The following is a 113,542-nucleotide window of genomic DNA, read 5'->3' on the forward strand; positions in this document are numbered from 1 at the left end:
CTGCTCGGTACTGCGGGCTATGAAGTGACCGCTTCAGCGCGCGGGGAGGGGCCGAGCACCGGCACGAGGAGCTGACCCCCGCGAGCGGGCCCCTCCGCCTCATCGAGCATGGCCGAGGCGACTGTCGCTCGGCTGAAGGACGAGGGGATCAGTCTGCGTCGGACGGCATCCAGTGGCACCGTGTGGTACGTCGCCAGGCGTCCGTTGGTCAGAGGACCCGAGTGGAATACGGTCCCGCCCGCCGCAAGGATCTCGCCGTCTGCGGCGACCTTGTCCGGCAGTTCCGACCCCAGCGCCAGCGTGAGGATTCCGCGGGTCAACGCGCCGGCGATGTCGGCGGATCTGCCCGTGCCGAAAGCCCCGAGCCAGAGAATGCGCGGCGAGCCGGCACCGATGAGTGCGCGAGCCCCGGCGAGCAGAACTCCTGGCGCGTCGCCTCGCACCGCTCCGAGCCCCGAGACCACGACATCGGCGTGCTCCACGGCGCGGGCGATCGAACCGCGGTCACGAACGTCTCCGCTCGCCCGGGTGAGCAGATCGGACGCCGGCAGCTCCAGGGCCTCCGGGCGACGGGCGATCGCAGTGACGGTGTGGCCGCGGTCGAGGGCGTGAAGCACGAGCTGCTGGCCGGTCTTGCCGGATGCTGCGAGAACTGCGATGTGCATGCTGTATTCCTCGTCAGGAGATGGGGGTGAGTGCTGAGGTGAGCGCGCTCACGGCTTCGCCGTGCACGCCTGGTGCTGTCGCAAGGAAGTCGGTGCTGGCGAGCGACCACGGGGCGCCGTGAATGTCGGTGACAGTTCCGCCGGCCTCCTCGACGAGAAGGGCCCCGGGAAGCAGGCCCGACCGCACCGCACTGTGCTGCCAGAAGGCATCCATCCGTCCTGCCGCGACGTGAATGAGCTGCAGGGTCGGGGGAACGGACACTCGCGTGACGCCGGATGCTGCCATCATCACCGGGAGGGTGCGGGCGATGAGCGCGAAGGTATCGGCGGTCTCGCGGGGGCTCGCCTGGCCGGTTCCGACCAGAGCGGCCGAAAGCCGGGTCTTGGCCGACACACGGATCGGCCGGCCGTTGAGGAATGCGCCACCGCCTCTCACCGCCGTGTACGTGGCAGATCCCCCCGGGAGGGCTACGACTGCTAGGACGGGCTCATTGTCTCGAACGAGGGTGGCGGTCACCGCCCACTCGCTGATGCCGTGAACGAAGTTGATCGCGCCTTCCACCGGGTCGGTCACCCACCAGTCGCCGCGCGGGAGGGAGCCGTCATCGAGTTCATCCTCCACCCAGCGGGCCGCCGGGTAGGCGGCCTCGAGCAGTGGACGCAGAACGCTCAGCGATTCGGCGTCACCGGCTCGGATGCTCTCAACGACGTCGTCACGGCTCACCGGTCGGGGCTGCATGGCGAAGCGCTCGTGCATGTGGTCGGTCGCGGCGCGCACCGCCGCGGCGGCGGCACCAAGGAGCCGGGTATCGGTGGCAATCAGGTCTGTTTCGGTCATGCGTCAACGGTAAGGAACGTCCTCCATAACCGCAAAGACAATTATTGCATTCTGTAGTATTACCTGCGTGCAATTGAACTTGAATCTTCTCACGATGCTCGACGCACTTCTCGAGGAAGGCTCTGTGACGGGTGCCGCCGACCGGCTCCACGTCTCACAGCCGGCGACGAGTCGCGCCCTCGGGCGCCTCAGGAAGCTGACCGGAGACCAGATTCTCGTTCGATCGGGGCGGTCGATGATCCCTACCCCCTACGCCGTCGCCATTCGGGAGGAGGTGCACGCTCTCGTCCGGGCCGCCTCCGCGGTTCTCGCGCCGCAGCGCGAGTTCGACGTGGCGACCCTCGACCGCACATTCACCATCCAGAGCCACGATCTGTTCACCGGGGCGCTCGCGAGCGGCCTCCTGTCGATCGTGGAGCGGACCGCACCGTCGGTCCGCGTTCGGTTCGTCGCCGAGTCTTCTGAGGACACGGGCGAACTCAAGCGGGGCCGCGTGGACCTTGAGCTCGGTGGAACCGTGCCGACCACTCCCGACATCAGCTTCGAGGTCTTGGCCAGCGGCGGCGTCGGGATCGCGCTCCGTCGCGGTCACCCACTGGCGTCGGGAGAACTCACCCCGGAACGATATGCATCGGCGTTGCACGTCGTGGTTTCCCGGCGGGGCCGGATGCGCGACCAGATCGATGACGCACTCGCGTCGCTGGGGCTGACCAGGCGAGTGATCGCCTCGGTTCCGAACAGTGTCGACGCGCTGCGGGTCGCCCAGCAGACCGACGCGATCACGGCAGTCCCCGTCGAGGCGAGTCGTCGACTGGTCGAGGGTTTGGGCCTGGTCATCCGGAAACTGCCCCTGGACGTCCCGCCCACCCTTGCCGTCGCATCCTGGCACCAGCGATACGAGGCCGACCCGGCCCATCAGTGGCTGAGAGCGCAGGTGAGGGAGGCCTTCGCGGGGGCGTACAGCGCCGGCGGACACGATTGAGATCACCGCGGCGCAACCTGCGTTCATCTTCGAGCTACGACGTGCGAGCTCACTTAGCGTATGAACGCGGGCGTGACCGATCGCCCGTGAGCATCACGACCGAGCGATACGGAGCAGAAATGGCCGAAGCAGCAGTACTGGAAGCAGCAGGTGTCGCAACCGACGGCCTCGTGCACCTGAAGAGGCATGACGGCGTCGTCGAGGCGTGGAACGGATCCGACCTTCTTGCGACGAGTTCTCGCGTCATCGAACTGCACGAGATCGACGTACCCACCCGACTGTACTTCCCTCGCGAAGACGTGGTGCTCGACAAACTGCGTCCCGTCGAGAACACGACATTCTGTCCCTTCAAGGGCGTCGCGTCCGACTATTGGGCGCTGAAAGTCACCGCCGACGACGCACTGGCGGCGTGGTCGTACCCAGAGCCCATCAGCGCCTTCGCGCCGATCGCGGGCTATGTGGCGTTCTACGACTCCGTCGACGTTCGCCCTGTCGGCTAGGCATCGCGATGACGCGCACAGGGACGGTCGACCGTCGAGCCGACTACCCGTCGGCTGACCAGGGCCCGGTCCCTGTGCGCATCCGTCACTCGAAGGGCGGCGGCGCGCTCGGGTTCTTCGAAACCACCGCCGATGTCAGCGCCTTCACGTCCGCGGCCCTGTTCCAGCCAGGGTCGCGAGTCGATGCCCTCGTACGCTTCTCGGCGACACTCGGTTTCCGCGGCAGCCGCGAAGCGTGGCGCGACCTGCGCGGCTTCGCCGTCAAGTTCTTCACCGCTGATGGCGAGTACGACCTCGTCGGCAACAATTCGCCGGTGTTCTTCCTCCGCGACGAGGCGAAGTTCGCTTCGCTCGTGGTCGCACAGAAGATGTACCGCGACGGCGCCGTCTTCGACTACGACCGCCTGTGGGACTTCTGGACCCGCAACCCGGAGTCTGCCCATCAGGTGGCGTGGCTCCTGAGCGACCGTGGCATCCCCCTCTCGTGGCGCCACCAGGACGGCTTCGGTTCGCACACATTCCAGTGGACGAACGCCGACGGCGAGCGCTTCTGGGTCAAGTACCACCTGCGCTCGGAGCAGGGCACCCCCCACCTCACCGACGATGAGTCCGACCTCATCCTCGCCCCGGAGGTCGATCACCGCCGGTCCGACCTCCGCGACGCGATCGATCGCGGCGACCGACCCTCCTGGACGCTCTCGGTGCAGGTCATCCCCTACGAGGATGCGCGGACGGACGCGTTCAACGCCTTCGATCTGACCAAGGTCTGGCCCAAGAGCCAGTACCCGCTCATCGAGGTCGGCCGGCTCGTGCTCGATCGCAATCCGGACGACGAGGTCGGCGAGATCGAGCAGGCCGCGTTCGCGCCGTCGAGCTTCGTTCCCGGCATCGGCCCCAGCCCTGACCCGATGCTCATCTCCCGCATCGACAGCTACTGGCGCTTCCATCAGCATCGGGTCAAGGACGAGTTCGCCCGGCGCCCCGCAGTGCCGCCGTCAGGCCCGCTGGAGTCGAACTGGGACGAGGATTTCGCCCGCCGGGCGCGGGTGTGGAAGACGACCGATGACTTCACCCAAGCGGGCGAGCTCGTCCGGCGCGTCTTGGACGAAGACGCGCGGGAGCGACTGCGAGCCATCGTGGCAGCGCAGATCGCTGAGATCACCGACCCCGATCTCCGCGAAAGAGTCGTGAGCTACTGGACGCAGATCGACGCGGAAGAGGGCGCCAAGATCGCCGACGCCGTTCGCTGACTCCGTCTGATGACACAGCCGCGGACGACAGTCGCCGGCTCGGCTATCCGCTACGCCGCGGCCAGAGCGCGCTGTTCGCCCCGCAGATCGCGTGCGGCCGACAGCAGCGACTCCGTATAGGGATGCTGCGCGTCGTCGAAGACATCGGTGATGGGTCCGGTTTCAACGATCCGACCGTGTCGCAGAACGGCCACCCGATGCGCGATACGCCGGACGACCGCGAGATCGTGGGTGATGAACAGGTACGAGACTCCGGTGCGCTCCTGCAGCTCGATCAACAGATCGAGCACCCGCGCCTGGACGCTCACATCCAGCGCGGAGGTCGGCTCGTCGCAGATGACGAGAGGGCTCCGCCCGGCGAAGGCCCGAGCGATCGCGACGCGCTGCTTCTGCCCGCCCGACAGCTCGTCGGGCAGCTTGTCGAGGACATCGCCCGCGAGACCCGTGCTCAGCGCGAGCTCTTCGGCATCCGTCTCGCCGTGCAGGAGTTCGATCGATCGTGTCAGCGTCTGACGCACCGTGCGTCGCGGGTTCAGCGACGCGTCCGGGCTCTGGAAGACGAACTGCACCGGCACCCGTGTCGACTCATCGGTATGCAACTGGATGGAGCCGCCTGATCGGGTGAGCCCGGCGATCACTCGGCCCAGCGTGGTCTTGCCGCTGCCGGATTCGCCGACGAGGCCGAGGACCTCGCCTCGGCCGATGTCGAGGTCGACACCGTCGAGTGCCACGGTGCCGCCGTAGGTCTTCGTGACCCCGCGCGCACTCAAGAGGGGTTGCGCGTGCGTGGCCGCGACGGGTCGCGACTGAACCTCCAGGGAGGGAACCGCGTCGATCAGAAGCTTCGAATACCCGTGCTGCGGTCGCTCGACGATGTCGATCGCGGTTCCCGACTCGACCAGGATGCCGCGCTCGAGCACACCGATCCGCTCCGAGTGGGCAGCGACCAAGGGGAGGTTGTGACTGATCAGCAAGGTCGCGAATCCGCGCTCGCGCTGTAGCCGGTCGACGAGCGCGATGACCTCGGCCTCGATGCGGCTGTCCAGCCCGGTGGTGGGCTCGTCGAGGATGAGCAGCGCGGGGTCAGTTGCGAGCGCCATCGCAATCACGACGCGCTGCTGCTGTCCGCCCGACAGCTCGTGCGGGAATCGGTGCACGAGCTGGGCGGGATCGGGCAGCCCGACGTCATCGAACGCCGCGAGCGTCGCCTCGCGCGCTGCTCGGGCGCGCACACCTTGCAGCCGATAAGTCTCGCTGACCTGGCTGCCGACCGAACGCGTCGGATTCAGCGCCCGGCCCGGCTCCTGGTAGACGAATCCGATCCGCGTCCGCCGATACTTGCGCAGTGCGCGCTCGTTCAGGCCGAGCACGTCTTCACCGGCGACCGTGAGCTGGTCCGCGTGCACGAGCGCCCCGGCGGGAAGGAAGCGAGCGAGCGCGAACGCGATCGTGCTCTTGCCTGAACCGGACTCGCCGACCAGCCCGAGTGCGCCGCCGGGTGCGATGTCGAAGTCGACCCTGTCCACGGCGCGCTGGAGCTCTCCCTCGACCTTGTAGTCGACGGTGAGACCCCGAACACACACGACGGGTTCGGTCATCTTCGGAACACCTCTCGGAAATTGTCGGCGATCAGGTTGATGGAGACGACCAGAGAGGCGATTGCGAGAGTGGGGAACGCCAACGTCCACCAGGCCGACTGCAGGTAGCTGCGATTCTCGTTCACCGCGAGTCCCCAGTCCGGGGACGGTGGTGCAGAGGCGAGCCCGAGGAACGACAGCGACGACGAGATGAAGATCGCCGCCGCGACGCTGAGCGTCGCCTGCACCAGGATCTGGGGCCAGATGTTCGGCAGCAGCTCGCCGAAGATGATGCGCCGCGAACTCTCGCCTTGGATGCGCGCGCTCGGCACGTACTGCTTGCCCATCTCCACGAGGACGGCGGCGCGGACGATGCGCGCGATGCCGGGTGCGAAGAGGATGCCCACCGCCAGGACGATCGAGAGGGGACTGCCGCCGAAGGCTCCGACGATGACGAGGAGGAAGATGAGCGTCGGGAGGGTCAGAAAAACATCGAACACGCGCATGAACGCCTGATCGACCCAGCCCCGGTGGTATCCCGCGATCAGCCCCAACGTCGAGCCGAGCGCGGTGGCCAGGATCGCCCCGAGAGGGCCGATCAAGAGCGCGGATTCCGCGCCCGCGAGCACACGGGCGAACACGTCCCGTCCGATCCTGTCGGTGCCGAACCAGTGCTCGGCGCTGGGCGGCTGCAATCGCGCGCCGGTGTCGGCGAACGGGTCCAGCCCCAGCGCACGCCAACCCAGTGCGGCGAAGATCCAGAAGAGCACAACGGCCGCCGAGAGGACGAAGCCCGGCCGGGACAGCAGCGCCCGCCAACGGCGAGAACGGGTCGAGCGCACCGGTGTGCCGACAAGCGTGCCCAGCGCGCGATCGGTCGGCGGGGCGGCGATGGCCATCTCAGTCCACCTCTTCGAGTCGGACGCGCGGGTCGATGAGGACGAACGCGATATCGGTGATGAGGAGAGCGAGCAGGGCGATCACGCCGACGACCATCACCCCCGCCTCCAGGAGGAAGATGTCTTTCTTCACGGTGGCCGTTACCAGGAGGGCACCCAGACCGGGATAGCCGAAGAGAGTCTCCACGATGGCACTCCCCCCGAGCAGCGAGCCCAGATAGATGCCGAGCAGCGAGACGGTCGGGATGAGTGCGTTGCGCGCGACGTGCCCGACTGCCAGCTGGGGTCCGTGCAGCCCCTTGATGACGGCGGTGCGGTAATACTGCGAGCGTGTGGTGTCGAGGACTCCGGTGCGAGTCATGCGGGCGAGCACGGAGACATAGCCGAGCGCCAGAGTGATCGCCGGTAGGGCGAGGGCCAACAGCACCTCGCCGGGACTCCCGTCCAGGCGGATCGACGACTGGATCGGGAACCAGCGCAGCGACAGGCTGAAGACGATCAACAGGAAGACGCCGACGACGAATTCCGGCACGGAGGCGAGCGACATCAAGCCGATGGTGAGCGTCCGGTCGGTCCGGGATCCTTCGCGACGGGCTTGAACAGCCCCGAGTGTGAAGGCCAGCGGCAGGAGGATCACGAACGCGACCGCGCCGAGCAGCAGCGAATTGCCGAGGCGACCGAGAATGAGTTCCCGGACCGGAGCGCCGTAGATGATGCTGGTCCCCCAGTCGCCGGTGATGAAGCCGAACAGCCAGGAGAGGTAGCGCTCGAAGACTGAGCCGGTCAGACCGTGTGAGACATTCCACGCCTGGACTTGCTCCGAGGTGGCGTACTGGCCCAGTGCATTGCGCCCGGGATCACCCGGCACGACCTCGATGAGCCAGAAGACCAGGATCGAGACGGCGAGGAGCACCAGCGGCACCTGGATCAACCGTCGCCCGATCAGGATCGGGACGCGGCTGTGGCGGGCACGCAGGACCGCCAGCCCTTGCCGCGCCGTAGCCGAGGAGGAGGCGACGACGTCGGGCGAGGTGCTGGCGGTCATGCGGTCACTCCCCTGCGACGCTGATGCCGGCGAAGTTGTAGCCCGCCCAGAAGTCCAGCGGAGCGATGAACTCGCCCTGGACCCGCTTGTTCTGGAGTACTTCGGACTTCGCGAGCGCCGGAATGATGGTCGGCACGTCCGTCCACTGTCCCTGCGCGATCTGCGTGATCAGCGACTGCCGTTTTGCGTCGTCGGTGGTGGCGTCGAAGTCCGCGACGAGCTGCTGCAGTTCCGGGTTCGAGTAGTGCGCCGCGTTCCACGCCGCATCCGTCGCGTAGAACAGGCCGTAGTACTGCGACGGTACGCGCTTGCCCCAGCTGGTGATCGTGAGCGGCGCGTTCAGCCACGGCGAGTCCGCGCCTTCGGCGTAGTACTTCTCGTCCGAGAGCACGTCCAGGCCCACGTCGAATCCGTCGATCGCGTTGAGCTGCTGCTGGAGCACTTCTCCGTACAGCTGGAATGAGGTGGTGATCGTGAACGACACCGTGCGGCCGTGGAGCAGGGCGGCGACCTTATCGAGGTCCTGCTCGCGCTGCGGGATGTCCAACGGTTGCGGCAGGTAGTCGGGCAGCACCGGGTAGTCGTTTCCGACCGCTGCGGCACCGCCATAGACGCTGTCCACGATTCCCTGACGGTCGATCGCCCACGCCAGAGCCTCACGGATGGTCGGGTCGTCGAACGGCGCCTTCGTCACGTTCAGATGGATGCCGTGGAAGTAGCTGAATCCACTCGAGAGGGTGTCGTAATCGTCGACGTTGACCGTGGCCAAGACCTCCGGCGAGACATTGATGCGGTCGATCTCACCCGCTTGGAACGCCAGCGCGGCTGCCTGCGGATCTGCGTAGACCTTGAGCTCGATTCCGTCGAGTTTGATCTGGTCGGCGTTCCAATAGTCGGGGTTCTTCTTGTACGTGATGCTCTCGCCGACTTGGTAGTCATCGAGCACGAACTGACCCGCGCCCACAGCATCCGTCAGCCATGTTCCCGGCGTGTAGCCGGCGGGGAGGATGCCGGTGTTGTTGCCGGCGAGGAGTCTCGGGAAGTCCGAGAAGGGGCGGGCGAGCGTGAAGACCACCTCGCCGTCTGACCCTGCTTTGACCGAGTCGAGGATGCCCGCGAACGCGCTCGCGGCGGGCGAGATGCTGTCGTCGCCGATGAGCGCATCGAATGTCGCGACGACGTCACCTGCGGTGACGGGCGACCCGTCGTTGAACAGTGCTCCGTCGCGCAGTGTGAAGGTCCACGTCAGTCCGTCCTCGGAGGTCGTCCACTCGGTGGCGAGGCGCGGCACGGTCTTGCCGTCCGCGGTGAAGCTCACCAGCTGCTCGGTGACCAGACCGACCGCGAGCTGCGCGTCGGCGTCGGCGACGGTGAGTGGGTCGAGTTCTGCGCCCGGGTCGGTGATCCCGATCCGGTACACCGCGTCGGCGGTACCACTGGAGGTGGGAGCTGCACCGGCGGCACACCCGCTGAGGAGCAGGAGGCCGGCGGCGGCCGACGCGATCAGGGCGACGGAGCGACGTCGCCGCCTGCGCGAAGAGGGCAAGAGGGTCATGGCGGGTCCTTCGGTGCGGGAGACTGATGTTTCGGGGGATTGATGCTGCGTGCGGATGCTGCGGCCGGCGTGAGCTGCCTGGTTGTCGGCTATCTCACCAGCGGTGTCGAGACCTCGCGCGGTTGTTGCGGGCCGTGACGACTCATGACGACGTGTGACACGCCAGCGGTCGACCGCTCACGCCAGAACACCGTCGACCTCGACCGACACGCGCTCGGAGTAGAACGCGATCAGCCCGGCGATGGGCGCGACGACGGGCAGTGGCGCTGGATATGCCCACGCGATGGCGCGGTCGGGGGCATCCGCGCTGGCCCAGTACTGACTCGCTTCGCCCTTGTATGGGCACTCGCTCCAGCCGGCCACCGCCTGGAGCCACGACCAGTTCACGTCCTCCCGGGGCAGGTAGTACCGCGGCGGCAAGCCGGTCTCGTAGACGATCACGGGTGACGTCGAGTCGGCGAGGATACGCTCGCCGCCGCGGACGACGACGTGCCGGCTCGAAGCCAGCGCGTCGACGCGGTTGTGAGGATCGCGGGGGTGGGCGAACACAGTGTCCTCCTCCTCGGTCCAGCGATCGAGCACGCCCGGGTACCAGGTGAGGGCGATGAAGACGTCGAGCTCGTCGAGGTCCCACGTCCACGCGGCGGCGGCCACCCGGCGATCGCCGACGATGAGGTCGAACCACTGGCGAGCGGCGAGCTTCGGCCGGTAGTAGGCGGCGATGGGTGGCTCGCCGGGCACGAGCAGGTCGGTGCGCACGTCCTCGACCGGAAACCCGTACTCCGGAACCTTCGCTCCCGGTTCCCAGACCAGGATCGGTCGACGGCTGTCTGCGACGGCGATGTCGCCGATCCACCCGCGGACCCATCGCCGGCTCGGCTCCCATGCCCACGTCGCCGCTGGTGGCGGATCTCGGCGCACGATCCGTTCGGAGGTGGTGGGCTGGGCGGCGGGCGGCGGTTCGATGATGTGCGTCATGGGCGGCTCCTCGGGGATGCGTGCGCCCCTCATGAAACGCCGCGAGCGGTCGATCTGGTCGAGCGTTGCCCCCGATGACGACTCGTGACGGCGTGTGACGGGGCCTCCTGGTTACGGCGCGGGAGGACGGCATAACGTGACCGCCATGCCATCGCCTGACCCCTCTGTCCGCGCGTCGGAGCGGCTGCCCATCGGGCTGTTCGCTCACCTCGCCGATCATCGCGGCACGCTGGAGCAGACGTACGCAGACCATCTCGACCTCTTCGAGTTCGCCGAGACGGTGGGAGTCGACTCGGCGTGGGTGCGCCAGTTCCACCTCGCGAAACCGGATGCCGGCCGGCTCGGCGGTCTTCCGTCGCCGTTCGTGTTCCTCGGGGTGCTGGCAGCGCGCACGACCACGCTGCGACTGGGCACGGCGGCCATCACGCTGCCACTCGAGCAGGAGATCCGCGTTGCGGAAGACGCTGCCGTTCTCGATGTGCTCAGCGGCGGTCGCGTGGAACTCGGTCTGGCCAACGGTGGTCAGCCCGAGATCGCTCATGCGCTCGGGATCAGGCGAGACGCAGATCGTGATGCGAGCCGCCGCGCCTATCTCGCGGCGGTCGATCGACTGACCGCCGCGTTACGCGGCGGACGACTGACCGACAGCGGCGAAGTGCTGGCGCCCGCGCGACCATCGCTCGCTGACCGGATCTGGCACGCCACGCTCACCGAGCAGAGCGCCCTCGAGACCGGACAACGCCGCGAGGGTGTTCTGGTCGGGACCACGCAGCTCGTTCCCGGCGAGGTGTCCGCCGCCGCCTACCATCGTGGTCTTCCGGAGGGCGCGGTGCCGCGCGTCGGCCTGTCCACCTGGATCTTCCCGGGAAAAGACCGAGCGGATGCCTTGCGCAGGGCCGAGGACGGACTTACAGCGAAATGGCAGTGGGCCAAAGACTTCCTCCCCCGGGCCGACTCGGTCGCCGACATCGCGGGTCGACTCAACCTGCATTACGGGAACCCCGACGACATCACGGCGTCCATCGCGCAGCATCCGGCATTCCCGTACACCACGCAGATCCAACTGCAACTCGACGGGCTGTACCGCGACGTCGACGAACAGAAGGAGGCGCTGCAGGTGTTCACCTCCGCCGTCGCCCCCGAGCTTCGCAGCGTCGCGGGATCATTGGTGGCGGCATGAGCCGGGCACCTCTGATCTTCGCGGCCGGGATCTTCTACCCCGGGGGCGAGCACATCACCGGATGGCGGGCTGCGACATCCGAGCCGCGCTCCTACCTGGATCTGGACTACTACACGCGCTTCGCGCGGACGGCCGAGGAGGGGCGCTTCGCGACCCTCTTCTTCGCGGACGAACTGTATGTGTGGGATCGTTTCCGCTCCGGGATCGACCACGGCGTCAACGTGCGCCTGGAGCCGTTCACGCTGCTGAGTGCTCTGTCGCAGGTGACGACGAACATCGGCCTCGCCGCGACGGTCTCGACCACATATAACGAGCCCTACCACGTGGCCCGCAAGCTCGCCTCGCTCGATCACATCAGCGGGGGCCGCGCCGCCTGGAATCTGGTGACCAGCGCGAGTGACGAGGAGGCCCGCAACTTCGGTCGCGACGCGAACCTCGAGCACGGGCTGCGTTATCGGCGAGGCGCGGAGTTCGTCGAGGTCGTGAACGGGTTATGGGACGGATGGGAAGATGACGCCTTCCTCTTCGACAAGGAGTCGGGCTACTACGCCGACCGGTCCAAGCTCCATGTGCTGGGTCACCGCGGCGACCACTTCGCGGTGCGCGGACCGTTGAACATCCCGCGGCCACCGCAGGGACGCCCGCCGCTCTTCCAGGCCGGGGCGTCCGAGGCCGGACGCGAGCTCGCCGGGCGGACCGCCGACGCCGTCTTCACCCTCGGCGGTGGAGATCTCACCACCGCGACCGCGCTCTACCGCGACTACAAGAACCGGGCGATCGCCGCCGGGCGCGAAGCCGACGACCTCAAGGTGCTGCCGTGGTTCTCCCCGATCATCGGGCGCTCGCGGGCCGAGGCGGAGGACCGGTTCCGCGAGCTCGCGGAGCTGACGCCCGACCGAGTGCAGGTCGATCTGCTCGCGCACTACCTCGGCACCGATCTGGGTGAGCGAGACCTCGACGAACCGTTCTCGTTCACCTTCGACCTCGACGGCTTCAACGGATCGAAGTCCGGATACGAGTCCATCGCCGCGCTGCTCGCCGAGCGTCCGCACACGACCCGTGAGCTGGCGTGGGAGTTCCTGCGCCGCAGGTTCACGATCGGCACCCCCGACTCGCTCGCCGCGGATCTGGCGGAACGGTATGAGAGGGCGGCGGCCGACGGGTTCATCCTCATGGCGCCGACACTGCCGGAAACCCTCGACCGCTTCGTCGAAGACATCGTGCCCCGCCTCACCGACGCCGGCATCTACCCCCGCGAGTACGCCGGCAGCACGCTGCGCGAGAACCTCGGAATCGCCCGCCCCGCCGGAAGGTACGCCGCATGACCCGCCGCCTGCTCCTGGCCGCATTCCTCTTCCACCCGGGCGGTTCGCACGTGTCGGGTTGGCGTCACCGCACCGCCGAGCCGGAGCGTCACGTCGATATCGACTACTACGCGCAGTTCGCCCAGACCGCCGAGCGCGGGGTGTTCGATACGATCTTCCTCGCCGACGGCGTGTACCTCTGGGATCGGTTCCCCTCCGGCGTCGACCACTACGGCCAGACCCGGCTCGAGCCGCTCACGCTGCTGTCAGCACTCGCAGCGCGCACCGGTCACATCGGCCTCGCCGCGACCGTGTCGACCACCTACAACGAGCCCTACCACGTGGCGCGCGCGCTCGCTTCGTTGGATCACATCAGCGGCGGCCGTGCCGCATGGAACCTCGTCACTTCCCGTTACGACGAAGAGGCGCACAACTTCGGCGGCGACGACCACCTCGATCACTCCCTGCGCTACGAGCGCGGTGCCGAGTTCGTCCATGTCGTGCAGCGGCTGTGGGACAGCTGGGCGGATGACGCGATCGTGGCCGATCGCGAGAGCGGGATCTTCGCGGATGCCGAGAAGCTCGATGTCGCCGATCACCGCGGCGAGCACTTCACGGTTCGCGGGCCGCTCAACATCTCGCGGCCCCCGCAGGGCTATCCGGTGCTGTTCCAGGCGGGGGGATCGGATGCCGGTCAGGAACTTGCAGCGGCTACCGCCGACGCGGTGTTCACTCGCTCACTCCCGCTCGCGGAGGCGCAGCGCTTCTATGCCGGGCTGAAGGCACGCGTACTCGCGCACGGTCGGAGCGAGGACGAGCTTTCGATCCTGCCGTCGTACCGGCCCGTCGTCGCCGAGACGGAGGCAGCGGCACGTGCTCTCGCGACCGAGATCCTGGCGTCGACGCCTGACGCGCTCATCGTCGAAGACATCGCTCACTCGATCGGTCAGCAGCTCGTCGCCGACCCCGACGCGCTGATCGTCTACGAGCCCGACACCGATATCGCGAACGAGTCGAAGTCGCCGAATCGGCGGATCGCACGACTGCGTTCGGGTGAGTCGCTCACTCCGCGCGCGCTCTACGCGGAGTCGTTCTGGGAGTCCATCTCGGTCGGCACGCCTACTCAGCTGGCCGACGAGATCCAGGAGCGCTTTGAGAACGGCGCGGCCGACGGTTTCGTCGTTCAGGCGCTCACCCTTCCGTACGGGTTCGAGCAATTCGTCGATCTCGTGGTCCCCGAACTGCAAGGCCGCGGTCTGACCCGCCCCGGCTACGACGAGACCACGCTGCGCGAACGATTCGGCCTCGTTCGACCGGAGCGTCGGGTTCCGGCACCGGTCACATGAGCGCCGAACTCGACCATCTCTCTCACCTCATCCATCCACCCGTCACTTCTGGAGGAAGTCATGTCCGAATCCGCATCGACCATCGAAAACCGCCCTCTCGCTGAGCGCTCCCCCGAAGAACTGGCGGAACTGGCCTTCAGCCGCATCCGCATCGTTCCCGCGGAGGGCACGTTCGAAGTCCGCGACCGCGATCGTGTGATCGCCAGGTCGGACGCGGCGCTCGAGCTTCACGAGACAGGTCACGACGTTCGCATCTACTTCCCCCGCGAGGATGTCGACCAGACCACGATCACGCCGATCGATCACACGAGCTTCTGTCCCTTCAAGGGTGACGCGAGCGACTACTGGGCGCTGAGTGGTGACGAATCCGGCGCACCGGTCGCCTGGTCATACCCCGACCCGATCCCCGCGTCGAAGGACATCGAGGGATACATCGCGTTCTACGAGACCGTCACAGTGGAACGCGTGTCGCGGAACTGACATCACGTCACGGGCGCCGCCTATCTGAGCGACTCGAGCGCGGGAGGGTCCGACGGCTGGCCGGATCCATCGGCATCCACGTGCTCGTCAGAGGAGACTGCGGCGCCCGCACTTGCGAAGTGCGCGGCGTGGGCGATTTCCAGAGGAAAATACGACATGCCACTCCGTCCTCACTGTTCACTGCGCATCACGCTAATCGGGGCTCGCCCGGCGCGCCTCGCATCTTGTCGCATTGCGCAATGTGAGTCATCTGCGGCAAGGCGACCGCGTGATCACCGCCGGCCCAAGACCCCGGGCGTCCATTCGTCACGGCTATCCCGAAGTCGCTCATGTCTCGGGTCATAGGTCACAGTTCGGGACCACGAACCCTGCGGCAACCGAATCTGAGCATCCGCGGTTCATGGGCCGCTTGTGGTCGCATTCCGACCGCCGATGCGGCAATTCCTGGCTCACGAACTCGAGCGGCTCCCGCTCGCGAGCCGATTCTGGTCGCATTCCGAGTGTCGATGCGGCAGGACGTGGCTCATGAATCCGAGCATCGGCGCCGGCACCACCCGTTCGGCACGGATCTGAGTCAGCCCCTCTCGCCCATCTACGAGGTTCGCGGCCCCCGCCAACCACCTCGGCGACCCGCCGGCCGACGACGCGATCCTCGCCGGCGGAGGAACGGTCTTCAACGCGGGGCCACTGAAGAACGGGGCGATCTCGCCCCGCTACCGGATCGTGCCACTGGAGAGGGCGGCGCCGTCTGGCTCCGTCATCCATCAGCGGGCGACCGTAGCTTCGGCGATGCTCGATGAGGCCGAAGGGTCGCGTCGCGACGGCCAGTTGCTGGTGCCGGTGCCCTGACACGGCGATCCGTCACGCGCCCGATCAGTCGCCAGAGCGCTCGGTCGCTGCGTCGAAAAGAGAGCGGATCGGCGCGGTGTCATAGACGATGTGCAGTTCGGCGATCTTGCCTTCCCTATTCAGTCGGGCGACGTCGACCACTGTGAAGGGGGCGAGAGTGCCGTCCAGGAGGGTCCAATCGAAGTCGAACCAGAACGCGATGACGGGCGCGCCCGCATCCTCGCCGCGCAGCACTGTCCGCAATGCGAGACGCGATGACGACGTGTCCGCGAACAGCCGAGGGTAGAACTCGCGCGCCGCAACATCGCCATAGAGCGGAGAGTGGACGACGGCCGAGTCGTCGAACAGGGCCAGCACCGCGCGGAGATCGGCCACTTCGAGCGCTCGCAGATAGTCTGCGACGAATGTCTCTGCCGTCGTGGTGTCCATGTGATTCATCCTCTCGGTTGAGGTTACCGTGGGCTGTATGTCCGCCGACGTCTCCGCTGCGCACGACGGGTTGATCACCCAGCTCGGCCGCGTCGCCGCAACGGTGGCCGCACACTATGACGCCAGCGCCGCCGCCGTGGGTCTCGACTCGCAGCAGGCACGCTTGCTGTTCATCCTCGTCGTGAAACCGGTCAACATGCTCGGGCTCACGTCGTCGCTGAACGTTCCCAAGTCCACGATGACCGGACTCGTCGCACGTATGGAGCGTTCGGATCTTCTCGAACGGGACCCGGCGGCAGGCGATCGGCGCTCGCTGGTCGCTACGCCCACCGCAGCGGGCAGGACCCGCAGTCGGGAGTTCGAGCGCGACCTCGCCGGACGGGTCTCGGCACTGCTTGCCGGCTTAGACCAGGACGAGCAGCACGAGGTCGCCGATCTTCTCAGCGAGGTTCTCACCCGGGTGGAATCGCGAAGTCTCTACCCGGAGGGGAGTGTCTAGGCCACAGACACCGGCGAGTCCGGGATGCGGGAGAGCAGAGCGGTCAACCGATTCCGTCGTTCTGCGGGCAGCACGTCGACGATGTCCTTGATGCTCGACGCCAGCGCGGCCTCGACCTCGGCCAGCCGCGTCATTCCGCGGGCGGTCGTCGAGACGATGTAGCGTCGCCGGTCGCTCTCGTCGGCACCTCGGACCACCAACCCCCGCGCTTCGAGGCGCTTCACCGCGCTCGTGATCGTGGACTTCGGTGCGTTCAGGCTCGTTACGAGCGCGCCCATGCTGGGTAGTCCCGGCGATAGCCGCAGGATGTGCAGGTCGACCGCGGTCAGGTCGAAGGAAGTGCGCACGGAGAGTTCGCGGTCGCGAATCACCGTCGCCATTCTGATCAAGGCGGCGCCGGCAGAGATCGCAGGAGGGTCGCTCGCGGGTTCGGACACGCATTCCTCCTGCTCCCGCCGGAGTAGCGCCGACCTCGCCTCTACGCCCGCCGGTGTGAATAGTCCGGACACCCTCGAGTTTAGTCCGAGGGTCGTACTATTCTGATCTCATCAATTAGTACGAGTGTCGCACTATTCTCGAGAAAGGCTTCTCATGACCGTCTCCACGACATCCATCCCCACCGCGCACGGCGTGTCCACGCGGACTCACGCGATCGTGCTGGTCGCCGGCGCGGTGATCACGGTGGCGGCCAACACGGTCATCGCTGTGTCGGCGATCGCGGCCGGCGCCAGCGCGGAGTTTCATCCGCTGATGTTCGTCATCTTCGCGCCGCTCACCCTCGTCGGCTACTTCGCGGCCTATCTGGGATGGCGGATCGTGCGGTCTCGTGCGGCGAACCCGGCCGCCGTGCTGCGCGTGCTGGTGCCGGTTCTCGGCATCGCGTCGTTCATTCCGGATGTCGTGCTGCTGGCGACGGGTTTCGTTCCCGGCGCGTCGCTCACCGCCGTCATCGCCCTGGCGCTCATGCATCTCGTCGTCATCGCGACCATCGTGCCCATCGCGCTACGCATCGCGCCAGTCCGGTAATCGCGCCAGCGCGTCGACGTCCCAATCGATACCGCTGAAACGATCACCCTCCTCGCGCTGCACTACGCGCACCTCGTGAAAGAACGACTCGACGGTGACCAGCGTGAACGGTTCGAGGGCGCGCTCAGGCGCGTGCAGGCAACCGCGATTGAGGAATTGAAAGCTCAGCGGGCAGTCGAACGGCGACCGTTGCCCTCTGGTTGCGCGCCTCGCGTACGACCTGTCCGACCCCGATGCCACAGCGCCCGACCCGCTGCCCATAACTCTGATCAACACGGTCGCGATGGCGCTGAGAACCTTAGCAGAGTGAAATCGACGTTCTGCGCCCCGGCCAGCTTGATCGGCGTCCTACCGCGGATTCCGCGGATCTAGTGTCTCACCGGGAGATTTCCGGGCTACAACGGTCGCACGCCACGCACTCTATGCTCTCCAGAGTCGCCTCGGATCGGTATCCCCGGGATCCTCGGGGACACCTGGCGGACACCTGGGCGCGAACACGACGAGTGCGTCAGTCCTTAAATCTTCGGGACCAGTAGCCGGGTCGGCGGCGCTCGTGCGCGTACGCGACGATGACTATCTGTCCGTCGAGCATGACGAAGATGATGTCGAACGGGAACCCTGGGACGCTGCGCGAATAAACCTGCGGGGTCCGCTTCCGGTCGCCGTAGAAGCCCCACGTGATCGATGGGTCGAGAATGCTCGCATCGCCGCGTCGACGGCATCCATGAGCGCATCGCCCAGTCCCGGACGGCTTGACTCGTACCAGTGCGCTGCAGCGCGATACTCGTCGACGGCGTCCGCATGCTCACGCCAGCTGTATGTCACTCGCGGTGGGTGGCAATCTCTCGGCGCACGCGAGCGTGCGCCGCCGGTCCGTCTACAAGTGGTGCCGTGCCGTTGACGATCTGCTCCACGCGACGATCGACGACCTCATCCCACTCAGCATCGATCTCGGACTGATCCGTCTCAATGTCGCGGTCGACACTGAGCAGCAGCTGGTGAGCCGCCTCCAGGCGCTCGGCAGCATCGAGCGACTTGCCCGCCTCGATGTACTGCGCCAGCCCCGGAGTCATATGCCGATTGTACGGCGACGAGAGACAACCCCGCTGGAGCCTCCTGACCTGAGCCGCTACCCGCACCGAATGTCCCGCTGGATGAAATGCCCGATCTCGGTGCGCCTAACGAACGCGGACTCTGAGTCATTCAGGCCATCGGGGGACACCACCTTTGCGGGGTGTAGCCCCCTTAGCCATCTTCGACCAGCGAAACCGCGGTATCACGCGGCCGTGGGCACTTCACGGCGCGACTGTGACGCAGCAACGGAGGCCCAAGTGTCCCCCAGGTGTCCCCCGCGGGGGACACCTGGGGGACATTTGGGCTTTCCAGAACGGGATTTCCCGCGCGCATCGCGCACGGACACAACGAGAAAACCCCCGCTTTACCGGGGGTTTTTGAGCGGAGACGGAGGGATTTGAACCCTCGGACCCCGTGAGGGGTCTCCACCTTAGCAGGGTGGTGCACTAGGCCGAACTATGCGACGTCTCCAGGCATCCGCGCGCTGGAAAGCGGTGGAATGCGCCCGCCAATCATAACCGCTGCCCACGCCCGCGACGAACCGGATCAGCCCGAGACGTTGCCGGCCGAGCAGGTGTCCTGCGACGCGTCGACGCCCGGGATGTTGCTCGGGAGCGCCACGGATGTGGAGGTGGGGGCGGGGTTCGCGCCGTCCGTCGCGGTCGCCGCGGGATCGGGTGTCGCCGCCGGGGTGGGGTTCTCGACGATGACGCCGCCGCCCGCGTCGGGGTCGCTCGTGAGCGTGATCGGCTGGTTCGCTGCGAGCGCCGCCCACAGTGCATCGGCCGAGTTGTAGTCGGGGACGACACGGTTGGCGTCGTACGGATCGGTGAGCACCGGATACTGCACGAAGACGATCTGGTCGAACGGGACGCTCTTGACCGCGAGCGCGATCTGAACGAGCGTGACTGGGTTGGTGAGGCTCGTGCTCGGAGTGATGTTGTTGACCGCCGTGGTCGCGAGCTTGAGCAGCGTCCCGGGATTGGACAGCACGTTCTCGCTCACGAGCTTCTTCGCGAGCTTCGACATGTACTGCTGCTGGTTGCTGATGCGCGCCAGGTCGCTGCCGTTGACAAGTCCGTGGCGGGTGCGCAGGAACTGCAGCGCGTCGATGCCGGTGACGGTGCGGATGCCCGCAGGCCAGTCGATGCCGGTGTCGACGTCACGGATGCCACCGTTGCCGATGCAGACGTCGACCCCGCCGATCGCATCGGTGATGTTGATCACGCCGCCGAAGTTGACCTTCGCGGCGAACGGAATGCTGATTCCGCTGAGATCGGACACGGTCTTGACCACACACGAGAGGCCGCCGTACGAGAACGCCGAGTTGATCTGCTGCTTGCTCATCGCCGACGTCTCGTCGCCGTCTTCATTCGTGCACGAGGGGATCGGCACCATGAGATCGCGCGGGAACGAGATCACCGTGACCCGCCGAGGGTTGTCGGAGATGTGCACGAGCAAGTTGACGTCGTTGAGTTCGCCACTCGAATCCGCGCCCGTACAACGGTCGCCGAAGTACTGCTTGAACTCGGGGAGGCACTCATCGGTGCCCGCCACGAAGAGATTCACGCCGCCCTCGATCGCCCCGATATCCGGCGGCACGGCGGCCTGGCCCTCGAGGTCGACCGCATTGCTGGCGACGGTGGAGGTGAGCGAATACACCGAGTAGGCCGCGACGCCGGCGCCGGAGACGAGCACGACGGCGACGATGACTCCGACGATCTTCAGGAATTGAGAGAACGGATGCGGCGACTTCAGCGCCCCATGACGCGCCACCGGGCGACGGCCACGCTTAGCGGGCTTGGTCGTCTGACTCACTCGGCACCTCTCGGAAGTACGGCGCTTCGCACCTTATGAAGCGGAGGGTGTGGGATTCGAACCCACGGGACATTGCTGCCCACTGGTTTTCAAGACCAGGTCCATCGGCCGCTCGGACAACCCTCCCATTAGCGGAACAGTGCTCGAGTCTAATCGACAGGCCCATTCGGACTATTCTCTCCACCGCGCCTGGGCAGGTCCTGTGCGGCGCGCCTGAGTTCGCGCTAGAGCTTGCGGAGCACCTCGGCCACGCCGCCGTCCTGCACCGACGTGGTCGACTCGCCCGCAGCATCCCGCACTTCCTGCGGACCCTGCGCCATCGCGACCGCACGGCCGCCGTTCTCGCGGGCCCACCGGAACATGCCGACGTCGTTGCGGCCGTCGCCGAACACCAGCACGTGGGCGGGATCGATCCCGAGCCAGTCGCGCACGAGCTCGAGCGCCGACCCCTTGTCGACGCCCATCGGCGCGATGTCGAGCCACGCGGTCCAGCCGATCGCATACGAGACCTGGTTGAGGCCGATCTCGGCGACGAGCTTCACGAAGTCCTGCTCGGTCTGCCCGGGCGCGACGACGACGACCCTGCTGACCGGATGCTTCGTCAGCTCGTCGAACGGCACCTTGTGCGCGTCCTGCAGGTTCCAGTCGTCGAGGGTCTCGGTGTAGAGCCGGTCGCCGCCCGCGAGCTCGACCATGTAGCGCGCCTCCGGCAGGTGCTGTTTGAGCAGCGTCAGGACGGTGGTCGGGTCGAAGGTCTCGGTGTGGAACCTCTCGTACTGCGCCTCGCCGCTGCCCGCCGGGCCGATCCGCTTCATGATCACCGCGCCGTTGGAGCACACGACGTATTCGGGCGCGATGTCGAGCACCCGCTGGATGTGGCTGGTGCCGCTCCAGCTGCGCCCGGTCGCGAGCATGACCTCATTGCCGGCCGTGTGCGCGTGCTTGACCGCATCCAGGACGCCGGGGCTGAGGCTCTCGTCGTCGAGCAGGATCGTGCCGTCGATGTCGAGCACGATGAGCAGCCGCTCGGTGGGTGTCGTGGGGTCGGCGGCATCCGCGGCGATCTCCTCGACGAGCTCGGCGGCGTCGGCGCGCGGAACGACCTCGACGCTGCCGGTTTCGGGCAGGTGAGGCGGATGCCCCGGCTGATGCGTCACTCGACGGGCTCCATGACCTCGAGTCCACCGAGGTACGGCCGCAGCACCTCGGGCACGGTGACCGACCCGTCGGCGCGCTGGTGGGTCTCCAGGAGTGCGACGATCCAGCGGGTGGTGGCGAGGGTGCCGTTGAGGGTCGCGACGAACGCCGTCTTGGACTTCTCGCCCGCGTCGACGTCGGGGCGGTAGCGGATATCGAGCCGGCGCGCCTGGTAGGTGGTGCAGTTGCTCGTGCTGGTGAGCTCGCGATACGCGTCCTGCGTGGGAACCCACGCCTCGACGTCGTACTTGCGGGCGGCGCTGGAGCCGAGATCCCCGGCCGCGACGTCGATGACGCGATAGGAGAGACCCAGGTCCTGGAGCATCCCCTCCTGCATGGCGACGAGGCGCAGATGCTCGGCCTCAGCGTCTTCCGGGGTGGTGTGCACGAACATCTCGAGCTTGTTGAACTGGTGCACGCGGATGATGCCGCGGGTGTCTTTGCCGTAAGAGCCCGCCTCGCGGCGGTAGCACGTCGACCAGCCCGCGTAGCGCTTCGCGCCCCGGCCCAGGTCGAGGATCTCGCCCATGTGGAAGCCGGCGAGCGGCACCTCGCTCGTGCCGACGAGGTAGAGGTCGTCTTCTTCGAGGTGGTAGATCTCATCGGCGTGCTGGCCGAGGAATCCGGTGCCGCGCATGACCTCGGGACGCACCAGGGTGGGCGGGATGAGCGGGGTGAATCCCGCCTGCAGCGCCCGGTCGAGGGCGAGCGTCATGATCGCGAGCTCGAGGCGCGCGCCGATGCCGGTGAGGAAGTAGAAGCGGCTGCCCGACACCTTGGTGCCGCGCTCCATGTCGATCGCTCCGAGCAGTTCGCCCAGGGCGAGATGATCGCGCGGCTCGAAGTCGAACGTCGGGGTCTGGCCGTGCGTGCGCAGCGTGACGAAGTTGTCTTCGCCCCCCTCCGGCACCCCGTCGATCACGATGTTCTCGATGCGGCCGAGCGCAGCATCCGCTGCCTCTTCCGCGACGGTGACGGCGTGCTGCGCGGACTTGACCTGGGCGCTGAGCTCCTTGGCCTGGGCCATCAGCGCGGCCTTCTCCTCTCTCGGAGCCTGCGCGACGAGCTTGCCGTGCGCGTTCTGCGACGCGCGCAGCTCTTCGAAGGCGGTGATCGCCGCACGTCGTTCGCGGTCGGCCGCGACGGCTTCGTCCACCGAGTCTGGAGACTCGCCGCGAGACACCTGCGAGCGCTTGACGAGCTCGGGTCGTTCGCGCAGCAGCACCGGATCTATCACCCGACAAGTCTAGGGGCGGGGGTGCGCGAGCCCGACTAGGGTTGCCCCATGACCACGCCCTCCGCCGATCCCGACCAGGGCGGGCGGCGGGCGGCACTGGTCTACAACCCGATCAAGGTCGACAAGACGGCGTTGCGCGCGAGCGTGGAGAAGCTGTCGAGCGAGGCCGGGTGGCAGCATCCCCTGTTCTTCGAGACCACCCCCGCAGACCTCGGCGACGAGGTCACGCGGCAGGCTCTGGAACAGGGAGCGGATGCTGTGCTCGTCGCCGGCGGCGACGGCACGGTGCGCGCCGTGGTCGAGGCGATGTCGGGCTCGGGTGTTCCCCTCTCGATCGTGCCCAGCGGCACCGGCAACCTGCTCGCCCGCAACATGCGGCTGCCGCTGGCCGATCCGCAGGCGATGATCCGCGCGACGTTCGAGGGCGATCGCCAGCCGATCGACGTCGGGTTCGCGGCCATGACCCGCGCGGATGGCAGTACCGAGGAGCGGGCCTTCGTGGTCATGGGCGGCATGGGGCTGGACGCCGCGATGATCGCCAATACCAGCGGCGACCTCAAGAAGCGCGTCGGGTGGATCGCCTACGTCGACGGAGCTGCGCGCTCGCTCGTGAACGCCAAGCCTTTCCGGATCATGTACCAGATTCCCGGGCGGCGGCTGCATTCGGCGCGGGTGCAGAGCATCCTCGTCGCCAACTGCGGGTCGCTGCCGGCCGGCCTCGAGCTGATCCCCGAGGCGTCGGTGTCGGACGGCGAGCTGGACGTCGTGATCTTCCAGCCCAAGGGCGCGCTCGGCTGGATCCTCGTGTGGCGGCGCGTGGCGTGGGACAACAGCTTCCTGCGCCGGTTCCGGACGGGGCGGCGGGTGCTCGCGCTGCGCACGAAAGACAACTCGGTGCTCTACTCCCGCGGCGCGGGTGTGGAGGTCGCGGCGGTCGAGCCCCAACCGGTGCAGCTGGACGGCGACGAGTTCGGTGTGGCATCACGGCTCGAGTGCCGCGTGGTGGCGGGCGGGCTCATCACGATGGTGCCGAAGGGGCACAACACCGCCGGGTTCTGACGGTCGCTGCGTTTCGCAAGCCCCCCGATCCCCGGATCGCAGGTGCGAGAATGACCCTGTGGCCGGCCCTTCCATCGTGTGGTTCCGCGACGACCTGCGTCTGACTGATAACCCGGCGCTGCGCGCTGCGCTCGATCGCGGCGAGCCGATCATCGGCCTCTACGTGCTCGACGAGCAATCCGATGGCATTCGCCCGCTCGGCGGCGCCGCGAAGTGGTGGCTGCACGGATCGCTCGCCTCACTCGGCGAGCGCCTCCGCGAGCGCGGCTCGACGCTGGTGCTGCGGCGCGGACCGGCCGTCGAGGTGGTCACGCAGGCGGTGGCGGATGCTGCGGCCGGCGCCGTCTTCTGGAACCGGCGCTACGGCGGGGCCGAGCGGGCGGTCGACGCCGAGCTGAAGGCCTCGCTGCGCGAGGACGGCGTAGAGGTGTCGTCGTTCGCGGCATCGCTCCTGTTCGAACCGTGGACGGTGCAGACCGGATCGGGCACCTCATACTCCGTGTTCACGCCGTTCTGGCGCGCCTGTCTCGCGCTGCCCGCTCCGCGCGCGCCAATGCCCGAGCCGCGCGAGATCCCGGGGCCGAGCTCGACCCCGGCCGGCGACCGGCTGGAGGACTGGAGACTCCTGCCGACGCGTCCGGACTGGGCCGGCGGACTGCGCGACGCATGGGAGCCGGGCGAACCGGCGGCACGGGCTCGGCTGCGCGAATTCCTCGCCGGCGACCTCGACGACTACGACCGCGCACGCGATGAACCTTCGGCCGGCGTCACGTCAGGACTCTCGCCCCGGCTGCGGTGGGGTGAGCTGAGTCCACACACGGTGTGGCACGACACCGTCGATGCGCGCGCGACGGGCACGCGGGCGGCCGCGGCGCAGCGCTTCCTGTCCGAGCTCGGGTGGCGCGAATTCGCCGCGCACACCCTCTTCTTCCACCCCGACCTCGCCACCGTCAACCTGCACCGCGAGTTCGACGCCTTCCCCTGGCCGCGCCTGAAGCCTTCGCACCTCGAGGCGTGGCAGCAGGGCCGCACGGGCGTGCCTCTGGTGGATGCCGGCATGCGCGAGCTGTGGCACACGGGCGTGATGCATAACCGGGTGCGGATGGTGACGGCATCCTTCCTCATCAAGAACCTGCTCATCGACTGGCGGCTCGGCGAGCAGTGGTTCTGGGACACGCTGGTGGACGCGGATGGCGCATCCAACCCGTTTAACTGGCAGTGGGTCGCCGGTTCCGGTGCGGATGCGGCGCCGTACTTCCGGGTGTTCAACCCCGAGCTGCAGGCGAAGAAGTTCGACGGGTCGGGCCAGTACGTGGGCAGGTGGGCGCCCGAATACGCGGATCCGAATGCTGCGACCCCCGAGCCGCTCGTCGACCTCGGCGAATCGCGGAAAGCTGCGCTCGAGGCGTACGAAGAGGTCAAGCGCGCGCCGCGCTGACCGGCGCGGAATGCACTCGTGCCCGGAGCGGTTGTCTCGGGTGATGTCTGAGCTCCTGAGTCCCGCCCTGTCCGTCCTCGACCTGGTGCCGGTGCGCGGCGGTCAGAGCAGTGCGCAGGCGGTCGCCGCATCCCTCCATCTCGCGACACGCGCCGACGCGCTCGGCTACCGGCGGTACTGGTACGCCGAGCACCACAACATGCCCGCCGTCGCCTCCACGACTCCTCCGGTGCTGATCGCGGCGACCGCGGTGCGCACCACCCGCATCCGGGTCGGCTCGGGCGGCGTCATGCTGCCCAACCACTCTCCGCTCGTCGTGGCGGAGCAGTTCGCGGCGCTCGAAGCGCTCGCGCCGGGGCGCATAGATCTGGGCTTGGGCCGGGCGCCCGGGAGCGATCAGGTGATCAGCCAGCTCCTGCGCATGTCGGGCACGACGAGCGATGTCGAGCGCTTCCCCGACAACATCCGCGACATCGTCTCACTCGTCTCCGCCGAGGGCGCGACCGTGCAGTTCTCCAGCGGCGGCACGTACGACGTGCACGCGACGCCCGCGGCCGAGAGTACCCCCGAGGTGTGGCTCCTCGGCTCAAGCGACTACTCCTTACAGCTGGCCGCCTCATCCGGCCTCCCGTACGTGTTCGCGAACCACTTCTCGGGCGAGGGGCTCGAGCGCGCCCTCGATCTCTACCGCACCGGCTTCCGGCCGTCGGCGACGCTGTCCGTTCCGCGCACGTTCCTCACCGCGAACGCGATCGCCGCACCCACCGCGGAAGAGGCCGAGGCGCGGTCGCTGCCGAACCAGCGCATGATGGCGCGGCTGCGCACGAACCGGCCGCTGGCGGCGATGGAGTCCGTCGAACAGGCCATCGCCGGCGCGTCCGACTTCGACGGTCTGGCCGCGTCGATCATGGCGTCGGCCCGCTCGAAGTGGTTCGTCGGCACGGGGGCGGACGTGGCATCCGCGCTCAGCGAGTTCGCCGCGCGGCACGGCGTCGACGAGATCATGATCTCGCCGGTCGCGGGTTCGTATGACGGTGAGCCCCTGGATGCTTCGCCCGGCCGCACCCAGACACTCGAGCTGATCGCGGCCGCGCAGGCCGCCTGAGTCAGACGTCTTCGACGGGGGCGCCGCTGACCAGGCCCCGCAGCCAGTCGCGCGCCTCGACGAACACGTCGTCGGCATAGCGGTCGGGGTAGTGCACGACCGCGCGATCGGCACGCGGGTACGAGCCGAGGAAGATGACGCGCGGGCTGAAGCGGCGCAGGCCCATGAGGGCGTCCGCCATTCGCTCATCCTCGATGTGGCCGTCGGCGTCGATCACGAACCGGTACCGGCCGAGGGCGTCGCCGATCGGACGCGACGCGAGGAGCGACAGGTTGATGCCCCGGGTGGCGAACTGCTCGAGCATCTCGAGAAGTGCGCCCGGGTGGTCTTCGGGCAGCTCAGCGATGAGCGAGGTCTTGTCCGCCCCCGTCGGCGGGGGCGGCGCAACCGTCCGGCCGACCAGCACGAACCGCGTCACCGCGGCAGGATTGTCGCCGATCCGCTCGGCGAGCAGGTCGAGATCATGGTGCTCGAGCACTCCGGGGGCGGCGATCGCAGCATCCGCGTCACTCGTGCCGTCGAGGAGCCCCACCGCGCTGGCGATGTTGCTCGCCGCGGGCAGGTGCGCGTGTGCAGGCAGCTCACGGGTGAGCCACTGCAGGCACTGCGCATAGGCCACCGGGTGGGCGGCGATCAGCGACACGTCGGCGAGCGCGGTGCCCGGCCGAGCGACCAGGACGAAGTTCACCGGCACCAGGTATTCCCCGATGATGCGCAGCCCGCCCATGGTCGCCAGTGCGTCCTGCGCGGTCGAGACGCCCCCGTCGACGGAGTTCTCGATCGCGATCATCGCCGCGTCCGATCGCCCCTCTACGACGTCGGCGAGCGCTTCGCCGACATTGCGCACGGGGCGCCAGTGCTGGTCGCGCGCCTCGAGCACCTGCGCGAGCGCCGCCTCGGTGAACGTCCCCGCCGGGCCGAGAAAGCTGTAGGTGCGGCGTTCTGGCTGGTCCACCGCCGGGTCGTTGATCACCCGCATAGCCTAGCCATCGCGCCCTTTTCCTCGGCGAGACTTCATCCGGTGACAGACTGGACGCATGAGCCGCGCAGGACAGCCAGCCGAAGCATCCGATCTCATCGACGTCGATGAACTGATCACCGCCTACTACGACCGTCACCCCGATCCGGCAGTGCCCGAGCAGCGCGTCGCGTTCGGCACGAGCGGCCACCGTGGTTCGTCGCTGTCGACGAGTTTCAACGAGGACCACATCCTGGCCACGACCCAGGCGATCGTCGACTACCGCAACGCCCAGGGCATCGGAGGTCCCCTCTTCCTCGGCCGTGACACCCACGGTCTGTCTCGACCCGCCGAGCGCAGCGCCATCGAGGTGCTCGTCGCAAACGGAGTCGACGTGCGCATCGACGCCCGCGACTCGTGGGTGCCGACCCCCGCGCTGAGCCACGCGATCCTCACCTACAACCGCGATCGCGCGCTGGATGACCCGGGCCGCTCCGACGGCATCGTCGTCACCCCGAGCCACAACCCGCCCCGCGACGGCGGCTTCAAATACAACCCGCCGAACGGCGGCCCCGCAGACACCGATGCCACCGGCTGGATCGCGAACCGCGCCAACGAGCTCATCGCGGCCGGCCTGCAGGGCGTGCATCGACGGCGGCCCTCCGACATCGACTTCGACGCGCTCGGCGAGTACGACTTCCGCGAGGCGTACGTGCGCGACCTCGAGAACATCATCGACATCGAGGCGATCAAGAACGCGAAGGTGCGCATCGGCGCCGACCCGCTGGGCGGAGCATCCGTCGAGTACTGGGCGCTCATCGCCGAGCACTACGGGCTCGATCTGACCGTCGTCAACCCTGACGTCGACCCGACCTGGCGGTTCATGACGCTCGACTGGGACGAGAAGATCCGCATGGATCCGTCGTCGCCGAGCGCGATGGCATCGCTCGTCGCGAAGCGCCACGACTACGACATCCTCACCGGCAACGACGCCGACGCCGACCGCCACGGCATCGTGACGCCCGATGCGGGCCTGATGAACCCCAACCACTACCTGGCCGTCGCGATCGACTACCTGTACTCACACCGCGAGGGGTGGCCGAAGGATGCCGCGGTCGGCAAGACCCTCGTCTCGTCGATGATCATCGACCGGGTCGCCGAGTCACTGGGCCGGACGCTCCTGGAGGTGCCGGTCGGATTCAAGTGGTTCGTCCCCGGCCTGCTCGACGGATCGGTCGCGTTCGGCGGCGAGGAGTCGGCCGGCGCTTCGTTCCTGCGCAAGGACGGGACCGTGTGGACGACCGACAAGGACGGGCTCCTGCTGTGCCTGCTGGCCGCAGAGATCCTCGCGGTGACGGGCAAGACCCCGTCGCAGCGGTACGCCGAGCTCGAGGCCGCGTACGGAGCATCCGTCTACCAGCGCGTGGATGCACCCGCGACTCCGGCGCAGAAGGCGCGGCTGGCGAAGCTTTCTCCGGATGCTGTCACCGCGACCGAACTCGCGGGTGAGCCGATCACGGCCAAGCTCTCGCACGCGCCCGGCAACGGCGCGGCGATCGGCGGGCTGAAGGTGCAGACCGAGCACGCCTGGTTCGCCGCGCGCCCGTCCGGCACGGAGGACGTCTACAAGCTCTACGCCGAGAGCCTCCGCGGGCCCGATCACCTGCACGCCGTGCAGGAGGAGGCGCGCGCGGTCGTCTCGGAGGCGCTCGGCGGTTGAGCGCGTTTCGCGCTGGCCGATCGCCACCGCGAGCCCACCCCCGACAACTCGCTCACGAAGGAGCACCATGTCCTGGCTTGTGACCGGCGGAGCCGGCTATATCGGAGCGCACGTCGTGCGCGCCCTCGCGGACGGCGGACTGGTTCCCGTCGTCATCGACGACCTCTCCAGCGGGCATGCCTCGTTCGTGCCCGAGGGCGTCCCGTTCGTGCGGGGGTCGATCCTCGACCGGGCGCTGGTCGAAGACACGCTGCGCACGTACGGCGTCGAGGGCGTCATCCACGTCGCCGGCTTCAAGTACGCGGGCGTCTCGGTGCAGCGGCCGCTGCACACGTACGCGCAGAACGTCGAGGCGACGCGCATCGTGCTGGAGGCGATGCAGGCGGCGGATGTCGCGAACATCGTCTTCTCCTCGAGCGCGGCCGTCTACGGCACGCCGGATGTCGCCCTCGTCACGGAGGACACCGCGAAGGCGCCTGCCTCGCCCTACGGAGAGTCGAAGCTGATCGGCGAGTGGCTGCTGCGCGATCAGGGTGTCGCGACGGCCGAGTCGGAGCATCCGCTTCGTCACACGTCGCTGCGCTACTTCAACGTCGTCGGCTCGGGCGACCCGACCGTGTACGACACGAGCCCGCACAATCTGTTCCCGCTGGTGTTCGAGGCGCTCCTCGCCGGGCGCACGCCCCGCATCAACGGCGATGACTACGACACCCCCGACGGCACCAACACGCGCGACTACGTGCATGTCGCCGACATCGCGCTCGCCCACGTCGCCGCGGCCCAGCGTCTGGCAGGTGGCGAGCCCATCGAGGCCGCCTACAACCTCGGCTCGGGCGACGGGCTGAGCGTGCGGCAGATCATGGACGCCATGGCGCGCGTCACGGGGATCGACTTCACCCCCGACATCGCGCCCCGGCGCCCCGGCGACCCCGACCGGATCGTCGCGTCGGGCGAACTCGCGACCCGCGACCTGGGCTGGGCGATGCGCTACTCGGTCGACGATATGGTGCGCACCGGCTGGGAGGCGCGGCGGGCGGCAGGCGCCTGACCCGCCTCCTCGTCCGCGACCCTTCCGCGAGACCGGATAGGCGGTACGAGACCGACACGGATCGTCGCCGTCTCGTTCCGCCTATCCGGTCTCGCCCGAAGCGGGGGTGGGGCGCGCGGTGCTTGCGCGCACGACCAGCGTCGTCGGCACCGACTCGACACCGCGCGCCGGCCCATCGCCCTCGATCGAGCCGACCAGGAGGGCGACGGCCCGCTCGCCGAGACGGTCGAAATCCTGCCGCACGGTGGTGAGCGGGGGGAGGTAGTCGGCGGCGTCGGCGATGTCGTCGAATCCCACGACGCTCACGTCGTCCGGCACTCGCCGACCGACCTCGGCGAACGCCCGTAGGGCCCCGAGCGCCATCTGATCGTTGGCCGCGAAGACGGCGGTGGCATTGCCCGGCACGGTCGCTGCTGCGATGTGACCGGATGCTGCGGTCCAATCGCCGCGCACCACGTCGGGCGTGCGGGCACCGGCGCGCGCGAGCGCCGCATGCCAGCCGCGCTCGCGCTCGGCGGCCGCGAACGAGTCGGCCGGGCCCGCGATGTGGTGGACGGTGCGATGCCCGAGGCTGAGCAGATGCTCGGTCGCAGCGCGCGCGCCGTCGGCGTGCGCGGTCCCGACGACGCCGAATCGATCATCGGCGGGCGAGTCGACGACGACGAGCCGGAGGCCCGAGGGCGCCGAGGCATCCCTGACGACGGCCGTCGCCTCGTTCAGCACGACGGCGCCGTCGACCCCCTGCTCGCGAAGGCTTTCGAATGCGGTGTCGATGTCTGCCCCCGTGTGCGCGGTCGCGCCGAGCGTGACGACGGTGAGGGCATAGCCACGGGATGCCGCGGCATCCGCCACCGCCTGCAGCATGCGGGAGTTTCCCACCGTGGCGAGCGTCGACACGACCAGCCCGATCGTGTGCGTGCGGCCGGTGCGCAGCGCGCGCGCGGCGCGATGGGGACGATAGCCGAGCGCGCTCATCGCCGCCTTGACCCGGGTGCGGGTCGCGGGATCGACGCGCGGGCTCCCGTTGACCACGCGCGAGACGGTCTGGCCGGATACCCCGGCGCGGGCAGCGACGTCTGCCATCGAGACTCTGCGGTCACTCATGATTGTGCCCGCCCCTCCGTGTTCACAACTCCGGTCATCATGGTGATGTTGACGATAACATGGGCTTGTATTATCGTGTTGACGTGAACACACCGGAGTTGCACACGCCCGCCGTCGAGCTAGGTGCGGGGGTCGTCAAGCGCGCTACGCGGCTCGCCGACGGGCGCGAGCTGATCTACTACGATGACGCCGACACGACGCTGGGGGCGGAGCGTTCGGTCGACGCCCGCGTCCTCGACCCTCGGCCCGACACCGCCACCATGCGGCGCGACGTTTTGACCGGCGACTGGATCTCGATCGCCGCCGCCCGGCAGAACCGCGCGTTCCTGCCGCCCGCGCACCTCGACCCCCTTGCGCCGCAGACTGCGACGAACGCCTCCGAGATCCCGTCGGTGTACGACGTGGCGGTGTTCGAGAACAAATCGCCGTCGTTCGGCCCCGCGCTCGCGGCGGCGACGGACGCAGCGCCCGCCGCCGCCGATCCGCCCCGCGGCCTCGACGACCTCCAAGCGCCCGGACTCGACCGGACCCGCAGCTCGGTCGGCCGCTGCGAAGTGGTGTGCTTCTCGCCCGCGCACGAAGGGTCGTTCGGCACGCAGACGCGCAGCCGCGCGCGCACCGTGATCGAGGCGTGGGCCGACCGCACCGCCGCCCTCTCGGCCCTCCCCGGCGTGCAGCAGGTGTTCCCGTTCGAGAACCGCGGTGAAGAGATCGGTGTGACGCTCCGCCACCCGCACGGTCAGATCTACGCCTATCCCTACATCACGCCCCGGACGACTCTGCTGCTTGCCGCGATCGACCGCGAGGGCGCCGACCTGTTCGAGCGGATCATCGCCTCGGAGGCGTCCGGTCCTCGCGTCGTGGTGGAGGCGGAGCACTGGATCGCCTATGTGCCGTTCGCTGCGCGCTGGCCCGTCGAGGTGCACCTGGCCCCGCGCCGGCATGTGCCCGACTTCGCCGCGACCTCGGCGGCGGAGCGCGACGAACTCGCCGAGGTGTACCCGCGCGTGCTCCGCGGCATCGACTCGCTGTACGACACGCCGACCCCGTACATCGCGGCCTGGCACCAGGCGCCCGTGCACGTCGGGCGCGACGCGATCCGCATGCACCTCGAGGTCACTTCCCCCCGCCGCGCCGTCGACAAGCTGAAGTACCTGGCAGGTTCCGAGGCGGCGATGGGCGCCTGGATCGGCGACATCCCGCCCGAAACCTCGGCGGCGCGACTGCGCGAGGTGATCGAGCGATGACGGATGCTGCGACCGAGGCCCGCGCGCTCCTCCGGGGCCTCACCGACGCCGAGCCGTTCGGAGGGTGGTCGGCCCCCGGCCGCGTCAACCTCATCGGCGAGCACACCGACTACAACGACGGCTTCGTGCTGCCGTTCGCCATTGACCACCGCACGCATGTCGCTCTGGGCATACGTCAGGATGCTGTGATCCGCGTGACGTCGACGTTCGCCGCAGATGCGGTCGAGGTGCCCATCGCCGAGCTGCCATCACTCTTCCCGTCCGAGGGTCGCGTGCCCGAATGGGCCGCCTACCCGCTGGGGGTCGCGTGGGCGCTGGTCGCGGCATCCGTCGTCGATCCCTCAGAGCTCAGCGGCCTCGACCTCGCGATCGCGTCCGACGTGCCGATCGGAGCCGGTCTCTCGTCATCGGCCGCGATCGAGGGCGCGACCGCGACGGCACTGAACGACGCATGGCAGCTCGGCCTCGATCGCGTCGCGCTCGCGCGCATCGGACGCACGGCCGAGAACGACGCAGTCGGCGCCCCGACCGGGATCATGGACCAGATGGCGGCGATGCTGGGCCGCGCAGACGCCGGGATCTTCCTCGACTGCCGCTCGCTCGAGGCCACGGTCGTCGACCTCGGGTTCGCGGCGGCCGGCCTCGAGGTGCTCGTGATCGACACCGGCGTCAAGCACTCGCATGCCACGGGCGGCTACCGCGACCGCCGGGAATCGTGCGAACTCGGCGCGCGGCTCATGGGAGTGATGGCGCTGCGCGACGTATCGGTCGAGGACCTCCCCCGTGCTGCCGAGATCATGGACGACGTGACCTTCCGCCGGGTGCGGCACATCGTCACCGAGAACCAGCGCGTGCTCGACACCGTGCACACCCTGCGCACCGAAGGCGCCGGCGCGATCGGCGAACTGCTGCTCGCCTCGCACGCATCGATGCGCGACGACTTCGAGATCTCGGTGCCCGAGCTCGACACCGCCGTCGACTCGGCGATGACGGCGGGTGCGGTCGGTGCGCGGATGACCGGCGGCGGCTTCGGCGGTGCCGCGATCGCGCTCGTCGACCATGACCGGGTCGCCACGACGATGGATGCTGTGGCCGCTGCATTCGAAGCATCCCGGTTCTCGGCTCCGACGATGTTCACCGTGACGCCGTCGGAGGGCGCGCGACGCGACGCGTGAGGGTGCACTCCGAAGATCGAGGGTGCATCGCGGGGATCGAGGGTGCATTGCGGGGGATCTCGAGACGCGAGAGCGCACGACGGCGGGCGCGCAAGCCCTACCGCGGAAGAACGCAGGCGCTTAGCGTCGAAGGGATCGCGGAAACCCCGCGACGGAGGGACATATCGTGGCGCGCATCATCGTCGGCACCGAGAACACGGCCGAAGTCAGCCTCTTCTACACCGACCACGGCGCGGGTCAGACCGTCGTTCTGATCCACGGATTCCCGCTCAACGGCGAATCGTGGGGCAAGCAGCAGGCGGCGCTGCTGGATGCCGGATACCGCGTCATCGCGTACGACCGACGCGGGTTCGGCTCATCGACCAAGACCGCGAGCGGGTCGGACTACGACACGTTCGCGACCGACCTCGACCAGCTCATGATCGAGCTCGGTCTGCAGGACGTGGTCCTCGTGGGCTTCTCGATGGGCACCGGCGAGGTCGCGCGCTATATCGCGAAGTTCGGCAGCATGCGGATCGCGAAGGCGGTCTTCCTGGGCTCGCTCGAGCCGTACCTGCTCAAGACAGACGAGAATCCCGAGGGCGCAGGGCCGCAGGAGTTCTTCGACGGGATCGCCGCCTCGGTGCGCGAAGACCGGTATGCGTTCCTCACCGGGTTCTACAAAGACTTCTACAACCTCGACGAGAACCTCGGCACGCGCATCTCGCAGGAGGCGCTGGATGCCAGCATCCAGGCCGCGAACCTCGCGGGCAACGCCGCGATCGCCGCAGCTCCCCTCACCTGGCCGACCGACTTCCGCGCCGATATCGCGACGATCGCCGAGACCGACATCCCGACGCTCATCGTGCACGGCACCGCCGACAACATCCTGCCGATCGATGCGACGGCGCGCAGGTTCCGCGAACTGCTGCCCCGGGCGACCTACGTCGAGATCGAGGGCGCCCCGCACGGAATGCTCTGGACGCACGGCGACGAGGTCAACAAGGTACTGCTGGACTTCCTCGCAGATTGACGCGGGCGGCCGCTCTGGCGGCGGATCGCTCCGAATATCAAGCGATGTTCGGTTTGGCGGCCGTTCGGTTTAGGGTCTGTGGCATGGCACAACGCGGTTCCTACGCCAAGGGCGTGGCAAAACGCGAGGAGATCCTCGAAGCAGCCCTCGGCGTGATCGCTCGTGAAGGCTATCGCGGCGCCTCCGTGAAAGTGATCGCTGACACGGTGGGGCTCAGCCAGGCAGGGCTCCTGCACTACTTCGACAGCAAGGACGAGCTGTTCACCGAGATCCTGCGCAAGCGCGATGAGGTCGATCTGGCGCACTACGGTTCCGACGCGCTGATGGATGCCTCGCCCACCGCGCTTCGCGACGGCTACGTGAGGGTGATCCGCCACAACTGCGAGGTTCCCGGTCTCGTGCAGCTGTTCTCACGGCTTGCCGTCGACGGCGCCGACCCCGAGCATCCCGCCCACGCGTACTTCCTCGGCCGGGGCGCGAGCCTGCGCAAGACCTTCACCGCCGTACTCGCCCGCCAGCAGGCAATGGGCCTCCTCACCGACCGCATCGACCCCGACACCCTCGCGCGGATCTTCCAGGCCGTCGCCGACGGTTTGCAGGTGCAGTGGATGCTGGATCCCCAGGTCGACATGCCCGCGATCATCGACGCGCTCTTCGATGCCCTCTCCCCGACTGCCCCCTCTCCGACTGCCCTCGCCCCGGTGCCCGCGCCGGCCGAACGCAAGGACCCCGATGGATTCTGATGCCGACGCCCCGATCGTCACCATCGCTCCGGGCGCCGTGTGCGGAGTGTGGCGCAACGGTTCCGCGGCCTTCCTCGGCATCCCGTTCGCGCAGGCGCCCGTCGGCGAGCTGCGCTTCGCGGCACCGGCGCCACCCGAGCCGTGGGACGGAGTGCGCGACGCGATCGAGTACGGCGCGACCGCCAAGCGCGATAAGCCCGGCGAGCAGACGCTGATCCCCGAGCCGGCGATCCCCGGCGACGCGACGCTCAACGTCAACGTCTTCACCCCCGCGCCCGGCGATCCCTCTGCCGCCCTGCCCGTGCTCGTCTACATCCACGGCGGCGGGTACACCGAGGGGTCGCCCGCGAGCCCCTGGTACGACGGGCGCGCATTCAACCGCGACGGCGTTGTCACCGTGACGGTCTCGTACCGCCTCGGCTTCGACGGGTTCGGCCACATCGCCGGCGCCCCGAGCAACCGCGGCGTGCGCGACTGGCTCGCCTCGCTCGAATGGGTGCAGGCGAACATCGCCCAATTCGGCGGCGACCCCGCGCGCGTCACGATCGCGGGGCAGTCCGCCGGTGGCGGAGCGGTGCTGATCCTGCTCGGGATGCCGGCCGCCCAGCATCTGTTCCACTCGGCGTGGGCCCTCTCCGGCGCGATCGCCAACGTCTCGGGCGAGCGCGCACGCACGGCGTCGGCCAGGCTCGCCCGGCTCGCCGGCGTGCCGGCGACGCGCGACGGCTTCGCATCGGTGCCCGAGGCGCGGCTGTTCGCTCTGCAGGAGGCGGCTGCCTCGCCCGACTCGTCAGACCCGCTGGCCGCGCTGGGCACGCTCCTGGATGAGGGACTCCCGTGGGGTCCGATGATCGACGGAGACCTCCTCGTCCGCCCGACCCTCGACGCGATCCGCGATGGGGTCGGCGCCGACAAACCGCTCGTGCTGGGCGCCAACGACGACGAGTTCACGATGGTGACCGACAGCGCGAAGGGCAAGCTGCGGTTGGTCCCGGCATCCCTCGCCCTCGGCCGGATGGTGCGCGACCGCGATGTGCGGCGCCGCTACCTCGCGGCCAACGCCGCGCAGCGTCGGAAGGGCACGGCGGCGGTGCTGGGCCGATATTCGACAGACCGACTGTTCCGGGCCTCGCTCGTGCGCACCGTGGAGGCACGGGGGAATGCTCCGACCTGGGCCTACCGGTTCTCGTGGGTGTCGCCGACCAAGCACTGGGCGGTGCACTGCCTCGACGTGCCGTTCTGGTTCGACTGCCTCGACGCGGAGGGGGTGACCGCGATCGCGGGCGAAGCTCCGCCTCGGGCTCTTGCGGATGCGATGCACGGCGCGGCGGTCGCGTTCATCCGCGAGGGTGAGCCGGGGTGGCCGGCGTGGACGGCGCGGCCCGGGGCAACGCGGGTGTTCGGGGGCGAGGCATCCCTCCCCGACGTGTCGGTCGACGGCTACGCGAGCGTGCGCGCGCTGGTCTGATCCGTCGGCGGGAGGCTACGGCATCACGCGCGCGTACGGCATGCGCCGCCGCATGACCTCGATCGCCGCGGGGTTCTCGTCGACGAGCACCGCGTGCCTGCCGAGCGCCGACGCGACCGCGCCGGTGGTGCCGCTGCCGGCGAAGAAGTCGAGCACGCGGTCGCCCGGGCGGCTCGAGGCCTGGACGATCCGGCGGAGCACGCCCTCGGGCTTCTGGGTCGGGTACCCGGTCTTCTCGCGGCCGGTCGTGGGCACGATCGTGTGCCACCAGACGTCGGTGGGCAGCTTGCCGCGCGCGGCCTTCTCGGGCGTGACGAGGCCGGGGGCCATGTAGGGCTCGCGGTCGACGGCGTCCGAGTCGAACCAGTACCCGGCCGGATCCTTGACGTACACGAGGATCGTGTCGTGCTTGGTCGGCCAGCGCTTGCGGGTCTTCGCGCCGTAGTCGTACGCCCAGATCAGCTCGTTGAGGAAGCGGTCGCGGCCGAATAGAGCATCCATCAGCACTTTCGCGTAGTGCGCTTCGCGGTAGTCCAGGTGCAGGTAAAGGGTCCCGTCGTTGGCGAGCAGCCGCCAGGCCTCGACCAGCCGCGGCTCGAGGAACGCCCAATAGTCGTCGAAGCGATCGTCATAGCTGCGGAGATCGCCGCTCAGCCGTTCGTACGCTCGTCCGTGGAACCCGGCGCGGACCACGGTCCCCGTCGGCGGCGTGCCATAACTCCTCCTCGGCAATCCGCCGTCGCCGGCCGAGGCCGGTGGAATCGGCGCATCGGTCAGCACGCCCGCATTCTCAGGCGGAGTTGTGACACGCGCGGACCGCGCGGTCTCGACCGCGCGGTGCTGCACCCGACCCGTGTTGAACGGGGGGTCGAGGTAGATCAGCGTGAACGCGCCGTCGGCGAATCCGGCGGCGACAGCGAGGTTGTCGCCGTGGTGGATCTCGACCGACCCACCGACCGATCCTCCGGCCGGTTCACCGACCGGAGGACTGCTCACGGCACCCGTCGGAGCCACGCATCGGTCGAGAACTTCGAGTCGACGAGCGCCTGCGCCTCGGCGTATTCCGCTTCGGTGATATGCCCCGGCACAGCGCCGTAGAGGTTCGCGAACGTGTCGATGAATCGCTCGATGATGGCCTCGCGCGGCAGGCCGGTCTGCCGGCGCAGCGGGTCGACGCGCTTGGCCGCCGACACGGTGCCCTTGTCGCTGAGCTTCTCGCGGCCGATGCGCAGCACCTCGGTCATGACCTGGCCGTCCATGTCGTAGCTGAGGGTCGCGTGGTGCAGGATTCCGCCGTTCGCGAGCCGCTTCTGCGCGGCACCGCCGATCTTGCCCTGCGGCGAGGCGATGTCGTTGAGGGGCTGGTAGGTCGCCTCGATCCCGAGCGAGCGCAGCGCCTGCAGTACCCAGTCGTCGAGGAACGCATACGAGTCTGCGAACGTCATTCCCGCGACGAGCGATGCCGGGACATACAGCGAGTAGGTCACGATGGAGTTCGCCGCCATGAGCATGGCTCCACCGCCGGATATGCGCCGGACGACGTCGAAGCCGTGGCGGGCCGCACCTTCGGGGTCGACCTCGTTGCGATACGACTGGAACGAGCCGATGACCACGGCCGACTCGTTCCACTCCCATAGGCGCAGCGTCGGGTTGCGACGTCCGTCGCCCACGCGGGCGGTGAGGACTTCGTCGAGCGCGAGGTTCATCCGGGGGCTGACCGGAGGCTCGTGGACGATCTCCCACGAGAAATCGCGCCAGCCGGGCGCCGTCACGAGCGCGCGCCGCACGGCCGTACCGACCGACTCGGGGGTGAACCCGAGCAACTGCGCCCCCTCGGGGAGCGCTGCGCGCACCGCGGCGGCGATGGTCGCGACATCCGACTCGACCGGCAGGCCGTTCACGGCCGCGTCGATGTCGAGCAGCGCGTCGTCGGGTTCGAGGAAGAAGTCGCCCGCGAGGTGGAAGTCGACGATGCGACCGTCATGTGCTTCGAGGTCGACGACGACGAGCTTTCCGCCGGGCACCTTGTATTCGCCGTGCATGGCCCCAGCTTAAGCCGCCGCAATGCACCCTCGACCGTCGCAATGCACCCTCGACCGTCGGTATGCACCCTCGACCGTCGGTATGCACCCTCACCGAGGGTGCATTGCGAGAACCGAGGGTGCATTGCGAGAACCGAGGGTGCATTGCGGGCGAGGCGGCGCGATCAGTCGCGGGCGGGGAAGCGCTGGTCGAGCCAGGCGAGCAGGTCGCCGCGCACGCGATCCTGCATGACCTCGTTGAAGATCTCGTGCCGCGCGCCCGGGTACACGAGGGTCGTCACGTCGCCGAGGCCCGAGCGCGTGCGGTACTCGTCGGCGAGCTTGTGGACGCTCCGCGGCCCACCCACCGTGTCGTCCCGGCCGACCATCAGCAGGATCGGGATGTCGCGACCGAGGTTCTTGCGGGGCCTCCCGAAGATCCGGACACCCTCGATCGGCCCGAACAGCCGGGCCAGCGGGGTCGTCGTGGTGAGCGGATCGTCAACGAAGTCCTTGCCGACGGCGTGGTCGGACGAGAGCCACTCCGTGCCCATCGCGCCCTTCGCCTTCCACGGCGCGTTCAGGTCACCCGCATTGAGCGAGCCGGGCATCCGGAGCGCCGTCCCTGAGAGGATGACGGCGTCGTAGGCCTCGGGGTGGTCGTTCAGGAGGATCTGCGCGATGAACGAGCCCCACGAGTGCCCGAGCAGGATGAGCGGGAGCCCGGGATTCTCGTCGCGGATCAGCTCGGTGAGCTGCCAGATGGCGGCCACAGCCGCCCGGTGCCCGCCCTTGCCCAGCTTCCCGAGCTTGGCCGCATCGCCGCCGTGCTGTTTCATACCGGTCCGGCCGTGCCCGCGATGATCGTCGGCGTACACCGTGTACCCCTCTGCGACGAGGCTCGCGATCGTCGCGGCATACCGGCCGGTGTGCTCGCCGACGCCATGGAGGAGCTGCACGACCCCGCGCGGCGTGGTCGTCGCCGGGTGGACGTCGTAGACGATCGCGATGCCGTACGCATCGATGAGTTCGGGCATGACGCCGAGTCTAGATCGCCGCCCTCCCGGTCGAGCCGTGAAGAGTGCTACTGTCTCGATCGACCTATTTCGCTAGAAAAGCTAGGTAAAAATCATGGTGGACTTCGCACGACGTCGCTGGGCCGGGCTCATCTTCATCAGCATCGCGGTTTCGCTGATCATCGTCGATTCGACGATCGTGAATGTCGCGATCCCCTCGATCGTGGGCGACCTCGGCCTCACCTCGACCGAAGTGCAGTGGGTGCAGGAGGCCTACACACTCGTCTTCGCCTCGTTGCTGCTGGTCTTCGGCAGCCTTGCCGACAGATTCGGACGACGACGGATGCTGTTGATCGGCGTCGTCATCTTCGCCCTGTCGTCGGTGGCCGCCGCGTTCGCCCCCACCGGTGGCCTGCTGATCCTCGCCCGCCTCGTGCAGGGCGTGGGCGGTGCCATGGTGCTGCCATCGACCCTGTCGCTGATCAACGCGACTTTCCGCGGGCGCGAGCGCGGCATCGCGTTCGCGGTGTGGGGGTCGACGATCGGCGGCATGGCCGCGCTCGGGCCTCTCCTCGGCGGCTGGCTGACGACCGACTTCTCGTGGCGCTGGGCATTCGGCATCAACGTTCCGCTGGGCATCCTGATCATCGTCGGCGTGCTGCTCACTGTCGCGGAGTCGCGGGCTGAGTCGGTCGGATCCATCGATGTCGTCGGCGCACTCCTCGCCATCATCGCGAGCGCCTCGCTCGTGTTCGCGCTGATCGAGGGCCGCACCTACGGCTGGTGGGAGACTGCCACTCCCCCGACGATCGGCGACTGGACGTGGCCGTGGCAAATCTCCCCTATCCCGTTCGCGTTCGCCATCGCCGTGCTCGGCGTCGTGGGCTTCATCGCGTGGGGCCGCCACCGCCAGCGCATCGGGCGATCGACGCTGATCGCCTTCTCGCTCTTCCGCATCCCGTCGTTCCGCAACGGCAACATCGCCGCGATGGTCGTGTCGCTCGGCGAGTTCGGGATCATCCTCTCGCTCCCCCTGTGGCTCCAGTTCGTGATCGGCTTCGACGCGCTCCAGACCGGCTTCGTGCTGCTGGCTCTCGCGATCGGCTCGTTCGTGGCGAGCGGAGCCGCCGGCGCCTCGAGCGGGCGCATATCGCCCGTCCTCGTCGTGCGTGTCGGGCTCGCCGCCGAGATCGTGGGCGTCGCCGGCATCGGCTTCGTGGTCTCACCGGACGCCGCATGGGGATGGCTGCTCCCCTTCCTGTTCATCTACGGCTTCGGCGTGGGCCTCGCGACCGCGCAGCTGACCGGCGTGGTGCTCGCCGATGTCCCCGTCGTCGAAAGCGGTCAGGGTTCCGGTACGCAGTCCACATCGCGACAGATCGGCTCGGCCCTCGGTGTCGCGATCCTGGGAACCGTCCTGTTCACGAGCACAGCGGGCATCCTCGGTGCGAAGCTCGACGGCCGCGGGCTCGACTCCGCGCAGCGCGATCAGGTCGTCTCGGCCGTGGTCGACAGTGCCGGCGGGGCGATCGCGGGACTGGAGGCATCCCCGGCGACCACCGATATCGCCGACGATGCGAAAGCCGCATTCTCAGATGGCACGCGCCTTGCGGCGTTCACGGCGGCCGGCTTCCTCACGCTCGGCTTCCTCGCCACGCTCTCGCTCGGCTCGGGTCGCTCCAAGCAGACCGAAGACGAGGCGCAGCCGGCATCGACCGGCTGACGTGGCGGGGAAATAGATCGTTAGCATGACTAATAAGCTAGGCTAACGATTTGTATGAGCACCCCCGACGACATCCCCGACCAGAACCTCGGCGCGACAGCATCCGAGGTCCGCATGGCGACCTTCCGCCTGGCCCGCCGCCTCCGCGCACAGCGAGCGATCGACACCATGAGCGACGGGCAGTTCGCCGTGCTCGCCGCCCTCAAGGTCCATGGCCTGCACACGCTGAGCGAGCTCGCCGACCGCGAGCGGGTGACCGCGCCGTCGATGAACCGCACCGTCACGCGCCTGGAGGAGTCGGGATATCTCACGCGGACGACGGATGCTGCGGACCGCCGGAAGGTGAACATCGCCCTCACCCGGGCCGGCCTCGCCGTCGTCGAAGAAACGGTGCGCCGACGCGATGCCTGGCTCGAAGGGGCATTGGCCGAGCTCACCGGCACCGAACGCGAAACCCTCGCCCGGGCAGCCGCGATCATGCGAGCGATGGCCGACCGATGAGCCGGGGGGCCATTCGATGAGCTCGATGTTCCGATCGCTGTCGCTGTTCAACTACCGCGTCTGGTTCGTCGGCGCGCTGATCTCGAACATCGGCGGCTGGATGCAGTCCACCGCACAGGACTGGGTGGTCCTCACCGAGCTCACCGACCATGACGCGACGGCGATGGGCGTCACGATGGCGCTCCAGTTCGGGCCACCGCTGATACTCGTGGGCGTCACCGGATGGGTGGCCGACCGGTTCGATCGTCGCAAGCTCCTGATGGTGACCCAGAGCTCGCTCATGCTCCTGGCCGTCACGGTGGGCGTCCTGCTGCTCACGCACGTGCTGACGCTGCCGCTCATGTGGGTGTTCGCGCTCGCGTTCGGGGTGGTCACCGCCTTCGACGCCCCCGCCCGGCAGGCGTTCGTGTCGGACGTGGTCGCCCGCGACAACGCCTCCAACGCGGTCGCGTTGAACGCGGCATCCTTCAACGCCGCACGCCTCATCGGACCGGCGGTCGGCGGCGTCATGATCGTGCTGGTCGGAACAGGGTGGATGTTCCTGGTCAATGCAGCGACCTTCTTCGCGATGCTGATCGCGCTGTGGGTGATCCGGGCCGACGAGCTGGTGCCACGTGTGCACACACACGGAGCCGCACGCCTGGCCGACGGCTTCCGCTACGTCTCGAAGCGCCCCGACCTCATCGTCACCTTCGTCATGGTGTTCCTGCTCGGGGCGTTCGGCATGAACTTCCCGATCTTCGCGTCGACGATGGCGCTGGAGTTCGGGCAGAACGCCGACGGCTACGGTCTGCTCAGCTCGGTGCTCGCGGTCGGGTCGCTCGCTGGAGCGCTGCTGTCCGCACGGCGCGACCGGGCCCGGATGCGCGTCGTGGTCTATGCCGCGGGCGGATTCGGCGTCGTTTCGCTCATCTCCTCCTTCATGCCGTTGTACGCGCTGTACGCGGTCACCCTCGTGCTGGTGGGCTTCTGCACGGTGACGATGCTCACCACCGCGAACGGGTACGTGCAGACCACGACCGACCCCGCCCTGCGCGGCCGCGTGCTCGCGCTCTACATGGCGGTCATCATGGGAGCCACTCCGATCGGCGCCCCCATCGCCGGCTGGGTCGCCACCACGCTCGGGCCGCGGGCCGCGATCCAGGTGGGGGCCGCGGCGGGCCTGCTCGCCTGCGCGATCGGCGCCACGTGGATGATCGCATCGGGCCGGCTGCATCGCGACCGGTCGCGCCGCTTCCACCTCACGATCGACGAGACACGACCGGTGGGAGTGGTCACGCGCGCACCGGTGCACTGAAGTCGGCGCGGCCGGGCGAGTCCGCAGCGCTCAGCCGCGCGGCGCGCGCACGCCGACGCGTTCGAGGTGCGCGTTGGTGAAGCATCCCGCGGGGTCGAGGCGTTCGAAGACCGCGCTCGCGTCGGCGAGCCTCGGGTGCACCCGCTCCATGTCGGCAGCCCGGAAGCCGTGCACCTTGCCCCAGTGCGGCCGCGCGTCGAAGGGGGCGAGGGCCGCCTCGATGAGCGGGATCACCGAGCCGACCCCCTCGGCATCGCGGGCCCACGTGAAGTGGATCGCGAGGAAGTCGCGCTGATACGCGCCGCTCAGCCACAGCTCGTCGGCCGCGGCCGTGCGCAGCTCGGTGACCAGGAGATACGGCTGGATGCTGGCAGCCAGCGCCCTGACCGCGCGCAGCGCCTCGGGTCCACGCTCGCGGGGCACGAAGTACTCGGTCTGGATCTCGTCGCCGTACGAGGGCTGGGCCTCGAGGCGGAAGTGCGGCAGTCGCAGGAGCCACGGCCCGGGCACCCCGCCCTGCTCGGTGACGTTCGTGTCGAGAACCGGGGTGAGCGCCTGCCCCACGACCGGATCTCGGACCGCCCCGGCGAGTTCATCGGGGACGGGGTCGTCGTCGGCGTCCAAGCGGGTCTTCACCCACACGTGTCCGACCTCGTCGTCGCCCCAGCGGGTGAAGACCGACACGCTGTACCCGGCGCCGGTGACCTCGTCGAACCGGTCGAGCAGAGCATCCCATTGCAGCCCGCGGTAGATGTCCTGCCGCATCCGGAACGAGGGCTGGAGGTCGAGCGTGAGCGACACCACGATGCCGAACGCGCCGAGCCCGACCACGAGCGCGGCGAAGTCGGGGTCGCCGCGGCGCACGTCGTGCAGCTCTCCGTCGGCTCCGACGTAGCTGATGGCGGCGACGGCCGTGGAGAGCACGCCGTTGCCGTCGCCCGAGCCGTGCGTGGCCGTCGCCGTCGCGCCGCCGACGGAGATGTGCGGGAGCGAACCGAGGTTGTGCAGTGCCCAGCCCCGCTCCTCGAGCCACAGCGCGAGCACGCCGTACCGGGTACCGGCCGCGACCGTCACCGTCCGGGCCACCGCATCCAGCGCGAATCCGCCCTCGAGTCCCCCCAGGTCGATGAGGGTGCCGGCGGTGTCGGGCAGGTCGGTGAACGAGTGGCGAGTGCCCAGCGCATGCACGCGGCCGCCGCTCTCGATCGCCGCGACGACGGCGCTGCGCACTTCGTCGATGCTCGACGCCGCGACGATCCGCGGCGCGGTGTACTCGTATGTTCCCGCCCAGTTCCGAGGCATCCTGCTCCTTCATCCGACCTGTCGCGCCTACGCCTCGCGGGTGATCATCACCTTCACGTGCAGGAGCGACGTGAACGGGCCGGCGTACACGCCACGCAGCGGGGGCACATCGCTGTAGTCGCGGCCGCGGCCGACGAGCACGTGCCGGTCGCCGATCTCGATGTTGTTGGTGGGGTCGAACCCCTGCCAGTCGCCGGCGAACCATTCGACCCACGCGTGCGATTCGCCCGCCACCGCGACGCCGACCTCGGCGTTCGCGCGCGGATGCAGGTACCCCGAGACGTAACGAGCCGGGATGCCGACCTCGCGGAGGGCGCCGAGCGTGATGTGCGCGATGTCCTGACAGACGCCTTTGCGGGCTTCCCAGGCCTCGTTCGCCGTGGAGTGCACGCCGGTGATGCCGTGCATGTACTCGACCGCGTCGCCGACCGTTGAGGCGATCGCGTGCGCCGCGTGACCGGGGTCATCGTGCTGGGCCGCGATGCTGCGCGCGATCTCGACGACCTCCGGGTGCGGCGCCGTGCGCTCGGTCTGGCTGAGCTGCTCGACGGTCTCGATCGAGCGCGCGGCTTCGATGTGCAGCCGGTCCCATGAGATGTCGGCGTACTCGAGCGGGCGGGGGCGCACCTCGACGAGGCTCTTGGCCGTGATCTGCAGCGCGGCGTGCGCCGACAGCACGTCGAAGACGGCGACCCGGGTGCCGAAATAGTCGACGTAGTGGTTCACGGCCGTGCCCGGCTCGATGTCGAGCGACGAGCTGAGCACGAACTGGCTGTCTGTCGAGTTGGGCAGCATCCGTGCCTCGTTGTACGAGGCAGAGACCTCGCCCTGGTACGTGAACCCGGTCTGGTGCTCGATGCGGAGTCGTTTCATGAGGTCTCCCCGATCCAGCTCGGCTCGGCCTGCGTGGGGAAGAAGCGGTAGCGGATGGCCTCGGATGCCTCGCGCGTGACCTTCTGCACACGGTCCATGTGCTCGGGCAGCTCGCCGAGGATCTCATTGATCGGCCGGTACTCGAGGTCGTTGCGGATCTGGCCGAGCGCGCGCAGCACCGTGTTGGAGTGTCCGACCCGGTCGGCGACCGGGTCGATCGCGCTCATGCAGGCCTCGGCGGTCTGGATCGAGTAGATGATCGAGCGGGGGAAGAGGCGGTCGAGCAAGAGGAACTCGGCGGCGTTGCGCGCGCTCGGCATGCCGCGGTAGGTGCGCAGGTACGCCTCGTACGCACCACACGAGCGCAGGATCGTGGTCCACGAAGGACCGGATGCTTCGGTCAGCGACCTCGTCGCCAATAGGCGTGCCGTCATGTCGGTGCGCTCGATGCTGCGGCCGAGCGTGAAGAACTGCCATGCCTCGTCGCGACTGGTCGACGAATCGACGGTGCCGATCGCGAGCGCCGAGCGCTCACGCACCCACTTGAAGAAGTCGTGCACCTTGTCGAGCTGCAGGCGCCGTGGCATCCGCGAGTTGGTGGTGTTCAGCGTCTCCCAGAGCTCGGTGCTCACGATCTCGCGCGCGCGGCGCGCGTTCTCGCGCGCTGCGCCGAGCGCGTAGCCGATGCTCGACGGGTTCGCGCGATCGATCGCGAGGCGGGCGAGGACGTCCTCGCGGCGAACGGTCTCATCCGCCCCGGGTGGGACCGATCCCATGACCAGCAGCAGCGAGCGGCACGCGGTGTCTTCATCGACCCACGGGTCTTCCAGCAGCAGCTGCAGGTGCACGTCGAGGATGCGGGCCGTGCCGTCGCTGCGCTCTATGTAGCGCCCGATCCAGAAAAGAGATTCGGCGATCCGGCTCAACACGGCGAACTCCCGGACGTCGGTTCCTGAGCTTGTTGCTGCTGCTGCTCCTGCTGTTCGCTGTGGCCGCGCGGGCGGTCCTGGGGCGAGTGGGCGGGCTCGGGCCGGCTGTCGTAAATGATCGGGATGGCGGCGGTCACCGTTGCGGCCTGGTCGGCGACGAGGCCGGCGAGGCCGACTCCCTGGCCGTACTCGACGTGGCCCGGCGCGGATCCGCCGACGATCCAGGTGTCCTTCGAGCCGCCGCCCTGGCTGGAGTTGACCACGAGCTGTCCTTCGGGCAGGGCGACGCGGGTGAGTCCGCCGGGCAGAACCCAGACGTCGTCGCCGTCATTGACCGCGAAGGGGCGAAGGTCGGCGTGGCGGGGGCGCATCCCGTCCTCCACGAGGGTCGGGATGGTCGAGAGCATGACGACGGGCTGTGCGATCCAGCCACGGGGGTCTGCGATGAGGCGCCCCCGGAGCTTGTCGAGTTCGGCGGGCGAAGCATCCGGCCCCACGACCAGTCCCTTGCCCCCCGAGCCGTCGACCGGCTTGACCACGAGTTCGGAGAGGCGATCGAGCACCTCCTCGAGCGCACCGGGATCTTCCAGGCGCCAGGTGTCGACGTTCTTGAGGATCGGCTCTTCCGCGAGGTAGTACCGGATCAGGTCGGGCACGTAGGTGTAGAGCAGCTTGTCGTCGGCGACGCCGTTGCCGACCGCGTTCGCGATCGTGACGTTGCCCAGGCGCGCAGCCAGCATGAGCCCGGGGGCGCCGAGCATCGAGTCGGCGCGGAACTGCAGCGGGTCGAGGAACTCGTCGTCGACCCTGCGGTAGATCACGTCGACGCGCTGAGGCCCGCGGGTCGTGCGCATGAAGACGCGTCCGCCGATGCAGATGAGGTCACGGCCCTCGACCAGCTCGACGCCCATCAGTCGTGCCAGCAGCGTGTGCTCGAAATACGCCGAGTTGTACACGCCCGGGGTGAGGACGACCACGTTCGGGTCTTCGACACCCGACGGGGCCGAGGCGCGCAGGGCGGCGAGGAGCTTGTTCGGGTAATCTCCGACCGGGCGCACGCGCATGGAGACGAACAGCTCGGGGAGAGTCTGGGCCATGACCCGGCGATTGGAGATGACGTAGCTGACCCCGCTGGGCACGCGCACGTTGTCTTCCAGCACCCGCATCTCGCCGTGCTCGTCGCGGATCAGGTCGATTCCCGACACCTGGATGCGGACGCCGTTGGCGCTGTGGATGCCGGCGGCCTGCCGGTAGAAGTACTGCGACGACGCGATGAGTTTTGCGGGCAGCACTCCGTCGCGCACGCAGTGCTGACGGCCGTAGGCGTCGTCGAGGAACGCCTCGAGCGCTTTGACGCGCTGCTTGACGCCCGCCTCGACGCGCGCCCATTCGTTGTACGTGATGACGCGGGGCACCGCGTCCAGCGGGAAGGGTCGCTCCTCGCCGGCGAAGTCGAACGTCACGCCCTGGGCGAGATACGAGCTGGCGAGCGATTCGGTGCGCCCGCGGAGCTCTTCCTGAGTCATCTTGGCGAGGGCCTGATACAGCTCCCGGTAGGCCTCACGCGACTGCGCCGTCTCGCCGGGATGGTCGGGAATCCCGAACATCTCGTCGAACGCGGGAACGCCCGACGCGGTCTTGCGCGGCGCCAGCGTGGAGCCGTACCCGTCGAACAGATCGCCCATGGGGAGAGCCTAGCCCGCGGCATGTTGCGGGAGTATTTCCGATCTTGTGCACAGGCGGCGGCCGTAGGCTTCGGTCCGTGGGACCTGTCACACGCGCCTGGCGCGGCCTCGACGGCGCCGTCGCAGGCGTCGCCGCGGTCATCTTCGGCGCGGGTATCGGAGAGCTCGCAGCCGCGATCCTCTCGCCCGGTTCCAGCCCGTTCGCAGCGATCGGCTCCGCCCTCATCGACTTCGCCCCGCCGTGGGCCAAAGACACGGCGATCGACCTGTTCGGCACGAACGACAAGGCGGCGCTGCTGGTCGGGATCGCGATCGTGCTCCTGGTCGTCGCCGCAGGCGCCGGCATCCTGGAACGGCGTCTGCCGCCGTGGGGACGCGTCGTCTTCCTCCTCGTGGGCGCCGCGGGCGCGGTGGCCGCCATGACGCGCGCGGACTCGGGGCTGCTGTCGTGGATCCCGTCCGTGATCGCCGGGATCGGAGCATCCGTCGCCCTCTGGATGCTGGTGCGCCGCGCTCCTGGAGCGCAGGCGCCGGCGCAGACTGCGCGGGACGACCCCGGGGTCGATCGGCGCCGATTCCTGCTGTGGAGCGGCGGAGCGGTGGCGATCGGCGTGTTCGCCACGATCGGCGGTGCGACGCTGCGGGCGGGGGCCCGGTCTGTCGAGGCCATCCGGGCGAAGATCACGCTCCCCTCGCCTGTCGCGACCGCGCCTCCGATTCCCGCATCGGCCGATCTCGGCATCCCGGGTGTGGCGTCCGTGATCACGCCGAACGCGGGCTTCTACCGCATCGACACGGCGCTGATCGTCCCGCAGATCGACCCGGCGGACTGGAGCCTGAAGGTCACCGGCATGGTCGAGAACGAGTTCACGCTGACCTGGGACGAACTGCTCGCCCTCCCCCTCGAGGAGAGCGTGACCACCCTCACCTGCGTGTCGAACGAGGTCGGCGGCGAGCTGATCGGCAACGCGCTCTGGCTCGGCTATCCGATCCGCGAGCTGCTGGCCCGCGCGCGGCCCAAGGCCGGTGCAGACATGGTGTTGTCGCGCTCGATCGACGGATTCACCGCCTCGAGCCCGCTGGAAGCCCTCACCGACGATCGCAATGCGATCCTCGCGGTGGGGATGAACGGCGACCTGCTGCCCGCCGAGCACGGCTTCCCCGTGCGGATGGTGGTTCCCGGCCTGTACGGCTATGTCTCGGCGACCAAGTGGGTCGTCGAACTGCAGGTCATGCGCTTCGGCGATGCCGCCGCCTATTGGACGCAGCGCGGGTGGGCCGAGCGCGGCCCCATCAAACTGGAATCACGAATCGACGTGCCGCGGCAGGCGCAGGGTCTGAAGGCGGGCGACACGGTCATCGCCGGCGTCGCCTGGCAGCAGCATGTGGGCGTCTCGGGAGTCGAGGTGCAGATCGACGAGGGCGACTGGGTTGCGGCCACGCTCGCGACCGCCATCTCGGACGACACGTGGGTGCAGTGGAGCATGCCGTGGACCGCGAGTGCGGGCGACCACGTGCTCCGCTGCCGCGCGATCAGCGCGACGGGCGAGGTGCAGACCGGTACGCACGCCGACGTCGTGCCCGATGGCGCGACCGGCTGGCACGAGCGCCGCATCACCGTCTCCGCCTGAGCGGCACGCACGGTCTCCCTGAGCTAGCCCCAACCGGTCCCTGAGCGCGTCGCAATCGGTCCCTGAGCTCGTCGCAATCGGTCCCTGAGCTCGTCGAAGGGTCGCGGCCTCAGCCGTCGAGCACCACACGGAGCTGCTCGACCGCCCAGTCCAGTTCGGTCGCTCGCACGACGATCGGCGGTGCGATGCGGATCGTCTGCCCGTGGGTGTCTTTGACCAGCACCCCGCGGGCGAGCAGGCGCTCGGCCACCTCGCGTCCTGTCCCGACGGCGGGGTCGATGTCGATGCCTGCCCACAGGCCCGCGACGCGCACAGCGGTCACGCCGTGGCCGACGAGGCCCTCGAGCAGGCCCGCGAGGTGCTCGCCGAGCGCGGCAGCCCTGGTCTGGAACTCGCCGGTCTCCAGCATCTCGACCACGCGGAGTCCGACGGCGGCGGCGAGCGGGTTGCCGCCGAAGGTCGAGCCGTGCTCGCCCGCGCCGATCACGCCGAGCACCGCGGCGTCGCCCACGACCGCCGAGACGGGAAGGATGCCGCCACCCAGCGCCTTGCCGAGGAGGTAGAGGTCGGGCACCACGCCCTCGCGGTCGCACGCGAAGGTGGTTCCGACCCGGCCGAGGCCGGATTGGATCTCATCGGCGATGAACAGGACGCCGTGCCGTGTGCAGATCTCGCGCAAGGCGCGGAGGTAGCCCTCCGGGGGGATCACGACCCCCGCTTCGCCCTGAATGGGCTCGATCAGCACCGCGGCCGTGTCCGCATCGATCGCGGCCTCGATCGCCGCCGCGTCGCCGAACGGGACGTGCACGAAGCCCGGCGTGAACGGACCGAACCCGTCGCGCGCCTGCGGGTCGTCGCTGAACCCGACGATCGTCGTCGTGCGGCCGTGGAAGTTGCCGTCGGCGACGACGATGGTCGCAGCATCCCGAGCAATGCCCTTCACGCGGTAGCCCCATGCGCGCGCGACCTTGATGCCCGTCTCGACCGCCTCGGCGCCCGTGTTCATGGGCAGCACGAGGTCTTTGCCGCACAGTCGCGCGAGCGCCGTCGCGAAGGGGCCGAGCCGGTCGTTGTGGTAGGCGCGGCTGGTCAGGGTGAGCCTGCCGAGCTGCTCGCGCGCGGCGGCGAGGATGGCGGGATGCCCGTGGCCGAAGTTCAACGCCGAGTAGGCCGAGAGCAGGTCGAGGTAGCGCTTGCCCTCGACATCCGTGACCCATGCCCCCTCGCCGCGCGCGACGACGACAGGAAGCGGGTGGTAGTTGTGGGCGAGGTGATTCTGCTCGTCGGCGATGAGGCGGATCGCGGTCGTGTCCAGCGATGGGGTGCTCATGAGCGGCCTCGCAGCTCGAGCGTGCAGCATTTGATTCCGCCGCCGCCGAGCAGCAGTTCGGACAGATCGACCGTGATCGGGTTGTAGCCGCGCTCGCGCAGCTGCTTCTCGAACCCCTTCGCCCGCGGCGAGATGATCACGTTGAGCCCGTCGCTGGCGGAATTCAGCCCGAAGACCGAGCCGTCTTCGTCGGACACATGGATCGCGTCGGGGTAGCGCTCCGCGAGGATCTGCTGGCTCTCTGCGTCGAAGGCCGACGGCAGGTAGGCGATCGTGGCGCGTGCAGGGCCCTCGGCCTCGACTCCCTCGACGGGGTCGAGCACCGCGATCGCGGTATCGAGATGGTAGAACCGCGGATCGGTGAGGGTGAGCGAGACGACCTCGCGACCGAAGATCTCGCGCAGTTCGCGGTGGCTGTCATCGGTGGATCGGAAGCCGGTGCCGGCGAGGATAGTGTCGCCCACGAGGAGGAAGTCGCCTTCGCCCTCGTTGACCTCGACGGGCTCGCGCGTGTCGAACCCGTGCGTGCGGAACCAGTCGATGAAAGGCGCCGACTCGCCCTGACGCTCGGGAAAGCGGAACTTCGGGCCGTATGCGACCCCGTCGATGAGGAACCCGCCGTTGGCGGTGTAGACCATGTCCGGCAGCCCCTCGACGGGGTCGATGAGCTCGACCTCGTGCCCGAGCTCGAGGTACAGGTCGTGCAGCACCTGCCACTGGCTGACGGCCTTCGCGGTGTCGGTGGGATTGGCCGGCTCCATCCACGGGTTGATCGTGTAGCTGACCGTGAAGTGCTCGGGGCGGCACATCAGGTAGCGGCGGTGGTGGGCGATTCGCGTCATATCTGCTCCTGAGAAGCGGGGCGGCGGACGCTGTCCTCGAGGCCCGACGGCCCTTCGTTCTGCGTCTGTACGACGGAGCGCAGGTGAAGGGGGCGACTCGGGCACGCCGGATCCGATTCTCGCATGAGTCATCGCCGGTTCTCCCGAAGCGGCGTACCGTTGCGCACGGCACGGTAAGGTAGTTGACCTGCGACAACGACAGCCATGAGGCGCGTCGCCGCATCCCTCCCGCTGATCTGTTTCGAGGTCCGATGTCTGACGCAGCCGCTTCCCGCACCTCCACCGGGCGCATCCGCACGCCGGGCTCGGCCCCGGTCATGACCCACCGGATGATCATGTTCGTGATCGTCGGTCTCATGGCGGGCATGTTCCTCTCGGCGCTCGACCAGACCGTGGTCGGCACCGCCATCCGCACGATCGGCGACGACCTGAACGGCCTCAGCCAGCAGGCCTGGGTCACGACCGCCTACCTGATCGTCTCGACGATCTCGACGCCGATCTACGGCAAGCTCTCCGACATCTTCGGCAGGCGCCCGCTGTTCATCTTCGCGATCGTCGTGTTCATCATCGGCTCGATCCTCGCCAGCTTCTCGACGTCGATGCTCGAGCTCGCCGCCTTCCGCGCCATCCAGGGTCTGGGTGCCGGTGGCCTCATGTCGATGCCGCTCGCGATCATGGGCGACATGCTCGCCCCGCGCGAGCGCGCGAAGTACCAGGGGTACTTCCTCGCGGTGTTCGGCATCTCGAGCCTCATCGGGCCGCTCGTGGGCGGCCTGTTCGCCGGCGCCGACGAGATCCTCGGCATCGCCGGGTGGCGCTGGGTGTTCCTCATCAACGTCCCGATCGGACTGATCGCCCTCGGCATCGTGCTGCGGTTCCTGCACCTGCCGAAGCACTCCGTTCATTCGGTGCGCATCGACTGGTGGGGCGCCGCGTTCGTCGTCCTCGCGCTCGTGCCACTGCTGCTCGTGGCCGAACAGGGCCGCGAATGGGGCTGGGGATCGCCGCTCGCAATCGGCTGCTACGTGATCGGCGTGCTCGGACTGATCGCCTTCGTGATCACCGAGACGCTGATGAAGGACGACGCGCTCATCCCGCTGAAGCTCTTCCGCTCATCGACGTTCTCGATGGCGACGATCATCGGCGTCTTCGTCGGCTTCGGCATGTTCGGCGCGATGCTGACCCTGCCTCTGTATCTGCAGCTCGTGCTCGGATCGACTCCGACCGAGAGCGGCTTCCAGATGCTGCCGATGATCCTCGGCCTGATGATCTCTTCGATCGCGAGCGGCCAGATCATCGCCCGCACGGGTCGGTACCGGATGTTCCCGATCCTCGGCACGGCATTCCTCACCGCCGGATTCTTCTGGCTGACCTTCCTGCAGTACGACCGCTCGTACTGGTTCATCGCCGGCGCGATGCTGCTGATCGGCCTCGGCCTCGGCCAGCTCATGCAGACCCTGACGATCGCGAGCCAGAACTCGGTGGGCCTGCGCGACATGGGCGTGGCCACGAGCGCATCGACCTTCTTCCGGCAGATCGGTGGAACGCTCGGCACGGCGGTGCTGCTCTCGCTCATGTTCACCGTGCTCCCCGCGAACGTGCAGACCTCGTTCACCGACACCGAGACCCTCACCGAGTCTCTCGACGCGGCCTTCGACCCTGCGGTCGCGACCGCTCCGGCGAACGCCGGGATCATGGCGCAGATCTACACGCCGATCACGAGCGGCATCACCGATGCGACCACGGCTCAGATCGAAGGCGGGCTCACGAAGGCCGCGGATGCTGCGACCCAGGCCGTGGCCGCGCAGGTCGCGGCGGGCACGCTCCCCGCGTCGGCCCAAGCGGCAGCCACCACGGCGGCCGTCGCACAGGCGCAGGCCGCCGCGGCGACTCAGATCCAGCAGCAGATTCCGGTGGCCCAGATCTCGGCGGACGGGACGGTCACCCTGAACTTCTCCGACCCGGCCGCGCGCCTGTCGTTCGTGAACTCGGTCGTCCCGACGATCGAAGACCAGTTCGCCTCCGGCACCGGCACGACCTCGATGGACAGCGGCGCGCTCAACGACACGTCCTTCCTGGTCGGGGCCGATCCGCGACTGAGCAAGCCGCTCCTGGTCGCGTTCAACGCCTCCGCCGTGCTCGTGTACTGGGTCGCGATGTTCGTCGTGCTCATCGCCTTCGTGCTGACGCTCTTCTTCAAGACGCCGCCGCTGCGCGCGAAGTCGGCCCTCCAAGAGGCCGCCGACAACGCGGCCGAGGCCAGCGCTCGCGACGACGAACTGGTGCGGGCGACGAAGGCCGCCGATACCGCCGGGGTGATGGTCCAGCCGTAGCCCGCCGCCTATTCCGCGGGGTCGGGGGCGACGTCGACCACGATCTTGCCGACCGTGCGGCCCGAATCGATCCGCGCGAGAGCCTTGCCCGCGTCGGCCAGCGAGAACCGCTCCTCGATCACCGGGCGGATCCGCCCGGCGGCGGCGAGGGCGGCGAGCCCGCGGGTCACCTCGGGCTTGGCTACGGCAGCGAGCGGACGGATGCTGCGGCCGCCGCCGATTCCGATGAGGGCTCCGCGGATGATGCGTCCGACCGGGCCGAACACGTCGTTGCCCGCGCCCGACACCATGACGAGCGAGCCGCCCGGGCGCAGGAGCGCCTTGAGCACGCGCAGCGGCGCGGTACCGGCGATGTCGATGACCGCCTCGAAGGATGCAGGCGGCAGGGCCGCAGCATCCGTCTCCCGATAGTCGAACGTGCGGACGGCACCCAGGTCGGTGACCATCTTCAGGCTCGGCTCACCGCAGGTCGCCCACACCTCGGCCCCGCGTACAGCAGCCAGCTGCACCGCGAAGTGTCCCACCCCGCCGGACGCGGCGAGCACCAGCACGCGGTGCCCGTTCGCGACACCGGCGCGCTCCAGCGCCTGCCACGCGGTTCCACCCGCGAGCGGCAGGGCTGCAGCGACGGCCGGCTCGAGCGCAGCGGGTCGCGCAACGAGTCGGGATGCCGGTGCGAGGGCATACTCCGCGAGCCCGCCCCCGCCGGGCAGCTCGCCCATCACCTCGTCTCCGACCGCCCAGGCCGTCACACCCGACCCGACCGCCACGACGGTGGCCGCGACATCCATCCCCCGCGCGGCCATCCTGGGCCTGCGGATTCCGAAGGCAAGGCGCAGCAGCAGGGGGGTGCCGCGCATGACGTGATGGTCGGCGGCGTTGAGGCTCGTCGCCCGGACGCGCAACAGCACCTCGTCGGCCCCGGGCACCGGGACCTCCACGCGCTCGGAGGCAACGACGTCGGGGCCTCCATAGCGATGCTGCCGCCACGCGATCATCGTGCGGGTCCGGGTGAGATCGGTCATGATGAGGCTCCTTCGGGGTATTGGAAGACGTCGTCGAGGCCGACGCCGAAGACGCCCGAGATCTGGAAGGCGAGTTCGAGCGTGGGCGAGTACTTGCCCTGTTCGATGGCGATGAGGGTCTGGCGCGTCACGCCGACACGCTTCGCGAGTTCGACCTGGGTGAGCCCCGCGCTCTCGCGGAGCGCCCGGATTGAATTGGTGACGCGCGTGGGCTTGACCATCAGACGAGTCCGCGACGGTAGGCGATGACACTCGCGATCCCGCCGACGAAGGCCGAGAGCGCGAACCCGAAGAACATCGTGTTCGCGATCCAGAACCAGTCGGCCTCGAACGCGCACAGCACCATGACGCCGAGTCCTGCGATCACGAGGAACGCCTGGCCGACGCGGCCGCCCATGCGGGCGATGTCGCGGTCGCGCTGATCGGACTTCCCGACGCCGTCGGGATCCCGCATCCCCGCGAAGATTCCCCACAGGATGCTGATCACGATCGAGGCGACGATGCTCAGGCCGATCGTCCAGAGCATGATCGGCCACCACACCACCTCGGTGAGCGGCCTCCCGCCGGCCGCCTGCAACACGATGATCACGTAGGCGGTCATGGCGATCACCGTGACGACGAGGCCCGTCCAGACGTTGCGCTCCTCGTAGACCATGGCAGCTCCTTGATGTCTAGAATGTTTGACATCGCCACGATAGCTCGGTCCGAGCATCCGTGTCAAGAATTCTTTACATCACGACTCGCGGTCGTCCGCAGGCCTCGCCGAGGGTCGATCATATGACGGCGGCCGACCAGTCGTCGGGGTTGCCGAAACGGTGCGCCGTGATCGCGATCGCCTGCTCGTGCAGGAACGGCAGCAGCTCGATGCGCGCGGCGGTGGTGACCTCGTTCGCGTACACGGCAAGGTCGGGGTCGCCGCCGGTCGCCTGGGCGAGCGCGCGATGCAGCACGGCGACGGCGGGCGGCGAGCCGACGAGGCGCACGCGCGAGGGGCGAGCGGATGCCGTACCCACCGCCGACGACAGTTCGTCCGCAGACAAGCCGGCGAGGCCTGCGAGGCCTGCGGCACGCTGCAGCCATTCCTCGTCGCTCTCGACGAACACCGCGACGTCCTGAGCGGTGAGGGCGCGACGGACCTCCGCCGGGACGCCGGCCGGCGCGCTGATCGTGAACCGCGCGCCCGCGCGAAGCCCGGCGACGATGACGCGGAGCAGCGCCTGCGGCGCAGCATCCTCCGTCGCCCGCACCGCCACATCGACCGGTCGATAGCGGAAGAGGTTGCGCTCCACACCCAGTCCTGACACATCGCGGACCTGTCCGAACTCCCGGTCCCACGCGATGGCGTCGGCGAGCGCCGCGCGGCGCAGCCAGTCGAACGCGTCGTAGTCGAGCGAGGGCTGGGAAGCCTCGATCAGGTTCGTGATGCGCGAGTCGAGGCCGCGCAGGTGCAGCGTGGCCGACGGCGCACCGCCGCCCGATGCCCGCCACGAGCCGAGGCCGATGAGGTAGTTCGGGCCTCCGGCCTTCGTCCCGGGTCCGACCGATGAGCGCTTCCACCCGCCGAACGGCTGACGCTGCACGATCGCGCCGGTGATGCCGCGATTGACGTAGAGGTTGCCCGCCTCGACCTTCTCGAGCCAGTGTGCGAGATCTTCCGGGCTCTGCGTGTAGAGGCCCGCGGTCAGGCCGTACGCCACCGCGTTCTGCAGCTCGATCGCGTGCGCCAGCGACGTCGCGTGCATCACGCCCAGCACCGGCCCGAAGAACTCCTCGAGGTGAAACCGCGACCCCGGCTCCACCCCGGTGCGGATGCCGGGCGTCCAGAAGCGTCCGGTCGCCTGTGGCCCGAACTCCAGCGGCCGCGGCTCGACCAGCCACCGCTCGCCCTCGTCGAGGGTGCTGAGCGCCCAGCGCAGCTTGCCCTGCGGCACCTCGATCACCGGGCCGACCTCGGCAAGCGGATCGGTCGGCGGACCGACGCGCAGCGAGGTCGCCGCGTCCACGAGCTGCCGCGCGAACCTCTTCGACCGGGCGACGGGGCCCACGAGGATCGCCAGCGATGCGGCCGAGCACTTCTGCCCCGCGTGCCCGAACGCGCTTCTGATGAGATCGGATGCTGCCAGGTCGAGGTCTGCCGAGGGCATCACGATCATCGCGTTCTTGCCGCTGGTCTCGGCCAGCAGCGGAAGGTCGGGCCGCCACGAGCGGAACAGCGCCGCCGTCTCCCACGACCCGGTGAGGATCACGCGGTCGACGTCGGGGTGGGACAGGAGCTGCTGTCCGAGTGCTCCCTCGTCGATGTCGACCAGGGCCAGCACGTCGCGCGGGACTCCCGCCTCCCACAGCGCCTCGGCCACCACCGCGGCGCATCGACGAGCCTGCGGGGCGGGCTTGAACACGACCCCTGAACCCGCGGCGAGGGCAGCGAGCACTCCCCCGGCGGGGATGGCGAGGGGGAAGTTCCATGGCGGGGCGACCACGGTGAGCTTCGCCGGCACGAAGACCGCGCCGCTGACCCTGTCGAGCTCACGCGCGGTGGCGGCATAGTAGTTCGCGAAGTCGACCGCTTCGCTCACCTCGACGTCGGCCTCGGCGAACACCTTGCCCGTCTCGCTGGCGGCCACCTCGATGAGTTCTCCGCGTCGAGCCTCCAGCGCATGCGCGGCCGCGACCAGCACGACTGACCGCTCGGCCGCGGGCAGCGCGCCCCACCGGGCCGCGGCATCCCGCACCCCCGTGATCGTCGCCTCGAGCGTCTCGGCGTCATCGATGCGGGATGCTGCGACCGTCGCGTCTCCGGCCGTCGAGGTCTCGACGCGGCCGATGATCTCTCGCGCCCAGTCGCGGTTGGCCGGGAGGGCCGGATCGGAATCGGGGGTGTTGCGGAAGCCCGGTGCGCCGCTCGCTTTCGCGCGCGACCCGTGCGACTCGCGCGCGGAGAACACCGCCGTCTCGACGTACGAGTCGCCGCCGAACCGCACAGCGTCGGCCGACGGCTCGATCGGCATGGTGTCGGCAGGCTCGGCCGCAGCCGAGCGCGCGATGCCCAGCACCGCCTGGGTGAGTCCCGGCCCTTCGTCGGTCACCGCCTCGCGGCGGAGGCGGTCGTCCGGTGCGTCCGGTGCGTCCGGTGGGCCGCCGGCCCCTCGGTCCTGGCGGCGATTCGGGCCGACGGGTAGCGAAGGGTCGGCGGAGCGCTCGAGCGACGCGAGGAACCGGTCGCGTTCCCTGTCGAACATCGCGGGGTCCTCTGCCAGGTCGAACGCCGCGGAGAGGAAGTTGTCACTGGACGCGTTCTCTTCCAGGCGCCGCACGAGGTAGCTGATCGCGACGTCGAACTCGTCGGGACGCACGACCGGCACGTACAGCAGCACGTGCCCGACCTCGCGGGCGACGGCTTCGACCTGGCCCTGGGCCATGCCGAGCAGCATCTCGAACTCGACGTGATCGGTGACCCCGCGCTCTCGCGCCAGCAGCCACGCGTACGCGATGTCGAACAGGTTGTGGCCGGCGACGCCCAGCCGCACGGCAGCGGTGTTCTCGGGGCGGAGGGCGACATCGAGGCAGCGCAGATAGCTCGCGTCGGAGTCGACCTTGGCGTCGTAGGTCGCGAGCGCCCAGTCGTGCATGACAGCATCCACTCGCTCCATTGCGAGGTTCGCGCCTTTCACGAGGCGCACTTTGATGCGCGCCCCGCCGGCGGCGACGCGCTCTTTCGCCCACGCCGTCAGCTGCTGCAGGGCCGGAAGCGCGTCGGGCAGGTAGGCCTGCAAGACGATGCCGGCCTCGAGGTCGTGCAGCCGCGGGTCTTCGAGGATGCGGGTGAAGACCGCGATGGTCAGGTCGAGGTCGCGATACTCCTCCATGTCGAGGTTGATGAAGGTACCGTCCGACGCCGCGGTCAGGTACAGCGGCGTGAGGCGCTCGATGACCTTGTCGACCACCTCGTCGAACGCCCACATCGAGATGTGGCTCGCGATCGCCGACACCTTGACCGACACGTAGTCGACGTCGGGCCGGCGGATCAGCGCGTGGATGCCCTCGAGCCGGCGCAGCGCCTCCTGCTCGCCGAGCACGGCTTCGCCGAGGAGATTGAGGTTCAGGCGCGCTCCGCCTTCGCGCAGCTTCGCGATCGCGGCGCCGAGCTTCTCGGGCCGGGCATCGATCACGAGGTGCCCGACCATGTCGCGCAGCACCCGACGCGCGATCGGGACGACCGGCGACGGCAGCACCGGCGCCATCGCGCCGCCGATGCGCACCGCACCGCGCAGGTACCAGGGCAGGAAGCCGGGGACGAGGGGTGCGACACGATGAAGATTGGATGCTGCGGCCGACAGGCTCTCCGGGCGCATCACCCCGTCGACGAAGCCGATCGTGAAGGGCAGGCCGTTCACGTCTTTCAGGACGCCGGCGAGGCGCTGCGCCGACGGGTCGACCTCGGCGTTCGCGGACTCGGATACCCACCGCCTGGCGAGGTCGATGGCGTGAGCGGCGCGTGCAACATCGCTGTCGGGCATGGCCTCCAGCCTACGGCCGGGCTACTCCCAGGTGCTCGGCGCCTCGGCGCGCGTCGAAGGGAGAGCGGATGCCGCGGCCCAGTCGTGGATCCAGGGCGCCAGCGGCGGGAGGGTGTCGGGTCTGCCGAGCGCGGCGAACAGCTCGTCGTGCGACACGATCCCACCCGATCGGCGCAGGAACCGGGCGCGCACGATCATCTCGGCGTAGATCTCGCCCTTCACCACCGCCCGGTGCACGAGATACACCGACTTGTCGTCATGGGCGAGCAGCCGCGTCTCGACGTCGAAACGCTGCCAGAGCTCCAGCGACTTGCGGAACGTGATCGTCTCGCTGGCCACCACGGCGTACCACTTCTCCTTGGCGAGGAGATCCCAGAAGCCTGCGCGGATGAGCAGGTCGAAGCGCCCGAGGTCGAACAGGGAGGCGTAGCGCCCGTTGTTCATGTGGCCGAGCAGGTCGAGGTCGGTGGGCAGGGTCGTGATGCGGACGGTGCCAATCGTGGCCGCGTCGACCGGCCCGTGGCGCCGCAGTTTCGACTTCGCGCGCCAGATCGTCAGGAGAGTGCGCCAGATCACGTTCACGAGGAGCGATCGTACCCGGCGCTGCGGCGGTGATCGAGTAGCGAGCGCCAGCGAGCTCCGCAGCGGCGGTGATCGAGTAGCGAGCGCCAGCGAGCGTATCGAGACCCGCCGGACCTGCGTCACACGTCGGCTTCGATCTCGATACGGCGCTGGCGCGCCTACTCGATCACCGCGGGCGGCCGGCACTGGCGCGCCTACTCGATCACCGCAGAAGGGCTTGCGCCGGTGCGCCCGTCTCGCGCGCGAGGAAGCGCGTGTGGCGGTCGTTACTTCCGTTGGCACCACAATGAGAACATGCCGGCCGCAGGGTGGACGTTCGATGACTTCGATCACCTCGTGGTGCGCGACTATCGCACGCCATGGGCGGGCGACGAGTACGGTCGGCAGATCGTCAGCGATGCTGAGGAGTGGGCGCACCTGCTGGGCAGACAGTTGTTCGATTTCACCGCGGGTCGCCCTCTCCCCGGCCGGGTGGAAGGCGGCATGGTTCTCGCGGAGTACCACGCCTGGAATCGCGAGTCGTTCGTGCGCACGGTCAGGGCGCTGCAGCTGAGCCTTCGCCATCGCGATGCGATCCGGCGGATGCATTTCCACACTCTGGCGAACTGCCTCCTGAGGATGTGGCGACCGGTGTTCGGCTTTCCCGGGACGCCGACGGTGATCGATCGGCGTCAGGCGCAACTGCTGCTGGCGATCCACGCGGCCAACATGATGACCACTCGTGAGGTCAATCTTCGAGGCGGCAATGTTCCTACCCCAGGCGACAAAGACGAGCAGACGCTGCTGGATGCGCAGCACGGAATGCTCACCGAGACCGACGCCGCGGTGACGATCCTCGAGATCATCCGCGATATGCCCCACGTGATCCTGCTGCCCGCACCGCCGCAATTCGAGTCGGGCCCCAGTCGCCACAACGTCGACTTCCTTCTCCTCGATGTATCTCGTCGCGCGGCGGTGGGCATCCAAGTCAAGACAAAGATGTCGCAGTCCACCCCCCGGAACTACGACGAAGGTGTCGTGTTCGTGGACGGGACGATCGATCTCGGTAACGAGCGGCTTGCTACGCGCAGTCGCCGAGGGTCAACGCTGGTCAGGAAGGCGTGGCCGGGCCTGATCAGCGGACACTTGCTGATGAGGGCCAATGAACGCACACCCGTCAATCGACCGTGGGCGGATGTTATCGTGGCGCGTCGGGAGGGCCTGCGCGAGAGCCTTCACGGGACGACGGACTACCTGGCGCGCGCCGTCCAGCATGTTCGGCCGCGCCTCCTCGCAGCGCTTGAACGGCCTGAAGCACGCCTCGATTGATGTGCGCATGGTCGGGCGGTGGGCTCGCCGGAGCCTAAGGACCAGTCGTCAAGTGTGCGCCGACGGAGGCGCGGTCTCCGCGCTGAGGGTACTCGCGCCGCGCCATGCGTGTGAGTGTCTTCCGCGCCCGCGCTTGGACGGCGTAGTGGGCGTCGTCACTCAACGCCTCGAGCACGTCAGCGGGAGTGTTGCGGTTGCTCGCGATCATGATGCGCACATCAACATCGGTATCCCCGACCAGAGCCGGAATGAGCGTGGCCGGGAGCTTCTTGTGCGCCGCGAGCTGCCGCCGCACGATCGCTTCAGGGTCGCGAGCAAGCGCGACGAACAGATCCGGTGGCAGGCGCTTGTGTCCAGCGACCTGGGCGCGGACGGCGGGGTGTTCGTCGGCTGCAAGCCGAGCGAGGAGATGCACGGCGAGGTTCTTACGTTCCGCGACCGTGAGTCGCACGAACCTGTCTTCGTCGCCCGCCAGTTGAGCGAGCGCATCTGGGGGCGTGCTGGCATGCCGGGCGATCGCCTGGCGCACCGACTTCTTCGGGTCGTTCCCCAGCCGCCGTAAGACATCTGTGGGTGTGGCAGAGTTCGCGCCGATGCGTTCGCGTACCGCGCGTCCGCCGAACGACAGGACGTCTAGATCTGCGGGGTCGGTCGTCGGATCGGATGCTGCGGTGAGGCGCACCTCCTCCGTCCAGCGAGCGACGATCGAGAAGCGCGGTCTCGTGCGGGCCGCGGTCTGACGTTCGGCGGCGACTGCCACCGCGCGCACCGGGTCAGCGCGGAGTCGCGCCAGGAGCGCGGAGGGAATCGCAGGGTTGTACGCGAGAGCATGGCGCGCCGGAGGCGTGGCCTGAGCTGCGATCTCCATCAGCACCTGAGCAGGAGCCGAGGGATTGCGGGTCATCAACAGCTTGGTCCACGGATGGCGCCGCGCCAGCTCGAGCAACGCCGACGTGGACGTCTCGGGGTCGGCGGCCGCGACGGCGCGCTGATGCCGTCGATCGCGCGCCGCCGCTTTGCCGTCTCGTGGTGCCGATTCTCTGGATCTCTTCGTGGTGCTCATGACTCAAGCAAGGGATGGCGGGCAGCGGGCAGTGTTCGCGGGCCACTCAGCAGATGGTCACAGAAGTCGTGGACAGACACAGCGAGATGCTGTGAGTGCTGAGGAATGCATTGTCGACAAACATTTCGGCGCCCTCGTCAAGGGTCTGCAGGTTCAGGAAGAAGCGCATGGGTTCACCTCCCCTCGTGTGTTGGCAGGCCCGCGAGTGCTGCTGAGGCGGGGAGGGCGGCAGGAGGAAACAGGAACGGAAGGGCGGACTCCGCGGCACGCTGAGGGTCGTACGCGAGCAACGAGTAGGAGTTCAGTGCAGCGAGCACGCCGGCAGCTCCGGTGGCCAGGTCGCTGGAGAGACGCATGAGGCCGCCACCCGCAAAGCCGATGCCAGTTGCGTGGCGCACGGCATGCAGACGCAACGCGCGCGCGTGCTCGTCGAGAGCGGCACGCGACTCAGGGGTAGACAGCCCTAGCCGCGCCAACCCGATGTGGAACATCATCATCCCGGCGCGTCCGTTGAAAACCCCTGCCTCGATCGTGAACGGGGTGCACGCGGCGCGGATGATCGCCGTCAACGCCTGCCGGTAGAGGTCGGCGTCGTCCAGGTGCGGGAGCAGTTGCGCAAGCACCACGCCGATCCCCGCTGACCCGGACGCGAGGTAGGGCATGAGTCGGTGGCCCTCGTCGACATGCAGCGATCCATCGTCGACGGCCACGCAGTGCCGCAGGTCGTAGTCGAGCGTGGTGATCGCCAGCTCAAGGTGCCGCGGATCGCCGGTGCGTTCGTAGAGGCGGAGCGCGAAGAGCGCGGTACCGGTGGCCCCCCACATGAGGCCCACACCGCGCGGCCCGAGCGGGTCGACAGGAACGCCTGGTGTCAGCACGGGGCGTGCACCATGTCGCTCCTGCAATGCGACTGCGAGGCGTACGGCGTCATCGAGGAGCGCGGGCCGGCGGTCGACTTCCGACAGGAAGTGAAGTCCGATGCCGGGCAGGCCCCCGTACAGGTCGGGCCCGAGTCGGCTGAGATTCGTGGCCCGCAGGCGGGCGACCGAGTGGTCGGCACGTGAGTCGTCGCCCTCGCGACGATGCACCCACGCGGCGCCCGCGAGCCCATCGTAGAGGCCAGGGTCGGCTCCGTCGTCGGTCAGGGCAGCATCGGTGGCGTGATGGAACCAGGCGAGCGCAATGGGGTCGACCTCGAGCCCGCTGCTGCGCAGGCCGTGGATCACCCCGGCCGCCCCGTGAGCCAGCGCATGCCCACCGTCACCGAACTGCGCTGGATCGCCCGGCCAGAGACGGTCTCCGCGTGAAGGGTCGGCGGAGGCCGCGAGCGACCGCCCGATCATCACCATCAACTCCGAGATACCCGGCTCGGAACCGACATCCCACGACCGAAGAGCTGTATCGGCGCGGCCTGCAAGCCATGATGGCGGTTGCCGACGACTCGACCGCGGGCGAAGCGCGCCGGCGACCTTGCGAGCCCAGGATTCGGGGAGCGCATAGGCGTCTCGCGCGTAAGAGATCAACTCGTCGACTTTCGCGCGGTCGAGGTGCATCACAGGTGTCAGCGGGCAGAACAGCGAAAGCTTCACGCATGCGAGCGCGTAGAGGTCGGCGTCCGCGCCGCCGCGACCGTCGGAGGGCACGAAGCCGGGCGCCCCCATCTCGACGGGTGCGTATTCGTGCAGTGGCGTACTGAACTCGAAGTCCAGCAGCACGACCTGCCTCTCTGGCGTCACCATTATGTTGCCCGGGTGCAGGTCGCCGTGGGTGAAACCGGCGGCGTGGATCCGCGCGAGAACTGCCGCGGCCTGGTCGCCGACGTCGAGTGCCCATCGTCGGTACGCGAGGAAGTCCTCCGTGCTCGCGCCCGCGCGGATCGTGGGGGTCTGCGCGACCATCGCTCGGTGCAGCGCGATCCCGTCGACATGGTCCAGTGCGAGGAACACATGACCATTCACCTCGAACAGCTCGCGAACGGCGACGACACCCGTGCCGGCGACGGCCAGCAACCGGGAGTGCTCGTCGCGTAGACGAGTCGTCGCGTCTCGCCCATCAGGGGTGAATCCGACGTGCGGCCGCGCCTCTTTGAGCACCACCTGATTCCCGTCGCGGTCGCGGGCCAAGTAGGTGCCCCCGGCATTGGAGTAGGCGAGTGGGCGGATGATGTCGTACGCGAAGCCGTCCGGCTTGGCGCCATCTCCCAACCGATCCGACTGCTCGCGCAGGAACCCGGGAAGATCTACCCACGGGGGCGGCGTGAACGCGGGCTCCCGACGGTCTTCGACAAGCTCACCATCCGGGCCGCGCAGCCCATGCCGCTTGTGGCCGTTGTCGTCCCTCAACCAGGCGGGTGCGAACGCACCATAGCGAACGGAGAGGGGGCCGTCCTCCCAGCGCAGGTCAGACAGGATCCAAGGCCCTGGCATTCCGCTCAACCGAGCATCGAGCTCCTTCAGAGTGCGATGCAGTGCCGCTTCGTCGATGGGGTAGATCGTGATGACCTTGCCCGACGCGCTTCGATCAGCGTCCTTCCCGCTCTGTGCGATGACCGCACCCAGGTCAGGAAGATGCTTGAAAGCGATCCGGTTCGCGTGGCAGTAGGTCGAGGTGAGCGCGACGATCTCGGCGGCGTTCGCGGGTATCGCCGAGATGTGGATCTTCCAACCCTGATCGGGCAGTGTCATTTCGTTCGGCGCTCGGTACGACCAGGTGCCGTCGTCGACGCAGCGCCACGAACTCCACTCGAGCTCGGGTGGGGCTGCCAATGGCCGTTGGCGGCGGGCGCGGCGTCGAGAGGGATGGTCGTAGAACACCGGGTCGGCGAGGGCGAACAGACTGTGACGCGGGTCCACTCGCGGTTCCTTCCAGGAGAGATCTGATCCATGTCCAGGAGAGTGGCGTCACGCGTCGCGCCGGTCGTCGGCGGCCGCGGCACCGGGGGACGGCTCAATCCTGAAGGGTGGCGGCTCGGGCATCTAGTACCGATCAGATGCACTTTCGTTGAGCCCGAATGGCACCCGCTGGTGCCATTGGGCACTTCCAATGGCACCAGCTCGCATCGCCCAGGTCAGCCGAGGTAGCCCTTCTGGAACGCCCAGGTGATGAGCTGAGTGCGGGTCTTCGCGTCATACTTGCCGAGCATGCGGCTGATTGCGCTCTTCACCCCGCCTGGCTCCATGACCAGATCTCGCGCGATCTCCTTGTTGGTCTTCCCTGCCGCAAGTCCTTCGAGGATCTCTCGCTCCCTCGACGTCAGAGGGCTCGCGTCCACCGTCGTGGGGCTCGCCTGGCGGTTGCGTCGGCGAAGCTCCGCGAACACCGTGCGTACCACTTTCGCGTCGACCACGTCTTCACCCGACACGAGCGCGCGCACTGCCGCAGCGAGGTCGTCGGGCTCGACATCTTTCAAGAGATAGCCGGATGCCCCCGCGTCGATCGCGCCGTAGACGTCCTCGTCGAGGTCGAACGTGGTGAACACGAGAACAGCGGCGCCGCTACCGCCAGCGACGATCTGGCGCGTGGCCGTCACACCGTCGCCGGCGGGCATGCGCAGATCCATGAGCACCACGTCGGGTCTTAGTTGAGCCGCAGCGGTCACGGCAAGGGGCCCCGAGGAGGCCTCACCGACCACTTCGATGTCGGCGTAGGGGTGCAGGGTGATCCGCAGGCCGTTGCGCATCACCGCCTGATCGTCGACGATCAGCACCCGGATGGGGGCGTTCGGCGGACGAGTTGCGATGTGTGCATTCACGACGTGACTCGGTGACTCTCGAGAGGCACCACGGCTCGTGTCTCCCATCCGCCTCCGGGGACGGGTGCGCTTCTGAGTTTGCCACCGAGCATCGTCACTCGCTCGCCCATGCCCACGAGGCCGTAGCCCGATCGCCGCGGGCCCGCCGGATCGGGAGAGGGGTGCAGGGTCGGGGCGTTCGTGACAGTGATGGTCAGAGATCTTTCCGTACGTGCCACGCGTACGGCGACAGCAGCGCCGGGAGCGTGCTTTCGTGCGTTCGACAGTGATTCTTGGACGATTCGGAAGCACGCGAGCGACGCCGCCGGTGTGAGGCCCTCCACGTCGCCGTCCACTCGAACCTCTACCGGCTGATGTGCGGCTCGTGCCGAGTCTGCAAGGTGGGCGAGGCTGTCGCGAAGGGCGGGCGCCGCTGCGCTGGAGCCCGCCGTCTCGTCGCCATCTTCACGGAGCATTCCGATCACCTCGCGGATGCTGTTCATCGCCAGTACGCTCTCGTCGCGGATCGACCGGAGTGCCGAGCTCGCGAGCGCGCTGTCGTCGTCGCCAAGGTTCAAGGCAGCCTTGCTGTTGACGATGATGCTGCCGAGGTGGTGCGCCGCGAGGTCGTGGAACTCTCGCGCGATCCTGGTGCGTTCTGCAGCGATCGCGGCCGAACGCGTGCTCGCCGCTGCGAGCTCCAGCGCCTCCGCTCGTTCCGTCTCGAGCGCTGCGCGCGCGCGTTGCGAGCCGTAGAAGAGACCTGCGAGCGTCGCGAACGCATAGAGCGGTACGACTCGCAGCACGACGGCGATGACGGAGAGCACGCTCAACCCGCCTTCGACGACATAGGCGATCAAGAGGTAGACCGCGAGGTCGAGGCTGACGGCGATCGAAAGCGGGGTAAGCCATCGGCGGCGAGGCAACAGCGCGGTCACCGTGAACACTGAGAACAGCAGCGCGGGCGTGATGAGCAGGGCCCGGTCGATGGTCAGCAGCACCGTGCACTGGAAGAGCACGAACACGATCCAGAACACCGGCAGGGGGTAACGGGTCGCCCATCCGAGCGCCACGGCTTGCAGCGTGAAAATCACCAGCGGACCCCACACAGCGAGGGGTTCGATCGGCCGACCGGGGATATCCGCGAAGAAGAACGTCGTCCCCACCGCGACACTCAAAAGGAAGTACCCTGCGCCGGTGACCCAGCAGCCGAGCGCCCACACCCAGTCGGGCAACAGCATCCGGGGTCGGCCCGGGTTCGAGACCGTCACGGTAGCTCTCTACCACATGAAGGCAACCGAATGGCATCGCGCTGCAAGTTCGCCTGGCAACTCGTGACGCAGTTGGCATGGGTCGGAAGGTGTGCGCGGATGCCGTATGGCCCTACGCTGGCGAGGTGGACATGCCTGCCGCCTTCGCTCGTGCGGGCTCGGTTCGAGTGCGGGAATCTCTCCTCGACGCCGCTGCGATGGAGTTCTGGGAAAGCGGCCTGGCCGGCACCCGCATCCAAGACATCCTCGATCGTGCCGCCGTGTCTCGCACCAGCCTTTACCACCACTTCGCCGGAAAGACCGAGATGGCCGACGCCATCGTTGCGGAACGCACCTGGCAGCGCATGACCACCGACGACGCAGCCGGAACCGGTCGAGGACTGCCTGCGCTGGGGCGATTCCTCCGTGCGGCCGCGGAGCACGCAGAGCGCGACGTGCGAGCTCGAGCACTGGTGCGCATCGCCCACGAGCTGCCCGATCCCGCCGCCGACTCCGGCCTCGAAGCGTGGCGGAATCGAGTGCGCGACACTCTGGAGCAGGCGGTCGTCGTGGGCGACATCCCGGGTGCCGTCGCCACGGCGAGTGTCGCTGCCGGCGTCGCGTCGCTTCTACGCGCCGCGATCCTCGAACCGGCCGCCGGAGACGACTTCGCGGAACGGGCGCGCGTGCTCTGGCTTCTCATGAGGCCTGGGCTGGGCGCCGCGGGTCACGATGTGATGTCGATCTGACTTTTTCGTCTGTTCAGCGATTCGGCGCGTCCCGCACTCGCGACGTCGAAACGCTTCTTTTGCGGCACTGACGGGACTATTCTCCTGCCGATCCCGTTCGTTCACCAATCGTTCACGGCCGAACCGGACGAAATAGTTTGCTTCGGTGGCCCGAGGCTCGGCATACTCAAAGCGTCGCCAGAGCGGTTCACCGATCGAAGCGATAGCAAGACTCCTCGGGCAGCGTTCGATGTTGGATCGCCGCTCGGGCGTCGTCGGCAAGAGTGTGCGAGAAATGCGGCAGCAGTCCACGGACCGATCATCGTCCGTCCCTCCGCATAGCGCACCGGACCGGGGACATCTACGGCCAACTCTCGCCGCGGTACTCGGTATCGCCGCGCGGTGGTGTCGGTCGTGGAGTGCGCAGCCTCGGCTTCGCGTCAGGCGAACGCTCTCGACATCAGTCGGGGGTGGCGTCCAAACCCCATCAGTTCAGATCACACTCATTGGAGAAATCATGTCCCTGTTCCACAAGCCGGGCGCGCGTGTCGCGTTCGGTGCCGTCGCGGGTCTCGCCGCGCTCGGTCTCGTCATCGGTGGCGGCACCCTCGCCGCCAGTGCCGCCAACGACCCGGGCAGCAACAGTCGCCCGAACTACGTCGCTGTCGGATCCGACACACTTCAGGACCTCTACGGAGCGTTCGCGAGCTCGACGACGCCGAACTACCACATCGATTCCTACACCGCGTTCGCCTCGGAGAACATCACGGTCGACGGCGTCAGCATCTCACGACCGGCCGGCTCGGGCGACGGGGTCAAGGCGCTCAGCGCGTCGCTGAACCCTGCGAGCAACAAGTTCAACAGCGCCACGCACAGTGTTCTGGGCGACCAGTACCTCCGTCAGGGTGCAGACGCACCCGTGCAGATCGCTCGCTCGTCGTCGCGTCCTGCGTCGGGCTTCACCTTCGCAACGGGTGACCTCGCCTACATCCCGCTCGGCCGTGACGCGGTCTCGGTGGCGATCCGGAACGTGCCCGGCGTCACCAACCTGACCACCGCCCAGCTGTTCGCGATCTACAGCAGCGGCTCGTACGACAACGCCCCCACCGGTCTCAGCGACGGTGACGTTCAGCTCTCGAGCGGCGTCGTCCAGCTGCGCGTCGCGGGTGCGTGGGTCAGCCTCACGCCGAAGCTCCCGCAGTCGGCGTCCGGCACGCGGGCGTTCTTCCTGTCAGCCACAGGCGTGTCGACGATCGGTGCGTGGGTGACGCAGGGCGCGACCATCGCGGAGAACGACGGTGCGCAGCTCACCGCGACCGGCCAGCTCATCCCGTTCTCGGCGGCCCAGTGGGTTGCGCAGTGGAACAACGTCGCGACGCGCACCTTCACCCCCTTCTCGTCGCCGATTAATCTCATCAGCATCAACAGCTCGGCCGCGTACAACCTCACGGGCGGTGCCGGCACCCCCGCCAACCCGGGAACCGCATCGGCAGGCGCTCTGTACGGCAGCGGGAGCACCGCGCCCACGCCGGGTGTCGGCACCTTCGCCCGCGACGTGTACTCGGTCGTCGGCAAGGCCTCCGTCCGCGGCAACAACGCCACCACGCATGCCTTCGAGGCGAATGCCACTGCGACGCCGCTGGCGACTCTGGTCACCACGACGCTCCCGGCAGCCAGCCAGGTCGCCCAGTACGGGTTCCTCCCGCTGAGCTACTCGGCGACGACCGCCAACTGGCTGTACGGCCCGTACACCAACCCTGCCCTGTAGGTCACGTTGCACCACTCTCCGTCCGGGGCCCTCGGGGTTCCGGACGGAGAGTGCGTGCGTCATCCAGTTCCATTTCGATCGCGCTGGGATCGCCCACTCCTTGCGCTGCCTCACCCGAAAGGCCCTCCACCCGCTTATGTCCCGTCAGCATCATCGCCGCACCGTTTCGACCCTCCTCGTCGCGGTACTCGCCGCCGCGGCGCTCGTTTCACTTCCCGGCGCTGCCAGCGCCGACGATGGCCCTTCGATCACGATCTCCCCCAGCTCGGGCCCGAACCTGACTGCAGTGTCGGGGTACACCACTGCAAACGAACTCGACTGCACCGCCGCCCCGTTCGGATACCGGAGTTATCTCTACTGGTTCTCGACCACGGCGTTCCCCAGCAGACTCGCGACGATCACGAATTCTGCCCAGACGACGGAGCTCCCGGACCTCGATCCGGGAGTCATCATCCGCGCCGGTAGCCCGATCCTCCCCGGTGGCGGGGGGGAACCATTCCCGAATCCCGACGGGGACTATTCGTGGTTCACGCCGGACTGGGCGAACCGGGGACTGCTCAGCAGCTTCCTCACCCCGGGGGCCTCCTACACATTCGCGGTCACCTGCGGAAGTAGTGGCTCCACGCCGGGCGGGATCGATCAGGGTGACGGCTCCTACCGCTACACCATCGCCTGGACGACGTTCACGGTCGACGCGTCTGGCGCGTGGTCGGTACCGGGAGGCGCCGTTCAATCGGCCGCTACCACGACGGGGCTCTCCGCCACACGATCGGGCAAGACGGCGTCGCTGACGGCCACCGTCACCTCCAATGGCGCTCCCGTCACCGACGGGAAGGTGGAATTCTCCGAAGGCGGGACGACGCTGGGCGAACAGCCCGTGTCGGGCGTCGGCGTCGCCTCGTTCACCACGGGCGAACTGACGGCGGGCACGCACACGCTCACGGCGACGTACGTGCCGGCCTCGAATGCCTATGCGGAGTCCACCGGCTCAGCGGCAGTCGACATCTCCGCGGACGCGGTGACGACGCAGACCGAAATCGCGCCAGTGCTGAACGCCGACAACACCGCCACTCTGGCGGCGACCGTCACCGGCGCGGGCAGCCCGGTGGCAGGCGGCACCGTGCAGTTCCGCGACGGCACGACCGCCGTGGGAAGCCCTGCCACCGTGGGCTCGGACGGGAAGGCGACGTTCACCACCCCCGTGCTGGCGGCCGGATCGCACACCTTCTCCGCCGTGTACACGCACGCACCCGGCGCGGACTTCACCAATTCGATCTCGCTCGACGCGGTCATCACCGTGGCGGATGCTCCGTCGGAGCAGGGCACCTCGCTCGCCCTGGCAGCGGTCGCGGCGGTGACCACCGCGGGTGAGTTGTCTTTCGGTCTGGGAGCGGTCGTGTTCGAGGATGGCAAGAGCGCCTCTGACGCGGCGGGTACCGTGCAGTTCAGCCGTGACGGGAAGGCGATCGGCGACCCGGTCGCCATCAGCGGAGGCACGGCGGCACTACGCGACACCGACGTGAAGTTCGACACGAGCTACAGCTACAAGGCCGTGTTCACGCCCGCAGAAGGATCGACGCTGAAGACGGCCGAATCGCCGGATGTCTCGGTCTCGATGAAGGCGGCGACGATGCTCACCGGCGGTGCCACTATCACCCCGGGCGCCGTCTACCGAGTGGTCGCCCCGGACGGTACGTTCAACGGCAACGAGACCGTGACCGGCGAGATCCGCTCCACGCCGACCCCGATCGGCACGAGCACCGCGACCGCCGCAGGCGGGATCGCGTTCACCTTCACCGCTCCGAGCGGGCTGGAGCCCGGGGCGCACTCGATCGTGCTGACCGGCGCGAGCGGCAAGACCTACACCCTCGCCGTCAGCGTGGCCAACGCGGGTGGCAAGAACACGCCGGCGAGCTTCGCCACCGACTGGGTCAACCAGGTGCGCGACAACCCCGCTCTGCTCGCGGGCCTCCTCGGCGCACTGGTGCTGTTCGCCGCTGCAGGGATCGTCGGCTGGAACGTGTTCTGGCGCCGCCGCGGACGATACGCGCGCAGCTGAGCTCACGCCTGCCGCGAGTCGGATGGGGTGAACCGCCGCATCCGACTCGCTGTTCGGCATTTCAGATCCCGCTGCGTCGACCCACCAGCGCCCTCCCGCGACCGACCGAAAGATCTCATGACCTCCCATCCGACCTCCCGCCGCACCCGACGTACCCTGAGCCGAATCCTCGCGGGCACCTCGGCGTCGCTCCTCGTTCTGACGACAGTCGCGGCGTTCCTCAGTCCCCCGGCGACAGCAGCGGCGCCCGCGGCCGCGTGGGGTCCGGACGGTACGTTTGCGACCGATAGCTCACTGACGGTCCGCTGGGACAACGCGGGAAACCCCACGTCGAGCGTCGTGCCGCGTGACGCGTCACAGACGCTCCCGCACACGGGCGCCAAGACATACGCAGACCTCGATCCGGCCCTCGCGGCCGAGTACGGGCGGGTATTCGGCGATCTGCAAGTCACCGTCGCGCAGACCAAGAATCTCGTCAATCAGAGCATTGAGATCTCTGCGATCGGCGCCGAGGACGGTCATACGACCGGTACAGGCTCCTACTTGGAGGTGTTCCAGTGCTGGGGTGCGCCGAAGGCGGACGGGTCACCCGACCCTTCTGCGGAGCAACCTGATCCGGCGACCTGTCAGACCGGTGTCTCGACAGCAAACGACAACCAGGCTCAGTGGCTTTCCACCCTTGCCGCAGCGGATGCGAATCTCGTTCTCGGCGGCGACTGGGAGAACCTGGCGTGGACGCGCGACCCGCAGACCGGGTCGCCGAGTCGCAGACCCGACGCACTCGCAGTTCCATTCCAAACGATCGACGGCAAGACGGTGTCGGATCGACTGGTTACCAATCCTTACTTCAGTCCGGCAACGACCAATGAATTGTCCGGGAATGACTTCAAGCTTCGGCAAGACGGCGGCGCGGAACGCCCGTTCGAGGTGCAGACGACGATCGAAGCCGGGGGTCTCGGGTGCGGAGTGCAGCAGGACCGCGCCTCAACGGCTCGGTGCTGGCTCGTGGTCGTTCCCAAGGACAACTCGTCTGATTCTCTGGCGGATGTGAGCAGATGGAGTCCCCTATCACCGACAGTGTGGGCGAACAGGCTGCAGGTTGAGCTGGGGATGTCGACGATCGACGCGCGCTGCCCTTCCGGCGCGTCCCGCACCCTGCTGACCGGCAGCGAGCTGCTCTCGCAGGCTATGGCGTCGTGGATCCCCGCGATGTGCACGCAGGCCGATTCGGCAGTCGGCTACACCGTGCTCGGCGACGCGCAGGTGCGCCGTGAACTCGACGCCAGCACCCGACAGAGCGCGGTGCTCAGCATCCCCGGCGCCGCGGACACGTTCGACGTGCCCCTCGCGCTCGCCGGCACCGTGATCGCCTATCGCGTCGACAGCTATGCCGGGGAACCCATCTCACAGTTGAAACTCAACCCCCGACTGGTGGCGAAGTTGCTCACACAGACGTATCTCAACGGCATGGACGAGGTGATCGATACGCAACTCGAGGAGAAGGCTCCGTGGACGTCGTCGCAGGATCAGCACCTCGTGGCGGCGCTCGCCGATGATCCAGAGTTCCGCACTCTGAACGGCGGCACCCCTCCCTTCTACGGGAGTGGCGGCAACGGCGATCTCCTTGCGTCCCTCTTCCAGTCCGACGGCGCCGCCCAGATCTGGAAATGGGTACTCGCCGACAAGGGGGCACGCGCATTCCTGCATGGATGCCCCGATGACAGCGGCATGACGATCAACCCGTTCTTCTCCACGCGGACCTATGAGGAGTGCCCGGCGCAGCGGGGCGAACTTGACAAGATCACCGCAGACCGCATCGCCCAAACGAAGAGCCCCGAGACCTACACGTACGCGACACCCACCTACCCGCCCGATGCGGTTCCGTTCTCGCAGCCCGGTTGGTACGCCCGCGATTCGGTGTTGGGTCCCGTGACGGACGCAGCGACGGGCGAGACCACGGAGCAGGTGGTTCGGACGGGGATGTCGTTGTCAGACCTGCACCCGCGACTGAACGACCTCAACGCAGTGGGCCGGTCGGTGGCCAAGAGCATCTATCCATCGAACCAGGCATGGTGCCCCACGTCCGAGGATCAGACGTGCCTGCCCAAGCCCGGCAAGTGGAAGCAATCCTCCGTGCGGCAGGGGTATGGCTATCGGTACGTCATCGGCATCACCGACAGTGTTACAGCCGCCCGATCGCAGCTGCAGACCGCGCTGTTGTGCAGCACGGACGACTCGGCCGGTGAGCACTGCGTCGGCGCGACCCAGGCTTCGCTCACCACAGCAGCGGAGCACTTCGATGACGGCACTGGCACTCCCATACCCGCCGGAACGACGGACTACGCCGCAGGCGCATACCCGCTGACGCTGCCGATCTACGCGTCGGTCGCGAAGAAGGGGCTCGAGACGGCGCAGGCGAAGGGTCTCGCGTCGATCCTCGGCTGGCTCACCACGACCGGTCAGACGACCGGCTATGACCTGGGCGAGCTCCCGCCGGGCTACGCGCCTCTCACGACCGACCTGAATGCGCGCGCCGCCGAGTCAGTCGCCAAGCTCGCCGCGTGGGTGCCCCCCACCACCGCGACGACGACCACCCCGCCTACCGCGCCCACCGGGATGACTCCGCAGTCGACCACGAAACAAGCCGTCGCGGCACCCCGTGCCGCCGTGCCGGTGCAGGCACCCGCCGCGGCCGTAGCTGCCGCGCAGAGCGCGGCGAGCGCCCCATCCGGCGCAGTCGCGAACCCGGCGCTGGTCGCGCAGGTCGGCACCACCCCTCCCACGGAGAGCGGCTTCCCCCAATTCGCTCTCGCGATGGGGTTGGTGGCCGCGCTGATAACCGGAATCGCGTCCCCGCTCGTCGGCGGGCCGCGCAGGAGTCGGTCATGACCTCCCTCATCGAGAACCCCGTCCTGGACGACACGGCGGAAACCTTCACGACGACGCCGCGTTATCCGGAGGACCAGGGCGCAGAGGTCGCGCCGCGGGCGATCCGGAAGGTGCTCGAGCCGAGCGACCGCATCTTCCGTGGCGTCGCCCGCATCGGCGGAGCGATCGTGCTGACGATCATGATCCTGGTCGGGTTCTTCCTCGCCGCCAACGCTGTCCAGGCGATCAGCTCGGTCGGGGTTGTGGAGTTTCTCACCACGCAGGAATGGTCGCCCGAGACCGGGCACTTCGGGATCGCCGCGCTCGCGGTCGGAACCGTGCTGATCGCCTTCGTCGCCCTCGTCGTCGCGTTCCCGCTGAGCCTGGGTATCTCGCTGTTCATCACCGAGATCGCGCCGCCGGGTGTCAAGCGCATGCTCACCTCGGCGCTCGACCTGATGGCCGCTGTCCCCTCGGTGGTGTTCGGCCTGTGGGGTCTCGCATGGCTGCAGGTAGTCATCGTCCCGTTCTCGAAATGGCTGTCGGACTGGTTCGGATGGATTCCGATCTTCCACGTCGATGGCGCCGACCCGAGCAACCCCCTCCCCACCAACACCCTGTACACCTCATCGACGTTCATCGCCGGTCTGGTGGTCGCGATGATGGCGATCCCGATCATGGCGTCGATCATGCGTGAGTCGTTCTCCCGCGCCCCCCAGGGCGAGCGAGAAGGTGCGCTTGCGCTGGGCGCGACCCGGTGGGGAATGATCAGGCGCGTCGTGCTGCCATTCGGCCGTGGCGGTGTGATCGGAGCGACCATGCTGGGCCTAGGGAGGGCGCTGGGGGAGACGATCGCGATCTACCTCATCATCAGCCCAATCTTCACGATCAGTTTCCAGATCCTGCAGAACGGCTCGAACTCGATTGCCGCGCACATCGCCCTCCGCTACGGCGAAGCCAGCGACTTCGGTTTGTCCGCTTTGATGGCCGCGGGGCTGTTCCTGTTCCTCGGAACGATGCTGCTCAACTCGGTCGCCTCCACTGTCATCGCCTTCTCGCGCTCCGGCGCAGAGAGCGAGGGATGATATGGCGACCGTCCTGGATGCCTTGCCGCTCACCGAGGCGGAGCCCGACACCGTCCTGCCTCGTAGCGTTCTGCCCGAGCGGCCGCCGGAAGCTGAGCCGTTGCGCACCGGGTTTCACCGGGATGACACGATCACCCTGCTGAGCTCTGCCGGTGCCGCAATCGGCATCGGTCTGCTCCTCAGCCTCGGGCTCGGCGTGATCGGCATCGGATGGGCGCCCATCGTCGCCTTTGCCGTGTTCGTCCTTGTCTACACGGTGATGGTGTTTCTCGGGAATCCGGGCCCGGCCGTCCGCGATCGGTTCTGGACGATCATGCTCTGGTCTGCGGGGATCGCCGTGCTCAGCGCACTGGTCCTGGTGATCGGATTCACCGTGATCCGCGGCGGGAACGTCTTCGCACAGATGTTCGCCGACAACGGTCAGAGCCCGTGGGATCGACTGCACTTCTTCACGCAGGACATGGGCGGAGTCGGGCCCCTCTCCGGACTGGATGAAGGCGGCATCCTGCACGCCATCGTCGGCACCCTCATCCAGATCAGCATCGCGCTGCTCATCACGATTCCGCTCGGGCTGCTGACCGCAGTGTTCCTCGGCGAGGTCGGCGGGAAGTTCGCGCGGGTAGTGCGCACCGTAGTCGAGGCCATGACCGCCCTGCCGAGCGTTGTCGCGGGTCTCTTCATCTACGCGGCGATCATCATCGGCATCACACGGGAGCCGAACGGTTTCGCCGCGTCGCTGGCGATCACGGTGCTGATGCTGCCGATCATGATCCGCTCGGCCGACATCGTGCTCCGCCTCGTTCCCGGCAACCTCCGCGAAGGCGCGCTCGCTCTCGGGGGTGGGCAGTGGCGCGTCGTGTGGAAGGTGGTGCTCCCCACTGTGCGCCAGGGCTTGGTCACCGCGATCATCCTCGCCACCGCGCACGGCATCGGTGAAACCGCGCCGGTGCTGCTGACGGCGGGCGTGACAAGCAACCTGAACTTCAACCCATTCAACGAACCGATGGCTTCCCTGCCGCTCACCGCTCTCGAATTCGTCCGCAGCCCCCAGCCGACCATGATTGCGCGCGGGTTCGCAACCGCGACGACCCTGCTCGTGATCGTACTGGTCCTCTTCCTGATCGCCCGCGCGATCGGCGGACAGGACGCCGGCGCCACCTCGCCCGGGCAGCTGGCCACCCTCGCTCGCCGCTCGGAGGCGACGCTTCACCGCATGCAGGAGCTACCCATCCGACTCGCTGAGCGCGCTGCCCGGGCCGAGGCCAATCATCCTGCCCGCGACGAGCACATCGAGCGCCTGCTTGCGATGAACCCACCAGAGGCCGCAAGACGCCCGGCCACCGACCGACAGGACACTGACCGATGAACACCCACCGACCCGCGCGCCGCGGGCCGCGCGCCGCGCTTCTGCTCCGACTCCTAGGGGCGCTGCTCGGCATCGGCCTCGTGGTGAATGGAGCCGTCACAGCATCCGCCGCGAACTACCTCACCATCTCCGGCTCCGGCTCATCGTGGGCGGGAAACGCCCTGAAGCAGTGGGTGTCGGAAGTGAAGACCGAGGGGGTAACAGTCAACTACAAGGACGGCGGCTCATCGACCGGGCGCAAGGAGTTCGCGCAGGGCGTCGCCCAGTTCGCGATCAGTGAGATCCCGTACACCGGTGACACCGCTGATGCGACCGACTCGCTCCGACCGGATTTCGCCTACGGGATGCTTCCCGTTGTCGCCGGCGGGACGAGCCTGATGTACAACCTCCCGGTCGCAGGTAGTCGTTTCACGGATCTGAAGCTGTCTCCGGCTGCGATCGCGGGTATCTTCTCTGGGCAGATCAACCGCTGGAACGACCCCGCGATCGCCGCAGACAACCCCGGCGTCGCGTTGCCCGACCAGCGCATCACCGTTGTCGTGCGCTCGGACGGCTCGGGCGCGACCGCCCAGTTCACCCTGTGGATGAAGCGGCAGTTCCCAGACGCATACGCGCACCTGTGCAGCACAACGGGTGCATGCGACCCGAATTCCGCCACCAGCTACTACCCGATCAACAGCGTCACGATGCCGAACATCATCGCGCAGAACCAATCGTCGGGTGTCACCAACTACACCGCCGACAATGCCTACACGATCAATTACGACGAGTACTCGTACGCGCAGGGCGTGGGCTTCCCGGTAGCTCAAGTCAAGAACACCGCCGGCTTCTACACCGTCCCGAGCCCCGGGGCCGTGGCCGTCGCGCTCACCCAGACGCAGATCAACACGGACGCCAGCTCACTGAACTACCTCAGCCAGGACCTGTCGAACGTATATTCCTACGGCGATCCGCGCACCTACCCGCTGTCGATGTACTCGTACGCGATCGTTCCGCACCAGGAGACGAGCTACTTCACCGCAACCCAAGGTGCCACGATCGGATACCTTCTCCGGCACTCCCTGTGCGACGGTCAGCAGTCGATGGGCGACCTCGGCTACTCCCCCCTGCCGATGAATCTCGTGCTGGCTGCGCTCGACCAGGTCGTCAAGGTCCCAGGCGTCGACGCCGAAACGAACGCGTCCATCGCTGCGATCAAGACCGGCACTCTCAGCGGCGGTTCTAATCCGTGCAACAACCCCACGTTCCAGCCCGGCGACTCACCGAGTCACAACGTGCTCGTAGACTCCGCCCCGTTCCCGGCGGGCTGTGACGCGACCTGCCAAGGGCCATGGAAGCTCGCAGGCGCCGGCGTCAACAACGGCCCCTCGTACGGCGACGGCACCACCGCCGGCGCCGCTGACGGAGCTACCGGCACGAACGCCGGGGCGACCAGCACGACCACGGGCACCGGTACCACGGGCACCGGTGCAGCGGGCGCGCCAGGTACCACCGCGACCAAGGCGCAATCGTGCGACCCCGATACGGGAGTGTGCACGAGCATCGATACGCTCAACGCCTCCGCCGCCGGAAACGCGAAAGCGGTGCCCGCCGTCATTCCCGGTCATCTGGGCTGGACTACCGCACAGAATCTGATGATCATCTCGGGCATCCTCGTGATCGGACTCGTCCTCGCCCCACCGCTGGTATCGGGACTCGCGCGGAGAAGGCGATGACTGCGCTCGCGGACGCCGCCCCGCTTCAGGAAGGCCCGCCGCCAACCGCTCGCGGCGGCCGACTCGCGCGGGCCGCCGCAGCGTGGGTCGACGCACCGCCGTTCTCGCAGGCCGTAGGCCTCCTCCTGGGCACGCTGTCCGCATCGATCATCGTGCTGCTGGTGACCCTCGTCCTGATCTCTCCGATCCAGCACTTCACCGCCCAGACCGGCCTGTTCGATCGGTTCCGGCTCACCCTCGCGGAAGGCTCGGTGCCCGTCGGTCCGGTCACCAACACCGGCGACATCGTCGACCCCGGAACGCCGATCGCCATGTTCACCGCGCCCGCAGTCTCGGTTTCCGAGGAGATCATCGTCCAAGGCACGGCGGGCGCGGAGACCATGCAGGGCATCGGCCACCGTCGCGACACCCCCTTGCCGTGCCAGCCCGGCACCAGCGTGCTGATGGCCCGCGCGGCAGCCTACGGTGGTGTCGGCGGCCGCTGGACGCAACTGCAGACCGGCGACCAGATCTCCGTCACCACCGGGCAGGGGACCTGCACCTACACCGTCACCGGACAGCGGCGCGCCGGCGACCCGGCTCCGGCCGCACCGACATCCGGCAACGGCTCGCTCGTGCTGACCACGGCGGCGGGTCTCCCGTTCATGCCCAACGAGGTGCTCCGCATCGACGCGATCCTCACCGGTACGGCCTTCGAGGCCGCCGCCGATGTCCTTCCGTCGGCGGCGCTCCCCCCCGCCGAGAAAGCGATGGCCGTCGATGACTCCATCGGCGTGCTCTTCGGCTTGGTCCTGCTGCTGGAGCTGCTCGTGGCCGCCGTCATCGCGGCGACTTACGCGTGGCGACGCTGGAACGCCTGGCAGACGTGGGTGTTCGCCGTCCCCGTCCTTGCTGCGCTGGCTGTGATCACCGCGAACGCGGTCAACCAACTCTTGCTTCCCAACCTTCTGTGACCCCTGGAATACACCACTATGCGAATCCCCTTCACCTCCCGCCCGACCATCGCCGACACCGGTGACGACGTCACCGGTGTCCTCACGCCCGCCGAGGCAGCCCAGCTCGGCGGAAACGGTCCGGTCGACTCGGTCAACGACGTCACCGACCTCGTTCCTCCCGCGCAGACTCGCCGTAGCGGCCCCGCGGATGATGTCACCGAAGTGATATCAGTTGCGCCCAGCCGGGCATCCCGAACACGGGAGCGGGAGGTCGTCGGCGGGGACACGAGCGTGTCGGCAGATGCGGAGTCTGTGCAGCGTGTCGAGAAGGCGTCGCCACGGCGGCTTACCTGGGGCCGGAGAGCGCACGGTGAGGTCGCGCGCACCGCAGACGACGTCCGCCGCCGGACCTTCGGCGACACACAGCCCGGCGAGCTGATCGCCGACAGCATCACCGCGTGGTTCGGGACGCACAAGGTGCTCGACCGTGTCTCGCTCGACATGCGGGCGGGCGAGGTCACGGCACTCATCGGCCCATCCGGCTGCGGCAAGTCCACGTTCCTGCGCATCCTGAACCGCATGCACGAGATGATTCCGGCGGCGAAGCTCAACGGGAAGGTCCTTCTCGATGGGGAAGACCTCTACGCACCCGACCGCCGGCTCACCGTCGCGCGCCGACAGGTAGGGATGGTGTTCCAGAAACCGAACCCGTTCCCGGCCGAGTCGATATACGAGAACGTCGTCAGCGGGTTCGCGCTGTCGGGCGTGCGTCTCTCCCGCGATGAGAAGGATCTCATCGTCGAGGACTCGTTGCGAAAGGCGTCTCTCTGGGGGGAGGTCAAGGACCGCCTCGAGCAGAAGGCCGGCGGACTGTCGGGCGGTCAGCAGCAACGTCTGTGCATCGCCCGATCACTTGCCGTGTCGCCGCGCGTCCTCCTGATGGACGAGCCGTGCTCGGCGCTCGACCCGACTTCGACCCTGCGGGTCGAAGAGACGATCGAGCAGCTCAAGGGCTCGACCACGATCGTGATCGTCACGCACAACATGCAGCAGGCCCGCCGCGTCTCCGATCGCACCGCATTCTTCCTCGCCGCGCAGAACACGCCCGGTGTGATCGTCGAATACGGGCGGACCGAGGCGATGTTCGAGGCCCCCCAATCCGAAGACACCTTCCGGTACGTCAATGGACAGTTCGGGTAGCGAGATGCGCAGAGGAGTGTTCGGGTTGGCGCTGGCGGCATTCGTCATCGTCGGGTTCGTGTTCTGGGTCGGTGCGATGCCCAAACCCGCGGCCGGGCCATTGCAGGCCGTCGCGCGGCCGGTCAGCACGCCTGCGACATCGGCGACGGCATCCGACGATCCTGCGGCTCCGTCGCCATCGACTGATTCGACGGCCACGGAGGCGGTCACGCCCGGTTCTTTGCCATCACAGGTGCCCGCACCGCCACTAGCGCCTGCTACCGAGACGGCGGCCGGCCCCGACGTGTGGGCGGAGGACGTCTCGTCGCGCACTCGCGTATCGGTGGCGGCGCTGCGCATCTACGCGGATGTGGTGATTGCACAGCAGGCGCAGACCCCGGGGTGCGGGATTGACTGGACCACACTGGCGGCGCTGGCCGATCCGGTCGATGTCGTGCCCGTGGCGATCGATGCGAGCAGTCGAGCCGTCGCTGCCGCCCTGTGCGACGGAGGTCGCGACTTGGCGGCCCCGGGAGGTTTGGAGGGGGCACTCTCCGCGCTCGGACGCACCGCCGATCAGGCGCACCTTGCCTCGGTGGTCGCCTCCGCATACGCATCGGCGGCCGCGTCGTGACGGTCGCGCCGACGCGACGTGCCCTCGACGGGGGTGACCAGGGCTCGCCGACCGAAACGGCTCAGCCCCGGCCATCAGCTCGTCGCAGCACCGGCCGGCGCGGGACGTGGCAGTCCGCGCGTCACCGTCGGGAAGTGCGCCAGGAGATCCGGCGACGCCGGCGCGGCGCAAGCCTCGGCCTGTCGCTCGCCGTCATGAGTATCGTCGGAATCGCCCTGACGGTCGCTGTCGTGGTCATGATGATGTCCGTCCCGCCGCAGACTGTCGAGCCTGAGTCGATCGATCAGCCCGTGTATGCCGAGCCGGAACCAGGAGTCGACCCGGTCGAGCAGGCGGCGACGACGACGCAGAATGACCTTTACGTCGCACCGCAACCCATCCCGGGGCAGCCGCTTCAGTTGGAGATCCCGGCCGTGGGCATCCATGTGGCGGTCGGATCGATGTCTGTCCCCGACGATCGACGTGTCAATCCGCCAACCCCGGGCTCGGCGTATTGGATTCGCGACTATTCCGTGCTCGGCAATGCGGCGACCGGGACAGGCTACATCGCAGGCCATACCTACCGCGGCAGGGGGAGCGCGGTGTTCAACCCGTTGTTCGATCACGAGACGCGTGAGGCCCGCATTCATCCCGGAGACGCGATCGAGGTGACGACCCCTGAAGGAGTCACCTCCTACACCGTGACCGCGGTGCAGAACTACGACAAGGCAGCGGTACCCGACGAGACCGAACTGTGGCAGGACGTGCCGGGCAGGCTGGTGCTGGTCGCGTGCTGGTACAACGGGGCAGATCCAGCCACCGCGAACATGGTCGTCTACGCGCAGAGGGCCGAGCCCTAGCATCCGTGCGTGTCTTCTCTCATCATGATCGAACCGCTTGAGCCTCATGTCCCCGCTGCCGCCCTTGCGGGGCGCTATCACCTCCGCCAGCTGCTGGGGGTCGGCGGCTCGGCGTCCGTTTTCCGTGCCGTGGTGCTCGACGACGGCGCGTCCGACCCGGTCGCGGTGAAGATCCTGCACCCGCACCTGTGCGCAACCGAAGCCGCGCGCGCATCGTTTCTCCGTGAGGCTCGCCATACCGCGGAACTCCAGCACCCTAATGTCGCGAAAGTCCTCGACTCCGGGCTGCACGAATCGGGAGGCATCACTCAGGCGTGGATCGCGTTGGAAATGCTAGAGGGCGGCAGCCTTTCCGAACGCATCGCCCGACGCGGACCGATGACGCCCGCGGAAGCGGCCGAGGTTCTCGGGGGAGTGCTTGACGGGCTCGGCGCCGCGCATGCCGCTGGCCTCGTTCACCGCGACGTCTCGCCCTCGAATATCCTGCTGCGCACGGACGTCACCGACCGCCAGCTGCGCGCGGCAGACGTGTGCCTGGTCGACTTCGGCCTCGCCGACCTCGCAGGCCGCGATACGACGGGCGGCGACATCCTCCGCATCACCTCGGGTGACGGCGTGATCGGCAACGCGAGCTACCTGTCGCCCGAACAGGCACTGGGCCGACCCGTCACCGCGGCGGGCGATGTCTACCAGACCGGTGCCGTGCTCCACTTTCTGCTCACCGGGCAAGCGCCCTACCCGCGCACGGATCGCACGCAGACCGCTCACGCCCATATCACGGCGCCCCCGCCGGTACCTTCCGCTCTCGTCGCCGCAGCCCACCCGCTGGACCGTGTCGTGACCCGAGCGATGGCGAAGGAGCCCGCGCACCGGTACCGCGACGTCGACCACTTCCGCGTCGACATGGATGCCGCGATCCACGACGCTACCGTTCGCCAGCCTGCGGCGCCCACCCAGACCACTCGACGACTGCCCGGCGCGCGCCAGAGCGCAACGGGCATCGTGTCGACGTTCGGCAGGACGGCGAGCACAGGGGTGGTCGCATCGGCCCCGGTCGTGCGATCGCGCGGCGGCGGGCTGACCGCATTCTTGATCGTCGTGATGCTGATCGCGGGGGTCGCCGCCGCCGGTTCTTCGTGGTCGACGGCATGGACCGACCCTGGTCACGGCGAGACGACGAAGCCTGCGTCCACGCCGATCGCCGAGTCGTCCATCGACGAGCCCGCTCCTTTTGAGACGCCACCCCCTGCTGTATCGTCCACACCGCCTCCCTCGCCGATCCCGATTGCCGCGCTCGTCGCCGTGGTGCCGAATCTCAGTGGAACACTCGCCGAAGCGCAAACTGCTCTCGCCCGCAGCGGGCTGAGCGCAGGCACACTCACGCGCATCGAGTCGAGCAGCCCGCTGGGGTGGGTGCTCGCGCAGCGGCCCGCGCCTGGTGAGTCGATCGCCCAGGGCGGCACGGTGGAGCTGACGATCGCCAGTGGACGCAATGTCGTGCCGGACGTCACCACCCTCGACATCCCGTCGGCCGTCGCCGCCCTCCAGGGCGCAGGTTTCGCCGCGCTCGCGCCCTCGGCATCACCCGGGTCCACCATCCTCGCCACCGACCCCGTCGCGGGCACCATCGTGGGACTCGGCACCCCGATTGTCCTGCGCGTGGTCATTGCAACCCCCACGCCCGATCCCACCGTGACGACACCGCCCGGGGGTGCAGGATGAGGCGCACCATGCCGCCTCGGCTGAGGGGTCGACGATGAGCGCTCTGGAATTCCCTGCGGCATACGGAGAACGAATCCGACTGGCTCTCGCCGACGTCTCGCGTGGCGGCGACGGTGAGATGGGTGGATCGGGCCCGCTTGGCGAGAGCGCGTCGGACGGTCCCCTGGCGCGCCCACGCGACATCCGGGGCCTCGTCAATGGGCGCCGTGGCCGTGCCCCCGACCATGTCGACCTGCCGCTCCGCGGCCGGGTCGAGCATCCGCGCCCTGTCACCATCGAAGGCCACGGACTACTGGATGCGCGTCTCGCCGAGATCGTAGAAATGTTTGACCCCGCTGTGGACGCGGATCGTGCTCGTGGGCGGCGGGCCGTGCGCGATGCGGTGCTGCGGATGCGGCCGATCGACCGCGCAGCGCCGGCACTCAAACTGCCGCGGCCGCACAAGGACGGCGTGTTTTGGGGTGTGACCGCCGAGAACGGTCTGACCGTCGCACTCCGCGCCCGCAATCTTCTCACCGCTCGCGCAGCGGATGAGGACGCACGTCGGATCCTCACGCACCCCACGCAATTCGACCTCATCTGGGTCCACAACCCAGGCACGGCGGAGCATTCACTCTGGGTCGCCGCAGGCGGCATCATCCTTTTCGTCGCCGGTCAGGTCTGGCGCCAGCCCAACTCAGTCGCGGAACGCGCGGTGCTGAAAGGACTGTGCTCGGTCGGCCGAGACGAGATGTCGGCGGACGGCCTGGCCGACTGTTGAGGAGCCTGTTGCGTGGGACCGGATCTGGGGAGATCCGCGAGTTCGGGCATAAGTATGTGACCTCGATCGGGGCTGATCCCGCGAGAGGGTAGTCCTGTGCCTGTTCCGCCGAGCGAGCGCATTGGTCCGTCGACGCACGCGATCCGGTTACAGATTCCCCCGATCGTTGAGCGAGCGAGCAGACGAAACGCCCGACGCCGCACGTCGGCTCCGATCTCGAGCCGGCGCTGGCACGCCTACTCGATCACCGCGGGCGGCCGGCGAGGCGATCGCGCATCCGCGTGGGCGACTTCGTGACCGCTCGCCATGTCATCGACGCGTCCCACCAGTACGGACCGCGCACCTCGGGAACCCCGCGATTCATCCGGATCTTCCACCCGCTCGACTCGATCGTCCGGTGGTGATGCCAACAGAGCATCACCCCGTTGTCGGTATGAGTCGGGCCCCCGCGGGAATGCTCGTGCACGTGGTGCAGCTCGCACCATGCCGCCCGCACACCGCAGCCCGGGATAATGCATCCCCCGTCGCGGAGCGCGATCGCCCTGCGCTGGTGAGGGGTGAACACCCGATCGGGAGAGTCGATCGAGAGGATGCGGCCGCCGCGATCCGAGACGACCCGCTGGATGCCTCCGCAGCACGCGATCTGCCGGGCGAACGTGAGAGAGACCGGCTCGGCGCAGCCGTCGATGTGCGCGAACCCGCGGCCCGACTCGATGTCTTCTGCCCGCACCGACACCACGAGAGTAGGCGCAGCGCCGCCGAGCGTCGGCAGAGCGCCCGAACCGGCAACCGTGAACAGTGCCGTGGCGAACGCGTCGTGCAGCTTCTGCGTGTGCGTGCGGTCATCGGCCACGGCGTTGCGGGCAGCCTCGCACTCGGCATCCGAATCGAGCTCGCGGAATGCCGGCCCCCGGTCGTCGACCTTCGGATTGAGGATGCTGTCGAACACGAGTTGCAGCTGGCCCGCGACCTCGGGCAGAAGGCTGCCGCGGAGCGGCACGAGCCCGTCACGGCACGCCCCCAGTGCGACGCCCCGCTTGCGCATCGCCGCCCCGCGCAGCTCGGCGCCGTCCTGATCGAGGTACATCGCCCACACCGAGGCGAGCGCTCGTAGGTCGTCGGCGCAGGCAGGGGGCGCAGCATCCACCCCTTCACCACGCGCTGCGGCGGCGAGCTCTTCATCGGCGGCGAGTTGCGCTGCTCTACCCGCGACCATCGCAACCTGCGCGAGAGGCCCCACGACCGCGAGCAGCCCATCGGCCCCGACATGGCCCGAGGCGAGCGCGCCGCGCATACCCGGGTAGTCGGACGGGAGCACCTCACCCGAGGAAGGCGCGACGCTGCGGATGATCGCGCGCCCGGCCTTGAGCAGATCGGCGGCGGTACGCGACGACACCCGCGTCACCCGCTGCACCAGCTCGCTCGCCGAACGGCACCCGAACCGGGCGGCCAGGCGCTCCTCACGGATGGGACCGTTCGACCGATACTCCACATGCGCGGCAGCCTCGATCTGAAGGGCTTCGGCGCGACGGCCGATACGGGCGGCGAGGCCCAGAATCGACAGCAGAACATCGTCGGATGCCGCGACCGCCCCATCCGACCCGAACACGTCGGACACCGCTGCGGCGAGCGCGGAATCGAGCGCTTCGAGCTGTGCGGCGATGTCTTGCATACCTCTATTGTGCCGAGGGCCTCCGACATTCACCCCCGGTAAAGTGCCAGATCAGAGGTCGTTTCTGTACAGATTTTGCTCCCGGCTATCCGCTCGATTTCTCGTGTTCATCGGCGGCGCGTAGAGTCTGGCCATGGAAGCCGAACTGCAGACCGACATCGTCGTGCGTCCGGTACGGGATGTCGATGCTGAAGCTCTCGGTCGCGTGCACGCGACCTGCTGGCACGAGACGTACGACCACCTGATCAGCAAGGCCGCGCTCGAGCGGGTGTCGCCTCGCCGCCTCGCCGAGCTGTGGACCCACTGGGCATCACAGGGGCCCGAATTCCGGATGAGCGCGGCATTGGCCGGCGGCGAGATCGTGGGATTCGTGGGTTCAGGGCCTGCGCGCGACAAGGACGCCCCGACCTACCGGGAGCTGTACTTCATCTACCTGCTCGACGCGTGGCACGGGACCGGCATCGGTCAGCGCCTCTTCGACGCCGCGGTCGACGAGGGCGAGAGCCTCTACCTCTGGGTCGCCGACGACAACCCGCGTGCACACCGGTTCTACGAGCGCAACGGGTTCACCCTCGACGGGGCGACGCACACCGAGCCGTTCCTGGGCGAGACGCTCACCGAGGTGCGGTTCGTCCGCTGAGCCGCTCTCGCTGCGTGATCGAGACCCTGCCGTGATCGAGATCTGGGCCTTCGGCGGCGTCCCCGAGATCACTCCCGGCACCGACCTCGTCGGCGCGATCGTGGATGCCGGAGCCGACGTCCTGCAGACCGGCGACATCCTCGTGGTGACCTCGAAGATCATCTCAAAGGCCGAGGGCCGCATCCTGCAGGCCGCCGACCGCGAAGACGCGATCACGGCCGAGACCGTCCGCGTCGTCGCGACCCGCACTTCGCCCGACGGACACGTGACGCGCATCGTGCAGAGCCGGCTCGGGATCGTCGCCGCCGCCGCGGGTGTCGACGCGTCGAACACCCCCGAGGGCACGGTGCTGCTGCTGCCCGAGGATCCCGACGCGTCGGCGCGTGCGCTGGCTCTCGGGCTGCGCACCCGGCTGGGCATCGAGGTGGGTGTCATCGTCTCCGACACGCTCGGTCGCGCGTGGCGCGATGGGCAGACGGATGCCGCGATCGGCGCCGCGGGAGTGCACGTGTTCGAAGACCTGCGGGGGCAGACGGATGCCGAGGGCCGCCCCCTCACGGTCACCATGCCGTGCGTGGCCGACGAGCTGGCCTCGGCGGCCGAGCTCGTCAAGGGCAAGGCGGCTCGCCGCCCGATCGCGGTGGTGCGCGGACGCGCCGACCTGGTCGGGTCGCTCGACCTGCCCGGGGCACGGTCGATCGTGCGGCCGTTGGAGCGCGACATGTTCCGCCTCGGCGCCGACGAGGCGTGGGCCGAAGGGTTTGCGGCGGGCGCAGCATCCGTCCACGATCGCGACGCGGAGGCGTTCGGCCCACGGTCGTAAGCTCAGGCCTTCGCGGGCGAGGGCGACGGCCCGGTGATCGCCCCGCGAGGATGCGCAGGCTCGGGGAGCAGTCCGATCAGGAGCTGCGTCTCGGTCGCGGGCATCGAGTATTCGTGCTCGGGAGCGGGATACCGGCGAGTGCGCACATCGTCCGCGTAGGCGGCGACCGCCGAGATCATGGGTTCGCGCAGCTGCGCGTAGCGCTTGACGAAGCGTGCGGCGTGACCGTCGTAGATGCCGAGCAGGTCGTGGAAGACCAGCACCTGCCCGTCCGTCGCCGGCCCCGCGCCGATGCCGATGACGGGGATGTCCAGGAGCGGCATCATCGCCTCGGTCGCGGCGCTCGGGATCGCTTCGAACACGAGGGCGAAGCATCCGGCGTTCTGCAGGGCGCGCGCGCTGTGGAAGACGGCGAGGGCCCCTTCGGCGGTGCGCCCCTGGGCGCGGTAGCCGCCGAGGGTGGCGGCGGTCTGCGGCGTGAGCCCGACGTGACCCATCACCGGGATGCCGGCGGCGATGATCGCCCGCGCGCGCTCGATAGAGGTGCCGCCGCGCTCGATCTTGACTGCGTCGGCGCCTGCTTCTTTCACGAAGCGCTGTGCGGTGGCGATCGCCTGTTCATCCGAGACTTCGTATGAACCGAACGGAAGGTCGGCGACCAGCAGCGGCGTGCGCAGGCCACGGCGTACCGCTGCGGTGAGCATGAGCATCTCGTCGACGCTGATCGGTACGGTGCTGTCGTAGCCCAGCACCGTCATCGCGGCCGAGTCGCCGACCAGGACGATGTCGACCCCTGCGGCATCGGCGATCTGGGCGCCCGGATAGTCGTACGCGGTGACCATCGCGATGGGCTGGCGTCGCGCCTTCTGCTCACCGAGGCGCGCGAAGGTCACCGGCGGGCGTGCCGGCGCGTGCTCTGACAGCGGGCCGGTGCTCATGATGTGTGCTCTGTCCGTACGGGTCGCATCACTGCGCCTCCATGATTCTGTTGTCGATCAGACGGGCGCGCCCCACGCGTGCGGCGACGGCCAGGAGTGCGCCGTCGCCGATGCTGTGGACCTCGGCGAGGTCGTGGGGAGAACGCAGTTCGAGGTATTCAGGGTCGATGGCTGCGTCGGCGAGCACCCGACGTGCCGCGTCGAGCACCGACGCGGCACTCGTCTGCGGACCTGTCACCACCGCCTGCGCCGCGTCGAGGGCGCGGTTGAGCGCGGTCGCCCGCCGGCGCTCGTCAGGATCGAGGTAGACATTGCGCGAACTCATCGCCAGTCCGTCCGGCTCACGCACCGTCGGGCAGGCGACGATGCGCACCGGGATGTCGAGATCGCGCACGAGCCGGCGGATCACGAGCACCTGCTGCGCATCCTTCTGCCCGAAATACGCGGAATCGGGTGCGACGATCTGGAACAGCTTGGCCACCACCGTCGCCACCCCGTCGAAGTGCGCCGGCCCCCGGTGTTCCCCATCGAGCACCTCCGTGACGCCGCCGACGTGAATGGTCGTCGCGAAACCGCTCGGGTAGATCTCCTCGACCGACGGGGCGAACAGCACGTCCGCGCCCGCCCCGGCGGCGAGCGCCGCGTCGCGCTCCTCGCTGCGCGGGTAGGCGCCGAGGTCTTCATTGGCGGCGAACTGCGTCGGGTTCACGAAGAGCGAGACCACCACGAAGTCGGTGTCGGCGCGCGCCCGCCGGATGAGCGAGAGGTGACCCTCGTGCAGGGCTCCCATCGTCGGGACCAGTCCGATCGCGGCGTCGCGGGATCGCGCCTCGGCGACGGCGGCGCGCACGTCCGCGATGCTGCGCACGATCCTCACGCGACGCCCCCGGTGCTCGGCGCCGGCCTTCTCGCGGCCAGCGCACGGGTGCGGTCGGCGAGTGCGTCGAAGAGCGGCAGCACGTCGGGGGCATTCGCGCGGATCGCCTCGCGCTGTCTGTCGACCGTGGCGTCGTCGCCCCGCTCGATCGGACCGGTGAGTGACTCGTCCGGCCCGTGCGCCGCCCAGTTGGCGACGGTGCTGCGCACCAGCGGCTCCATCAGAGCCCGGGCGTCCGGCTCGGTCAGTCCCGCCGTCGCGGCGACCTGCTCGGCGGCCGCCAGCAACGTCACCACGAAGTTCGATGCGAGGGATGCCGCGGCGTGGTAGCCCGCGCGATGTGCCTCGTCGATCGGGAACGGTCGCCCGCCGATCCGGATCGAAAGTTCGCGCGCGACATCCAGCGCCTCGGGCGAGCGTCCCGCGACCGCGCACCCGATGCCGCGGAACGCGTCCGCACCCTCGGCGCCGGCGAAGGTCTGCAGCGGATGCAGCCCGAAATCGACGCCGGATGCCTCGAGCGGCGTGGCGCCGGACGTGTGGCCGACGAACCCGTGGGTCTCACCGAGGGACGCGGCCACCCCGGCGATAGCCTCGTCGGGCACGCAGAGGAGGATCACGTCCGCATCCGGCACGGTCTCGCCACGCCCGGTCGGCCCGGTGACCACCACGCCGGCCGCGCCGAGCGCCGCCGCCACCGCGCGCCCGACGCGACCGCGACCGACGACGGTCGCGGTCGCCACAGGGGAACGCGGGGTGGGGGTGGTGGGGGTCATGTCATTGCGAGCAGGCCCGGTCGACGGGGGCTCTGTGGTCGATTTTATCCTCGGCGTCGCCGGCTCCGGTGCCCGCCCACTCAGCGTGACTGGCAAGGCGAACAAGCGATTGATAGGGTGGCCGCATGGCGATGAGTGTAGCGCCTCGCCGCGGGCCGGTTGCCGCACGCGATCGATGGGGTGAGGCATGAGGCTGGTGGCACTCATCGGCGGCATCGGCGCGGGCAAGAGCACCGTGTCGTCGCTGCTGCACGATCTCGGCGCGGCGGTGCTGGACGCCGACCTCACCGCACGAGCGGTCGTCGACCCTGCGACACCGGCCGGGCGCAGCATCCTGGCCCGCATCGCCGCAGAGTTCGGCGCGGGAGTGCTCACCGTCGACGGGGGGCTGGATCGCGCTGCGGTCGCCGAGCTCGTCTTCGGCGACGACGCGAACCGCGCGCGATACAACGCGATCATCCATCCCGCGATCCGCGACGCCACCCGGACCGCGATCGACGCCGCACGTGAGACGAACCCCGACGGGGTGCTGGTGCACGAGATCCCCCTGCTGACCGTACGCAGCGCGCCGCTCCCGTGGACGTACGATCTCGTCGTGGCGGTGGAGGCCGACGCCTCCGAGCGCATCCGCCGCCTCGTGTCGGGTCGCGGCTACACCGGCGACCAGGCCAAGGCACGTATCGCCGCGCAGGGCGATGAGCAGGGCCGTCTCGCGATCGCCGATGTCGTGATCCGCACGGACGGCACCCTCGATCAGACCCGCCGCGACGTCGCCGAACTATGGGCGAGTCTGGCCGATCGGGCCTGAATCACCGCGCCGCCGCGTCCACTCGATGGACGATCTCGCTGAGCGCTCGCGCCACGTCCCGTCGGTCGTAGCCGAGCAGCGCGACCTCGGCCGGATCGGGCTCATAGGCGATCACACGCCCGCGCCCCTGGACGATGAAGCGGTCGGGCTGGAACGGGTGGTCCTCGTCGGTCTCGTCCACGACGAGTTCCGACCCGGCGGCTGTCGCCAGCGCCTGGAAGTACTGCTGATAGGTGAGGTTCTCGTCGCCGACGAGGTAGGCGGTGCCCGCTGCCCCACGGTCCAGCGCCCCGAGGGTGGCCTGCGTCAATGAGCGGACGGACATGTAATTGGTGCCGCCCGGAGGCGCCGAGAGCGGAGGCGTCGGCAGTTCGCCCCGGACCCAGGCGATGAGCCGCGCGAACCCCCGCAGACCGCGGCCACCGCTCGTGCCGACGATCGACGGCGGGTTGAGTGTCATCGCGGCGAAGCCGGCGTCGCTGAGCCCGCGTGTGCGCGCATCGGCGTCGCGGCGCGCGGCGACGTACGGCATCGTCTCGGCGAATTCCGGGCGCAGGTGGTGGTAGTAGCTGCCGAGCTGCACGAAACGCTTCACTCCCCTCGCTTTCGCGCCCGCCGCGAACGCGGGGACGCCGACGCGTTGCATCCGATCCCAGATCGCTTCGTCCTGGACATCGACTCCGATGTGGCGGATGTCCTGTCCCGCCGCGAACACGATGTCGCTGAAGCCTTCGAGCGCGCGCGGCTCGGCGCCCTCCGAGTAGTCTCCGACCAGCCGCGGGATACCGGCGATCGCGGCGGGGTCATCCGCGGATGCGGGACTCCGCGACATGATCGAGACCCGGTCGCCCCGGTCAGCGAGGCGTCGCGCGATGTGACTGCCGATCATTCCGGTGCCCCCCACGACCAGGATGCTCCGATCGCTCACGAGAAGTTCACCTTTCCCTCGACGATCACGGGCTCGGCGTTGCGGGCCACGTCGAACAGCCCGTCGTCCCACGAGCGGATCGCGAGGCGATCACCGGGAACGACGGGGCCGCTGAACCGACCGTGCAGGAACGTGAGGTCTGCCGGATGCGCACCCGCCTGATCGGCGAGGGGAAGCGTCGCGGCGACGAGCGTGCAGAGCCCGTGCATGATCGGGCGCGGCTGCCCGATCATGCGCGATGCCGTGGGATCGACGTGGATGTGGTGGCGGTCGCCCGTCAGGCGGTAGAGCGCGGCCTGATTCGCGGCGGTCTGCAGCGCCAGCTCCTGGCCTGCGCTCTCAGGATTGCGCGCGGCGCGCGCCGGGCCGCGATCGCCCCTGAAATCTCCGACGCCCGGGGCGAAGATCGACCATGTCGCGGCGAAGTAGTCGCTCTCGACGACGATCTCGAACACGGCCGCCGTTGCCTTGTCCCATACGTCCGCCACGCGCGCGGACATCACGATCTCGCCCGCCCGCGGCAGCGGCGCCAGAGACGTGAAGCTCTGCGCCCCGTGCACCGGGCGCGCGCCGTAGACGCCCTCGGCCGCCAGGACGTCCGGCGCCCACTGCGCGAGCGTCAGCGCGAACGTCGGCAGGACGCGAAGGTGGTCCTCGAAGACGAGATCGAGCCGTTCCGGCGATGCGCCGACGGCGAGCGCGTACAGGATCGCGTCTCCCTCGGAATATCCGACAGTGCGCTGCCCGAGAGACCGCCCCGCCCACTCGTGCATGCTCATGCCCCGTAGATCGGCTCCGGGGAGACGCTCTCGGCGATGAGTTCAGCGAGGACATCGCCGACCTCCTCGGCCCGCCAGCGGCGGCCGGCGTCACGGGCCGGACCGTGCCGCCATCCCTCCTCGACGCAGATCCGTCCGCCCTCGATCTCGATGACCCGGCCGGTCACCGCGTGCGAACCGGGGCTCGCGAGCCAGGCGACGAGCGGAGACACGTTCGCGGGATCCATCCTGTCGAAGCCGTCGGCGGGCGCCGCCATCTTCTCCGCGAACGCGCCCTCGGTCATCCGCGTGCGCGCGGACGGCGCGATCGCGTTCACCGTGACGCCGTACCGCGCGAGTTCGCCCGCCGCCACCAGAGTCAGCGACGCGATCCCGCCCTTGGCGGCCGCGTACGCAGCCTGGCCCACGCTTCCCTGCAGCCCTGCGCCCGACGACGTGTTGATCACGCGCGCGACCGGCATACGCCCGTTCTTGGCTTCGGAGCGCCAATACGCGGCGGCGTGACGCAGCGGCGCGAAGTGCCCCTTGAGGTGGACGCGGATGACAGCATCCCATTCGGATTCCTCGGCGTTGACCAGCATCCTGTCGCGGACGAATCCCGCGTTGTTGACGAGGATGTCGAGCCGGCCGAACGTCTCGACGGCCTCGGCGATGAGCGCCTCAGCCTGTGCGAAGTCGGCGATGTCGGCGCCGTTGGAGAAGGCCTCGCCGCCGTTCGCGCGGATGATCTCGACCACCTCGGCACCCGGACCGCGCGACGCCCCATCGCCGCCGAGAGAGGTGCCGAGGTCGTTGACCACAACCTTCGCCCCCTGCCGGGCGAGCTCCAGAGCGTGCTCCCGCCCGAGCCCGCGGCCCGCGCCCGTCACGATCGCGACCCGGCCTTCGCATATTCCCGTCACGTTCCGACTCCTCTTCGAGTAGATGGGATGTGCTCCCGTTGAGAGTACAACCAAGCAAATGCTAGGGTAACAGCTATCAGCGCGGGCAATCGGAACGAACCGATAGCCGCCCCAACGTTAGGTCGATCACATGGCAGTGAACTCGACGGTGCACACCGACGGCATCCGTCTCGTGACGATGGACTACCCCCCCGTGAACGCGCTCCCCGTCGCGGGATGGTTCGCGATCGCCGATGCGATGCGCGAGGCCGGTCGTGACGAGAAGACGCGCGTCGTCGTGCTGCGCGCGGAGGGGCGCGGGTTCAATGCGGGCGTCGACATCAAAGAGATGCAGCGTTCCGACGGCTTCGACGCGCTCCTGGGCGCGAACCGCGGGTGCTTCGAGGCCTTCAAGGCGATCTACGAGTGCGCCGTCCCCGTGATCTCGGCGGTCAACGGCTTCTGCCTGGGCGGAGGCGTAGGTCTGGTCGGCAACAGCGACGTCATCATCGCGTCCGATGACGCCTACTTCGGTGTTCCCGAGGTCGACCGCGGGGCCCTCGGCGCCGCCACCCACCTCGCGCGACTCGTGCCCCAGCACCTGATGCGATCGATGTATTTCACCAGCCGCACCGTGAGCGCCCAGCGACTGCTCGAACTCGGATCGGTGACCGAGGTCGTGCCGCGGGCGGGCCTCGACGACGCCGCGCTAGCCTTCGCGGCGGAGATCGCCGCGAAGGACCCGCGCGTGATCCGTGCGGCGAAAGGGGCGCTGAACGGCATCGATCCAGTCGATGTCAACCGGTCGTACCGATTCGAGCAGGGCTTCACGTTCGAGCTGAACCTCGCCGGTGTCGCCGACCAGCATCGCGACGAATTCGTCGCACCCGGACGATCACGCCAGACGTGAGCACCCCGCCGCAGATCACGACCCCGCTGACGGCGCTGACGGGCATCGCCCATCCGATCGTCCAGACGGCGCTCGGCTGGGTTTCAGGCCCCCGCCTCGTGTCGGCCACCGCGCGGGCGGGCGCCCTCGGCATACTCGCCTCTGCAACGATGACCTTCGGCGAGCTCGAGGCGGCGATACTCGCCGTACGCGCCCGCACCGACCAGCCCTTCGGCGTGAATCTGCGCGCGAACGCCGGCGATGTCATGGCCCGCGCCGAACTCCTCATCACGCACCGGGTCACCGTGGCGTCGTTCGCACTCGCGCCCAGTCGCGAGCTGATCGACCTGTTGAAGGACGGCGGTGTCGTCGTGATCCCTTCGATCGGCTCGATCCGTCATGCCGAGAAGCTGCAGTCGTGGGGAGCGGATGCCGTCATGCTGGCGGGTGGCGAAGGCGGAGGCCATGTCGGCAGCATCCCGACATCGCTGCTCCTCCCGTCCGTGACCGCCGCGGTCGAGATCCCGGTCGTCGCGGCGGGTGGCTACTTCGACGGGCGGGGCCTGGCCGCTGCACTGGCCTACGGCGCGGTCGGCATCGGGATGGGCACACGATTCCTGCTGACCCGGGAGAGCCCGGTGCCGCGGGCCGTGAAAGAGCGCTACCTCGCCGCAGGCTTGGACGGCACCGTGGTCACGACCAAGGCGGACGGCAAGGCGTATCGCCTGCTGCGGACCGAGTACGTCGAAGGGCTGGACTCGTCGTCGATCGACCCGCAGGAGCTCGCCGTCTCGACGCCCCACCGGCTCCGGGCCGGTCTGGTCGACGGCGATGCCGGCGCCGGAGTCCTCGCCTCCGGCCAGGTCGTCGGGGTGATCGACGACCTGCCGACGGTCGAAGAACTGGTCGATCGCATCGTGCGCGAAGCGGTCGTGCGACTGCGCGCCGCCGCGGCCACCGTCATCCGCTGATCAGAGGCACGGGCCGAGCGGTCACATTCGCTCGATGATCGTCACGTTCGCCAGACCCCCGCCCTCGCACATCACCTGCAGGCCGTAGCGGCCTCCGGTGCGCTCGAGTTCGTGGAGCATCGTCGTCATCAGACGAGTTCCGGTCGCGCCGAGCGGGTGCCCCAGGGCGATTCCTCCGCCATTGACGTTCACCCGGTCGCGCTCGACGCCGGTCTCCTTCATCCAGGCCAGGACCACCGACGCGAACGCCTCGTTCACCTCGAACAGGTCGATGTCATCGGCCGTCATGCCGGCGCGCTCGAGCGCGTGCTTCGTTGCGGGGATCGGCGCGGTCAGCATCCACACCGGGTCGTCGCCCCGCACCGAGAAGTGATGGATCCGCGCCCTGGGGGTGAGTCCGTGCTCCGAGAGAGCGCGCTCCGAGGCGATGAGGGTGGCGCTGGATGCGTCGCTGATCTGCGATGCGAGCGCTGCGGTGACCCGGCCGCCATCGCGGAGGGTGGGCAGGCCCGCCATCTTCTCGAGCGTCGTATCCCGACGAGGCCCCTCGTCGGTCGTGAACGCTCCGACGGGGGCGATCTCTCGCGCGAACCGGCCCTCGTCGATCGCGGCGATCGCGCGGGTGTGGCTCTCGTAGGCGAACTGCTCCATCTGTTCGCGACTGATGTCCCAGCGCTCCGCGATCCGGTCGGCCGAGCGGAACTGCGAAACCTCCTGGTCGCCGTAGCGTGCCAGCCAGCCGGGCGACTCGGCGAACGGCGTAGTGAAGCCGAATTGTGTGCCGAGCACCATCGCTGCGGAGATCGGGATCGTCGACATGTTCTGAAGACCGCCCGCGACGATGAGGTCGCTCGTGCCGGACATCACCGCCTGTGCGGCGAAGTGCACCGCCTGCTGGCTCGAGCCGCATTGCTGGTCGATCGTGACGGCGGGCACGTGATCGGGGAGGCCTGCCACGAGCCATGCCGTGCGGGCGACGTTTCCGGCCTGCGGTCCGACCGTGTCGGTGCAGCCCATGATCACGTTCTCGACGGCGCCGGGGTCGATGCCGCTGCGTTCGATCACGGCGGCCAGCGCATGCGCGCCGAGATCGGCAGAATGCATCTTCGCCAGCGAACCGCCCCGCTTGCCTACGGGCGTCCGGACGGCTTCGACAATGTATGCGGTGGGCATTTCTCTCTCTTCGATCGGATGCTGGGGGGCGGACGGGGCCGCGCTCAGGCGTGCTGACTGCTGACGGAGACGACCTCGCCGGTCATGTACGACGAGTAGTCGCTGGCGAGGAACACCATGACGTTGGCGATCTCCCATGGCGCGGCAGACCGGCCGAAGGCCTCGCGGCCTTTCAACTCCTCGAGGAGTTCCGCCGAGGTGACCTTCTCGAGGAAGGGATGCATCGCCAGGCTCGGCGAGACCGCGTTGACCCTGATCCCGTGGGGTGCGAGATCGATCGCCGACGAGCGGGTCAGCGCCATGACGCCGGCCTTCGCCGCTGCGTAGTGCGCCTGCGACTCCTGTGCGCGCCAGCCGATCACCGAGGCGTTGTTCACGATCACGCCGCGGGTCTCGGAGGCGACCATGCGCCGTGCAACCGCGCGCACGCAGCGGAAGGTGCCGGTGAGGGTGACATCCAGCACCTTCCCCCACTGGTCGTCGGTCATCTCCAGGATCGAGGCGGTGCCGCCCAGTCCGGCGTTGTTGATCATCGTGTCGATCGGCCCGGACTCCTCGGCGACATCGAGGAGCCGTCCCACCTGGTCTTCGTCGGTGACATCGCACACGACTGCGCTGACCCGGTCTGCGCCGAAGCGGCTGCCGAGTTCGTCGCGCGACTGCTCGAGCCTGCCGGCATGCGTGTCGCCGATGACGACGTGGGCCGCGCCCTCTTCGAGGCACTTGATCGCGGCCGCCGACCCGATCCCCGCGCCGGCGGCCGCGGTGATCACGACGCGGCGACCCTCGAGCAGGCCATGCGGGGCGACGTACTCCGGGACGGGCTGTTCGATTCTGGTCACGGTCGTGCCTCTCTGGGAAGTCCGAGCACACGCTCGGCGATGACGTTGCGCTGAACCTCGTCCGAACCGCCGTACAGGGTGTCGGCGCGGCTGAACAGGAACAGGGTCTGCAGGTCGGTGAGCTCATAGGGGGGCGAGACCGTGAGAGCGGAGGGGCCGGCCGCGGCCATCGCCAGTTCGCCGAGGGATCGGTGCCACTGCGACCACAGCAGCTTGGCCACGGATGCCTCGGGCCCCTGCTCCCCGCCGAGGGTGCTCAGCGCGTACAGCCGGATCACCTCGAGGCCCATGTGCGCATGGACGATGCGGTCACGGATCAGCGGGTCGGAGATCGTCCCGGTCGCGCGAGCGGTCGCGATGACAGCATCCAGCTCGCGCCGGAAGGAGATCTGCTGCGCGAGGGTCGAGACTCCGCGCTCGAACCCGAGCGTCGCCATCGCCACCCGCCAGCCGTCGCCCGGCCGGCCCACCACCAGATCGGCGTCGGTGACGGCGCCGTCGAAGAACACCTCGTTGAACTCGGACGTGCCCGTCAGCTGGACGATCGGGCGCACGTCGATGCCGGGCTGATCCATCGGCACCAGAAGGTACGACAGGCCGGCATGACGCGTGCTGCCCTCTTCCGTGCGGGCCAGGACGAAGCACCAGTCCGACTCCCGCGCGAGCGAGGTCCACACCTTCTGACCGTCGATGCGCCAGTGGCCGGCATCGAGCCGCGCCTTCGTCGCGACGGCCGCGAGATCCGACCCCGCCCCCGGCTCGGAGTACCCCTGGCACCACAGCTCATCCACCGCGAGGATGCGCGGCAGGAACCGCTCGCGCTGGGCGGGGGTGCCCAGCGCGATGAGAGTGGGCCCCACGAGCTCCTCGCCGAGGTGGTTCGCGCGGGCCGGTGCGCCCGAGCGGGCGTACTCTTCGTGGAAGATGACCTGCTGGGCGATGTTCAGGCCCCGCCCGCCGAACTCGACGGGCCATGCGACGCAGGTCCACCCGTGGGCGGCCATGTGGCGATTCCACTCGACGCGCTCTGCGAACGCCTCGTGCTCGCGACCGGAGCCACCCAGGCCCTTGAGGGCCGCGAACCGCCCGACGAGGTTCGCCTCGAGCCACGAACGGATCTCAGCGCGGAGATCCTCATCCTCCCGCGAAGCTTCTACGTCCACAGCACCTCCTCGTGCACCGCCGTTGGCCCTCGACTCCTGCGTCATCTATAGTAGCCACACTACCAAGCAAATGATTGGTTCGAGTTCAGAGAGGAGCTCGCGCGATGTCGCAGGCACCGCAGGCTGACACCCCCGAGGTGGTCAGGTACGAGACGCGCGGCTCCGTCGCGATCGTGCGGATGAACCGGCCCCGGTATCGCAACGCGCAGAACTCGAAGATGACCTACGCGCTCGATGCGGCGTTCACTCGCGCGGTCGACGACGACACCGTCAAGGTCATCGTGCTGGCCGGTAACGGAGATCACTTCAGCGCCGGCCACGACATCGGGACCCCCGAGCGCGACATCGATCAGAGCTTCGAGCGCAAGGCGGTCATCTGGTGGGATCACGTGGGGGCCACGGGCGTCGATGCGCGGTTCGCCCGCGAGTCCGAGGTGTACCTCGGCATGTGCCGGCGATGGCGGGAGATCCCGAAGCCCATGATCGCCATGGTCCACGGCGCCTGCATCGCAGGCGGGCTCATGCTCGCGTGGGTCTGCGACTTCATCCTCGCCTCCGACGACGCGTTCTTCGCCGATCCCGTCGTCAAGATGGGCATCCCGGGCGTCGAATACTTCGCCCATCCGTGGGTGACCAACCCGCGTGCCGCCAAGGAGATGCTCTACACCGGAGACCGGATGACTGCGGAGCGCGCGCGGGAACTCGGCATGGTCAACCACGTGTATCCGCGTGCCGAACTGGAGGCAAAGGTGCTGGCGATGGCGGATCGGATCGCCGGGATGCCTCGCCTCGGCCTGGCTCTGGCGAAGAAGGCCGTGAATCAGGCCGAGGATCTCCAGGGCCTGCGCACCGGGATGGACTCGGTGTTCGGGCTGCATCACGCCGCGCACGCGCACAACGCCGAAATCCAGGGCGACTCGCTCGGCGGCGTGGATATCCGCTCGATTACAGACACCGAGAGCCCGTCATGAACCTCGACCTGACCCCCGAACAAAAGGCGTTCGCCGCCGAGGCGCGCGAATGGCTGGCTGCGAATGTGCCGGCCAGCCCCCTTCCCTCGATGGACACCGAAGCAGGCTTCGCCGCCCACCGCGCCTGGGAGGCCACTCTTGCCGCGGGCCGCTGGTCGGTCGTGTCGTGGCCGGAAGAGGTCGGCGGCCGCGGGGCGGGCCTGGTCGAATGGGTGCTCTTCGAGGAGGAGTATTACCGGGCCGGCGCCCCCACCCGCGTCGCGCAGAACGGCATATCGCTGCTCGCGCCCATCCTGTTCGAGCACGGTACGCCCGACCAGCAGGCGCGCTACCTCCGGCCGATGACGGACGGCTCGCTCATCTGGGCGCAGGCCTGGTCAGAGCCGGATGCCGGCAGCGACCTCGCGAGCCTGCGCAGCACCGCCCGGCGCGACGACGCCCGCGGCGGATGGGTGCTGAACGGGCAGAAGACGTGGAGTTCACGTGCCGTGTGGGCCGACAGAGGCTTCGGCCTGTTCCGCTCCGATCCCGCCGCGGGGCGCCACCACGGCCTCACCTACTTCTTGTTCCCGCTCGACGCCGAGGGCATCTCGGTGCGACCCATCGCCCAGCTGGACGGCGATGCCGGCTTCGCCGAGCTGTTCTTCGACGACGTATTCGTGCCCGACGAAGACGTGCTGGGCACTCCGGGCGACGGATGGCGCGTCGCGATGAGCACCGCCGGGAACGAACGGGGGCTATCGCTGCGAGCGCCGGGCAGGTTCATGGCCGCGGCGGAGCGGCTGATCGGCCTCTGGAATGACCGCGCCGACCCCCAGAGCCCTGCCGGCGCCGACGTCGTGGACGCGTGGATCGGCGCCGAGGCGTACCGCCTGTTCACGTGGCAGACCGTCAGCCGCGTCCTCGAGGGCGAGACGGTCGGCGCCGAGGGGAGCATGAACAAGATCTTCTGGTCTGAGCTCGACATCCACATCCAGCAGACCGCCCTGGACATCCTCGGCCCCGAGGCCGAGTACCGCGGGGCGGCCGCGGCCGGCGGGGGACGGTGGGTCGAGGACTACCTGTTCTCGCTGGCCGGCCCGATCTACGCGGGCACGAACGAGATACAGCGCACCATCATCGCCGAGCGGGTCCTCGGGCTCCCTCGCGAAGGAAGGCGATCCTGATGAGGTTCGTTCTGACGGACGAGCAGGAGGCGTTCGCCGATGCCGTCGACGAGCTCGTCGCGGCCGGCGGCGGGGTCGACGTGCCGCGATCGTGGGCGGAGGGATCGACCGCGCCAGGGCGAACGCTCTGGGCGCGGTTCAGCGAACTCGGACTCACGGGGCTCCGCGTGCCCGAGGACGAGGGCGGTCTGGGCGGCACGCCCAGCGACGTCGCCGTGGTCTTCGAACGGCTCGGCTACCACGCCGTGCCCGGGCCCTATCTGGAGTCGATCGCCTTCCTTCCTCACCTCGTCGGACCCGACCTCACGCAGGAGATCGCCGACGGGAGCGCGGTGGTGACGGCGAGCATCGCCCCGCACGTGCCGGCGGCGAACGACGCCGACTTCGTCACGCACCGTTTCGTGATCGCCGAGGGCCGGATCTTTCCCGCGTCCGTCGCCCAGGCGATCCCGTCGCTCGCCGCCACGCGGACCCTCGCGGTCCTCACTCCGGAAGGCGAGGGGCGCGAGGTCGACGGCGAAGTACTGCAGCGCGCCGTCGACGAGGCGGCCCTCGCGAACGCCGCGTTCCTCATCGGCGCGGGCGAGCGCCTGCTCGACGAAGCCGTCTCGTACACCAGCATCCGCACGCAGTTCGGTCGGCCGGTCGGCGGGTACCAGGCGGTCCAGCATGCTCTGGCCGACGTCCGCGTCGCGCTCAGCTTCGCTCGACCGCTCGTGCAGGCGGCCTCACTCAGCCTCGGTTCGCCGACGAGCGGCCGCGACGTCTCGGCCGCCAAGGTCGCCGCCGCCGGCGCTGCCACTCGCGCGGCGCGCACCTCGCTCCAGATGCACGGTGCGATCGGATACACCGCCGAACATCACCTCGGGCTGTGGGTCACCGTCGTCCCGGCGCTCGTCGGCGCCTGGGGAACACCGGCGTTTCATCGCGCACGGATCGCGCGCAGCATCCTCGCCCATTGAGCAGGGAGACACCAATGCCAGATCAACTCACCGAGGAGCAGTCCGAACTCGCCTCGTTCGTCCGGACCCTGCTGGGGCAGCGCTCCGACAGCGCGGCGAACCGCGCGGCGATGGCGTCAGAGCCCGGCTACGACCGCGACCTGTGGCGGGTGCTGTGCGAGGAGATCGGTGCGGCGTCGCTCGCGATCCCCGAAGAATTCGGCGGCTCGGGCTTCAGCGTGTTCGAGACCCATCTCGTGCTCGAAGAGCTCGGCGCAGCCCTCACCCCCTCGCCGTACCTCGGATCGGTCGCGATCGCTGCGCAGGCGGTGCTGCTCGCAGGAGATGAGGATGCCGCGGCCCGCCTCCTCCCCGGTATCGCCGACGGATCGCGGATCGCGACCCTGGCCTGGGCCGATGCCGCCGGTCGCTGGGCGCCCGACCGGGTGTCGGTGCGGGCATCCGCCGGCTCCGCGGGCGAGGGAACGTGGAGACTCGACGGTGACAGCATCCTGGCCCTGGACGGAATGGCCGCCGACACGATCGTCGCAATCGCCCTCACCCCGGACGGCCCGCGGCTCTTCGAGGTCGTGGACGCGGACGCCGTCGAGCGGATCTTCACCCCGGCCCTCGACCCGGCACTGCGTTTTGCGACACTGCGGTTCTCGGCCACCCCGGCCCGCCCGATCGGGGGCGCCGACCCGGAGGTGCTCGACCGCGTACGCGACGCAGCCCTGATCGCGATCAGCGCCGTGCAGGTGGGCGTGGCCGGGCGTGCGCTGCGGAACACGATCGACTACTCGACGCAGCGGGTGCAGTTCGGGCGCAAGATCGGATCATTCCAGGCACTCAAGCACAGGATGGCCGACATGCACGTGCAGGTGGAGACCGCACGCACCGTCTCGCGCGCGGCCGCGGCGCTCGCCGCTGACGGAGCGAGCGACCTCGTCGAGCCCGCGGCGCTGGCGAAGGCATGGTGCTCGGATGCTGTCGAGCACGTCGCCGCCGAGACCATCCAGCTGCACGGCGGAATCGCGATCACCTGGGAGCACGACGCGCACCTCATCTTCAAGCGCGCGCACGCGACCTCCCAGCTCTTGGGCACAGCCGCCGAGCAGCGCACACGTATCGCGACCCAGATCGGACTCGTCGAGGTCTGACCGACCCTCGCAGGCGGACCGCGACGACCGGCGATCAGGCGGTCTGGCCGCCGTCGATCACGAAGTCCTGCCCGGTGCAGTAGCTGCTCGCGTCGCTCGCGAGGAAGGCCACCAGGTTCGAGACCTCATCCGGCCGCCCCGCCCGCGGGATCGGGATCGTCGAGATGAACCCCCTGCCCTGCCGGGTGTCGTCGCTGGCCATCGCGGTGTCGACGGCGCCCGGGCAGATCGTGTTGACGCGGATGCCGAACGGGCCATACTCGCGCGCGACCGATCGCGATGCTCCGCGCAGCCCCCATTTCGACGCGGAGTACGGCACGCGTCCGGCGTACCCGGTCAGCCCGGCGGTGGATGAGATGTTCACGATCGAGCCGCCGCGTTCGCGCATAAGCGGCAGGACGGTCTGCATCCCGAAGATCGGTCCGAGCAGGTTCACCCCCATGGTCAGGCGAAGGGCGCTCTCGCTGGTGTCGGCCAAGGGCGCGACGGGTGCGTACCCGGCGTTGTTCACGAGCACGTCGACCCGCTCGAAGGCCTCGGCGGCGGCCGCCATCACACCGTGCCAGTCCTGGAGAGACGCTACGTCGTGCTGCAGACCGATCGCGCGGTCGCCGAAGCCGGCGGCGACCGATTCGACCACCGCGCCTTCGAGATCCGTCAGGACCAGCAGCGCACCCAGTTCGTGCAAGAGTGCCGCGTGCGCGCGCCCCTGCCCCCCGGCTGCGCCGGTGATGAGGGCGACCTTCCCATCCAGTCGGACGAGCGGCGGGGCGGCAGTCATGACGGTCCTTTCGCGCTGGTTCGCATGACGGGCATGCGGCTTCGGCTCACTTGCCCACGACGGTCCAGCCGCCGTCCACCGCGAGGCACTGGCCGGTGACGAAGGTCGCGTCGCACAGCAGATAGGTGATCGCTCCGGCCACTTCGTCGGGCTCGGCGAGGCGACCGAGCGGCGCGCGGGAGCGCACCTGATCCAGGTCGTAGCCCGCGGCCACGAGATCTTCCACCATCGGCGTGCGGGTGTGGCCAGGGGCGACCGCATTGACCCGGACACCGAGCGTCGCCCACTCGATCGCGAGATTCTGCATCAGCTGCGAGACCGCGGACTTTGCCGGACCATAGTCGGCCTGATTCGCCCACCCGCGATAGGCCGTCGTCGATGAGATGAGCACGATCGAGCCAGGGCGGCTATCGAGCCGGCGCACGACCTCTCGACAGACCGATAGCGTCGCGACGACGTGCACGTCGAAGAGCCGGCGAACGCTCGCGAGCTCGATCTCCACCGCCGGGACGTACGCTCCGCGGATGCCGTGGCATGCCACGACCCCGGTCACCCGGCCGCGCTCCGCGGCGGCGAGGTCTACGGCCGCGCTGACCGCGGCTTCATCGAGGACGTCGACGACGAGTGATCCATGGTCGTCGGCGGCTATCTCGGTCAGATCGAAGACGGTGACCTCGTGTCCGCGATGCAGCAGATCGGCGACGACCGCCGCTCCGATGCCGCTCGCTCCGCCGGTGACGATCGTGTGGGAAGCACTGTCAGGCATTATCTACCTCCACGTCGCGACTCAGGAGTTGGCGACCAGGCCGACCGGAGCGACGGCGGCGCGGAGCGCCCCCGCGAATGCCGCCGCGATCGCGGAGGCATCCCACGAGTCGGCCGTCGTCGCCGCAGCCACCCGTGGGGGCTGCATGACACCCAGCCGGACGCCGTCGAACCGGACGATCTGCCCGTTCATGGGCGCCGACAGGCTCGAGAGGAGATAGATCACGGCCGGAGCGATCCTCGCGGGGTGCAGGCCCTTCGCGGAGTCATCGAGCCCCATGAGGTCGGACATCGGGGTCCAGGCGAGGGGCGAGATCGCATTCACTCGCACCGATGTGCCGGCATTCTCCAGCGCCCACCCGTAGGTCAGCCCCATCACCGCAGCCTTCGTCGACCCGTAGAGCGACAGATCGGGCAGGCCCAGCATGGCTCCAGAGACGACGTTCACGATAGTGCCGCCGGTCCCGCGTCGCATGGCCCGGACGGCCGCCGTGCCGCAATGGATCACGCCGGCGACGTTCGTCGCGAGCGAGGCCGCGACCACGGACGCCTCCTGCGCAGTCGACTGGCCGGAATTGAGCACTCCGGCGTTATTGACCAATCCGTCGATTCGACCGTACGCCGCCAGGCATGCGTCGACCAGGCGCTCCCCCATGGGGGCCTCCGCGACCGAGCCCGGCTCGGCGACGGCGTGACCACCGGCATCGCGGATCAGCTGCACCGTCTCGACCGCGGCGGCCGGGGCGACGTCGTTCACGACGACGGATGCGCTGGCGGCGGCCGCGGCCAGCGCATATTCGCGGCCGAGGCCCCCACCGCCGCCCGTGACGACGACGGCTATGCCCTCGAGCTCGTGAGTCATGGCGTCAGCTCAGCCGTTCCAGCACCATCGCCATGCCCTGACCGCCGGCGACGCACATCGTCTCGACCGCGAACTGCTCGTCGCGCTCCTGGAGCGCGTGGATCGCCGTCGTCGTGATGCGCGCGCCGGTCATCCCGAACGGATGGCCGAGCGCGATGGCGCCCCCGTTGACGTTGACGCGTTCGGGGTCGATGCCGATGTCGTCGATGGACGGCAGCACTTGAGCCGCGAACGCCTCGTTGATCTCGAGGATGTCGATGTCGGACACCGACAGCTTCGCGTTCGCGAGCGCGCGGCGCACCGCATCGACCGGACCGAGCCCCATGATCTCGGGGCTCACCGCCGACAGGCCCGTGGAGACGACGCGCGCAAGCGGCGTCAGACCGAGTTCGGCCGCGCGGGTGTCGCTCATGATGACCAGGGCGGCAGCCCCGTCGTTCAGCGGGCAGCAGTTCGCCGCGGTCACGGTGCCGTGGTCGCGGAACACCGGCTTCAGACCCGAGATGCCCTCCAGAGTGACGCCGGCCCGCACACCATCGTCGCGTGCGACGATCGTTCCGTCACCCAATCGCACCGGCGTGATGTCGCGATCCCAGAATCCGCGCAGACCCGCCGCCTCCGCGCGGTTCTGGCTGCGCACGGCCCACTCGTCCTGCGCGTGGCGCGATACGTCGCGCAGCTGCGCGACGTTCTCGGCCGTATCGCCCATCGCGATGTAGATGTCGGGCAGCTCACCCCGCTCGCGCGGATCGGACCACACCGCGTCCGGGTCGGCGGCGAGGCGGGCGGTGCGCTCGGCGGCCTCGGCGTAACGGAGATTCTTGGTGTCCGGCATCCCGTCGGACCTCCCCGCGGAGAATCTCGAGACGGTCTCGACGCCGGCCGAGATGAAAACATCGCCCTCACCGGCCTTGATGGCATGGAAGGCCATTCGCGTCGTCTGCAATGACGACGAGCAGTAGCGGTGGACGGTGGTGCCGGGCAATCCGTCCAGCCCCAGCTGCATCGCGACGATCCGCCCGAGGTTGTAGCCCTGCTCGCCGGCCGGCTGCGCGCAGCCGAGGATCAGGTCTTCGATCGTGGTGGGGTCGAGTTCGGGCACGGCGTCGAGTGCGGCTCGGACGATCTGGGTCGCGAGATCGTCGGCCCGGATCTCGCGCAGCGAGCCTTTGAACGCGCGACCGATCGGGGATCGTACGGCGGATACGATGACGGCTTCTGTCACGATGTGACTCCCTCGGGTCGTAGGACGGTATCGGCGTGGGGTGTGTAGGCGAGGAAGGCAGGCCATTCGCCTCCGCCGTCGACGGCGAGGACGGCGCCGGTGATGTGGCTGGACAGCGGTGAGGCGAGCATCACGCACGCCGCACCGATCTCGGCGGGTTGCGCGAGGCGCCCGCGCGGTATGGTCTGGGCGACTTTCGCGTAGCCTTCCTCATCGCCGTAGTGGCCCGCAGCGCCCTCGGTCTCGACCATGCCGCACCTGACGGCGTTGACGCGGATGTGGGGCGCCCATTCGGCGGCGAGGCTGGCGGTGAGACTCTCGACTGCCGCCTTGGCCGCGCCGTAGACCGCGGTGCCGGGGCTCTGCCGCTGGCCGCTGAGGGACGAGATGTTGATGAGGCTGCCGCCGTTCTCCTGGCGGGCGAAGACGGGGTACACCGCTCGCGCCATGAACGCGACGGAGAGGAAGTTCAGCTCGGTGATCGCCCGGAGGTAACGCGGCGACCCATCGACGAACCGGCCGAACGGCGAGCCGCCGGCGTTGTTGACCACGACGTCGATGCGGCCGTGGCGTGCGGCGACGTCTTGCACCCACGCCTCCACTTGATCGGGGTCGCGGACGTCGACAGCGGTGAAGTGCGCGGCTCGGCCGGCGAATTGGGGGATGTCGGCAGGCTCGTTCCGCCCGCAGAATTCGACGTGCGCGCCGGCCTCGAGGAAGCGCTCCACGATCCCCACTCCCACACCGCGTCCTCCGCCGGTCACCAGCACGACCCAGCCGTCGTAGTCGATGCTCAACGCCATCGTGATCCGCTCCTTCGCCTCGTCGCGATCTGTCCAGCTTACCAACCAAATGCTAGGTTTGGCACTATGGGCAATGGCGCCGCAGCACAGCATCCGCGAATCAGCGTCGTCACCGGCGGTGCCCTGGGAATCGGCGGGGCGGTCAGTCGTCGGCTCGCCGCCTCGGGCGATCATGTCGTCCTCCTCGACATCGATGACGAAGCCGCACGGCGGACGAGCCGCAGCATCGAGGAAGAAGGCGGCACCGTCACGGTCGTCGTCGCCGACATCACGACGGAGGACGGCGTCGATGCGCTCGCCCGGACGGTGCAGGATCGGTGCGAGGGGCGCGTGGACGTGCTCGTGAATAACGTCGGCGACTTCCGCCCCGCGAAGGCGGTCTTCCACAAGAGCAGCCCCGAGCAGTGGGACGCGTTGCATCGCATCAACCTCTGGCACGTGTTCGCGGTCACCCACCGCCTCCTGCCCGGGATGATGGAGCGCCGGAGCGGCGCGATCGTGAACCTCTCGACGGTAGAGGCGTTCCGCGGCATCCCCGGCGGCGCGGTGTACTCCGCGTACAAGGCCGGGGTCTCCGCCTTCACGAAGAGCCTCGCGGTGGAACTCGGGCCTTCCGGCATCCGCGTCAATGCGGTCGCCCCCGATCTGGCCGACACCGAGCAGACGCCCGCCGCTCTGATGCTCGGCGGTCGTGATCCCGACCTCATCCGTTCGTGGGTCCCCCTCGGAAGATTCGGCCGCCCCGACGACTACGCCGACGTGGTCGCCTTCCTCGCCTCCGACGATGCGCGCTTCGTCACCGGGCAGACGCTCGCCGTCGACGGGGGCACACTGGCGGCGTCCGGCTGGTACGGCAAGGCGGGCACACGCGGCTGGACGAATCTGCCGGACCACGCCTGAGCCGTCGAGGCGGCAGCCCGCCGCGCACGATCAGACGGCGGCGCCCGCGCCGAAGTACGCGTCCTGGATGTCTTCCAGCGTGATGTCGGCCGCGCGGCCGCTCAGCACCGTCCGCCCCATCTCGATCACCGACACCTCGTCGGCGATCGCGACGGAGTCCTGCACGGCCTGCTCGACCAGCAGGATGCCGATACCCGTCGCCTTCAGGGCGTGCACCCGTTCCATGACCTCGCCGACGATGACGGGAGCAAGGCCCTGGCTGGGCTCGTCGAGGATGAGCAGCTGCGGCTTCGCCATGAGGGCCTGGCCGATCGCCAGCATCTGCTGCTGGCCACCGGACATGCTGGCGGCGGGCAGGGCGCGCTTCTCGCCGAGGATCGGGAAGATCTCATAGATCTCCTGCGCCGCGGCGATGAGCTTCTTCTTGCTCACCCGCGTCGAGAAGCCGCCGAGCACGAGGTTCTGTTCGATCGTGAGTTCGCGGAAGACGCGCTTGCCTTCCTGCACGTAGGCCATTCCCCGCGCGACGCGGCGGTACGCAGGCGCATCGCCGAGCTTGTCGCCGAGATAGCGGACCTCGCCACCCGCCGTCTTGTTGAGCCCCGAGATCGCACGGAGCGTCGTGGTCTTGCCCGCCCCGTTACGCCCGAGCAGGACGGTGATCTGGCCGCCGCGGACGGTGAGGCTGACATCTCGCACGACCCGGAGATCGCCGTAGCCGGTCTCCAGGTGCACCACCTGAAGCAGCGGGGCGTCGGATTCAGTCATCGCCTTCTCCGTTCGCCGACGCGATGTCGGGCTCGAGCACGACACCCAGGTATTCCTCCATGACGCGCGGGTTGCGTTCGATCTCGGCCGACGTGCCATGGGCGATCACCTTGCCGTGCGCGAGCACGTAGATGTCGTCCGCGAGGCGTAGGACGAGCTGGAAGTTGTGCTCTACGAGGATGATCGTCAGCCCCGCGGCGCGCAACCGGGTGATGAGTTCGGCGAGGACCTCGATCTCGTCTTCGTCGAGCCCGGAGGCCACTTCGTCCAGGAGCAGCACTTTCGGCGAGCCGATGAGGCTGCGGGCCACCTCCAAGAGACGGCGGTTGCCCAGCGGAAGCGAGTCGGCATCGATGTGCCGCTGCGCGCTCAGTCCGACGAGGGCCAGCGCCCGCTCGGCCTCGGCCCTATCGTCCCGGCGGATGCGACGGAATCGGGGCGTCCGCAGCACCGCTTGCAGCACCGAGGCGCGGTCGTGGGCGTACCGGCCGGCCTCGACAGCCTCCAGCACCGTCAGCTTCTCCGGAATGTTCGGCGTCTGGAAGGTGCGTGAGACGCCTTCCCGGGCGACCTGGAACGACGAGACCCCCTGCACCGGCTTTCCGTCCAATGCGATGGAGCCGGCATCCGTGCGATAGAACCCCGAGATCAAGTTGAGCAGCGTGGTCTTGCCCGAGCCGTTCGGGCCGATGATCGCGGTGACCGATCCGGGAGCCGCGCCGATGCTGACCTCGGAGAGCGCCTTGTTGCCGCCGAACGACTTCGACACCCCATCGACCTGCAGGATCGCGCCGTCGAGCTTGGTCACGACGGCGTCGCCCGCCGGCTTCTCGACGTAGCCGACCGCACGCCGCGCGGAGTTGTCGAGGCGTCGGACGAGACCGCGGAACAGGCCCGCGATGCCCCCGGTGAACACCACGCCGCCGAAGAGCAGGAAGGCGCCGGTGATGATGAGGCCGTACTGCTGGAAGTTCGTCGCCTGGTTCAGGCCGAACTGCAGCACCGCGGCGCCGATGAGCGCGCCGTAGACACTGGCCGACCCGCCGAAGATGGATGCTGCGAGCACGGTCATCGCGAACGTGAACGCGAACGCCTCCGGCGAGATGAATCGATCGAGGTTCGCGAACAGCACGCCGGCGATACCCGCCGGGAGCGCGCCCAGCGCGTAGGCGGTCAGCTTCATCCGGAACACCGAGATGCCCATCGATGTGGCCAGCACCGGGCTCTGCTTGAGCACGCGGAACGCCGTTCCGTGCCGTGAAACGACGAGGTTGCGCATGACGATGAACCACAGGAGGGCTACGACCACGATCAGGACGTAGAAGCTGCGTACGTCCAGCAGATGACCGAAGAGCACCGGCGGCTTGATACCGCTCAGGCCGTTGCGACCGCCGGTCGCGTCCTTGAAGATCGACAGGATGTCGGGGACAAGCAGGATCAGGAAGAACGAGGTCATCGCGAGCGACCAGCCGCCGAGCCGGAGGCCGGGGATTCCCGAGACGAGACCGACTGCCAAGGCCACGAGCGCGCCCGCGACCAGCTGGATCGAGATCTCGGTAACTCCGGCTCGACTGAGCATCCCAGCGGTATACGCACCGGCCGCGTACATCGCGACCTGACCCATCGCGAGTTCGCCGGCGAACCCCAGGCTCAGGTTGAGTCCGGAGACGATGAGGGCGAGCAGGATGGTCAGCTCGACCTGGCGGGTCACCGAATACGACATGCCCAGGAAGGGCAGGAAGATCAGCAGGACCCCGAGAAGGAGGGGAATGATCCACGTGGGAAGGGCGCGGAATCTCAACCAGAGCGCAGCCACGTCAGACCGTCCGTTCCTTGCGTCGGGTGAACAACCCCGTCGGCTTGACCATCAGGATCACGATCAGGATGAGGAACACGCTGACGTTGGCGAAATCAGATCCGATGTACCGGGTCGCGAGCGCCTCGGTCATGCCGACGATCAGGCCACCGGCCAGCGTGCCCCAGAGCGACCCGAAACCACCGATCGCCAGCACGACGAAGCCCTTCAGGGCCAAAGAGGCGCCGAGCGTCGCCACCGCATATGTCTTGGGTCCGACCAGGATGCCGAGAAGTCCGGCCAGGACACCGGTGAAGACGAAGGCCATGAACGCGAACCGCCGAACGTTGACGCCGCGCAGCTGGGCGGCTTCGCGGTCCTCGCTCATGCCGAGCAGGGCGATGCCGATGACGCTGCGTTTGGCGAACTGCGTGAGGCCGACCACGAGCAGGACGACGACCACGATCAGAGCGATCTCGACCGGGTACACGCGGCCGCCCAAGAAGTCGAGCACCTGATCACCGAGGAAGAACGGCACCCGATAGGGCTCGCCCCCCCAGATGACCTGGGCGACGCCCTCCATGATGATCGACGCGCCCAGCGTCGTCACCAGGAGGTTGTGCATGTCTTTCACCGGACGGATCGCGACGCGTTCTTCGAGGGCGGCGATCGCGCCGACGATGATGGCCGCGATGATGGCGACGAGCCACCAGGGAAGTCCCCACGTCACGATCCCGACGTACGTGATGAAGGCGCCCAGCATCATCAGTGATGCCTGGGCGAAGTTGAATGTCTTCTGGGAGATGAAGACGATGTTGTATCCGATGGCCACCAGTGCGTACACCGCACCGAGTGCCAAGCCTGACCAGATGATCGTCATCGGCGTCCGTCCTCGCTCACGTCATTATCAGCGCGGAAAGTGGTCCTGGGCGTGCCGCCCAGGACCACCTCGCAGGAACTTACTGGTACTGCCCGTTCACGAGCTTGCCCGGCGGGATGAACGCGTACTCGCTGGTGGCCGCGTGGGGAGCGTGCGAGTCCGAAGTGAAACCGTACTTCGTCAGGATGACCGTCTTTGCTGCATCCTGCACCGCGGGATCGATCAGGGCATCGGCGACCGCCTGGGCGTCGAGCGAACCGGCGGATTCGGCCGCAGCCTTCACCAGCCACATCGCGTCGTAGTTGTAGGCGTTGATCAGCGAGGACTTGATCTCGCCGTTCTGGAGCATCAGCTTCACCGCATCGTTGACGGCGGTGTCATCCGCGTTGTAGACGGTGCTGTTGAAGACCTGCATGGTGAGGTTCTTCACCTGAGCCGTACCCAGCACGCCGGTCGGCGGCTCGGTCGAGATGAGGCCGGTGGCCGCCACGGACGTGTTGCCGATGATCGGCACGGTCCATCCGAGCTTGTCGAGGCTCTGGAGGACGTAGCCGAGGGGTGCACCGTAGGCGTCGAGGACGAGCACGTCGGGGTTGGTCTCCTTCAGCGCCTCCAACTGCGGAGTCATGTCGAGGGACGCGTTGTCGAAGCCCTGCGAACCGGTGACGTCCAGGCCCGAGTCGGCGAAGGTCGAGGCAGCCAGCTTGCCGAACAGCTCGCCGTAGGCGCTGGAACCGTGCAAGACCGCGACGCTGTCGAATTTCCTGTCCTTGATCTCGGGCACGAACGCGTCGATGTAGTTCTGCGCGCTGGGCGACAGGTCGAAGTTGTACGGATTCGTCGTGGGATCGCCGGAGGTGGCGGTGGGCCCGATGTTGAACGAGATGATGTTGTTCTGCGTCAGGATCGGCAGCATCGCGTCTGCGACGGTCGACGGACCCGAG

The 113,542-nt window shown here is 68.6% G+C and carries 100 protein-coding genes and 2 tRNA genes (1 of these 102 running past the window's edge); 48 read left to right on the top strand and 54 right to left on the bottom strand.

All coding sequences use genetic code 11. The features are described 5' to 3' along the window. Positions 1–17: 17 nt before the first annotated feature. Together ACFE6Z_RS07820 and ACFE6Z_RS07825 are read right to left on the bottom strand one after the other, a co-directional pair. Entirely contained in the window at positions 18–665 is a 648-nt protein-coding gene (locus ACFE6Z_RS07820) for an NAD(P)-dependent oxidoreductase (RefSeq protein WP_375385162.1), read from the bottom strand. Between the two features lie 13 nt (positions 666–678). Beyond that, positions 679–1,503 (bottom strand): inositol monophosphatase family protein, encoded by an 825-nt coding sequence (locus ACFE6Z_RS07825; RefSeq protein WP_375385163.1) that lies wholly within the window; start codon positions 1,501–1,503, stop codon positions 679–681. A 67-nt stretch (positions 1,504–1,570) separates the two neighbouring features. On the opposite strand from ACFE6Z_RS07825, the gene ACFE6Z_RS07830 reads away from it, so the two are divergent. From ACFE6Z_RS07830 to ACFE6Z_RS07840, 3 genes are all read left to right on the top strand, one after another. After that, positions 1,571–2,485 (top strand): LysR family transcriptional regulator, encoded by a 915-nt coding sequence (locus ACFE6Z_RS07830; RefSeq protein WP_375385164.1) that lies wholly within the window; start codon positions 1,571–1,573, stop codon positions 2,483–2,485. 86 nt (positions 2,486–2,571) lie between these two features. After that, on the top strand, positions 2,572–2,985 hold the full coding sequence (locus tag ACFE6Z_RS07835; protein ID WP_375385165.1) for a DUF427 domain-containing protein: 414 nt from the start codon (positions 2,572–2,574) through the stop codon (positions 2,983–2,985). A gap of 8 nt (positions 2,986–2,993) precedes the next feature. After that, positions 2,994–4,235, top strand: coding sequence for a catalase (locus ACFE6Z_RS07840; protein ID WP_375385166.1), 1,242 nt, complete (start codon positions 2,994–2,996; stop codon positions 4,233–4,235). 50 nt (positions 4,236–4,285) lie between these two features. Here ACFE6Z_RS07840 and ACFE6Z_RS07845 read toward each other — a convergent pair whose 3' ends face one another. From ACFE6Z_RS07845 to ACFE6Z_RS07865, 5 genes are all read right to left on the bottom strand, one after another. Continuing rightward, positions 4,286–5,833, bottom strand: coding sequence for an ATP-binding cassette domain-containing protein (locus tag ACFE6Z_RS07845; RefSeq protein ID WP_375385167.1), 1,548 nt, complete (start codon positions 5,831–5,833; stop codon positions 4,286–4,288). Continuing rightward, a complete protein-coding gene (locus tag ACFE6Z_RS07850; RefSeq protein ID WP_375385168.1) occupies positions 5,830–6,711 on the bottom strand; it encodes an ABC transporter permease in 882 nt (293 codons plus the stop codon). Before ACFE6Z_RS07850 ends, ACFE6Z_RS07845 begins: the two co-directional genes overlap by 4 nt. A gap of 1 nt (position 6,712) precedes the next feature. After that, positions 6,713–7,756, bottom strand: coding sequence for an ABC transporter permease (locus ACFE6Z_RS07855; RefSeq protein WP_375385169.1), 1,044 nt, complete (start codon positions 7,754–7,756; stop codon positions 6,713–6,715). A gap of 4 nt (positions 7,757–7,760) precedes the next feature. Then, positions 7,761–9,311, bottom strand: coding sequence for an ABC transporter substrate-binding protein (locus tag ACFE6Z_RS07860; protein ID WP_375385170.1), 1,551 nt, complete (start codon positions 9,309–9,311; stop codon positions 7,761–7,763). Positions 9,312–9,488: 177 nt separating this feature from the next. Continuing rightward, complete coding sequence (locus tag ACFE6Z_RS07865) at positions 9,489–10,289, bottom strand: DUF427 domain-containing protein (RefSeq protein ID WP_375385171.1); 801 nt, start codon at positions 10,287–10,289, stop codon at positions 9,489–9,491. A 145-nt stretch (positions 10,290–10,434) separates the two neighbouring features. Here ACFE6Z_RS07865 and ACFE6Z_RS07870 point away from each other — a divergent pair, with 145 nt between their 5' ends. From ACFE6Z_RS07870 to ACFE6Z_RS07885, 4 genes are read left to right on the top strand one after another with little or no spacing between them, the layout of a single operon-like run. Then, positions 10,435–11,469, top strand: a complete 1,035-nt coding sequence (locus tag ACFE6Z_RS07870; protein WP_375385172.1) for an LLM class flavin-dependent oxidoreductase — start codon at positions 10,435–10,437, stop codon at positions 11,467–11,469. Then, positions 11,466–12,794, top strand: coding sequence for an LLM class flavin-dependent oxidoreductase (locus tag ACFE6Z_RS07875; protein WP_375385173.1), 1,329 nt, complete (start codon positions 11,466–11,468; stop codon positions 12,792–12,794). Before ACFE6Z_RS07870 ends, ACFE6Z_RS07875 begins: the two co-directional genes overlap by 4 nt. Beyond that, the gene (locus ACFE6Z_RS07880; protein WP_375385174.1) at positions 12,791–14,119 is read left to right on the top strand and encodes an NtaA/DmoA family FMN-dependent monooxygenase; all 1,329 of its coding nucleotides are present in this window, start codon (positions 12,791–12,793) and stop codon (positions 14,117–14,119) included. Before ACFE6Z_RS07875 ends, ACFE6Z_RS07880 begins: the two co-directional genes overlap by 4 nt. A gap of 60 nt (positions 14,120–14,179) precedes the next feature. Continuing rightward, positions 14,180–14,599, top strand: coding sequence for a DUF427 domain-containing protein (locus ACFE6Z_RS07885; RefSeq protein WP_375385175.1), 420 nt, complete (start codon positions 14,180–14,182; stop codon positions 14,597–14,599). Positions 14,600–15,472: 873 nt separating this feature from the next. On the opposite strand, the gene ACFE6Z_RS07890 is transcribed toward ACFE6Z_RS07885, so the two are convergent. Beyond that, positions 15,473–15,877, bottom strand: a complete 405-nt coding sequence (locus tag ACFE6Z_RS07890) for a nuclear transport factor 2 family protein (protein WP_375385176.1) — start codon at positions 15,875–15,877, stop codon at positions 15,473–15,475. 37 nt (positions 15,878–15,914) lie between these two features. Here ACFE6Z_RS07890 and ACFE6Z_RS07895 point away from each other — a divergent pair, with 37 nt between their 5' ends. Continuing rightward, on the top strand, positions 15,915–16,376 hold the full coding sequence (locus ACFE6Z_RS07895) for a MarR family winged helix-turn-helix transcriptional regulator (protein ID WP_375385177.1): 462 nt from the start codon (positions 15,915–15,917) through the stop codon (positions 16,374–16,376). On the opposite strand, the gene ACFE6Z_RS07900 is transcribed toward ACFE6Z_RS07895, so the two are convergent. After that, positions 16,373–16,813 carry a MarR family winged helix-turn-helix transcriptional regulator gene (locus ACFE6Z_RS07900; RefSeq protein ID WP_375385178.1) on the bottom strand — a complete coding sequence of 147 codons (441 nt, stop codon included), beginning with the start codon at positions 16,811–16,813 and terminating at the stop codon, positions 16,373–16,375. The two genes, ACFE6Z_RS07895 and ACFE6Z_RS07900, sit on opposite strands and share 4 nt — an antisense overlap. Before the next feature lie 154 nt (positions 16,814–16,967). On the opposite strand from ACFE6Z_RS07900, the gene ACFE6Z_RS07905 reads away from it, so the two are divergent. Then, positions 16,968–17,402, top strand: a complete 435-nt coding sequence (locus tag ACFE6Z_RS07905) for a hypothetical protein (protein WP_375385179.1) — start codon at positions 16,968–16,970, stop codon at positions 17,400–17,402. An 821-nt stretch (positions 17,403–18,223) separates the two neighbouring features. On the opposite strand, the gene ACFE6Z_RS07910 is transcribed toward ACFE6Z_RS07905, so the two are convergent. From ACFE6Z_RS07910 to serS, 6 genes are all read right to left on the bottom strand, one after another. Beyond that, positions 18,224–18,475, bottom strand: coding sequence for an addiction module protein (locus ACFE6Z_RS07910; protein WP_375385180.1), 252 nt, complete (start codon positions 18,473–18,475; stop codon positions 18,224–18,226). Between the two features lie 383 nt (positions 18,476–18,858). After that, a tRNA-Ser gene (locus tag ACFE6Z_RS07915) sits at positions 18,859–18,947 on the bottom strand. Positions 18,948–19,022: 75 nt separating this feature from the next. Then, a complete protein-coding gene (locus ACFE6Z_RS07920; protein WP_375385181.1) occupies positions 19,023–20,294 on the bottom strand; it encodes an LCP family protein in 1,272 nt (423 codons plus the stop codon). A 41-nt stretch (positions 20,295–20,335) separates the two neighbouring features. After that, positions 20,336–20,420 (bottom strand) — tRNA-Ser (locus ACFE6Z_RS07925). 98 nt (positions 20,421–20,518) lie between these two features. Then, complete coding sequence (locus ACFE6Z_RS07930; protein ID WP_375385182.1) at positions 20,519–21,451, bottom strand: HAD family hydrolase; 933 nt, start codon at positions 21,449–21,451, stop codon at positions 20,519–20,521. Further along, complete coding sequence (gene serS / locus ACFE6Z_RS07935) at positions 21,448–22,728, bottom strand: serine--tRNA ligase (RefSeq protein WP_375385183.1); 1,281 nt, start codon at positions 22,726–22,728, stop codon at positions 21,448–21,450. Before serS ends, ACFE6Z_RS07930 begins: the two co-directional genes overlap by 4 nt. A gap of 48 nt (positions 22,729–22,776) precedes the next feature. Here serS and ACFE6Z_RS07940 point away from each other — a divergent pair, with 48 nt between their 5' ends. Genes ACFE6Z_RS07940 through ACFE6Z_RS07950 form a run of 3 tightly spaced genes read left to right on the top strand, consistent with a single transcriptional unit; the run spans position 22,777 to position 26,330 of the window. Continuing rightward, on the top strand, positions 22,777–23,787 hold the full coding sequence (locus ACFE6Z_RS07940; protein ID WP_375385184.1) for a diacylglycerol/lipid kinase family protein: 1,011 nt from the start codon (positions 22,777–22,779) through the stop codon (positions 23,785–23,787). 58 nt (positions 23,788–23,845) lie between these two features. After that, positions 23,846–25,225, top strand: coding sequence for a cryptochrome/photolyase family protein (locus tag ACFE6Z_RS07945; RefSeq protein ID WP_375385185.1), 1,380 nt, complete (start codon positions 23,846–23,848; stop codon positions 25,223–25,225). A gap of 43 nt (positions 25,226–25,268) precedes the next feature. Beyond that, a complete protein-coding gene (locus ACFE6Z_RS07950) occupies positions 25,269–26,330 on the top strand; it encodes an LLM class flavin-dependent oxidoreductase (protein ID WP_375385186.1) in 1,062 nt (353 codons plus the stop codon). 1 nt (position 26,331) lies between these two features. Here the strand turns inward: ACFE6Z_RS07950 and pheA are convergent, their stop codons facing one another. Then, entirely contained in the window at positions 26,332–27,300 is a 969-nt protein-coding gene (pheA, locus tag ACFE6Z_RS07955; RefSeq protein ID WP_375385354.1) for a prephenate dehydratase, read from the bottom strand. Positions 27,301–27,367: 67 nt separating this feature from the next. On the opposite strand from pheA, the gene pgm reads away from it, so the two are divergent. Both pgm and galE read left to right on the top strand, forming a co-directional pair. Next, on the top strand, positions 27,368–29,008 hold the full coding sequence (gene pgm / locus ACFE6Z_RS07960) for a phosphoglucomutase (alpha-D-glucose-1,6-bisphosphate-dependent) (RefSeq protein WP_375385187.1): 1,641 nt from the start codon (positions 27,368–27,370) through the stop codon (positions 29,006–29,008). Between the two features lie 67 nt (positions 29,009–29,075). Further along, positions 29,076–30,056: a UDP-glucose 4-epimerase GalE gene (gene galE, locus ACFE6Z_RS07965; protein WP_375385188.1), complete on the top strand. Its 981-nt coding sequence runs from the start codon at positions 29,076–29,078 to the stop codon at positions 30,054–30,056. Positions 30,057–30,137: 81 nt separating this feature from the next. Here the strand turns inward: galE and ACFE6Z_RS07970 are convergent, their stop codons facing one another. Beyond that, positions 30,138–31,160, bottom strand: a complete 1,023-nt coding sequence (locus tag ACFE6Z_RS07970; RefSeq protein WP_375385189.1) for a LacI family DNA-binding transcriptional regulator — start codon at positions 31,158–31,160, stop codon at positions 30,138–30,140. A gap of 83 nt (positions 31,161–31,243) precedes the next feature. Between ACFE6Z_RS07970 and galT the strand changes: the two genes are divergently transcribed. The 5 genes from galT (at position 31,244) to ACFE6Z_RS07995 (ending at position 36,805) form a co-directional block, all read left to right on the top strand. Further along, a complete protein-coding gene (gene galT / locus ACFE6Z_RS07975) occupies positions 31,244–32,407 on the top strand; it encodes a galactose-1-phosphate uridylyltransferase (protein WP_375385190.1) in 1,164 nt (387 codons plus the stop codon). After that, positions 32,404–33,582: a galactokinase gene (gene galK, locus ACFE6Z_RS07980; protein WP_375385191.1), complete on the top strand. Its 1,179-nt coding sequence runs from the start codon at positions 32,404–32,406 to the stop codon at positions 33,580–33,582. Before galT ends, galK begins: the two co-directional genes overlap by 4 nt. Before the next feature lie 166 nt (positions 33,583–33,748). Then, positions 33,749–34,594, top strand: a complete 846-nt coding sequence (locus tag ACFE6Z_RS07985) for an alpha/beta fold hydrolase (protein ID WP_375385192.1) — start codon at positions 33,749–33,751, stop codon at positions 34,592–34,594. 83 nt (positions 34,595–34,677) lie between these two features. Further along, complete coding sequence (locus ACFE6Z_RS07990; protein ID WP_375385193.1) at positions 34,678–35,337, top strand: TetR/AcrR family transcriptional regulator; 660 nt, start codon at positions 34,678–34,680, stop codon at positions 35,335–35,337. Continuing rightward, on the top strand, positions 35,327–36,805 hold the full coding sequence (locus ACFE6Z_RS07995) for a carboxylesterase/lipase family protein (protein ID WP_375385194.1): 1,479 nt from the start codon (positions 35,327–35,329) through the stop codon (positions 36,803–36,805). Before ACFE6Z_RS07990 ends, ACFE6Z_RS07995 begins: the two co-directional genes overlap by 11 nt. Before the next feature lie 15 nt (positions 36,806–36,820). Here ACFE6Z_RS07995 and ACFE6Z_RS08000 read toward each other — a convergent pair whose 3' ends face one another. The 3 genes from ACFE6Z_RS08000 to ACFE6Z_RS08010 all read right to left on the bottom strand — a co-directional run bounded on the left by ACFE6Z_RS08000 (position 36,821) and on the right by ACFE6Z_RS08010 (position 39,863). Continuing rightward, the gene (locus ACFE6Z_RS08000; RefSeq protein WP_375385195.1) at positions 36,821–37,801 is read right to left on the bottom strand and encodes a DNA-methyltransferase; all 981 of its coding nucleotides are present in this window, start codon (positions 37,799–37,801) and stop codon (positions 36,821–36,823) included. Then, the gene (locus ACFE6Z_RS08005; protein ID WP_375385196.1) at positions 37,798–38,847 is read right to left on the bottom strand and encodes a biotin/lipoate A/B protein ligase family protein; all 1,050 of its coding nucleotides are present in this window, start codon (positions 38,845–38,847) and stop codon (positions 37,798–37,800) included. Before ACFE6Z_RS08005 ends, ACFE6Z_RS08000 begins: the two co-directional genes overlap by 4 nt. Before the next feature lie 164 nt (positions 38,848–39,011). Continuing rightward, the gene (locus ACFE6Z_RS08010) at positions 39,012–39,863 is read right to left on the bottom strand and encodes an alpha/beta fold hydrolase (RefSeq protein WP_375385197.1); all 852 of its coding nucleotides are present in this window, start codon (positions 39,861–39,863) and stop codon (positions 39,012–39,014) included. A 94-nt stretch (positions 39,864–39,957) separates the two neighbouring features. On the opposite strand from ACFE6Z_RS08010, the gene ACFE6Z_RS08015 reads away from it, so the two are divergent. From ACFE6Z_RS08015 to ACFE6Z_RS08025, 3 genes are read left to right on the top strand one after another with little or no spacing between them, the layout of a single operon-like run. Next, positions 39,958–41,565, top strand: a complete 1,608-nt coding sequence (locus tag ACFE6Z_RS08015) for a DHA2 family efflux MFS transporter permease subunit (protein WP_375385198.1) — start codon at positions 39,958–39,960, stop codon at positions 41,563–41,565. Positions 41,566–41,619: 54 nt separating this feature from the next. Beyond that, positions 41,620–42,066: a MarR family winged helix-turn-helix transcriptional regulator gene (locus ACFE6Z_RS08020; RefSeq protein ID WP_375385199.1), complete on the top strand. Its 447-nt coding sequence runs from the start codon at positions 41,620–41,622 to the stop codon at positions 42,064–42,066. Between the two features lie 25 nt (positions 42,067–42,091). After that, a complete protein-coding gene (locus ACFE6Z_RS08025) occupies positions 42,092–43,363 on the top strand; it encodes an MFS transporter (RefSeq protein WP_375385355.1) in 1,272 nt (423 codons plus the stop codon). A 30-nt stretch (positions 43,364–43,393) separates the two neighbouring features. Here ACFE6Z_RS08025 and ACFE6Z_RS08030 read toward each other — a convergent pair whose 3' ends face one another. From ACFE6Z_RS08030 to ACFE6Z_RS08045, 4 genes are read right to left on the bottom strand one after another with little or no spacing between them, the layout of a single operon-like run. Then, entirely contained in the window at positions 43,394–44,665 is a 1,272-nt protein-coding gene (locus ACFE6Z_RS08030) for a D-arabinono-1,4-lactone oxidase (RefSeq protein WP_375385200.1), read from the bottom strand. A gap of 27 nt (positions 44,666–44,692) precedes the next feature. Then, complete coding sequence (locus tag ACFE6Z_RS08035; protein WP_375385201.1) at positions 44,693–45,538, bottom strand: transglutaminase N-terminal domain-containing protein; 846 nt, start codon at positions 45,536–45,538, stop codon at positions 44,693–44,695. Continuing rightward, the gene (locus ACFE6Z_RS08040) at positions 45,535–46,467 is read right to left on the bottom strand and encodes an alpha-E domain-containing protein (RefSeq protein WP_375385202.1); all 933 of its coding nucleotides are present in this window, start codon (positions 46,465–46,467) and stop codon (positions 45,535–45,537) included. The genes ACFE6Z_RS08035 and ACFE6Z_RS08040 overlap by 4 nt, the downstream gene beginning before the upstream one ends. Next, positions 46,461–48,152, bottom strand: a complete 1,692-nt coding sequence (locus ACFE6Z_RS08045; RefSeq protein WP_375385203.1) for a circularly permuted type 2 ATP-grasp protein — start codon at positions 48,150–48,152, stop codon at positions 46,461–46,463. The genes ACFE6Z_RS08040 and ACFE6Z_RS08045 overlap by 7 nt, the downstream gene beginning before the upstream one ends. A gap of 77 nt (positions 48,153–48,229) precedes the next feature. On the opposite strand from ACFE6Z_RS08045, the gene ACFE6Z_RS08050 reads away from it, so the two are divergent. Then, complete coding sequence (locus ACFE6Z_RS08050) at positions 48,230–49,783, top strand: molybdopterin-dependent oxidoreductase (RefSeq protein WP_375385204.1); 1,554 nt, start codon at positions 48,230–48,232, stop codon at positions 49,781–49,783. A gap of 109 nt (positions 49,784–49,892) precedes the next feature. Here the strand turns inward: ACFE6Z_RS08050 and rocD are convergent, their stop codons facing one another. Continuing rightward, complete coding sequence (gene rocD, locus ACFE6Z_RS08055) at positions 49,893–51,113, bottom strand: ornithine--oxo-acid transaminase (RefSeq protein ID WP_375385205.1); 1,221 nt, start codon at positions 51,111–51,113, stop codon at positions 49,893–49,895. Continuing rightward, entirely contained in the window at positions 51,110–51,955 is an 846-nt protein-coding gene (gene ddaH, locus ACFE6Z_RS08060) for a dimethylargininase (RefSeq protein ID WP_375385206.1), read from the bottom strand. The genes rocD and ddaH overlap by 4 nt, the downstream gene beginning before the upstream one ends. Positions 51,956–52,272: 317 nt before the next feature. Here ddaH and ACFE6Z_RS08065 point away from each other — a divergent pair, with 317 nt between their 5' ends. Continuing rightward, the gene (locus tag ACFE6Z_RS08065) at positions 52,273–54,288 is read left to right on the top strand and encodes an MDR family MFS transporter (RefSeq protein WP_375385356.1); all 2,016 of its coding nucleotides are present in this window, start codon (positions 52,273–52,275) and stop codon (positions 54,286–54,288) included. Positions 54,289–54,296: 8 nt separating this feature from the next. Here ACFE6Z_RS08065 and ACFE6Z_RS08070 read toward each other — a convergent pair whose 3' ends face one another. From ACFE6Z_RS08070 to ACFE6Z_RS08090, 5 genes are all read right to left on the bottom strand, one after another. Continuing rightward, complete coding sequence (locus ACFE6Z_RS08070) at positions 54,297–55,313, bottom strand: NAD(P)-dependent alcohol dehydrogenase (RefSeq protein WP_375385207.1); 1,017 nt, start codon at positions 55,311–55,313, stop codon at positions 54,297–54,299. Next, positions 55,310–55,534 (bottom strand): helix-turn-helix transcriptional regulator, encoded by a 225-nt coding sequence (locus ACFE6Z_RS08075; RefSeq protein ID WP_375385208.1) that lies wholly within the window; start codon positions 55,532–55,534, stop codon positions 55,310–55,312. The genes ACFE6Z_RS08070 and ACFE6Z_RS08075 overlap by 4 nt, the downstream gene beginning before the upstream one ends. Further along, positions 55,534–55,968 (bottom strand): hypothetical protein, encoded by a 435-nt coding sequence (locus tag ACFE6Z_RS08080; RefSeq protein ID WP_375385209.1) that lies wholly within the window; start codon positions 55,966–55,968, stop codon positions 55,534–55,536. Before ACFE6Z_RS08080 ends, ACFE6Z_RS08075 begins: the two co-directional genes overlap by 1 nt. Positions 55,969–56,086: 118 nt before the next feature. Continuing rightward, positions 56,087–59,830, bottom strand: a complete 3,744-nt coding sequence (locus tag ACFE6Z_RS08085) for a proline dehydrogenase family protein (protein WP_375385210.1) — start codon at positions 59,828–59,830, stop codon at positions 56,087–56,089. A gap of 21 nt (positions 59,831–59,851) precedes the next feature. Further along, positions 59,852–60,412: an acyl-CoA thioesterase gene (locus ACFE6Z_RS08090; RefSeq protein WP_375385211.1), complete on the bottom strand. Its 561-nt coding sequence runs from the start codon at positions 60,410–60,412 to the stop codon at positions 59,852–59,854. A 294-nt stretch (positions 60,413–60,706) separates the two neighbouring features. Here ACFE6Z_RS08090 and ACFE6Z_RS08095 point away from each other — a divergent pair, with 294 nt between their 5' ends. Next, the gene (locus ACFE6Z_RS08095; protein ID WP_375385212.1) at positions 60,707–61,720 is read left to right on the top strand and encodes a hypothetical protein; all 1,014 of its coding nucleotides are present in this window, start codon (positions 60,707–60,709) and stop codon (positions 61,718–61,720) included. Between the two features lie 34 nt (positions 61,721–61,754). On the opposite strand, the gene ACFE6Z_RS08100 is transcribed toward ACFE6Z_RS08095, so the two are convergent. The 4 genes from ACFE6Z_RS08100 to ACFE6Z_RS08115 all read right to left on the bottom strand — a co-directional run bounded on the left by ACFE6Z_RS08100 (position 61,755) and on the right by ACFE6Z_RS08115 (position 67,784). Then, positions 61,755–62,783, bottom strand: a complete 1,029-nt coding sequence (locus tag ACFE6Z_RS08100; protein ID WP_375385213.1) for a hypothetical protein — start codon at positions 62,781–62,783, stop codon at positions 61,755–61,757. A gap of 173 nt (positions 62,784–62,956) precedes the next feature. Further along, positions 62,957–65,635, bottom strand: coding sequence for a class III lanthionine synthetase LanKC (lanKC, locus tag ACFE6Z_RS08105; RefSeq protein WP_375385214.1), 2,679 nt, complete (start codon positions 65,633–65,635; stop codon positions 62,957–62,959). Between the two features lie 215 nt (positions 65,636–65,850). Then, the gene (locus tag ACFE6Z_RS08110) at positions 65,851–66,534 is read right to left on the bottom strand and encodes a response regulator (RefSeq protein WP_375385215.1); all 684 of its coding nucleotides are present in this window, start codon (positions 66,532–66,534) and stop codon (positions 65,851–65,853) included. Further along, a complete protein-coding gene (locus tag ACFE6Z_RS08115; protein WP_375385216.1) occupies positions 66,531–67,784 on the bottom strand; it encodes a sensor histidine kinase in 1,254 nt (417 codons plus the stop codon). Before ACFE6Z_RS08115 ends, ACFE6Z_RS08110 begins: the two co-directional genes overlap by 4 nt. Before the next feature lie 131 nt (positions 67,785–67,915). On the opposite strand from ACFE6Z_RS08115, the gene ACFE6Z_RS08120 reads away from it, so the two are divergent. The 13 genes from ACFE6Z_RS08120 to ACFE6Z_RS08180 all read left to right on the top strand — a co-directional run bounded on the left by ACFE6Z_RS08120 (position 67,916) and on the right by ACFE6Z_RS08180 (position 85,421). After that, positions 67,916–68,512 (top strand): TetR family transcriptional regulator, encoded by a 597-nt coding sequence (locus ACFE6Z_RS08120; RefSeq protein ID WP_375385357.1) that lies wholly within the window; start codon positions 67,916–67,918, stop codon positions 68,510–68,512. Positions 68,513–69,008: 496 nt separating this feature from the next. After that, complete coding sequence (locus ACFE6Z_RS08125) at positions 69,009–70,259, top strand: hypothetical protein (protein ID WP_375385217.1); 1,251 nt, start codon at positions 69,009–69,011, stop codon at positions 70,257–70,259. 136 nt (positions 70,260–70,395) lie between these two features. Continuing rightward, positions 70,396–72,318, top strand: a complete 1,923-nt coding sequence (locus ACFE6Z_RS08130; protein ID WP_375385218.1) for an Ig-like domain repeat protein — start codon at positions 70,396–70,398, stop codon at positions 72,316–72,318. 117 nt (positions 72,319–72,435) lie between these two features. Next, the gene (locus tag ACFE6Z_RS08135) at positions 72,436–75,207 is read left to right on the top strand and encodes a hypothetical protein (RefSeq protein WP_375385219.1); all 2,772 of its coding nucleotides are present in this window, start codon (positions 72,436–72,438) and stop codon (positions 75,205–75,207) included. Further along, positions 75,204–76,271, top strand: a complete 1,068-nt coding sequence (gene pstC / locus ACFE6Z_RS08140) for a phosphate ABC transporter permease subunit PstC (RefSeq protein WP_375385220.1) — start codon at positions 75,204–75,206, stop codon at positions 76,269–76,271. Before ACFE6Z_RS08135 ends, pstC begins: the two co-directional genes overlap by 4 nt. Before the next feature lies 1 nt (position 76,272). Then, complete coding sequence (gene pstA, locus ACFE6Z_RS08145; protein WP_375385221.1) at positions 76,273–77,637, top strand: phosphate ABC transporter permease PstA; 1,365 nt, start codon at positions 76,273–76,275, stop codon at positions 77,635–77,637. After that, a complete protein-coding gene (locus tag ACFE6Z_RS08150; protein WP_375385222.1) occupies positions 77,634–79,352 on the top strand; it encodes a phosphate ABC transporter substrate-binding protein PstS in 1,719 nt (572 codons plus the stop codon). The genes pstA and ACFE6Z_RS08150 overlap by 4 nt, the downstream gene beginning before the upstream one ends. Then, on the top strand, positions 79,349–80,305 hold the full coding sequence (locus tag ACFE6Z_RS08155; RefSeq protein WP_375385223.1) for a sortase domain-bontaining protein: 957 nt from the start codon (positions 79,349–79,351) through the stop codon (positions 80,303–80,305). Before ACFE6Z_RS08150 ends, ACFE6Z_RS08155 begins: the two co-directional genes overlap by 4 nt. A 417-nt stretch (positions 80,306–80,722) precedes the next feature. Next, positions 80,723–81,487 (top strand): phosphate ABC transporter ATP-binding protein, encoded by a 765-nt coding sequence (locus tag ACFE6Z_RS08160; RefSeq protein ID WP_375385358.1) that lies wholly within the window; start codon positions 80,723–80,725, stop codon positions 81,485–81,487. Between the two features lie 4 nt (positions 81,488–81,491). Continuing rightward, the gene (locus ACFE6Z_RS08165) at positions 81,492–82,100 is read left to right on the top strand and encodes a hypothetical protein (protein ID WP_375385224.1); all 609 of its coding nucleotides are present in this window, start codon (positions 81,492–81,494) and stop codon (positions 82,098–82,100) included. Between the two features lie 194 nt (positions 82,101–82,294). After that, on the top strand, positions 82,295–82,939 hold the full coding sequence (locus ACFE6Z_RS08170; RefSeq protein ID WP_375385225.1) for a class F sortase: 645 nt from the start codon (positions 82,295–82,297) through the stop codon (positions 82,937–82,939). A gap of 9 nt (positions 82,940–82,948) precedes the next feature. Next, positions 82,949–84,661, top strand: coding sequence for a protein kinase (locus tag ACFE6Z_RS08175; RefSeq protein WP_375385226.1), 1,713 nt, complete (start codon positions 82,949–82,951; stop codon positions 84,659–84,661). A 34-nt stretch (positions 84,662–84,695) separates the two neighbouring features. Next, positions 84,696–85,421 (top strand): hypothetical protein, encoded by a 726-nt coding sequence (locus ACFE6Z_RS08180; protein ID WP_375385227.1) that lies wholly within the window; start codon positions 84,696–84,698, stop codon positions 85,419–85,421. A 244-nt stretch (positions 85,422–85,665) separates the two neighbouring features. On the opposite strand, the gene ACFE6Z_RS08185 is transcribed toward ACFE6Z_RS08180, so the two are convergent. Continuing rightward, the gene (locus ACFE6Z_RS08185; RefSeq protein WP_375385228.1) at positions 85,666–87,093 is read right to left on the bottom strand and encodes a DUF222 domain-containing protein; all 1,428 of its coding nucleotides are present in this window, start codon (positions 87,091–87,093) and stop codon (positions 85,666–85,668) included. Between the two features lie 133 nt (positions 87,094–87,226). Here ACFE6Z_RS08185 and ACFE6Z_RS08190 point away from each other — a divergent pair, with 133 nt between their 5' ends. Together ACFE6Z_RS08190 and cofE are read left to right on the top strand one after the other, a co-directional pair. Next, the gene (locus ACFE6Z_RS08190; RefSeq protein WP_375385229.1) at positions 87,227–87,733 is read left to right on the top strand and encodes a GNAT family N-acetyltransferase; all 507 of its coding nucleotides are present in this window, start codon (positions 87,227–87,229) and stop codon (positions 87,731–87,733) included. A 34-nt stretch (positions 87,734–87,767) separates the two neighbouring features. Then, complete coding sequence (gene cofE / locus ACFE6Z_RS08195) at positions 87,768–88,556, top strand: coenzyme F420-0:L-glutamate ligase (RefSeq protein ID WP_375385359.1); 789 nt, start codon at positions 87,768–87,770, stop codon at positions 88,554–88,556. 2 nt (positions 88,557–88,558) lie between these two features. Here the strand turns inward: cofE and panB are convergent, their stop codons facing one another. Genes panB through ACFE6Z_RS08210 form a run of 3 tightly spaced genes read right to left on the bottom strand, consistent with a single transcriptional unit; the run spans position 88,559 to position 91,147 of the window. Beyond that, positions 88,559–89,494, bottom strand: a complete 936-nt coding sequence (gene panB / locus ACFE6Z_RS08200) for a 3-methyl-2-oxobutanoate hydroxymethyltransferase (protein WP_375385230.1) — start codon at positions 89,492–89,494, stop codon at positions 88,559–88,561. 28 nt (positions 89,495–89,522) lie between these two features. After that, positions 89,523–90,362 carry a pantoate--beta-alanine ligase gene (gene panC, locus ACFE6Z_RS08205; RefSeq protein ID WP_375385231.1) on the bottom strand — a complete coding sequence of 280 codons (840 nt, stop codon included), beginning with the start codon at positions 90,360–90,362 and terminating at the stop codon, positions 89,523–89,525. Between the two features lie 5 nt (positions 90,363–90,367). Further along, the gene (locus tag ACFE6Z_RS08210) at positions 90,368–91,147 is read right to left on the bottom strand and encodes a DUF2520 domain-containing protein (RefSeq protein ID WP_375385232.1); all 780 of its coding nucleotides are present in this window, start codon (positions 91,145–91,147) and stop codon (positions 90,368–90,370) included. A 187-nt stretch (positions 91,148–91,334) separates the two neighbouring features. Between ACFE6Z_RS08210 and coaE the strand changes: the two genes are divergently transcribed. After that, positions 91,335–91,955, top strand: a complete 621-nt coding sequence (coaE, locus tag ACFE6Z_RS08215; protein WP_375385233.1) for a dephospho-CoA kinase — start codon at positions 91,335–91,337, stop codon at positions 91,953–91,955. A 1-nt stretch (position 91,956) separates the two neighbouring features. On the opposite strand, the gene ACFE6Z_RS08220 is transcribed toward coaE, so the two are convergent. Genes ACFE6Z_RS08220 through ACFE6Z_RS08230 form a run of 3 tightly spaced genes read right to left on the bottom strand, consistent with a single transcriptional unit; the run spans position 91,957 to position 94,564 of the window. Further along, positions 91,957–92,883, bottom strand: coding sequence for an NAD-dependent epimerase/dehydratase family protein (locus ACFE6Z_RS08220; protein ID WP_375385234.1), 927 nt, complete (start codon positions 92,881–92,883; stop codon positions 91,957–91,959). Then, complete coding sequence (locus ACFE6Z_RS08225; protein ID WP_375385235.1) at positions 92,880–93,662, bottom strand: MaoC/PaaZ C-terminal domain-containing protein; 783 nt, start codon at positions 93,660–93,662, stop codon at positions 92,880–92,882. The genes ACFE6Z_RS08220 and ACFE6Z_RS08225 overlap by 4 nt, the downstream gene beginning before the upstream one ends. Beyond that, positions 93,659–94,564, bottom strand: a complete 906-nt coding sequence (locus tag ACFE6Z_RS08230) for an SDR family oxidoreductase (RefSeq protein WP_375385236.1) — start codon at positions 94,562–94,564, stop codon at positions 93,659–93,661. Before ACFE6Z_RS08230 ends, ACFE6Z_RS08225 begins: the two co-directional genes overlap by 4 nt. A gap of 130 nt (positions 94,565–94,694) precedes the next feature. Here ACFE6Z_RS08230 and ACFE6Z_RS08235 point away from each other — a divergent pair, with 130 nt between their 5' ends. Next, positions 94,695–95,453, top strand: a complete 759-nt coding sequence (locus ACFE6Z_RS08235) for an enoyl-CoA hydratase family protein (protein ID WP_375385237.1) — start codon at positions 94,695–94,697, stop codon at positions 95,451–95,453. Beyond that, positions 95,450–96,403: an NAD(P)H-dependent flavin oxidoreductase gene (locus ACFE6Z_RS08240; RefSeq protein ID WP_375385238.1), complete on the top strand. Its 954-nt coding sequence runs from the start codon at positions 95,450–95,452 to the stop codon at positions 96,401–96,403. The genes ACFE6Z_RS08235 and ACFE6Z_RS08240 overlap by 4 nt, the downstream gene beginning before the upstream one ends. Before the next feature lie 21 nt (positions 96,404–96,424). Here the strand turns inward: ACFE6Z_RS08240 and ACFE6Z_RS08245 are convergent, their stop codons facing one another. From ACFE6Z_RS08245 to ACFE6Z_RS08255, 3 genes are read right to left on the bottom strand one after another with little or no spacing between them, the layout of a single operon-like run. Beyond that, on the bottom strand, positions 96,425–97,576 hold the full coding sequence (locus ACFE6Z_RS08245) for an acetyl-CoA C-acetyltransferase (RefSeq protein WP_375385239.1): 1,152 nt from the start codon (positions 97,574–97,576) through the stop codon (positions 96,425–96,427). A gap of 44 nt (positions 97,577–97,620) precedes the next feature. After that, positions 97,621–98,418, bottom strand: coding sequence for an SDR family oxidoreductase (locus ACFE6Z_RS08250; protein ID WP_375385240.1), 798 nt, complete (start codon positions 98,416–98,418; stop codon positions 97,621–97,623). Next, positions 98,415–99,581, bottom strand: a complete 1,167-nt coding sequence (locus ACFE6Z_RS08255; RefSeq protein ID WP_375385241.1) for an acyl-CoA dehydrogenase family protein — start codon at positions 99,579–99,581, stop codon at positions 98,415–98,417. The genes ACFE6Z_RS08250 and ACFE6Z_RS08255 overlap by 4 nt, the downstream gene beginning before the upstream one ends. Positions 99,582–99,685: 104 nt before the next feature. On the opposite strand from ACFE6Z_RS08255, the gene ACFE6Z_RS08260 reads away from it, so the two are divergent. The 4 genes from ACFE6Z_RS08260 to ACFE6Z_RS08275 are packed head-to-tail and all read left to right on the top strand — an operon-like array spanning position 99,686 to position 103,819. After that, entirely contained in the window at positions 99,686–100,552 is an 867-nt protein-coding gene (locus ACFE6Z_RS08260) for an enoyl-CoA hydratase (RefSeq protein WP_375385242.1), read from the top strand. Continuing rightward, a complete protein-coding gene (locus ACFE6Z_RS08265; protein ID WP_375385243.1) occupies positions 100,549–101,718 on the top strand; it encodes an acyl-CoA dehydrogenase family protein in 1,170 nt (389 codons plus the stop codon). Before ACFE6Z_RS08260 ends, ACFE6Z_RS08265 begins: the two co-directional genes overlap by 4 nt. Next, positions 101,718–102,680 (top strand): acyl-CoA dehydrogenase family protein, encoded by a 963-nt coding sequence (locus ACFE6Z_RS08270; protein ID WP_375385244.1) that lies wholly within the window; start codon positions 101,718–101,720, stop codon positions 102,678–102,680. Before ACFE6Z_RS08265 ends, ACFE6Z_RS08270 begins: the two co-directional genes overlap by 1 nt. A gap of 14 nt (positions 102,681–102,694) precedes the next feature. After that, on the top strand, positions 102,695–103,819 hold the full coding sequence (locus ACFE6Z_RS08275) for an acyl-CoA dehydrogenase family protein (protein WP_375385245.1): 1,125 nt from the start codon (positions 102,695–102,697) through the stop codon (positions 103,817–103,819). Positions 103,820–103,853: 34 nt separating this feature from the next. Here ACFE6Z_RS08275 and ACFE6Z_RS08280 read toward each other — a convergent pair whose 3' ends face one another. From ACFE6Z_RS08280 to ACFE6Z_RS08300, 5 genes are read right to left on the bottom strand one after another with little or no spacing between them, the layout of a single operon-like run. Next, positions 103,854–104,600 carry an SDR family NAD(P)-dependent oxidoreductase gene (locus ACFE6Z_RS08280; RefSeq protein WP_375385246.1) on the bottom strand — a complete coding sequence of 249 codons (747 nt, stop codon included), beginning with the start codon at positions 104,598–104,600 and terminating at the stop codon, positions 103,854–103,856. Positions 104,601–104,646: 46 nt separating this feature from the next. Next, positions 104,647–105,366 (bottom strand): SDR family NAD(P)-dependent oxidoreductase, encoded by a 720-nt coding sequence (locus ACFE6Z_RS08285; protein WP_375385247.1) that lies wholly within the window; start codon positions 105,364–105,366, stop codon positions 104,647–104,649. 21 nt (positions 105,367–105,387) lie between these two features. Beyond that, positions 105,388–106,227 (bottom strand): SDR family NAD(P)-dependent oxidoreductase, encoded by an 840-nt coding sequence (locus ACFE6Z_RS08290; protein WP_375385248.1) that lies wholly within the window; start codon positions 106,225–106,227, stop codon positions 105,388–105,390. A 4-nt stretch (positions 106,228–106,231) separates the two neighbouring features. After that, entirely contained in the window at positions 106,232–107,452 is a 1,221-nt protein-coding gene (locus tag ACFE6Z_RS08295; protein WP_375385249.1) for an acetyl-CoA C-acetyltransferase, read from the bottom strand. After that, on the bottom strand, positions 107,449–108,300 hold the full coding sequence (locus tag ACFE6Z_RS08300; RefSeq protein ID WP_375385250.1) for an SDR family oxidoreductase: 852 nt from the start codon (positions 108,298–108,300) through the stop codon (positions 107,449–107,451). The genes ACFE6Z_RS08295 and ACFE6Z_RS08300 overlap by 4 nt, the downstream gene beginning before the upstream one ends. A 21-nt stretch (positions 108,301–108,321) precedes the next feature. Here ACFE6Z_RS08300 and ACFE6Z_RS08305 point away from each other — a divergent pair, with 21 nt between their 5' ends. Then, a complete protein-coding gene (locus ACFE6Z_RS08305; protein WP_375385251.1) occupies positions 108,322–109,155 on the top strand; it encodes an SDR family NAD(P)-dependent oxidoreductase in 834 nt (277 codons plus the stop codon). Between the two features lie 30 nt (positions 109,156–109,185). Here ACFE6Z_RS08305 and ACFE6Z_RS08310 read toward each other — a convergent pair whose 3' ends face one another. From ACFE6Z_RS08310 to ACFE6Z_RS08325, 4 genes are all read right to left on the bottom strand, one after another. Then, positions 109,186–109,923 (bottom strand): ABC transporter ATP-binding protein, encoded by a 738-nt coding sequence (locus ACFE6Z_RS08310; protein ID WP_375385252.1) that lies wholly within the window; start codon positions 109,921–109,923, stop codon positions 109,186–109,188. Then, positions 109,916–111,739 carry an ATP-binding cassette domain-containing protein gene (locus tag ACFE6Z_RS08315; protein WP_375385253.1) on the bottom strand — a complete coding sequence of 608 codons (1,824 nt, stop codon included), beginning with the start codon at positions 111,737–111,739 and terminating at the stop codon, positions 109,916–109,918. The genes ACFE6Z_RS08310 and ACFE6Z_RS08315 overlap by 8 nt, the downstream gene beginning before the upstream one ends. Before the next feature lies 1 nt (position 111,740). Continuing rightward, positions 111,741–112,598 (bottom strand): branched-chain amino acid ABC transporter permease, encoded by an 858-nt coding sequence (locus ACFE6Z_RS08320; protein ID WP_375385254.1) that lies wholly within the window; start codon positions 112,596–112,598, stop codon positions 111,741–111,743. Between the two features lie 79 nt (positions 112,599–112,677). Then, on the bottom strand, positions 112,678–113,542 hold the 3' portion of the coding sequence (locus ACFE6Z_RS08325; RefSeq protein ID WP_375385255.1) for an ABC transporter substrate-binding protein. 347 nt of this gene lie beyond the right edge of the window; only the last 865 of its 1,212 coding nucleotides appear in the window; its start codon lies off the right edge, out of view; it ends in the stop codon at positions 112,678–112,680.

Origin of the sequence: uncultured Microbacterium sp., assembly GCF_964244775.1 — a bacterium.
Lineage (GTDB): Bacteria > Actinomycetota > Actinomycetes > Actinomycetales > Microbacteriaceae > Microbacterium.

What these genes read in the sequence shown, in the direction of transcription:
- ACFE6Z_RS07820 (WP_375385162.1), bottom strand. Translation starts at nt 665, where the DNA reads ATGCACATCGCAGTTCTCGCAGCATCCGGCAAGACCGGCCAGCAGCTC.
- ACFE6Z_RS07825 (WP_375385163.1), bottom strand. Translation starts at nt 1,503, where the DNA reads ATGACCGAAACAGACCTGATTGCCACCGATACCCGGCTCCTTGGTGCC.
- ACFE6Z_RS07840 (WP_375385166.1), top strand. Translation starts at nt 2,994, where the DNA reads ATGACGCGCACAGGGACGGTCGACCGTCGAGCCGACTACCCGTCGGCT.
- ACFE6Z_RS07845 (WP_375385167.1), bottom strand. Translation starts at nt 5,833, where the DNA reads ATGACCGAACCCGTCGTGTGTGTTCGGGGTCTCACCGTCGACTACAAG.
- ACFE6Z_RS07850 (WP_375385168.1), bottom strand. Translation starts at nt 6,711, where the DNA reads ATGGCCATCGCCGCCCCGCCGACCGATCGCGCGCTGGGCACGCTTGTC.
- ACFE6Z_RS07855 (WP_375385169.1), bottom strand. Translation starts at nt 7,756, where the DNA reads ATGACCGCCAGCACCTCGCCCGACGTCGTCGCCTCCTCCTCGGCTACG.
- ACFE6Z_RS07860 (WP_375385170.1), bottom strand. Translation starts at nt 9,311, where the DNA reads ATGACCCTCTTGCCCTCTTCGCGCAGGCGGCGACGTCGCTCCGTCGCC.
- ACFE6Z_RS07865 (WP_375385171.1), bottom strand. Translation starts at nt 10,289, where the DNA reads ATGACGCACATCATCGAACCGCCGCCCGCCGCCCAGCCCACCACCTCC.
- ACFE6Z_RS07870 (WP_375385172.1), top strand. Translation starts at nt 10,435, where the DNA reads ATGCCATCGCCTGACCCCTCTGTCCGCGCGTCGGAGCGGCTGCCCATC.
- ACFE6Z_RS07875 (WP_375385173.1), top strand. Translation starts at nt 11,466, where the DNA reads ATGAGCCGGGCACCTCTGATCTTCGCGGCCGGGATCTTCTACCCCGGG.
- ACFE6Z_RS07880 (WP_375385174.1), top strand. Translation starts at nt 12,791, where the DNA reads ATGACCCGCCGCCTGCTCCTGGCCGCATTCCTCTTCCACCCGGGCGGT.
- ACFE6Z_RS07885 (WP_375385175.1), top strand. Translation starts at nt 14,180, where the DNA reads ATGTCCGAATCCGCATCGACCATCGAAAACCGCCCTCTCGCTGAGCGC.
- ACFE6Z_RS07890 (WP_375385176.1), bottom strand. Translation starts at nt 15,877, where the DNA reads ATGGACACCACGACGGCAGAGACATTCGTCGCAGACTATCTGCGAGCG.
- ACFE6Z_RS07895 (WP_375385177.1), top strand. Translation starts at nt 15,915, where the DNA reads ATGTCCGCCGACGTCTCCGCTGCGCACGACGGGTTGATCACCCAGCTC.
- ACFE6Z_RS07905 (WP_375385179.1), top strand. Translation starts at nt 16,968, where the DNA reads ATGACCGTCTCCACGACATCCATCCCCACCGCGCACGGCGTGTCCACG.
- ACFE6Z_RS07910 (WP_375385180.1), bottom strand. Translation starts at nt 18,475, where the DNA reads ATGACTCCGGGGCTGGCGCAGTACATCGAGGCGGGCAAGTCGCTCGAT.
- ACFE6Z_RS07940 (WP_375385184.1), top strand. Translation starts at nt 22,777, where the DNA reads ATGACCACGCCCTCCGCCGATCCCGACCAGGGCGGGCGGCGGGCGGCA.
- ACFE6Z_RS07950 (WP_375385186.1), top strand. Translation starts at nt 25,269, where the DNA reads ATGTCTGAGCTCCTGAGTCCCGCCCTGTCCGTCCTCGACCTGGTGCCG.
- pgm (WP_375385187.1), top strand. Translation starts at nt 27,368, where the DNA reads ATGAGCCGCGCAGGACAGCCAGCCGAAGCATCCGATCTCATCGACGTC.
- galE (WP_375385188.1), top strand. Translation starts at nt 29,076, where the DNA reads ATGTCCTGGCTTGTGACCGGCGGAGCCGGCTATATCGGAGCGCACGTC.
- ACFE6Z_RS07970 (WP_375385189.1), bottom strand. Translation starts at nt 31,160, where the DNA reads ATGAGTGACCGCAGAGTCTCGATGGCAGACGTCGCTGCCCGCGCCGGG.
- galK (WP_375385191.1), top strand. Translation starts at nt 32,404, where the DNA reads ATGACGGATGCTGCGACCGAGGCCCGCGCGCTCCTCCGGGGCCTCACC.
- ACFE6Z_RS07990 (WP_375385193.1), top strand. Translation starts at nt 34,678, where the DNA reads ATGGCACAACGCGGTTCCTACGCCAAGGGCGTGGCAAAACGCGAGGAG.
- ACFE6Z_RS07995 (WP_375385194.1), top strand. Translation starts at nt 35,327, where the DNA reads ATGGATTCTGATGCCGACGCCCCGATCGTCACCATCGCTCCGGGCGCC.
- ACFE6Z_RS08005 (WP_375385196.1), bottom strand. Translation starts at nt 38,847, where the DNA reads ATGCACGGCGAATACAAGGTGCCCGGCGGAAAGCTCGTCGTCGTCGAC.
- ACFE6Z_RS08010 (WP_375385197.1), bottom strand. Translation starts at nt 39,863, where the DNA reads ATGCCCGAACTCATCGATGCGTACGGCATCGCGATCGTCTACGACGTC.
- ACFE6Z_RS08015 (WP_375385198.1), top strand. Translation starts at nt 39,958, where the DNA reads ATGGTGGACTTCGCACGACGTCGCTGGGCCGGGCTCATCTTCATCAGC.
- ACFE6Z_RS08020 (WP_375385199.1), top strand. Translation starts at nt 41,620, where the DNA reads ATGAGCACCCCCGACGACATCCCCGACCAGAACCTCGGCGCGACAGCA.
- ACFE6Z_RS08025 (WP_375385355.1), top strand. Translation starts at nt 42,092, where the DNA reads ATGTTCCGATCGCTGTCGCTGTTCAACTACCGCGTCTGGTTCGTCGGC.
- ACFE6Z_RS08030 (WP_375385200.1), bottom strand. Translation starts at nt 44,665, where the DNA reads ATGCCTCGGAACTGGGCGGGAACATACGAGTACACCGCGCCGCGGATC.
- ACFE6Z_RS08035 (WP_375385201.1), bottom strand. Translation starts at nt 45,538, where the DNA reads ATGAAACGACTCCGCATCGAGCACCAGACCGGGTTCACGTACCAGGGC.
- ACFE6Z_RS08045 (WP_375385203.1), bottom strand. Translation starts at nt 48,152, where the DNA reads ATGGGCGATCTGTTCGACGGGTACGGCTCCACGCTGGCGCCGCGCAAG.
- rocD (WP_375385205.1), bottom strand. Translation starts at nt 51,113, where the DNA reads ATGAGCACCCCATCGCTGGACACGACCGCGATCCGCCTCATCGCCGAC.
- ddaH (WP_375385206.1), bottom strand. Translation starts at nt 51,955, where the DNA reads ATGACGCGAATCGCCCACCACCGCCGCTACCTGATGTGCCGCCCCGAG.
- ACFE6Z_RS08065 (WP_375385356.1), top strand. Translation starts at nt 52,273, where the DNA reads ATGACCCACCGGATGATCATGTTCGTGATCGTCGGTCTCATGGCGGGC.
- ACFE6Z_RS08070 (WP_375385207.1), bottom strand. Translation starts at nt 55,313, where the DNA reads ATGACCGATCTCACCCGGACCCGCACGATGATCGCGTGGCGGCAGCAT.
- ACFE6Z_RS08075 (WP_375385208.1), bottom strand. Translation starts at nt 55,534, where the DNA reads ATGGTCAAGCCCACGCGCGTCACCAATTCAATCCGGGCGCTCCGCGAG.
- ACFE6Z_RS08080 (WP_375385209.1), bottom strand. Translation starts at nt 55,968, where the DNA reads ATGGTCTACGAGGAGCGCAACGTCTGGACGGGCCTCGTCGTCACGGTG.
- ACFE6Z_RS08085 (WP_375385210.1), bottom strand. Translation starts at nt 59,830, where the DNA reads ATGCCCGACAGCGATGTTGCACGCGCCGCTCACGCCATCGACCTCGCC.
- ACFE6Z_RS08095 (WP_375385212.1), top strand. Translation starts at nt 60,707, where the DNA reads ATGCCGGCCGCAGGGTGGACGTTCGATGACTTCGATCACCTCGTGGTG.
- ACFE6Z_RS08100 (WP_375385213.1), bottom strand. Translation starts at nt 62,783, where the DNA reads ATGAGCACCACGAAGAGATCCAGAGAATCGGCACCACGAGACGGCAAA.
- ACFE6Z_RS08120 (WP_375385357.1), top strand. Translation starts at nt 67,916, where the DNA reads ATGCCTGCCGCCTTCGCTCGTGCGGGCTCGGTTCGAGTGCGGGAATCT.
- ACFE6Z_RS08125 (WP_375385217.1), top strand. Translation starts at nt 69,009, where the DNA reads ATGTCCCTGTTCCACAAGCCGGGCGCGCGTGTCGCGTTCGGTGCCGTC.
- ACFE6Z_RS08130 (WP_375385218.1), top strand. Translation starts at nt 70,396, where the DNA reads ATGTCCCGTCAGCATCATCGCCGCACCGTTTCGACCCTCCTCGTCGCG.
- ACFE6Z_RS08135 (WP_375385219.1), top strand. Translation starts at nt 72,436, where the DNA reads ATGACCTCCCATCCGACCTCCCGCCGCACCCGACGTACCCTGAGCCGA.
- pstC (WP_375385220.1), top strand. Translation starts at nt 75,204, where the DNA reads ATGACCTCCCTCATCGAGAACCCCGTCCTGGACGACACGGCGGAAACC.
- pstA (WP_375385221.1), top strand. Translation starts at nt 76,273, where the DNA reads ATGGCGACCGTCCTGGATGCCTTGCCGCTCACCGAGGCGGAGCCCGAC.
- ACFE6Z_RS08150 (WP_375385222.1), top strand. Translation starts at nt 77,634, where the DNA reads ATGAACACCCACCGACCCGCGCGCCGCGGGCCGCGCGCCGCGCTTCTG.
- ACFE6Z_RS08155 (WP_375385223.1), top strand. Translation starts at nt 79,349, where the DNA reads ATGACTGCGCTCGCGGACGCCGCCCCGCTTCAGGAAGGCCCGCCGCCA.
- ACFE6Z_RS08165 (WP_375385224.1), top strand. Translation starts at nt 81,492, where the DNA reads ATGCGCAGAGGAGTGTTCGGGTTGGCGCTGGCGGCATTCGTCATCGTC.
- ACFE6Z_RS08170 (WP_375385225.1), top strand. Translation starts at nt 82,295, where the DNA reads ATGAGTATCGTCGGAATCGCCCTGACGGTCGCTGTCGTGGTCATGATG.
- ACFE6Z_RS08180 (WP_375385227.1), top strand. Translation starts at nt 84,696, where the DNA reads ATGAGCGCTCTGGAATTCCCTGCGGCATACGGAGAACGAATCCGACTG.
- ACFE6Z_RS08185 (WP_375385228.1), bottom strand. Translation starts at nt 87,093, where the DNA reads ATGCAAGACATCGCCGCACAGCTCGAAGCGCTCGATTCCGCGCTCGCC.
- ACFE6Z_RS08190 (WP_375385229.1), top strand. Translation starts at nt 87,227, where the DNA reads ATGGAAGCCGAACTGCAGACCGACATCGTCGTGCGTCCGGTACGGGAT.
- panB (WP_375385230.1), bottom strand. Translation starts at nt 89,494, where the DNA reads ATGAGCACCGGCCCGCTGTCAGAGCACGCGCCGGCACGCCCGCCGGTG.
- ACFE6Z_RS08210 (WP_375385232.1), bottom strand. Translation starts at nt 91,147, where the DNA reads ATGACCCCCACCACCCCCACCCCGCGTTCCCCTGTGGCGACCGCGACC.
- coaE (WP_375385233.1), top strand. Translation starts at nt 91,335, where the DNA reads ATGAGGCTGGTGGCACTCATCGGCGGCATCGGCGCGGGCAAGAGCACC.
- ACFE6Z_RS08225 (WP_375385235.1), bottom strand. Translation starts at nt 93,662, where the DNA reads ATGAGCATGCACGAGTGGGCGGGGCGGTCTCTCGGGCAGCGCACTGTC.
- ACFE6Z_RS08235 (WP_375385237.1), top strand. Translation starts at nt 94,695, where the DNA reads ATGGCAGTGAACTCGACGGTGCACACCGACGGCATCCGTCTCGTGACG.
- ACFE6Z_RS08245 (WP_375385239.1), bottom strand. Translation starts at nt 97,576, where the DNA reads ATGCCCACCGCATACATTGTCGAAGCCGTCCGGACGCCCGTAGGCAAG.
- ACFE6Z_RS08260 (WP_375385242.1), top strand. Translation starts at nt 99,686, where the DNA reads ATGTCGCAGGCACCGCAGGCTGACACCCCCGAGGTGGTCAGGTACGAG.
- ACFE6Z_RS08265 (WP_375385243.1), top strand. Translation starts at nt 100,549, where the DNA reads ATGAACCTCGACCTGACCCCCGAACAAAAGGCGTTCGCCGCCGAGGCG.
- ACFE6Z_RS08270 (WP_375385244.1), top strand. Translation starts at nt 101,718, where the DNA reads ATGAGGTTCGTTCTGACGGACGAGCAGGAGGCGTTCGCCGATGCCGTC.
- ACFE6Z_RS08275 (WP_375385245.1), top strand. Translation starts at nt 102,695, where the DNA reads ATGCCAGATCAACTCACCGAGGAGCAGTCCGAACTCGCCTCGTTCGTC.
- ACFE6Z_RS08280 (WP_375385246.1), bottom strand. Translation starts at nt 104,600, where the DNA reads ATGACTGCCGCCCCGCCGCTCGTCCGACTGGATGGGAAGGTCGCCCTC.
- ACFE6Z_RS08285 (WP_375385247.1), bottom strand. Translation starts at nt 105,366, where the DNA reads ATGCCTGACAGTGCTTCCCACACGATCGTCACCGGCGGAGCGAGCGGC.
- ACFE6Z_RS08290 (WP_375385248.1), bottom strand. Translation starts at nt 106,227, where the DNA reads ATGACTCACGAGCTCGAGGGCATAGCCGTCGTCGTCACGGGCGGCGGT.
- ACFE6Z_RS08305 (WP_375385251.1), top strand. Translation starts at nt 108,322, where the DNA reads ATGGGCAATGGCGCCGCAGCACAGCATCCGCGAATCAGCGTCGTCACC.
- ACFE6Z_RS08310 (WP_375385252.1), bottom strand. Translation starts at nt 109,923, where the DNA reads ATGACTGAATCCGACGCCCCGCTGCTTCAGGTGGTGCACCTGGAGACC.
- ACFE6Z_RS08320 (WP_375385254.1), bottom strand. Translation starts at nt 112,598, where the DNA reads ATGACGATCATCTGGTCAGGCTTGGCACTCGGTGCGGTGTACGCACTG.